This is a genomic window from Paenibacillus sp. PCH8 (genome assembly GCF_002968835.1).
Classification (GTDB): Bacteria; Bacillota; Bacilli; order Paenibacillales; family Paenibacillaceae; genus Paenibacillus.
The window spans coordinates 749,731-865,073 of the sequence record NZ_PKQK01000003.1 but is presented as its reverse complement, the minus strand read 5'-3'; the positions used below and the strand labels follow the sequence as shown (position 1 = coordinate 865,073).

Sequence of the window (115,343 nt, the reverse complement as noted above, 5' to 3'; positions counted from 1 at the left end):
GTGTCCCAGAACAAAATCAGCGTGCAATACGTCACAGAACAATAATCCAAATCATGGAAAAGAAGTCCCGGGAGCTGGTTCCACTCTCGGGCTCTTTCCATTTTTAACGATTATGATATAATACATAAAGCCATATGACCGTCCTAGTGAGACTGGCATGATGCCGAAGGAGTGAATAATGGAAATGTTTAAATTGAGTGAGATCAAAGAACTGATTAAACTGGTAGATGAAAGTTCCGTTCAAGAGTTGGAAATTGAAAATGAAGGATCACGGTTATCGATCCGCAAACCGGGCAAAACGGAGTATATTCAGGCAGCTGCTATGCAACCGCAAATGATTGCTGCTCCGCAGGTACAACCGGCTGCAGTGGCAAGTGAAGCCGCTCCGCAGGTCGATACTACAAGTCATTTACATAAAATTGTATCTCCGATGGTAGGTACTTTTTACAGCGCTTCCTCACCGGAAGCGGGTCCTTTTGTGAGCACAGGTGATAAAGTTGTTGAGAAAACAACGGTATGCATCATCGAAGCCATGAAGTTGATGAACGAGCTTGATGCCGACATCAAGGGAGAAATCGTTGAAGTGCTGGTTGAAAACGGACAGCTGGTCGAGTATGGACAGCCCCTGTTCCTGGTGAAACCGGAATAACCGTTAATGCTGGATTACAGCAACCGCATGAGCTTCGAAGGAGGACAATAACGAAATGAAATTTCAAAAAATACTGATTGCGAACCGTGGAGAGATTGCGGTACGTATTATTCGTGCCTGCCGGGAGATCGGCATATCGACGGTAGCCGTCTATTCGGAAGCGGATAAGGACTCTCTGCATGTTCGTCTTGCAGACGAGGCGTACTGTATCGGACCGACACTGTCCAAGGACAGTTACCTGAACTTTACCAATCTCATGAGTGTAGCAACGCTTACGGATTGTGATGCAATCCACCCTGGATACGGTTTTTTGGCGGAGAATGCTGATTTTGCGGAAATTTGTGAGTCTTGCAATATTACGTTTATCGGCCCTTCTCCTGAAGCCATCACCAAAATGGGTGATAAGGCTGTTGCCAAACAGACGATGAAAGATGCTGGAGTACCTGTTATTCCAGGATCAGATGGTCTCGTGGAAAGCACGGAAGAAGCGATTATGATTAGCCGGGATATAGGCTACCCGATCATTATCAAAGCTACTGCTGGTGGCGGAGGAAAAGGGATTCGTATTGCTGAAGACGAAGAAACATTGGTGAAGCAGATTACGGCAGCTCAGCAGGAAGCACAGAAAGCGTTTGGCAATGCGGGCGTTTATCTGGAGAAGTTACTGACGGGCATGAAACATGTGGAAATTCAGATTATTGCCGACAAACACGGGAATGCCGTGCATTTGGGCGAACGTGATTGTTCGGTACAGCGCCGTCGTCAGAAATTGGTAGAAGAAGCTCCGTGTCCTGTTCTGAATGAAGAAGTACGTACACTGATGGGTGAAGCCGCAGTACGGGCAGCACTTGCAGTGGATTACTCTGGAGCGGGTACGCTGGAATTCCTGCTCAGTCCGAATGGCGAGTTCTATTTCATGGAGATGAACACGCGTATTCAGGTAGAGCATCCGGTGACTGAGATGGTTACTGGTGTGGATTTGATCCGCGAGATGATCTCGGTAGCGGAGGGTAATCCACTCTCTTTCCGCCAGGAAGACGTGGTTATCAACGGATGGTCGATTGAATGCCGGATCAATGCCGAAGATCCAGACCGTAACTTTATGCCATCACCAGGCAAAATCGGATTCTACCTCGCACCAGGAGGACCGGGTGTACGTGTAGATAGTGCTGCTTATCCCGGGTATACGATCTCTCCTTTTTATGACTCCATGATCGCCAAGTTGATTGTGTGGGGAGCGAATCGGGAAGAAGCGATTGCGAAGATGAAGCGTGCACTTGGGGAATTTGCGATTGAAGGTATATCGACAACGATTCCTTTCCATCAAAAATTACTGGAGCACCCAACGTTCGTTCGTGGTGATTTTGATATTAAATTCCTCGAAGATAACGAGATTTAATAGGCATATTGGGCTTGTTTGTCATAATGTAGCCCAAATGATATAGTATGTAATAATAAGAGCGCATGTCTCCTGCGAAGGATAAGCCCGCACACCCGCGGCTGTTTGCAGGAGTTCCGGTAAAGCCGGACCGGAAGGGTTATGACGGTCGATTGACCTGAGTTCCAGCGCCCTGACGGATGGCCACAAACTTATCTCGCGAAAGGTGTGTTGAACAATGAGTACACTACCGACTGAATTTGAACGAACGGATATCGGTGAAATCCAGATCGCACCTGAAGTTATTGAAGTGATTGCTGGACTGGCAACACTTGAAGTGAAGGGTGTTGCAGGCATGAGCGGCGGATTCGCTGGTGGATTTGCTGAATTGCTTGGTCGCAAAAACCTTTCCAAAGGCGTTAAAGTTGAAGTGGGCCAGCGTGAAGCTGCAGTTGATGTGTCGGTTATTATCGAGTACGGATACCGTTTGCCTCAGGTGGCTACGGAGATTCAACAAAACGTTAAACGTTCCATCGAGAATATGACAGGATTGAATGTGAATGAAGTGAATGTACACATTCATGACGTTCAGTTCAAGAGCACCGAGAAAGTGGAAGAGATCGACCTGAACAGTCAGCGCGTAAAATAAAAGAAGTCAGATTCCCCCGGCATCATCTGCCGGGGGTTATCCCGTCTTGGACAGGTCTTTCAGATGGCGAAAGCTAGTTGAGGATCTGATTTTGCTAGTGAACAGGTTAAGCAATGTTAGTGAGCAAGGGAGGCTGTGCAGTTCGTGGCTAAAATACTGGATCGGCTTCTGTTGTTTATATACAGCATAAGCGTTGGAGCAATATCGGCAGCCGTCATTCTTCTGATCAGCGGTGTGCTGCCTTACGAATTGAATTACCAGCAGGAACAAAATGTTATTGTTGCGGCGGTTGTTGCAGCAGCGATTTTGTTTATCCTGAGTTTGCGATTTTTCTACATCTCGGTTCGGCGTGAGCGTGCTTCATTGCCGTCAGTGGATCAACGTACGGAGTTTGGTGATGTACAGATCTCGATGGAGACGATTGAGAATCTCTGTCTGAAGGCGACTTCCCGTTTCCGGGGAGTACGTGATGTCAAGGCACGCATACGTGTGGTTGAGTCAGGACTGGAGATTATGATTCGCGCAGTAGTGGATGGCGAGACACCTATTCCTGCGCTGACTTCTGATCTGCAAAAGGCGATACATGATCATGTGCAAGAGATTACGGGTATTCCGGTATCTTTTGTTACGGTGTATATCGCTAATGTAACCCAGTCACCTAACTACAAGAGTCGAGTGGAATGAGGTGAGTTTCACTGATGCTGTGGAAAGAGATTTGGGACAGTCACAGAGGCCGAATTACCGGAATTATCGGCGGCATCTTTTTTGGATTTCTTTATGTATGGATCGGTTTTTGGGATATGTTGTTCTTTGCACTCTTGGTGTTCATCGGTTATACGTTAGGCAGACGAAGTGATTCGAAGCTGGGTTCGTCTATTCCCTGGAGGGAATGGAGACAATGGCTCGGCGATCGCTGGCGTCCGTTTAAATGATCTACCTGAACCCTGCAATATGTTTCTTCCGAAAATAGAGCTGTAGTTTAGGTTGCCCGTTTTTTGGAGGAAACACATTGCAGGTTTTTTTGTGAAAAGGGATAACAATAACAATAATACCGTGGAAGCCATCGATCCATCCGATTACGGATAAATGAGATGGGTTCATGATATTAAAATAAGCATGATGACGCTCCAGATGGAGCGTTGCAGGAGGCAGGACATGAAAAGACGTTTGGCAAGGGAAATTGCAGTACAAAGTCTGTATCAGATGGAAATGAATGAGGTAGGCGCAGCAGAAGCTGTGAACATGTTGATTAATGAAGCCGCTGAAGATAATGAAACCGAAGTGGTCATTCGCGATGCAGATGTGATGCGTACTTACGTTACCGAGATTGTACAGGGAGCGTGGAACAACAAGGAAGCGATTGACGGGTTGCTTGTGGATTATCTGAAAGGCTGGCAGATTAGCCGTTTGTCGCGTGTAGATCGCCAGATCCTGCGACTGTCCACGTATGAAATGGTGTTCCGTGATGACATTCCGGCAAAGGTATCCGTCAATGAAGCGATTGAACTGTCCAAATATTTTGGTACAGATGAGTCCGGCAAGTTCGTCAACGGTGTACTCGGACGCATGATTCAGGAAGTCAGCACGATTAAAGAAAAACTGTCTTAAATTACGATTAACTATAGTGCGTGTTCAAAAAGACCGGTTTTCTGGCTTTTTGAACAACCTCTAAATATATGTTCACATAAGGGAGAGAGAGTACAATGACAGCATCTATTATTAACGGTAAAGAAGTATCCCAAGAGATCCGCGCAAGCATGACGACAGAAGTAAAACGGCTTAGCGAACAGGGGGTAGTACCTGGTCTGGCTGTTGTGCTCGTCGGGGAAGATCCGGCATCCCAAGTATATGTGCGGAATAAAGAAAAGGCATGTCATGACGTCGGTTTCTATTCCGAAGTGCATCGTCTGGATGCAAGCACGTCCCAAGAAGATCTGCTCGCGCTGGTGGACAAGCTGAATAATCAGCAATCTATCAACGGAATTTTGGTTCAACTGCCATTACCGAAGCATATCGAAGAGAAAGCAGTGATCAATGCGATCGCCGTAGATAAAGACGTAGACGGATTCCATCCGGTCAATGTGGGTAATCTCGTTATTGGTGACGATAGTCTGCTTCCTTGTACCCCAGCGGGTGTGATCGAGTTGATCAAGCGTACCGGGCTGGAAATGTCGGGTAAACATGCGGTGGTCATCGGAAGAAGCAACATTGTTGGCAAACCGGTGTCTCTGTTGCTTCAGCGTGAGAATGCGACGGTGACCATGTGTCATTCCCGTACCGCGAACATGAAAGAGATCACGCGTCAGGCCGATATTCTGGTTGTGGCCATTGGCCGTGCCAACTTTGTGGATGCCGATTTTGTGAAACCGGGTGCTGTTGTGATTGATGTCGGCATGAATCGTTTGGAAAATGGCAAATTGGCTGGTGACGTAGATTTCGAAAGCGTGAAAATGGTATCGGGTCCAATTACGCCAGTTCCGGGTGGCGTTGGTCCAATGACGATTACGATGCTGATGCAAAATACATTGATCGCTGCCAAACGCGCTCACGGATTGGCCTAGGGTTCTATCTGTGGCAGATCAAAAAATCTACTCTATCAAAGACCTGAACCGATACATTCGGATGAAATTGGAATCGGATCAGGTCCTGTCGGACGTCTGGCTACGCGGGGAGATTTCGAACTTCACACATCACTCCAGCGGCCACATGTATTTTACATTGAAGGACAAGGACAGCCGGATTAAGTCGATTATGTTTGCATCCCATAATCAGCGATTACCCTTTGTACCGAAGGAGGGTGCAAGGGTTATTGCTCGTGGTAATGTATCGGTGTATGAACGGGACGGACAGTATCAATTCTACGCCACGCATATGCAACCGGACGGAATTGGAAGTCTCTATCTGGCTTACGAACAGCTGAAGAAAAAGCTGGAGGATGAGGGGTTGTTTTCACCCTCAAGAAAAAGACAGATTCCCCGTTATCCACAGACCATCGGGGTTGTAACATCGCCAACAGGAGCGGCAGTACGGGACATCATGATTACACTGCAGCGCAGATATCCTTCCGCCAAAGTGGTGTTATATCCAGTGCTTGTTCAAGGTAAAGGTGCAGCACCATCCATAGTTAAAGCGATCGGCAACCTGAACCGCATGGGCGAAGCCGATGTGCTGATCGTTGGACGCGGAGGGGGTTCACTGGAGGAATTGTGGGCCTTCAATGAGGAGATTGTGGCGAGGGCGATTGTGGCTTCGGACATTCCTGTAATATCAGCAGTTGGGCATGAAACCGACTTTACCATTGCCGATTTTGCAGCCGATTTGCGTGCTGCTACGCCTACAGCTGCTGCAGAGCTGGCTGTGCCTAACCGAGCCGAGTTACTTGATCAGATTGCACAACGTCAGCGTCAGTTACAGCACAGTTTGCGACAGCGTGCCGTACATAATCGTGAACGGCTCGCCAGATTACAGCGTTCGCCAGTGCTCGTTCATCCAAGACGTACCTTGATGCAGCACACCGAACGACTGGATATGATGCACCAACGACTTTTGAGGACAGTGGATACGCGTATGAAATGGACTGGAGAGAAGCAGGAGCGTCTTCGAGCGGCACTGCAACGATTCAATCCTCGTGACCAGGTGAATTCAGCGCGCCGCGAAAGCACGGCAGCACGCAGGCAACTGGAGCTTGCGATGAGGTCCATAACCAGAGGCAAGCAGCAACAGTGGAAGTCATCTGTGCGGCATCTGGACGCGCTTAGCCCGCTTAAAGTCATGTCACGTGGATACAGTCTTGTCTATGATGAGCGGGAACAGCGATTAATCAAGTCGATGAAAGATGTACAGCCAGGAGATTCGATAAAGATTAAATTAACAGACGGACAGTTGGACTGTCAGGTTTGGGGAATGAAGGAGGACGACAATACCCATGGCGAATGAACCGGAATTGAATTTCGAAGAAGCAATGGCGGCATTGGAAGACATCGTAGGTCAACTTGAGCATGGTGATGTTCCGTTGGAACAAGCCATCGATCTGTTTCAGCGCGGGATGAAACTTTCGCAACTGTGCGGTTTGAAGCTGGAACAAGTGGAACGCAAGATCGAGATGATCGTAGAAGAAGATGGGGAGCTTCGCAAGAAGCCCTTTGGAACTGCTGACGATGAGAGCGGTGAAGTCCATGAGTAATCGTCCTTCGTTTCAAGCATACCTTCAGGAGGTCACAGCTGAGGTAACGGAAGAGTTGAAACATACTCTTCCGGTTCACTGGGATGTACCCCAATCGCTGATGGATGCGATGCAGTATTCACTTATGGCCGGAGGCAAACGCCTTCGCCCTCTTCTGGTCGTTGCTGCGGCGGAAGCCTTCGGTGCACAGCGTATAGCTGCAATGCCGGTAGCCTGCGCCGTGGAGATGGTTCATACCTATTCCTTGATCCACGACGACCTGCCTGCTATGGATAATGATGATTATCGCAGGGGAAAGTTAACCAATCATAAGGTATATGGTGAAGCAACAGCGATATTGGCAGGTGATGCGCTGTTAACTCATGCCTTCTATAGCATTGTTCAAGCTGGTCGCCGTAGTGGTGTATCGCCAGACGCTCTGCTGTCGATCGTGGAGGACATGTCCGAACTTGCTGGAGCAAGAGGCATGGTCGGTGGGCAAGTTGCTGATATGGAAGGCGAACAGGGGATGACCGATCTTGCGCAGCTTCAATATATTCATTTGCACAAGACGGGTGATCTGATCGTATTCTCCCTTATTGCAGGGGCACGAATCGGTGGAGCAACGGAAGGGCAATTGGAAGCACTGCGTGTGTTTGGCCGTGATCTGGGGCTGGCGTTTCAGATTCAGGATGATATCCTTGACCTGACGGGTGACGAGCAAAAGATGGGTAAGAAAACACAGAGCGATGTGAATCAGCAGAAGGTAACGTATCCTTATTTTATTGGCATGGACGCTTCTATGGATGAGGTGAAATCCCTTACGCAATCAGCAAAAGATGCACTTGAAAGAGCCGCGTTACCTGATGCATCCCGGTTGTTGGAAATTGCGGATTATCTGATGAGTCGAGACCATTAGTTTCGGGTGAAGCATGCTGTTTCAAAACATATATAACGGTGTAATGATTGTAATGTCCTTTTTCCGAGTGGTTGGAAAAAGTCTGTCCCAAATGAATTTGGGCATACATATGGAAAAGGATCATACATAATTTGCTGGCGGAAATGCTCGTTATCGGGAGTATGGAGCAGTAAATTATGATTCTTGTTCTTTTATGTTATAATGATCTAATGTCATTTGGATCATAACTTGTATACATGGTTTACATCAACAATCAAACAATCTAGGAAAGCGGGGAGATTCTCGTGCTGCTTCCACAAATTAAACAACCCAGTGATCTAAAGTCGATGTCTCAAGATGATCTTGTGCTTTTGTCGGCAGAGATCCGGCAGTTTCTGATTGAGAAACTGTCCGTTACAGGGGGGCATCTCGCACCCAACTTAGGAGTGGTTGAGCTCACGGTAGCCCTGCATTACTGCTATAACAGTCCAGCAGACAAAATGATTTTCGATGTAGGGCATCAAGCTTATGTGCACAAAGTCCTGACAGGGCGCATGGATCGTTTTGATACATTGCGTCAACAAAATGGCCTGTGCGGATTTGTCAAACGCAACGAAAGTGAACATGATGTATGGGAAGCTGGACACAGCAGTACTTCATTGTCCGCTGCTATGGGGATGGCTCTTGCGCGTGATCTGAAGGGTCAGGATAACCAAGTCATCGCGATGATTGGCGATGGCGCACTTACCGGTGGTATGGCTTTTGAAGCCCTCAATCATATTGGTCATGAGCAAAGAAAACTAATGGTTATTCTTAATGATAATGAAATGTCCATTGCTCCAAACGTTGGGGCCATGCATAAATATTTGAGCAAGATTCGTTCCGATCGTCATTATCTGAAAGCGAAAGATGATGTTGAGGGAATGCTCAAGAAGATACCAGCTATTGGGGATCGTTTGGCGAAATCGGCAAGTTGGATCAAAGACAGTGTCAAATATATGATGGTACCCGGTGTGCTTTTTGAAGAACTGGGCTTCACTTATCTGGGTCCGATAGACGGGCACGACATTCCCAAATTAATTGAGACCTTCAAACAGGCTGATAACGTGGCTGGACCTGTACTGGTTCATGTACTGACGACCAAAGGTAAGGGATATCAGCCAGCGGAAGCCGATTCACACAAGTGGCACGGAATATCTCCGTACAAAATTGAATCCGGTCAAGTATTGAAGGCTGTGGGCAAACCAATGTACACGGAAGTATTTGGTCAGACGCTGATTGATCTTGCGAAGCAGGATAAGCGGATTGTAGCTGTAACTCCAGCGATGCCTACCGGATCGGGTCTTATTCCGTTCAGTAAGGAATTCCCTGATCGCATGATTGACGTAGGTATAGCTGAACAGCATGCGGCAACGATGTGTGCTGCTTTGGCAATGGAAGGATTAAAACCTGTCTTTGCTGTATACTCTACATTTATGCAACGTGCATATGATCAGATTGTACACGATATCTGCCGTCATAATGCCAACGTCATGTTTGCTATTGACCGCGCAGGTTTTGTCGGTCCAGATGGGGAAACACATCAGGGAGTATACGATGTAGCCTTTATGCGTCATATTCCAAATATCGTTCTGATGATGCCAAAAGACGAAAATGAACTGCGCCACATGATGAAAACGGCGCTTGATTATAATGAAGGTCCAATCGCTTATCGTTATCCACGTAATAATGTGGTAGGGGTACCCCTGGATGATGTGCTTGTACCGATTCCAATTGGAACTTGGGAGCAACTGCGTCCATCTGAGGGATATGCAATTATAGCCTCCGGATCCATGGTACAGATTGCAGAAGAAGCATCGGAGACGATCAAGCGGGAAGGCATTACGGCTGGCGTAATCAACGCTCGCTTCCTCAAACCTCTGGATGAGCAGATGCTGCGTGATCTGGCTGTACGGAGCACAAAACTGATTGTGCTTGAAGAGGTATCACAAGCAGGTAGCATGGGTAGTGCTGTTCTGGAGTTCTATGCTGAACAGGGACTGCATGATGTTCATGTGAAATTGATGGGGATTCCAGATCGCTTCATCGAGCATGGCAGTATTAAGGAACAACGTGAGGAAGTGGGTCTTACCGTTGAGAATGTCTGTGCTGAACTGCGCAACATGGCTGTTCAATCAGCTTACGGCATGCCCAAAACACGATTTCCTTCGTAATTCTACAAGATAGGAGAAAGACATGTCACTCCCGAAAGAACGAATTGATGTTCTGCTGGTTGAGCAGGGCTATTATGAAAGTCGTGAGAAGGCAAAAGCTGCGATCATGGCTGGGCTGGTGTACGCTAACAATGAGCCGATTGAAAAGGCGGGCATGAAAATTCCACGGGAAGCCGAGCTGAAGGTTAAGGGCTCGGTACATCCCTATGTCGGCAGAGGCGGATTAAAGCTCGAAAAAGCGATCCGTCATTTCGGTCTTGATATGAGTGGACTTGTGATGCTCGACATCGGTTCATCGACCGGTGGTTTTACCGATTGTGCACTACAGCATGGCGCATCTCATGTATACGCAATTGATGTGGGCTATAATCAGCTCGACTGGTCATTGCGTAATGATGAACGGGTTACCGTTATGGAACGAACGAATTTCCGCTATGTAACTCCCGAAGATCTGAATGGACCTAAGCCGAACTTTGCGAGTATTGATGTGTCGTTCATTTCACTGCGAATCATATTGCCCCCGTTGCTTGCTCTTCTGCATGAATCTGCAGATATCGTGGCCTTGATCAAACCTCAATTCGAGGCAGGCCGTGATAAGGTGGGCAAATCCGGTGTGGTACGTGATTCCAAGGTACACAAGGATGTATTACAGACGATGCTTCATTTTGCAAACCAACTTGGCCTGCATCTGCAGGACTTAACGTTCTCCCCGATCACGGGCGGAGAAGGCAATATCGAATTTCTCGCGCATTGGCGTCTGGACGTACCAGAGGCAACACAACCAGAGAACGATCCGGCTTCACTTGATGCACTTGCGGAACAAGTTGCGAAAGAAGCTTCTCATACATTTAAGGGAAACTCATCATAGGATGGGTTTCTTTTCGCTGGAAAGATGATCGATGTAGAGGGAAATCGTTACTGAATCTCGAATAAGTCTTCGAGGTGAGCGTTAATGGATGGGCAATACGACACAATCGTTATAGGTGTACTTGCTGTCTGTTTGATCTTGTGGCTGTTCTTCGGCTTGCGTAATTGGGTTACCCGACCGGTGCCTGTGAGCTTGTCTGGAATGCAACTGAATGCCAAGATTCAGGATTCCCCGGCGTTGGATCTGCTTGAAGCACAAGGGTATGAAGTCATCGGTGGCAGAATGAAAGTTCCGCTGGCTTTTGAAGCCAATGGATCCGTTTTTTACAGCAGACTGTTCATTGACTATGTTGCAGAGCGTGAGGATGACAGGTATCTGGTGAAGACGTCCCGTCGCAGACAACCGCTTGAAATGACCGGACCTGCGCTAAGGGACCGCTTCCTTCATTATCTGTTGTTATACCCTGGCTGTGAAGGGTTGCTGTATGTTGACGTGGAGGATTCCGATATTAAGTTAATCAGGCTCATGGACTATTCGGAAGATGTGTATGATGGGTATGATCTGGACTAATATAAAAAGAATGAACATGGCATGGCAAAGCCTGCGGCGAACGACATTTGCTGCTTTATTGCAATACATTTAACTGGAGGCATATATGAAAGGACAACGACACATCAAGATTCGTGAAATAATAAGCCAAAATGAAATAGAAACACAGGACGATCTGGTGGAAACACTGCGTCAATCGGGCTTTCAGGTGACGCAGGCGACGGTATCCCGAGATATCAAGGAACTTCTATTAATCAAGATTCCGATGGATGATGGTCGTTATAAGTATTCTTTGCCAACAGATCAGCGATATAATCCGATTCAGAAGCTAAAGCGTGCACTTGTGGACAACTTCCTTCACATTGATCACGCGAACAATCTGGTTGTGATGAAATGTCTGCCGGGAACAGCCAACTCGATTGCTGCTTTGCTTGATAATATCGAGTGGAATGAGGTCATGGGGACGATCTGTGGAGATGACACGATTCTCATTATCTGCCGGACTGAAGGTAACAGCGTGACCGTCATTGAACGGATCATGGGTTACATTTCCTAATCAATGATTCAAAAACATAATTTCTGAGTTAGTCATCCGGAGGTGTTGTTGCAGATGTTAGTTACTTTATCGATTCGTAATCTGGCTGTGGTGGAAGAAGTTGACGTTGTATTCCATCCGGGATTCCATGTTCTCTCTGGGGAAACGGGTGCGGGGAAGTCGATCATTATAGATGCACTTGGTTTGATTGCCGGAGGACGGAGTTCAGCGGACCTGATCCGGTATGGATGTGACAAGGCTGAGATGGAAGCTCTTTTCGAGATGGAGCAGAGCCATCCGGTATGGCAGATATTGGAGAAGCTTGGTATCCATTGTGAACCGGAGGAGCATTTGGTGATCAGGCGTGAATTGAACACGCAGGGTAAAAGCACGTCACGGATTAATGGACAATTGGTCAATCTGACCATGCTGCGTGAAGTAGGGGAGAAGCTGATTAATATCCATGGTCAACATGAACACCAGAGTTTGCTGCGCGCAGAGAGCCATCTGGGGCTTCTTGATACGTATGGCTCGGAAGTAATTGGACCCGTCAAAGCGAAGTATCAGGAGCGCTACAGTAAGTTTATCACGGCCGAAAAAGAACTGCGTGCGCTTCAGGAGTCGAGTCAGCGTGCATATCAACTTCTGGATATGTATCGCTTTCAACTTGAAGAGATCGCAGCGGCAGGTCTAACTCAGAGTGAGGATGAATTACTCGGGAAGAACGGGTCAAACTATCCCATAGTGAGAAAATGATGGACAGTGTTGCTGGTGCATATGATCTGCTCAGTGGTCAACGCGGGCTTGAAGCTGTAAGCATTGCACTTTCACGAATTGAAGATATATCAGGATATGACAGTAAAGGATTACAACCAATTGTTGAACAGCTGCAATCGGCTTTTTATCAATTGGAAGATGCGACTTTTCAGTTAAGGGATTACCGGGAGAAAATTGAATTTAATCCGGGAAGACTGGAAGAAGTGGAACAAAGGCTGAATCTGATTTCTGGCCTCAGACGGAAATACGGAGACAGTGTGGAACTTATTTTGAGTTATTATGATCAGATTAGTCATGAAACCGACCAACTGGAGAACAAGGACGAACGTCTGGAGATATTGCGGGCTGAACGTGACAAAATGCTTAACCTTGTGATGGAGTCTGCCGAGGAACTCAGCAAAATTCGCAAACAATGTGCCGAGGAACTTGCTGCTCAGGTGGAAAGTGAGCTTAAAGATCTACAGATGGAGAGAACGACACTGCGTGTGCAGATTACTCCGTTCGAAGATCCGAAAGGCATTGAATGGAATGGACGGCGTATTCGTCTGAATCGTCATGGTGCAGATAATGCGGAATTCCTGATCTCACCGAACCCCGGTGAGCCTCTGCGCCCACTGGGCAAGATTGCTTCAGGTGGTGAGTTGTCGAGAATGATGCTGGCCATGAAGAGTATCTTTGCACGACATGATCGGATACCTGTGTTGATTTTTGATGAAGTCGACACAGGCGTTAGCGGTAGAGCCGCTCAATCCATTGCGGAAAAATTGTTCCGTTTGTCTTCGACGTGCCAAGTTTTCTCAATAACTCACTTACCACAAGTGGCTTGTATGGCAGATCATCAATACCTCATCGAGAAACATGTCTACGATGGACGGACGATGACGCAAGTGGAATCGCTGTCAGACGAAGGCAGAGTGAAGGAATTGGCACGTATGCTGGGCGGCGTGGAAATTACAGAAAAAACACTGCATCACGCACAGGAAATGCTGAATTTGGCGGAAGCCAAAAAAGGGTGAAACGAGCGGCTGGCGTAATGTTTGACAGTAATAAAAGCCTGGGGGCGAGGTTATCTTATAGGTACGCAATTGGCGACCACCTTTCGTCAAGCGAAAGAAGCAAAGGGAGTGTGACAGCCATTGAATTCCCCCTCAGGAAGAAATTTCTAGGTCTTTTATTTGCCTTCTTTCTTTGTGTGATCAGCCAGGCCATTCAGCCTGTGCAAAGTTATGCTTCGCTGCCGGATGAATTGCAGGTTTTTGCTGGCAGGCAAGTGGATGTACGGCTCGCCGTTCCTGCTGCTTCAAGCGCTGTTGTAGATCGTCCTGATATCGTTGGTTTGGATGATCAGGCAGCGATGCACGTTACCAGGCAACAACCTTTGCATCTTCACCCGCAACAGACGGGACATGCGAAATTGACGTTAAAGTTGTGGGGTAGAATTCCTGTCAAAACAGTGCATGTGAATGTGATTCCGGATTTGCGTGTGGTACCCGGGGGTCAAACGATTGGCGTCAAAGTTAAATCTGCAGGCATTCTGGTGGTTGGGCATCATCTGGTCCGTTCCGGGCAGGATGAGCGAGTATCACCCGGAGAAACCGCGGGCATTAAGCTTGGAGATCTGATTACGCATATGGATGGTAAACGTCTTGATGGCGTGGCTGGTGTCTCCGAAGCTGTTGAATTTGCTGGCAAGAACAAAAAAGGCATCGATGTCGTGTTGAAACGGGGTAAGGAAACCGTCAAAACAAGATTGACTCCGGCATATGATGCAGAAGATCAAGCATGGAGGCTTGGATTGTACATTCGTGATTCCGCAGCCGGAGTTGGCACACTCACCTTCTATGCTCCCGATCAGGGTGTTTATGGGGCCTTAGGCCATGTAATTACAGATATGAACACACAAACATCGATTGTTGTGGGTAGTGGTCAGATCGTTCAATCCAATGTCACGTCCATTTCCAAAAGTGAGACGGGTGATCCAGGCGAAAAACGTGCTCATTTCCTCAAGGAAAGCAAAATTTTGGGCAATATTGAACGCAATACGGCTTTTGGTATCTTTGGTAAGATGTCCGGAAATCCTGAGCACAGTCTGTATTCCAAAGGCATTCCCGTTGCTTTTTCCCATGAAGTTAAGGAAGGTCCTGCTGAAATACTCACCGTGGTTGATGGTCAACAAGTGGAACGCTTCTCGATTGACATTGTTCATGTGGCAGATCAATCCGAACCAGCGACCAAAGGTCTCGTTCTTCGCATCACCGACCCGAAATTGCTGGATAAGACGGGTGGAATCGTTCAAGGCATGAGCGGCAGCCCGATTGTGCAAAACGGTAAATTGATTGGTGCAGTCACTCATGTGTTTGTTAATGATCCGAAATCGGGTTACGGATGCTTCATTGAATGGATGCTACAGGATGCGGGTGTGATGATGAAAAAAGAAAACGCAAAGAACCTCAAGGCTGGATAACAGCCCTGAGGTTCTTTTTTGTCGAAAATAAAAATAATATATCGGATAATGAAATAAATTATTTATTATATAGTAACATGAAAAAAAAATAAAGAAAAATAATTTTCGACAGAAGGAATTTCATCAACTGTGTCGAAAATTTAACATGTAAGGAAATGTACGAAACGTTGTTTAAATTAAAGGAGGATACCGTTTTGCAAAAAATTGAGGTATTGCTGGCTGATGATAATCGTGAATTTACGAATTTGCTTGCCGAATATATATCCGAACAGGAAGATATGGAAGTAACCGGCATTGCATACAATGGAGAAGAAGTGCTGCAATTGCTGGAGCAAACCCGGGATGTACCGGATGTACTGATCCTGGATATTATCATGCCTCATCTGGATGGATTGGGTGTACTGGAGCGCTTGCGGGATCTGAATTTGTCTCCACAGCCTAAAGTCATTATGCTTACGGCATTCGGACAAGAGAACATCACACAGCGTGCCGTGCAACTCGGAGCTTCCTATTACATTCTTAAGCCGTTTGACATGGAAGTGCTCGCGAATCGTGTGCGTCAGCTGGTGGGAAATCAGACTGCGATGTCGACCAACAATGGATCATCCATGTTTATGAACAGATCCAATGTGGTGCCGATGGGCAAACACAAAAATTTGGACGCAAACATTACGTCCATCATACATGAAATCGGCGTTCCTGCGCATATTAAAGGATATCAGTATTTGCGTGAAGCGATTACGATGGTGTATAACAATATCGAAATTTTGGGCGCCATCACCAAAACACTGTATCCGGCCATTGCCGAAAAATTCAAAACCACGCCGTCTCGCGTCGAACGTGCCATCCGTCATGCGATTGAAGTAGCATGGACACGCGGCAACATCGACAGCATCAGCCACCTGTTCGGCTATACGATTAATATCAGCAAGTCGAAACCGACGAATTCCGAGTTCATCGCGATGGTCGCTGACAAGCTGAGAATTGAGCATAAGGTCTCCTGAAAGGGTCAGGAGTAGTGAGCCGGCATTGAAACTTTAGATTCAGAATAGATTCCAGCCAAATGAATTTTGGCGTTTAATATCTGATTCGTTCCTTTCATGCCGATAAACTTCAGTAATGTATGCCAACGAATACCGTCAATTATTGGATTAAACATATCCAGTAATGACGGTATTTTTGCATAACGAAATAACACAGATCATGATGATGAAATTTATCTCTGCAGGATTGTTTCTGAATTTTGAGATGAAGCTATAAAGAAAGGTCCCTAATGGTAAAATTCAGAAATAGGAAATGTTTCATAAACTTTTACCTTCAGTTAACGCTTTTTCAAGTAGAAAGTGGTACGATGTGACCATTGACAAAGTCCTACATATATAAAAGAATAATTAGATTTGATGCTACGAATAGAGGAGTAGAATGGTATGTTTACGCAAATAGGTGAAATTGCTGAACCGATTCCCGTAGTACAATCTGATACAAAATGCGATATCGTCTATCAACTTTTTAAGTCCAATCCTAGTCTGGAAGGTGTGGCTGTTATGGGGGAGAAGGGTGTGTCATTGATGATGCGACCCCGATTCTTTCAGCAGATTGGTTCGCAGTATGGCTATAATCTATATATGGGACGTCCTGTAGAACTGGTGATGAACATACGGGCACTCGTTGTGGATTATTCGGAACAGATTACGGATGTAAGCGTTCTTGCCATGGATCGAGATGAAGGGGATCTCTATGACCTTGTACTGATCACATCGGGGGAAAGTTTCTTTGGAGCGGTGAGTATCCGCCGTTTGCTGCTGGCTGTTGCGGATGTGCGTGCCGAAATGGCGATTTTTATGAACCCGTTAACAGGCCTTCCAGGGAACCATATCATAGATGAACGGCTATATCAGGCGCTCCAGATGGATCATTTTAGTGTACTGTATGTCGATCTCGATCAATTCAAATCCTACAATGATAGCTATGGGTTCAAAATGGGGGATCAGCTTATTCAGGCGACAGCTAACTTGCTTCGCCAGCTTTTTGTATTTCCTGAAGCCTTTCTTGGTCATATCGGGGGAGACGATTTTATTGCAATTCTGAATCATCATGAATACAAACAAATTAGTGATGAGGTTATATCTGGTTTCGAGCACATGAAGAGAACGTTCTACAACGATGAAGATTGGCATCATCAATATGTTCTGGGTGAAGGACGTTCTGGACTGAATCGCCCCATTCCTCTGGTTTCGGTATCCATCGCTGTGGTGACGAACAGCAAGCAAAAATATGAAAATATAGATGAAGTCATCAATGAAGCTACGCGAATCAAAAAAGGTTGCAAAGCGATAACTGGCAGCATCATCTGTGCAAATGATAGCGCTAGTTAAGCCATGCTAAGAAATATCCAGAGTAGATGCGGTTAACCTGTAAGAAGCAGAAAAACCGCCCAATATCAGGAGTATTACTCACCTGTACAAGCGGTTATTCTATCAGTGCATCATTGGATATGAGTCAAAGTCTCGTCACTGGAAAGGCTTCAAACTCCATATGTATACATATAGGTTATTAATATTAGACAAGGCTGACTTAAACTCGAATATCGACAGATGGATAAGGTGCAGCTGGAGAAGCAAATGTCGCCTTTTGTGAGCGATCGCCAGAATCCTGTTCCAAAACTTTTCGGTTTGAAGAACTTTCTGCGTTTCCAGCTTTTTGTTCTTCATTCACTTCCTGCTTCTCTTCTTGCTCACGTCTTGTAGAGAGAGGAGGTTGGACCGATTCTCGGGGTGTGGGTTGATGGATTTCTTTCACCAGATCCCCAATCTTCTGATTCACTTTGTTTAACTGGGAATGGATATCCTGAACTAATTCTCGTTTGGTCTGGAATACGGTACGCTCTGCATTTTCCATCATCATGGATTTGCCGATATCTTTTTCTGCATTGATCTCGAGAACGAGTCGGTCGAAACGGGTTTCTCCCTCGGTGGTCTGAATGGAACTTTGCATGTGATCACGCAAACCAACCAACTTGCCCAATTGGTCATAAGTCTGGCTATGCTTGATGAGGTGATCCAGTGAAGGGGCCTGTGCCTCGTCGGTTGGTTTAGACTGTTGTTGCTGAACCTTTTCGGGCTGGTTTAATTTGTTTTTTTCTTGCAATTCTTCCGCTTTGATTTGGGCAATCTGACTTTCAATCTGTGATATAGAACTTGTTAAGGATTTGATTCGCTCTGCTTTGGTCTTCGTATCCAGCTCGTCATTCGCCTTTACGCCTTGCATTTCTTCATTAAGTCTGATCTTCTGCTGCATGAGTCCCTGAATTTCTTTGTCCCGATTGGGGACTTGATTCCCGGGAGTGAAACTGCTTTTGGTTGCAGATGAGATTGAATTCATATCCTGTGCTCCTTTACGCTTTATCATGGATCTATTTACATATATCGGATGTTAAGAGAAGTAAATGAAGATGTCTCACTTCGTCTGAATGAATTCATTTACGTAGATGTATTGCTTACTTCATTGTTATAATTGATAATGGTTATCAATAAGTGAGTGACAGAGTTCAGTCATAATCTATTTAGACGGAGATGGGTTGGCAAAATGTGGAATGATTATTATATACTCTGGAACTATGCTGCTGTGAGTATAACAGATATCCGTTACATGGAATTGGGGGCGTATGAAGAGATAACATACAAATTTCCGACAAGCACCTTCGTGCTCACCATTCAGGGTGATGCTGGAGTGATGATAGACAACAAAAAGTATGAAGTGAGCCACTTTTATGTTCTCCATGGGGGAAAAGGGAGCACGTTGAATATTCGAACTGGAGCAAAGGGATTACAGTTATATTACCTCATGTATAAAGCGAACTTGCCGAGTGGAGGGAGAAACGATCTGCGAGGGATAATGGAGCGCATCAATCCGTTCCAAATGATCTACGGGTTTACCCCTGATACGCCAACCATACTATTTGGGCAATTGAAACGAATGCATTTTTTGTGGGATCAAAAGAACCCCATTCAGCACTTCCAGACCAAGAGTTTGTTCTATGCATTTGTGGAGCAGATATCATCACAGATTCCTCGTGCATCCAACCGCTATCTAGGAACCATGGATCAGGTCAGCAAAGTCATTGAGATTGTAGAATCTTCCTATACCAAGCCGCTTACACTACATGCTTTGGCAGAAATGATCGGCTCCAGTCCGAGAAGTTTGTCACGGAAGTTCAAGCAGTCGACTGGTTATAGCCCAATTGATTATCTGATTCAGTTTCGTTTGTTCAAAGCCAAGGAGATGTTACTGCAAACGGACGCTACATTGGAAGAGATCGCAGCAGGCATCGGTTATCCTGACGGATATTATCTGGGACGAATGTTCAAGAAACATACAGGTCTTTCTCCTCTGCAATTCAAAGAAAAGACCTCAATGCCCCTGTTTTGGCCTGATCTGACATCAGGCATGGCGCGAAATGACATTTCCAGAGGTGGAAGTGGAAGGTATGTTTATACTGATGGTGAGAATCATTATCAATATAAGCATGGAGGGTCAATCAATATGAACAGACAGACAAGAACGGGAATGCTGCTGAGTATTCTACTAAGTCTTACATTACTGCTTAGTGCCTGCTCTACAGGTGCTGCCAGTAATTCGAGCGGGGATGCATCCGGAAGCAATAGTACGTCAAGTCAAACGAAGACAGTAACAGCGGAGAATCAAAGCAAAACATCGGAAACACGTACAATCTCAACAGTTAAAGGAGATATAACAATCCCCGCTGAACCTAAACGGATTGTGGTTGACTTGTATCTGGGGAGCCTGATTGCTCTCGGAATCAAACCTGTGGGTACACCGGAGATGAACCTGAAAAATCCTTATTTTATCGAATCACTTGAAGGCGTAGAGAATATTGGTGAATACGAAACCATCTCTCTAGAAAAGGTGTTGGAACTTCAACCCGACCTGATTGTTACGGGTGATCCTGATTTATTTGAATCTTTCAGCAAAATTGCCCCAACTCTTGTTGTTCCTTATGGCCAATTGAAAAACACCCATGAAGAGATCGCCTACTTCGGAGAAGTGCTAAATAAAGAAAAAGAATCCGAGGCTTGGTTAGCCGATTATGACGCGAGAATTGCAGATGCTCAAAAGCGCGTCGGTGAGGCGATTGATCCAGCAGCCGAGGTGTCGGTCATGCAGTTCTATGATAAAGGACCGTTGGCCTTTGGTGATAATTTTGGTAGGGGAGGTCAGGCAGTCTACAGTGCGCTTGGTTTGAATCCTCCTGCAGATAAAAAAGAGATATTAATGAAAGATCAGCTTGTTGAGGTTTCAGCGGAAGCGATTCCTGAATTCGCCGGAGATTACATTATTCTAACTGCGGATAATCTGACTGTAGAGGAGTTGAAAGCCAAACCGGTCTGGAGCTCATTGGATGCTGTTAAAAATGATCGTGTGTTTATCTGGAGCCCGGATCGTTCATGGTACTTTGACCCGATTGCAACATTGGATCAGACCGAGGAATTAGCCGCGTGGTTTACGAAGATCTCTGAACAAAAATAAATGTAACACGTGCTTAATAAGATGAAACCCAATGCCAGTCCAAATTACAGTTGATAATGAAAATTATTATCATCTATAATGAAGGATATATTAGTGAACCTCTGCTACACATATGTTATAGGATGTGTTGCAGAATGATGACCTTGCCAGGTCTTTGTTGAGGGTGAGGCTGGGATTGGAGAGTATTTGATGCAATTAGATGAACAGATGAAATGCTGGAATCATGCCGCTGTTAAGGTCCTGGATATACGCCGGATTGTTATGGAGGCAGGGGCACAACTGGAGTCTTATACACTTCCGGCAAATGGTTTTATATATACGATTCGAGGATCGGCTCAACTTCAATTGGATGGAAATGCCTACAAGGCAGAGCGATTTTACATGCTTCATGGGGCGAAAGGATCTTCACTGGATATCCAAACCAACGAAGATTTCGAATATATTCTGCTCTACTACAGAGCATTTCTTGCCTTTCCTAGTTATCGCAAAAAGTGGTTATTGGCACAGCCTGATGTTGCACCGTTCTCTTTGCAATATGGATTTACACCAAGTAGTCCACTTGGACTGTTACGTTACCTTGATGAGCTTGAGGGTGCATGGGCACAGTCTGGCAGTCTGGATCTGCTACATACGAAAAGTTTGTTTTACCAATTCATTCATGAAATGATGGTTCAGCTGGCAGAACAGGAGATCAAAACAGAGCTTGCTGATCCGGTGAAACAAACGCTTCGTTACATACAGAACCATTACAGGGAACAGGTCACGCTCGATTTTTTGGCTGAACAATTCAACTATAGCTCCCGTCATTTATCCATGCAATTCAAACGACAGACGGGTTACAGTCCCATTGATTATTTAATTCAGACCCGAATTGTCAAGGCTCGCAATCTGCTTGTACGATCGGATGCAACGCTGAGTGAAATTGCAGCAGAAGTGGGTTATTCGGATGTGTATTATTTTAGTCGCATCTTCAAAAAACATGTGGGGATCTCTCCGATTTTGTATCAACGAAAGATGAGAGAAGAGGCGCGAACAGAGGATCGTCCATTGCAAATCTCTGAATCGTCCATTGGCCGAAGATGGAAGTCGGGATATATTGATTATGAGAATCATTATCAATATATAGACGGAGGGTCTACACCAATGAGAAGAAAAAAAACAAGTTCCAGTATGATCATGGTTGCATTATTGAGCATCACGATGCTCCTCGCAGCCTGTTCCTCAGGTACGGCAACAACACCAACAGCTGGCGAAGGAACGGGTGCCAGTTCCAATAACAGCAGTACGGCCGTGTCATCGGACACAGGCAGCCAGACGAACAAAGACAATGAAACACGCACGGTCTCAACGGTTAAAGGTGACGTGGTTGTTCCAGCGAACCCCAAACGAGTTGTTGTATTATATCTCCAGGGGATGTCGTTGCACTTGGCGTTAAACCAATCGCTACCTCAGATGTATACGACGGGGCTGCATACAAGAGTGAGCTTGAAGGTGTAAACGCACTGGGTACCTGGTTCGAGCCGAATCCCGAAGCGGTCATTGATCTCGATCCGGATCTGATCATTGTGCCTTCAGAAGAAACGTATACGTTATTAAAAGATATTGCACCTACGGTATATATTCCGTATGAAAAATTGTCTACAGAAGAAAGACTCCATAGTATAGCGAGTATTTTTGGCAAAGAGCAGGAAGCCGAGACGTTAATCACCAATCTCAACAACAAAGTTGAAGAGAGTAAGAAGACTCTTGCAGATGCAGGTATACTGGACAAAACAATCTCCATTGTGGAGGGTGGTTTGAAAGGTATGGTCATTGTAGAGAGCAAACAATTTGGCCGAGGATCTCAGGCGGTATATGAGTACTTGGGAATGAAAGCTCCTGAAGTGGTACAGAAAAAAATTGATGTGGTTTCGGATGCGGCCGGCTCCACGATATCCATGGAAGTACTTCCTGAGTATATCGGGGACTATGTGTTTCGCTCCGTGTATGAAGGGGCAGATAATCTGACGGATAATCCAATCTGGAGTAGTATCCGGCGATCAAAGAAGGTCGTCTGATCGAGATTGATTTCGATTTCTTCTATTATTCAGATATATATTCAATCAATAAACAACTTGATTTTATCGTAGATAAACTGTTGGCCGCTCCAAGAGCCCAATCGTAAGAAGAGAAGTCATCGCAAAAGTTTCGTATAAGAAATGTTTGATTTTTAGCCATTGTAATTTGATAAGATTGCCATTAAACTAGGTTTTAAGTGATAATGAGAATCGATATCAAATACTCGATGTTCTGGATCGAATTAACGGAGGTATTATATAAATGAATCAGCAGTTGGAACTCTATGATGTAACCATTATCGGCGGTGGCCCTGCGGGCATGTACTCTGCCTTTTATAGCGGCATGCGAGATATGAAGACCAAGTTGATTGAAGCACGTGACAAATTGGGAGGTCGCATGCTCTTCTATCCAGAGAAAATGATCTGGGATGTTGGGGGCGTGACACCGATGCTCTGTGAAGATCTGATTAAACAATTGGAAGAACAGGCGCGAACGTTTGAGCCAACCCTTGTGTTTGAACAACAGATCGAAGGATTTGAGCGTCAACCTGATGGCACGATTCTATTAACTTCTGCAACAGGTGAACAACACTGGACACGTACTGTCATTTTAGCAATCGGATATGGTATATATAAAATGGCCAAGCTGGAGCTTGAAGGGGCAGACCGTTATGAGGTTAGCAATCTGCATTATACCGTGCAAGAACTGGAGCCTTTCCGTGGCAAACGTGTGCTCATCTCGGGTGGAGGCGACTCTGCTGTAGATTGGGCGAATGAACTGGAAGCACTGGCAGAGCAAGTTACAGTTGTGCATCGACGTGACCGCTTTGGCGGGCTGGAGCGTAACGTACTCCGCATGAGAGAATCCTCTGTAGATGTTCGTACACCGTATGCGGTAGAGACCCTGCATAGTTTAAGTGGCGATGTAATTGAACAAGTGACCATTTCACACGTGGACACAGGCGAAACTGAACTGCTTGAAGTAGATGCTGTCATTGTAAACCATGGCATGAAGAGTGATTTTGGTCCAATCCGTGATTGGGGACTCGACCTTGGCGAATGGCATGTGACTACGACGGATAGATTGCAAACGAATATTCCTGGGGTTTTTGGCGCAGGTGATTTTGTAGATTATGGTAGCAAACTGTATTTGATTGCTGGTACTTTCACAGATGCAGCCCTCGCGGTGAACAGTGCGAAGCTTTACATGGACCCTGAAGCGGAGAAAGTGGCTTATGTGTCTTCCCATAACAGCCGTTTTAAGGAGAAAAACAAAGCTCTTGGTGTGGTAGAGGAATAAAGGTAAGCACTAGGGTCAGGATACGATTATAAGATGACTTCGGGTTAATTCCCGAAGTTATTTTTTTGCATAAAGTGGGTAATAAGAAGGCATAATTGCACAAGATAGAACGAGTTCAGAATTTGAACAAAGCCCATCATTTGTCTATAATAAGCCTGAGAAACTGTATGTAATGAAGAACAAGATGGCAATTCGATGAGAGTGGAGTGCAGCGTATGAAAAAGGGTTCACAACCAGAGCGAGGTTCCACCTTCATCCAGCGGTGGTTTAACCGACCTGCCAAGAAACGAATTAAGTGGTCCAAAATGTTTCTTGCGCTTGCCGGTGCACTTCATCGCTTGCTGGTTGAAGGACGGCGTGAACGTTCAGCAGCCAAACGATTGCAGCAGGACTTGCCTCTGCGCGCATTGGGAGAGATGAAGCTGGAGCCGGGGGATATTGTGTACACACCAAGCTCGGAATCGACGTATTACGCGGGACATATGGGCATCATCGGTCTTGACGGTAAAGTGTATCATGTGCATCCGTATGGGCCAGTATTTGCTGATTCCCTGGACTGGTATCTTACTCGCTTCTATGAAGGGGACCGATTTATCGTATTCCGTTCCAGATTGAATCAAGCGGGGGTGAAGGCAGCCGAGTGGGTACACGCACATTACAAACAGGTAAAATTCTACCGTTTGCAGACTAATTTGCATAGTATTGAACATAATTATTGTTCCAAGTTTATATATCAGGCCTACCAGTTCACCTCCGGAGTGGATCTATGGAGTCGCAGGTTTGCCCGGATGAAGCAGGGGTATATTTATCCGTTTCGCATTGAACGCTCACCCGAGCTGCACGTGCTGGGAACGTTTTATAAATAATGTGACGAAGACCGACCGAAATGCTGTTTTTCCTAAGAAAGGGGAGCAGGTTCTGTCGGTTTTTTTTGTATGGGTAGAGATTAAAAACAGGAAAAACGCTCAAAACGTCGAATAATTATGAGACAGGCATGTACAACTTGGAATCGTATACATAACAAAAGACAAATGTTTTTCTAGCTAAAACTGAAAAAACGACTACGATGTAGGCGAACAAGGAAGAGTGAAGCGAGATGAAATGGCTGGGCTTCTTACGCAGATTCCGACCAGACCCAAACGTAGTGAAGCTATCCGACTACACCCCAAAAAAGAAAAGGAGGTACTACTGTTCCATATGCAAGAAAAACGTGAAATCGATCGTACATTATGCAGCCCCACAGGGAAATGTTTCAGGTGTATGCAGTTCTTGTAAGACTTTGGCAGATGAACGAGAAATGTTCCCCATTTAATAAGAAAAGATGCGCTCAGGAAATAACATTGCTTTGATTTATGCGCGTTTTTGTAGTACATTAGCAAATGTATTCGAAGGAGGATTCTAATGTACTCAGGTAGACAAGACGATACTTTATACATCATGACCTACACCTTAAACAGCGGTATCAAGGGTACGGTTCCACTGTCAAATAAGCAGATTATTGAGTGGCTGGATTGCTACAGAAATGAGAAGCGCTTCGTGACCGAGATCGGCAAGGAGTTTTTTGGATTGAATGCAGGATTGGTGGCAGATTTCAAGGTTCAGAATCATTTATCGGATTATCAGCAGACCATTATGCCTACACAGCAGCAGGATAACCTGGAACGTTTGTCCAGTGCTTATAAATCAACCGAGCTATTAATGAAGATTGATTGTAAATGCGGCACGGCTTACGTGACGGAATCGCCATATAAGCGTACGAAATGGTACTGCACGAAGTGTAAAGAGATTGTATTTTTGGATGCGAAAAAAGGAATGGTGGAAACGTCGCGTGGTGACGCTTACTACATGACCAACAAATATTTTGTTTCCCGGGATTAGCGGGAAGTGACTCTGGAAGCATCGCTGCGAAGCGGTGCTTTTTTATGTGTTTGCCCATCATGAAGCTTTTTGATCGAATGCAACAAAAAAAAGCCCGAAAGGGCCTTTTAAATGATCTCACTATCCAGATGAGCATTCAACTTTGTGAGGGGGAATGAAGCAGCAACGACAACGTGGCTCGTAAGCTTCTGAATCGCCGATCATGACCACCGGACCCAGGGTAACGGGTTCACCATTGACGATACGTTGGGTAAAGGCAGCATCCGGGCTACCACATACCGCGCAGAAAGCCGAGAGTTTCTCAATGTCATCTGCCATGGCAAGCAATCCGCCCACATAACCAAATTCCTTACCACGGTAATCCATATTAAGTCCATCTACGATGACATGTTTGCCACAATAGGCTAACTCCGAGGCTAGTTCCATAATGGCACTGCTGAAAAATTGTACTTCATCAAATGCAACAACATCAGCATCTATGGTTTGGTTCAGGATCATCTCTACGGATTCCGGGGTTAATTGCCGGGGAATGGAATGAGCAGGCAGTCGGTAACCAATTCGGCTCACGATCTCGTCCTGGGCAAAGCGGTCATCCTCGGCTGGCTTGTAGGCCACAACCTTTTTACGGCCAAATTGAATTAGTTTCTGACAACGGCGAATGAGTTCACCGGATTTTTCACTGAACATGGGTCCAGTAATTACGGTAATGCGTCCAGTTTCCACGGTGCTGCTACTCCTCTCACATACGGGATTCAACAAAAAAAGCGACCATTACAGAGTACCACAAAATCTTTGGTAAGAGCCAGAACTAATCTGTGCAGCTTTGTGTTACTATATGGAATGTTAAGCCGTTGGTTCCAGCAACGGATCATCAGGAGTTATGGAAAAGAGGTGTTTACGATGAGTGAAGCATTGACATCACTGCAAGAGCGATATATAAGCCTGAAAGAACAGGGTTCTCTGGATGAAGCGGCGCAGGTGTTATTTGCAGAACTGTTCGCTGAAGCGGAGCGTCTACAGGCAAGTAACCTTACGTTGCGCAGAACGATTTTGAAGTCCTCTTCCAAAGAGTCACGTATGTCTACCAAACTGCGGGATGCATTATACGAATGACCCGGAGATTACTCCGGGTTCTCTTCTGTTTTTAATTTGCGGGGAAATAGAATAGCTGCTGTAATTCTGGCAATCATGGCAAAGGTGAGGCCGATGCCTGCAAACATGTAGATGACGGTAAAAGCTTTGCCAAATCCGGTGGATGGCACAAAGTCAGGGTGTCCTACCGTCGTTAGAGTTACAGCGCAGAAGTACAATGCATCGATCCAATGCAGACCTTCAACACGAGTGTAAAACAAAGTACCTGACAGCAAAGTTGCGGCAGTTAACGCGAACAGAGCCAGAAACTTGGGGTCCTTGAACGCATGGAAAATGCCTTTGAGCAATCGTTGTAACGTGATTAAAAACGAAACCATGATGATCCATCCTGTCTATGTAAAGTTGTCGGCGTGTTGCATGTGTGAATGAATAGGCATTATACCTTAACATTTTAAGTTAATAAAGCAAATGGTCAGCGTTCATATCATATCGTCATTATTGTAACTGTTATCCTACGGGGAGATTGAAACGACAAAAAGCCCGGACTCATGGAGTCCTTCCGGGCGTCTCTGCTTTTTCAGGTACACTTTTGGAGCGGAAGCGGGGACCTACATAATTACGCTTGCGGTCACGGAACAGGATCCAGCCTCCCAGAAAACTCATACCTGCCGCAAAAAGGACAAGTCCACCGCCGAAGGAAAGCCACTGGAAACCTGGTGAAATCTGTTCGTTCCCGTGCTCGGCATAATATAGGAACAGGGCATCTTTCATCATCAGAAAACCCTTCATTGCCATTAACCCGGGAATGACGAGAACCACAATCGCCAAAAATCGCCCAAAGACCAATCTTGTATTCATGAGCATTATACCCCTTCTGCCAGAGTCGACATAAAATAAAAGGTTGCGCTTACAGATCATTCCTGATTCCATCATAGCTTGGAATGCATAGGCTGTCCATGTGTGATTGGTTCAAACTTTGAGTTGACCGCGCAAGGAGAGTACAATGGTATATAGAGAATGTATGCAAAACGAGGAGTCAACCCATTATCATTTAATAAATCATATTGAAATTTGATCGATAGAGGAGAACATGAGAGATGCCAATTACATGTGATGTTGCAATACTTGGAGGAGGTACTGGCGGGTACGTTGCCGCGATCCGGGCTGCACAGCTCGGGAAACAAGTCGTTATTATTGAAAAGGACAAACTTGGTGGAACCTGCCTGCACCGTGGCTGTATTCCGAGTAAGGCTTTGCTGAAAAGTGCGGAAGTGTACGCCGAGATTCAGGAGAGCGAGACGTATGGTATTGAGACAGCTGGGGCCACACTTGTATTTCCCAAAGTACAGGCGCGCAAGGATGCGATTGTGGAGCAGCTCCACCAGGGTGTTCAATATTTGATGAAAAAAAATAAAATCCAGGTCGTACACGCGAACGGTCGCGTTATTGGACCATCCATCTTCTCCCCGCAGAGCGGAGCGGTCGCTATAGAGTTCGAAGACGGCGAGATGGATACGGTGGTTCCGACCAATCTCATTATTGCTACCGGTTCACGTCCGCGTGTGCTCCCCGGTCTGGAACCGGACGGTAAGTTTATTATGAGTAGTGACGAGGCACTACGAATGGATGAGCTTCCTGCGTCACTAATCATTATTGGTGGAGGTGTAATTGGTCTGGAGTGGGCATCCATGCTGAATGATTTCGGGGTAGACATCACCGTGGTAGAAGCAGCTGCGCATGTGCTGCCTGCCGAGGATGAGGATGTTGCCAAGGAAATGCAGCGTTTACTTGGCAAACGGGGTGTTCGTTTCCTGACAGGTGCCAATGTTCTGACAGAAACCTATAGCACCGATAAACAAGGCGTTCAGATAGATGTACAACTTGGCGAAAAAAAGCAGGAAACGCTGAGAGCGGAGAAAATGCTCGTCTCGGTTGGACGTCAGGCCAATGTCGAAAATATCGGACTTGAGAATACGGATATCAAACTGGAACACGGCTTCATCGCTGTTAACAAACAGTTACAGACCGGTGAAGGTCACATCTATGCTATTGGTGATTGCATCGGCGGTTTGCAGCTTGCACATGCCGCAAGTCATGAAGGCATTCTAGCTGTCAATCACCTGGCGGGCGAAACGGTACATGCTGTTGAATCCCACCGCATTCCGCGCTGTGTGTATACGCGTCCGGAAGCAGCCAGCATTGGATTTACGGAGCATGAAGCTAAAGAACGTGGCTACGAAGTCAAAACAGGCAAGTTCCCGTTTCAGGCTATTGGCAAATCGCTCATTCACGGAAGTCGTGATGGATTCGTGAAGGTGATCGCAGATGCCAAGACGAATGATATATTGGGGGTACATATGATTGGCACCCATGTGACGGAATTGATCGCTGAGGCTTCGCTGGCTCAGATGCTGGATGCCACACCTTGGGAAGTCGGACAAACGATCCATCCACACCCTTCACTGTCGGAAATCATGGGTGAAGCGATGTTGGCCGTTGATGGAAAGGCGATTGGAATGTAAGCCAAACAAGCTTGTGAGAAAGGTCCTTTCCTTTTTCGGGCAAAAGAGATTATAATAAGGTTAAGCCAAGTCTTAGTACCAGGTTATAAGATCGGGTAGTAAGACTTGCAAAGGCTCTGATTAAAAGGAGGTACCTCATATGAGTTCACAAGGTACTGCAGACGCGGTCCATCGGCATCAACAGCTGGGACTTAGCGATGGTGAAGTATTGGATATGTACAAATACATGCTGCTGGCACGCAAGTTTGACGAGCGTTGCTTGCTCTTGCAACGGGCCGGCAAAATTAACTTTCACGTATCCGGTGTAGGTCAGGAGGCTGCGCAAGTCGGCGCTGCTTTTGGTCTGGACCGGGATCACGATTATTACTTACCTTATTACCGCGATTACGGCTTCGTGCTGGCGGTCGGCATGACTCCTCGTGAGTTGATGCTGTCTGCTTTTGCCAAAGCGGAAGATCCGAATAGTGGCGGTCGGCAAATGCCGGGTCACTTTGGTCACAAAAAGCTGCGGATCGTGACGGGCTCCAGTCCGGTTACAACACAGGTTCCGCACGCTGTTGGATTTGCACTCGCTGCCAAAATGAAGAAAAAAGACTTCGTTTCTTTTGTTACGTTTGGTGAAGGATCGAGTAATCAGGGTGATTTCCACGAAGGCGCCAATTTTGCAGGTGTGCACAAGTTGCCTGTTATTATTATGTGCGAGAACAATCAGTACGCAATCTCGGTACCGATTCACAAGCAGCTTAGTGGCAAGATTTCGGATCGTGCGCTTGGTTATGGCTTCCCTGGACTTCGAGTAGATGGTAACGATGCGCTTGAAGTGTATGCTGCTGTGAAGGAAGCACGTCGCCGTGCCATAGCAGGTGAAGGTCCGACACTGATTGAAGCGATGATGTACCGGTTGTCTCCTCACTCTACTTCTGACAATGATCTGGCTTACCGGACCAAAGAAGAAGTTGAAGAGAATTGGAAGAAAGATGGCGTTCCTCGCATGAAGAACTATTTGATTGATTGCGGTATATGGGACGAAGCCCGGGATGCAGATCTGGCTTCTCAGCTTGCTTTAGAAATGAAAGAAGCGACAGAATATGCAGACAACGCGCCATATCCGAAACCTGAGGACACGCTGACGCATGTCTATGCAGATAGCGAAGAAGGGGGACGTTAACCATGGCGGTTATGGAATATATTGATGCAATCCGTCTCGCGATGAAAGAAGAGATGGAGCGGGATGAGAATGTCTTTATCCTTGGTGAAGACGTAGGGCTCAAAGGTGGTGTGTTTACCACAACCAAAGGATTGCAGGATCAGTTTGGCGAAATGCGAGTTATGGACACACCTTTGTCTGAATCAGCCATTGCAGGTGTCGCCATTGGTGCTGCGATGTATGGCATGAAGCCGATTGCCGAAATGCAATATTCGGACTTTATGCTGCCGGCAACGAATCAGATCATTAGTGAAGCGGCCAAAATCCGCTATCGTTCCAACAATGACTGGAGTTGCCCCATTGTCATCCGTGCGCCGATTGGTGGCGGAATTTTCGGTGGACTGTACCACTCCCAATGTCCGGAATCGATCTTCTTTGGTACACCCGGTCTGAAAATTGTAGCTCCCTACTCGGCATATGATGCCAAGGGACTGCTCAAGGCGGCTATTCGCGACCCGGACCCGGTACTCTTTTTTGAGAACAAAAAATGCTATAAACTAATCAAGGAAGATGTGCCTGAAGATGACTACATTGTTCCGATTGGTAAAGCTAACGTACTTCGTGAAGGTGCAGATATTACAGTCATTGGTTACAGTCAACCGCTGCATTTTGTGATGCAGGCTGCGGAAGAATTGGAACGGGAAGAGGGCATTACAGCCCACGTTCTGGATCTCCGCACATTGCAGCCGCTGGATCGTGAAGCGATCATCGCTTCCGCTCGTCTGACAGGTAAAGTGCTGATTGTACACGAGGATAATAAAACCGGTGGTGTAGGTGCCGAAGTTGCAGCAATCATTAGCGAGGAATGTCTGTTTGAACTGGATGCACCCATTCAGCGTCTCTGTGGACCTGACGTGCCGGCCATGCCAATCAGCCCAACATTGGAGAAATTCTACATGCTGAGCAAGGACAAAGCCAAAGCAGCAATGCGTACGCTTGCCGAGTTTTAATTTCGTTTTTGGATCGTTTAAATGCAAAGTTTGGAGTGATATGAAATGGCTGAACGTATGAAATGGATCGAGGTCATTATGCCGCAATTGGCGGAATCGCTGGTCTCGGCTACCATAGGCAAATGGTTGAAAAAACCGGGCGACCGTGTGGAACAGTACGAGCCGATCTGTGAAGTAATAACCGATAAAGTAAATGCCGAAATTCCATCCACGTTGGATGGAATTATGGGTGACCTTTTGGTGGAAGAAGGTACAACGATTGCTGTGGGTGAAGCGATCTGCCGCATGCAGGTCGCCGCTTCCGACGAAGAAGCAGCCGAGCAAGTAACGCAAGTCTCGCAGCAACAGGAGCAAGTGCAGCATAACACAGGCCGCACTCCTGTTGCCGCGTCAAATACAGCAGAACAAGATCCCAACCAGCCGATGCGCCATCGGTATTCCCCGGCAGTGCAATCCCTGGCAGCAGAGCATGGTTTGAACTTGCAAAGTATTCAGGGCACCGGGGCAGGTGGTCGCGTTACACGTAAGGATGTACTGGCATTCGTTTCCCTAGGAGGAAACGCGGGTGGAGCATCTGTGCAAGCATCTACTTCATCAGGTCAGCATACATCTTCTGCTTCTCCTTTCAGCGGGGTGAATCGTGGGAATGGAGAACTGGGTTTAACTGCTGGAGAAGCGATCTCAGCAGCTGATGCGGGTGTACCCGTAAGACACTCGGGAATTCATCTGACCGAAAGCCCGAAAATTCCACAGATCGAAGTGGAAGGTGGCGGCCAGGGAAGATCGGAATACTTCATTGATGTTACTCCTGTGCGTAATGCTATTGCGCGGAACATGCGTCAAAGCGTATCGGAAATTCCGCATGCGTGGACGATGATTGAAGTGGACGTAACGAATCTCGTGATGCTGCGCAATAAGCTCAAGGATGAGTTCAAGCGTAAGGAAGGCATCAATCTTACGTATCTGTCCTTCATGATGAAGGGAGTCGTCAATGCAATTAAAGACTACCCGATCATGAACTCGGTATGGGCAGTTGACAAAATAATTGTCAAACGAGACATCAACTTGTCCATGGCGGTAGGTACTGAAGATTCCGTACTTACACCAGTGATCAAACATGCGGATCAGCGAAATATTGCAGGTCTGGCCCGTGAAGTGGATGAACTGGCGCGTAAAACACGTGAAGGTACCTTGAAGCTGGATCATATGCTAGGTGGCACGTTCACAGTTAACAACACGGGATCATTCGGTTCGATTCTGTCCCAGCCGATCATTAACTATCCGCAGGCAGCAATTCTTACGTTCGAGTCGATCGTCAAAAAGCCAGTGGTCATTAATGATATGATTGCTGTTCGTTCGATGGCTAATCTGTGTTTGTCCCTGGATCATCGTATTCTGGATGGCGTAATTAGCGGACGGTTCTTGCAGCGTGTCAAAGAAAACCTTGAAGGATACACCATGGAGACCAAGGTGTATTAAGTTAGGCATTTTGCATCAATCCAAAGAGCGGTTTCCAATCATCAAGTTATAGATCGAAATGGTTCTTTTCGTCTAGAACTTGTACCCGGGAGCGATTGAAAATGAAGGATGCAAAATGTTCAATAGTTGAAAGACGGGAAAGTGTATGTGCCGCAGGCCGTGCACTTTTCTGGCTGTCTACCAACAGTTGCTCCATCATACTTTTGAACAATGATGCAGAAGGGTGTGGGGAATCATGAGTAAGCCGCTTGATGTTGCGTACATACCGATGCTTGATTATGAAGAGGCTTGGAACCGCCAGAAAGCGATTGTACAGAAACTGGACGAGGGAGAAGGAGCGGAGCAGTTACTGCTATTACAGCATCCGCCCACCTATACGATCGGCTCACAGAATCATCCCGAGCATCTGCTTCTTAGTCCGGATGAATTGCGGGAACAAGGAATTGCCTTGTTTCAAATTGACCGCGGCGGTGATATTACTTATCATGGACCGGGCCAGTTGGTAGGTTATCCATTATTGGTTCTTGGTCGGGATGAAGACCTGGACTTACATGGTTATTTACGGAAACTGGAGCAGGTCATTATGGATTATCTTGCAGACCAAGGTATCGAGGCTGGACGCAAAGAGGGATATACAGGGGTGTGGATTGGGGATATGAAAATCGCCGCCATTGGCATCAAGTTTAATCGATGCAAGCACCGCCGCGGTTTCGTCACAAGTCACGGGTTTGCTTTTAACATTACCTCAGGCATTCAACACGCAGGTTTTCAGGGGATTGTTCCTTGTGGGATCGAGCAGTATGGCGTCACTTCACTTGAGGACATGACAGGCAAGACCTACCCCGTGGAGCAGGTAGCTCAGGAGATCGTTCCGTATTTTAATCGCATTTTTCCATATCAGATCAGCTGGATCACCGAAAAAGAAGCCCTCCAACGTCTGTAATCAGACCGCCAGAAGGCTTCAGGTTGCTATCCGAACAGTAACGGTTCGAGCGCTATGAAAAGGGTGGACCCGATCATGGCGATCAGCATGAGATAGATGATGATTTTGAACCATTTCTTTTTTTGCATGATGAGAGAACTCCTTTCAACAAAAAGTAAACAAGCCATAGTAATTATATTGTACCGTATCCACGAGAGGGAGGAAAGTCTTATGATTAAACAACAACGTGTTATCAATCAGTTCATGGAACTGGTGCAGATGGATAGTGAAACGAAAAACGAACAGAATATCTCCAAGGTGTTAAAAGAACAGTTTGCAGACCTCGGTCTTCATGTCTATGAGGACAACACCATGGAGCAAACCGGACATGGCGCCGGAAACCTCGTCATTACCTGGGAAGCCGAAGGAACAGAAGGCGTTGCACCCATCTTTTTCACATGTCATATGGACACGGTAACGCCGGGACAAGGAATTAAGCCTGTGCTGGGTGAAGACGGATGGATTCGCAGTGATGGCACAACGATCCTTGGAGCAGATGACAAAGCAGGAATTGCTGCCTTGTACGAAGCGGTTCGGGTCATTCAGGAAAACAAAATTCCGCATGGCAAAATCCAATTAGTCATTACGGTTGGGGAAGAGTCTGGTCTGGTGGGTGCACGTGCCATGAATCCGAAGGATATCGATGCCGAGTTCGGTTATGCGCTTGATTCGAACGGAGCGGTGGGTACGATCTGTGTAGCTGCACCGGCCAGAGCGGAAATTCAGATGAGAATCTATGGCAAGTCCGCACATGCGGGAGTGAACCCGGAAGACGGCATCAGCGCTATTCAGGTTGCGGCCAAAGCGATTGCAGCCATGAAGCTGGGACGAATTGATGATGAGACGACAGCGAACATTGGCAAATTCCAGGGTGGATCAGCCCTCAACGTGGTATGTGACTTTGTACAGATTGAAGCGGAAGCCCGCAGTATTGTGCAGGAAAAAGTAGAATTGCAAGTAGCACAGATGCGTGAGGCGCTTGAAACGACATGTCGCAAATACGGAGCAACTGCTGAATTCAGAAGTGAAGTCCTGTATCCTGCATTTGGTTTCCATGATGAACATGAGGTTGTTCAGCTTGCACAGCGTGCGATTCGAAGCCTGGGGCTAGAGACTAGCACGTTTGCTTCAGGTGGTGGCAGTGATGCCAACATCTTTAACGGATTTGACATCCCGACAGTGAATCTGGCTGTAGGGTATGAGGATATTCATACAACCAAGGAACGCATCCGTGCCGAAGATATTGTGAAGTTGAGCCAAGTAGTGGTGGCTATTATTCAGGAAACGGCAGGAGCCAAGGAATAAAATCATACGAGGTGCATGCTGTATGATTCGATTGCTGTCACTCAGAAGATTTATGCAGCATGCTCATGTAAAAGTCCGAACCCGATCTGAATCGGATTCGGACTTTTTGCGAATTCATGTTATATTTCATGAAAGAAACTTATTAATTTCAGGATCAAAATCAATTCATGATCAGGGTCCATTTATTTGCGTCCAGCGAGCAGATCAATTAACTTGGCATCAGGCCCCCACTCGCGCATCCATTGCTTGAGTATGAGCTGTACTTGCTTGGCTTGTCCTACTACGTGTACGGATTTAGGTGTGAGATAACTGTTCATCGGAAATCCCCCTGATTCGTTTATATTGGCTGTGATAGTTCTATAAGTCACCATATGCCCAAAATTAGAGATCTATACATTAACCGAATAATATAATCCAAAGAAATGGAGTTGAAGAATGAATGAAACCAACCACATCTGCCCAATCCATCCTTTCAGCACAACCAGCCAACCCGAAGCTTGATGAAGTGACCGTGTCCACCAAGCCGATCTTCGAGGGGAAAGTCATTTCACTTCAAGTGGATACCGTTAAGCTCCCGAACGGCCAGACGGCAACACGTGAAATTATTCGGCACCCTGGAGCTGTAGCAGTACTTGCTTTGAACGGGGATCGCATGCTAGTTGTGGATCAGTATCGTCAGGCAATGGGACGTACCGAAGTGGAGATTCCTGCGGGGAAACTGGACCCCGGAGAAGAGCCGGAAGTGGCAGCAGCGCGTGAGTTGCGAGAAGAGACGGGATATGTCGCCAAGTCGCTGCGTCATTTGCGTTCGTTTTACACTTCACCAGGGTTCGCAGATGAGATTATTCATCTCTACATCGCTGAAGAGCTGGAAGCCGGAGATATGGAACTGGACGAAGATGAATTTCTTGAAGTATCCGAGATCACACTGGAAGAAGCCTATGCGCTTATGGATGAGAACCGGATTAGTGATGCCAAAACGATGATGGCTGTCTATGCGTGGGACCTCTACAGAACAACAGGACGGTTCTAAGGATGAAAGAACAACTGGCAACGTCCGCCTTGTGGGAGCCTTGTTATACAGACTTGCATATTCACATCGGACGTACGTCCCGTGGCGAAGCGGTTAAAATTAGTGGCAGCCGGGATCTGACATTTGAGAATATTGCACGTGAAGCTTCGGATCGCAAAGGGATTCATCTGCTTGGGGTCATTGATTGTCATTCTCCAGTCGTGCAGATGGATATTGAGAAATTGCTGGAGAACGGCACGATGTCAGAGATTGAAGGAGGCGGCATTACGTACCAGGACACCACCATTCTGCTGGGTACGGAGATTGAACTGCGTGAACCCGAAATGCGTGAGTTCCACATGCTGGCCTACTTCCGTGATCTGAGAACGATGAAGTCCTTCACGGACTGGATGAAGCGTTATATGAAAAATGTGAACCTCAGCTCTCAGCGGGTCTACGTACCCGCGCTTGAGATGCAGGCCGAGATTAAAGCCCGTGGCGGACTTATTGTGCCTGCACATGTGTTTACACCGCACAAAGGCATATATGGCAGCACAGCCCCTCGTATGGGCGATGTACTGGATACTCGTCTACTAGACGCGGTTGAGCTGGGGTTAAGCTCTGATTCGTCCATGGCCAGCTACATTCGAGAATTGGATCACGTTCCGTTCTTGACCAATTCGGATGCCCATTCTCTCGGCAAGATTGGACGGGAGTATAATGAGTTGCAGATTGCGTCTCCTTCTTTTGACGAGTTCAGTATGGCACTGAAAGGAGAAGCTGGCAGAGGTATTACAGCCAATTATGGTCTGAATCCAAGGCTGGGCAAGTATCATCGTACCTACTGTGCAGCATGTGGTAGCATTCTGGATGAGCAGGCGATGTCGGCAGAGCGCTGCCCACATTGTGGCAGCACGAAGCTTGTACAGGGGGTGCTGGATCGCATTCTGGCTATCGCTGATCGGGAGCGTCCTGATGTTCCTGCTAGCAGACCCGCTTATCATTATCAAGTACCACTAGAGTTCATTCCGGGACTTGGAAAAGCCAAGCTGCGCCAGTTGCTGGACCATTTTGGCACAGAAATGAACGTGCTTCATCGTACCCGTGAGGAAGAACTTGCTGCGGTTGTTGGACCTGTGCTGGCAGGGTTGATCGTGGCGGCACGGAATGGTCGGCTCGAGCTTTCCTCTGGAGGTGGAGGCACTTACGGGAAGGTTGCTGTTCAGGAGAAATCATCCGAGTAGCGTCATTTCTCGGTGAATCAATCTGGACAAGAAGTCATACAGGTTCATTCCGGTTCATAAGAATGACTATGAGGATTAGATATGAAATTCTTGTAGTGTGATAACCGGAAAGGGGACTCGTACCTGTATGCGCTCTTCCTACTTTACATTTAAAGGTCAGACTTCGTTATATGTATTCGTGGCTGTCTTGTTTCTGGTCGGCGTCATTTTTGGCGCGCTTATGGTGAATGCCTTGTCTCTTGAGCAACGTCAGGATCTGGAGGGTTATCTCGGTAATTTCTTCATGACGGTGCAACACAGCGCTCAGGGGACAGAGACCGGGACCTATTGGGACATTGCCATGCTTCATCTGAAATGGGTAGGTCTGATCTTTATTCTGGGTCTATCCGTCGTCGGATTGCCCGGCATCCTGGTGCTGGATTTTCTGAAAGGTGTGCTCATCGGATTTACGGTGGGGTACCTTGTTGGGCAGTATTCCTGGAAAGGGTTACTCTTTGCAATGGTTTCCGTGGCGCCGCATAATTTATTTGTCATACCGATCCTGCTGATCTGCAGTGTCGCGGCCATGACGTTCTCGTTATATATCATTCGCAATCGTGTGTTAATGCAGCGAACACCGGGGCGCCAAAGGCCTTTTGCTTCATATATAGTGTTAACTCTGGTCATGGCTGCACTGTTGCTCGGCGTGGCGTCTTTTGAAACATGGATTACACCTGCCATGATGCGCTGGGTTACCCCAATGTTACTGCCAGCCTAGCTTGTACTGGATAGTGTAAAATGTTGACTTTAATTACGCACTCCCCCTATAATGAAAAGAGTGGGTTAAGTTGCAGTGTGCAGTAATTTCCTAGGGGGAGGGAGAAAATGGAAGCACGGATCGATAAAATTAAGCAGCAACTACAGTCCCAAGGATATAAATTAACGCCCCAGCGGGAAGCCACTCTAAGAGTACTTCTTGAGAATGAAGAAGATCATCTGAGCGCAGAAGACGTTTTCATGCTCGTTAAAGAAAAGGCTCCCGAAATCGGTCTGGCAACCGTGTATCGTACCCTCGAACTGCTGAGTGAGCTGCATGTTGTAGAGAAAATCAACTTCGGCGACGGTGTAGCGCGTTATGATCTGCGCGGAGATACATCCAAGCATCACCATCATCACTTAATCTGTGTACAATGCGGAACTATGGATGAAATACGTGAAGACTGGCTTGGACCGCTTGAAGAACGACTGGAGCAGGAATTTAACTTTTCGGTAGTAGATCACCGACTGGACTTTCATGGAATTTGTTATCGTTGCAAAGCTAAAAATGAACAGAAGCCCAAAGATGAAGAATAACATAGCATATCTTCAAGCTCTCACCGGCGGTTTTGACGGGAGAGCTTTTTTGGCACCATACGTGAGGTGGCGTTTACTCCAATTGGCATAAACCTGTGTTTAGGGACATACCCTGATTCAAGGACAATACCGGATGTGAATCAGGAGGGGGATACACCCATGATTATATCAGTGCGGAGAGGGCTCCGTTTTATTCGATTTATACTATTTTTTGCTGCATTAGTATATCTGTTCTATCATGTTCTAGATCTGTTCAATGGTTGGATCTCACCGGTGGACCAGTACCAGATGCCGACAGGAAATGCGATCAAAGTATTTCAGGAAACGGATTGGCCGGGTAATGGAGAAGTACGTTCTACGATGGCAGAGCGTCTCCGTCTGTTCTATTGGTACGGGGAGTAGCTTCGAACAGCCAGGGATGCAAATACGGGAGCAGTCTGCCGGTGCGGCAGTTCTGTCAGATGAGGAGCGTTGTACATGAGACAGACAATACACGCCTATGCCTTATACTTGGAAGATGATAAAGGGATGTCTAGCAGCACACTCGAATCGTATCTTCGAGACGTGGACAAGTTCATTGAATTTGCAGATAAGGAATACGGCATTCGCGAGGCCGATCAGGTCAGACGGACTCATGTGGTCCTGTTTGCAGGTCAGCTCAAACAGGCAGGGCGCGCCAATGCAACCATTGCCCGCAGCATTGTTTCTCTGCGCTCCTACTTTCATTTTTTGATGCGACGGGGTGAAATCATACAGGACCCGACATTTGATGTGGAAGCTCCCAAGGCAGATAAGACGCCCCCACAGGTGTTGACTATTTCGGAGATTGAACTGTTGCTGACAGCGCCTGATATCCGTTCACCACAAGGCGTGAGAGACCGGGCGATGCTTGAACTGTTGTATGCTACAGGTATTCGGGTCTCTGAGCTGATTGCGCTGGATATTCGTGATGTGCAGCCTGGCATGCGATTTATTCGTTGCGGTGGGGCGGGTAAGGAACGCATCCTGCCCATCGGCGCTCCCGCTGCCCATTGGGCAAGTGTGTATGTGGATGAATTCCGCAATAAGCTGTTCAAAGCCGAATCGGACGAGCAGGCACTGTTCGTGAATGTATCCGGCAGACGTTTGACCCGGCAGGGATTCTGGAAGCTGCTCAAAAAAGCGGCGGTGGATGCGGGGATATCGGAAGAAATTACGCCGCATACGCTGCGACATTCGTTTGCAGCACACCTAATTGCCAATGGAGCGGACACACGTGCCGTTCAAGACATGCTGGGCCATGTGGAGCAGCCGGGACAACAATATGGCAATCATGGTCGCAAAACCATGAAAGAAATCTATGAAACCCATCATCCGCGGGCAAGATAGATTTTGACGCATGACATTCACAAATAAATGCGGAACAATGGGCCAATTTAGGATAAAATAAATTGAATACATCTAAACGCCGTTATACATAGGCAGTTTTGCATAAATTCGAGTGTATCGATTTTGCAAAATGCGGCTACAGACGGATCGTTTCAACTCAAGGAGGAACATACATCGTATGACAGCATTAAACCAAAACATGATCTCGGAAGCCGCTTCTTATATTCAAAGTAAAAGCTCCATCAAACCGGAAGTCGGTTTGATTTTGGGTTCGGGTCTGGGCGTACTGGCAGAGTTGATTGAAGATGGGGTCAGCATCGCTTATCAAGATATTCCCCATTTTCCGGTGTCTACCGTAGAGGGACATGAAGGTGAATTACTGGTCGGAACCATTAAAGGGCGTCCGGTAGTCATGATGAAAGGCCGCTTCCACATGTACGAAGGATACGGACCGGAATTGACAGCTTTCCCGGTACGTGTCATGAAAGAACTGGGTGTAAGTAGCCTGCTTGTTACCAATGCAGCGGGTGGTGTGAATACGTCATATGAAGCTGGAGATCTGATGCTGATCTCGGATCATCTGAATCTTACTGGCAAAAATCCACTCATTGGCCCTAATGATGCTGCACTTGGCGTGCGTTTCCCGGATCTGTCCCAAGCGTATAGCCGCCGTTTGCGTGCACTGGCGAAGGATACGGCCGCATCACAAGGTTTTAACGTACGTGAAGGCGTATATGCGGGCATGCTAGGTCCTAACTACGAGACACCGGCAGAGATCGTGATGTTGCGTACATTGGGTGCTGATGCAGTCGGCATGTCCACTGTATCCGAAGTGATCGTGGCACGTCATGCAGGTCTGGAAGTGCTCGGTATTTCCTGTATCAGCAATATGGCTGCCGGCATTTTGGACCAGCCTCTGTCGCATGATGAGGTTATGGAAACGACTGAGCGTGTGCGTGAATCATTCCTGGCGTTGGTAGTGGCCGTTATTCCGCAAATGTAATCAGGAGTCCATAGAGAAAAATACCTCTCCCAATGAGAAATCATTGAGAGAGGTATTTTTCTAATATCTTATTGCAAACGTGTTGCCTAGCTTTATGGTGAGCAGCACGTTTTTTGTGTTGACCTGCTTTTTAACAAAAAGTTCGGGAAATCATGCATGAGATGGAATAATTTACTGCAAACGCGCCGACAATGGTTAGCAGTACATGCATGGAACATGCAATAAGCAAGTCATTTGAGGAGGTAACCTAGTGAAGAAAAGATTAATGGCATCGTTCATGACCCTTAGTATCCTGCTGTCCCTTATGGCATCAACGGCACTGGCTAAAGAAACACCCAAGGCAGCAGGAGGAGCTGATTTGGCCCCGTCAGCGCGTTCTGCTATCTTAATGGATGCGGATACGGGAACGGTGATTTATGAAAAAAACAGTCATGATCAGCTGCCTCCGGCAAGTATCACGAAGATTATGACAATGTTGCTGACGATCGAAGCGATCGATTCGGGCAAGTTGAAGTTAACGGATAAAGTAAGAACGAGTGAGTATGCAGCTTCCATGGGAGGTTCACAGATCTTTCTGGAACCAGGGGAAGAAATGACAGTCGACGATATGTTAAAAGGCATCGCTATGGCTTCAGGAAACGATGCCTCGGTCGCCATGGCTGAGAAAATCGCCGGCTCGGAAGAAGCCTTTGTGCAGCTGATGAATGAACGTGCGAAGGAGCTCGGCATGAAGGATACTCATTTTGCCAACTGTAACGGCCTTCCGGTTGATAATCATTATTCTTCCGCTCATGACATCGCCGTTATGAGTCGTGAATTACTGAAGCACTCGGGGATTACAAAATACACCGGCGCATATCAGGATTACCTTCGCAAAGATACGGAAAAGCCGTTCTGGCTGGTGAACACGAACAAGCTGGTTCGTTTCTATGAAGGGGCAGACGGTTTGAAAACGGGTTATACGTCTGAAGCCAAGTTCTGTCTCTCCGCTACAGCATCCAAGGATGGACTGCGTGTCGTTTCTGTAGTATTGGGTGAACCTAATACCAAAACACGGAATAGTGAAGTGTCCTCGATGTTTGACTATGCTTTTAGTCAATATACGATGAAGGCTCTCTACAAGGCAGGCGATCTGCTGGGCAGTCTGAGAATCGAAAAAGGGGAAGTTGCCGAATTGCCCCTGAATGCCACGCAAAATTATAGTGTGCTGATGCGCAAAGGAGCCAAATCCAATGACATCCGGCATGAATTGATGGTCGTCAAAGAATTGAAAGCCCCGATCAAAGCAGGGCAAAGTATAGGTAAACTGGTGGTTTACCAAGGCAATGAAGTCATTAAGGAATTCGATATTCAGGCCCCGCAGGACGTGAATAAGGCTGGCTGGTGGAAGCTGTTCAAGCGAACCACATCCAATCTTTTTGACTAAACGGCGATTTACGCGTATTGCGCGCATCCTTTGAACAGATTTTGTAGTTAAATAGGAGTTTTCTTCTAGTTTTGTCGGGGGCAGGAAAAGCCTTCGGAAACGTAGAAATCCTTGTTCAAGACAGGGAGGAGAGTGGGCAAACGTGAACTTGCATATGGAAATGGAGCATCATCGCGGGATTCTGATTGTACGATTATCCGGGGAGCTGGATCACCATACAGCTGACATGGTACGGATGCAGATGGATGAAGCCATCCAGCGGAGACAAAGCGAGCATCTGATACTCAGCCTGAAAGATCTGCAATTTATGGACAGTTCAGGTCTGGGTGTCATTTTGGGAAGATACAAGCTCATTAAGAATAAAGGCGGCAAGATGGTTGTCTGTGACGTCAATTCGCCGGTGTACCGTTTGCTGGAAATGTCGGGTCTGTTCAAGATTATGCCGATATACGAAAATGAGGGAACTGCTCTCTCAGGTCTGGAGGTCGTCTCATGAATGAAGGAACGGGGGCAAATTTCATGAATCTGCAATTCGCGGCCAAGTCAGAGAATGAGTCATTTGCACGGGTAACTGTTGCTGCTTTTATCTCCCAGCTTGATCCGACGATGGACGAGCTCAGTGATCTGAAGACGGTCATCTCGGAAGCCGTGACGAATAGCATTATTCATGGTTACAACAACAATTCGGAAGGTGTTGTGTCCATTCAAGCCGAGATTCGGGAAGACATGATCACGATTATTGTGGAAGACCGCGGTGAAGGAATCGAAGATCTTGAACTGGCCAAGCAGCCGCTATATACGTCCAAACCCGAACTTGAGCGGTCGGGTATGGGTTTCACCATTATGGAAAACTTTATGGATGAATTCGAAGTCAGCAGTGAGCCCGGCAGAGGCACCTCCATCAAGATGAAGAAGAGGATTGAATCCAAGAAAGCATTGTATAATTAGGGGTTGGTGTTCTTATGGATGCTGAAGTGAAACCATCTTCACAGACCTATTTGGACGATGCCGAGGTCAAGCGGCTGATTGCGCTCAGTCAGTCGGGTGATCATGTCTCACGGGATACGCTGGTGAACTGCAACATCAGACTCGTCTGGTCCGTCGTGCAGCGTTTTATGAACAGGGGATATGATCCGGAAGATCTGTTCCAGATTGGTTGTATCGGTCTGCTCAAGTCAGTGGACAAATTCGATCTCAGTTATGACGTGAAGTTCTCGACCTACGCGGTACCGATGATCATTGGCGAAATCCAGCGATTCCTTCGGGATGATGGTACCTTGAAGGTCAGTCGTTCACTTAAAGAGATGGCGAACAAAGTCCGCAAAAAAAAGGACGAACTATCCAAACATCTGGATCGTCTGCCAACAATCAAGGAAGTGGCCGCAGAGCTGGGGGTGACCCCGGAGGAAGTTGTATTTGCTCAGGAAGCGAACAAACCACCGACTTCCATCCATGAGACGGTATTCGAAAATGACGGTGATCCGATCACGTTAATGGACCAGATTGCCGACGAGTCTCAGGAACGGTGGTTCGACAAGCTGGCGCTGAACGAAGCCATCGGCGGTCTCAGTGAACGGGAACGGCTGATCGTCTATCTTAGGTATTATCGTGATCAGACACAGTCCGAGGTTGCCAGCAGGCTGGGGATATCCCAGGTGCAGGTGTCACGTTTGGAGAAAAAAATACTGCAATCCATCCGCGACCAGATCGCGCAGTAATTTCGTGGGTTGCAACAACAATATTGGCGCTTATACAGCAATATACGACAACTAACAACCTTCTATCGCGCACTATGGCGAAGGAGGTTATTTGTTGTTAGAGAAACAAAACCAAGATGGATGGAATCGGTCAAAAGAAGCGAAACGTTCACCTTAGTCTCCAAATTTCAACATAGTTGTAGTCTAAGTCGTATTCAGAAGATACTTCAAGAGTCATGTAATTTCGAGCAAAACAAACCCCGAAAAGCTCAGCATTCAAATCCCTCCCCTGCCCCTTCCCAGCATATTTATTTTAAATGTTTGGAAACGGGAGGACTGCTGGTAGCGGAGGGATGGAATCGGTCAAAAGGAGCGAAGCGTTCGCCTTTATCCCCGGATTTCCTCCTTGAAAAGGAGAGTTCAAGAAATCCGGGGATAACAGCGACCAATGACCGATCCATCCCGCAGCGTCAACTCAGCCTTCCACCTTTTTTCCAACCAATTTGTAATAAATTTGCACATTATTCAAATACTAACCTAAATTACGCAGTAAAGGAGTGTTTAGGATGTCCCTGACACCCACTCCAACGGTCTACGTTCGTCTGCGCAGCCGTATTCACATCCAGAGGGGCAGAGCAGTCAAACTTGGAGATATCGCACACGTACTGACCACTACGGAGGATCAGGAGGACAGGTTACTGGAGCTTGAACTGCTGCGTCCTGGACCGGAGGATGGCAATCTGATCCTCATTGATATATTACAGATCATACCCCAGATTCGACGCATTCTGCCGGAGGTAAGCGTGGAGCTCATTGGATCAGGCCATACACTTGTTGAAGTGGTCGTGGGAAATGGTCAGCCTTCCAAATCCTTGTTCATATTGGTATGGCTGCTGCTTTTCTTCGGATCAGCCTTAACCATCATGAATTTTCACGCAGATGTGAACATGCAGGAAGTACAGATTCGCATTGTGGAGATGATTACAGGACATCGGGATGAACATCCCTATCTGTTCCAGGTGGCGTATTCCATCGGAATTGGATTCGGTATGGCGGTATTCTTCAATCATTTGTTCAAGAAGAAGTGGAATGAGGAGCCCACTCCTCTGGAAGTGGAGATGTTCCTATACCAGCAAAATGTAGACAAATATGTGGTGATTGAAGAAAGCGAACGGATGCATGAGCAGGAACGTAGGGAGATGAATGCGGATGAGCGTTCTTAATGGAGCAATCAGCATTGTACTGGGATAGCCGGGGAATTGCTGTTGGGAGCGGCGTGATTGCGCTCATTCTGGTGCTCGATATGATTCCCAGGTTGGCTCAGCTTACACAATCGTACGACAAGACTCACTGGTACGAAGGGGCGCTCATCGGGGGTTCTTTACTTGGTACGGTAGCCGATTTCTGGCACTGGAAAATGCACGGGGTGTTACTGCTCAGCCCCATCATTGGGCTGTTCTGTGGTGTTTTCATCGGTCTGCTCGCAGCGGCGCTCACCGAGGTGTTGAATGTGTTACCGGTACTGGCGAAGCGGCTGGGCATGAAACCTTATTTATTTGGATTATTGCTCGCCATGATATTGGGCAAAATGACAGGTTCCCTGTTTGACTTTTTTGTATATCAGCGGTAGAACGGGGCCAGAGGAGGATGGAAAATGGATCGACGAACGGAACATACAGGTCAGGAAAATAGTGAAGGTATAATGGAAGGCGTGATGCACAAGTCCCCCTACGAGATCCAGAAGGAAGAGGAAACGAAAGCTTATAATAAGAAAAAACAAAATGAGATGTCCGACAGCGTTGAGGAATCGGTGCAGTATTGGCAGGAAAATGATGATATATCCCCTCGTATGAGTGAGAATAAGTATACATTGAAGCAGGTCTTGGGACTCGGAGAATCCTTCGATGTGGATATGAGGGAAATGGTTCTGGGAGGAAAGCATGTTGGATTGTTGCTGCTGACCGGGTTTGCCAAGGATGAGATTCTCCTTGAGGTGTTAAAACGTTTAACCTATCTTACACCCGATCAAGTGTCGGAACATGCGTTAAAATCGTACTTTGAAAGTTACATTCCTCATATTCAGGTAGAAAAAGTGGACAAGATGAGTGCCGTCATCAACAAGGTCCTTACCGGAATGAGCGCAATGTTTGTCGAAGGGGACCGCTCCGTTTTGGTTATGGATACTCGGAGTTACCCGGTACGTTCACCGGAAGAACCTTCGTTGGAGAGAGTGGTACGGGGTTCGAGAGACGGTTTTACCGAAACCCTCCTGACCAACGTGACATTGGTGCGGCGCCGAATACGCGACCCTGGACTGAAGTTTGAGATCATGCAGGTGGGGCGGAGAACGCAAACGGATGTCTGCGTGGCATATATTGATGATATTGTCGATAAAGTGCAGGTAGATTCGGTTCGTGAAAAAATTCAGCGAGTGGATATCGATGGGATACCCGCGGCGGATAAGCAACTGGAGGAAGCGATTATCAACAAAGGGTGGAATCCGTTTCCACTCGTACGTTATTCAGAACGACCGGATGTCACGGCTTCCCATCTGCTGGAAGGCCGAGTCGTCATTTTCGTAGACACTTCCCCAGTGTAATGATTCTGCCTACGACTTTCTTTGACTTGTGTGAGCATGCGGAGGAGAACAGACAGACGGCCTTGATGGGGACGTATTTACGCTGGGTGCGTTTTGCAGGAATTCTGATATCGCTGTTTTTGCTACCCCTATGGCTCCTGATGGTGATCGATCCTTCGATCAAACCCATGGGATTCGACTTCATTGGTCCACAGGAAAGTGTGAAGCTGCCGCTGATTCTACAGTTTCTTCTGATCGAACTTGGTGTGGATTTATTACGAATGGCAGCGGTCCATACCCCTACACCTTTAGCATCGGCGATGGGATTAATTGCTGCGATTCTGGTCGGGGATATCGCTGTCAAAACAGGATATTTTGTCAATGAGGTTGTGCTCTACATGGCCATTGCAGCCATCGGTATGTTTGCCACGCCGAGTTACGAATTGGGGCTTGCCAACAGGTTGGTCAGGCTGGTTCTGCTCATTGCTGTGGCGATCTTCAAGGTTCCGGGGCTGGTCGTAGGCTGTACATTACTCATATTGGCGCTCACTGTTCACCGGTCATACAATTCATCGTATCTTTGGCCGTTTATACCGTTTAATGCAAAGGCCTTGGGCAACTTTTTATTCCGCCTTCCCTTGCTGGCAAATAAAAAACGTCCATCGTTCAATAAAACACGTGACAATACCAAAATGTCCGATGATCCAGACGGTGAACTGCGAAAAAGTAAAAAACACAAATGATCTGCCGAAAAATCCATTCATCTTGCTGCCTAATTTGATATACTGGTGTAAAATCATTGGAATAACAACTGTTCCAGTATATAAAAAGTGAGGAATGCAGATTATGTATTTACATGGTACAAGTAAAATAAATGCGCAAGGACATCTGGAGATTGGCGGAGTTGATGCAACAGATTTGAAGGAACAATTTGGAACTCCCCTGTATGTTGTGGACGAGCAATTGGTTCGCGAGCGTTGCAGAGAGTACATGGAAGCATTTCGTGCTTCCGGTCTGGGTTTCCAGGTTGCTTACGCAAGCAAGGCATTCTGTGTAATGGCAATGTGCGCCCTTGCAGCTGAGGAAGGACTTTCCCTGGATGTCGTATCTGACGGTGAACTGTTCACAGCACTGCAAGCAGGATTCCCTGCGGAGCGCATCCACTTCCACGGTAACAACAAAACGCTGGAAGAGATTGAGATGGCTCTTGATGCGGAGATCGGATGTTTTGTTGTCGATAACTTCAATGAATTGCATCTGTTGCAGGCTGTAGCAGCGGACAAAAATCGTAAAGTAAACATTTTGCTTCGTGTGACGCCTGGTGTTGAGGCACATACGCATGAATATATCTCCACAGGTCAGACAGACTCGAAATTTGGGTTTGATATCGGCAATGGTACAGCATTTGAAGCAATTGAACTGGCTTCCAAGCAGTCTAACCTGGTATTGCTCGGTGTGCATTCCCATATCGGTTCTCAGATCTTCGAAGTTGAAGGCTTCCAGATGGCTGTTCAACGTGTTGCTGAATTTGCAGCAAGCGTATATGAGCGTCTTAACGTTGCTTTCAAAGTAGTTAACCTTGGTGGTGGATTCGGAATTCGTTATATCGACGGAGATACGCCGCTTGAAGTTTCGCAATACGTGAAGGCCATTACAGATGCGGTTAAAAATCATTTTGCGCAAATTGGCTATGCCGTGCCTGAGATCTGGGTTGAACCAGGCCGCAGCATCGTAGGTGAAGCGGGAACAACGCTGTATACTGTTGGAACAAGCAAAGACATTCCAGGCGTGCGTAAATACGTTGCCGTCGATGGGGGTATGACCGATAACCCACGTCCTGCTTTGTATGAATCCAAGTATGAAGCTGTGCTGGCCAATCGTGCGAATGAGGCTGCTCAGGAAACCGTATCTGTTGCGGGTAAATGCTGCGAGAGTGGCGATATGCTGATCTGGGATCTGGACTTGCCAAAAGTGCAAAGTGGCGATCTGCTCGCGGTAGCTTGCACAGGCGCTTACAACTACTCTATGGCAAGCAACTACAACCGGATTCGTCGTCCAGCTGTTGTATTTGTCAAAGACGGTCAAGGGGATGTAGTGGTACGCCGTGAGACGTATCAGGATATCATTCAGAATGACCTGGTACCTGCGCGTATTGGTAAACAGCCAGTAACTCGCTAATTCGTCAACAGATAAGGCTTTTCTGAGTTATGCAGGATGTGTTGATTTAACAGTTGAGGCAGATGAAAAGGGAACTTCCTTTTTCATCTGTTTTTTGTGTAGTTGAGCTAAATCATGAAAAAGTTGCCGTTTTTTTTGCGATCCAGTCATTTTCGGTGTACACTAGAAAAAGTGCTGTAATGCTTGACCCAGGGTCATGCGTTCTAACACCATTAATGATGGTCAATACGAAAGGAGTCATTTACATATGGCGAAACAAGCGAAAGTTAAATTGGCAAACGGCGGAGAAGTTCTGATCGATCTGTTCGATCAAGAAGCTCCAAACACAGTAGCAAACTTTGAGAAATTGGCTAACTCCGGTTTCTACAATGGTCTTACATTCCACCGCGTTATCCCGGGCTTTGTAGCTCAAGGCGGATGCCCTAACGGTTCCGGTGCAGGTGGTCCAGGTTACACTATTAACTGTGAAATCAATCCGAACAAACATGAGCGCGGCTCACTTGCTATGGCACATGCTGGCCGTAACACAGGTGGAAGCCAGTTCTATATCTGCTACCAACCGCAACCACATTTGGATGGACAACATACTGTATTTGGTAAAGTAACTAAAGGTATGGAGTTCGTAGATGCACTCGAAGGTAAAGACAAAATGGAAACTGTTGAAGTTGTAGAAGCTTAATAAGCTCTCAATACACTTTAACGAATTCAAATCAGAAACCGAAGCACTTCTACTTATAATAGAAGCCCTTCGGTTTTTTTTATAAGTCATGTGTCGGAATTGAGCATAATGGATCTGGACCGATACCGATTACAGGAAGGATGAACCCCCTTGAATATGGTGGACCAGCTAAGCCTTTTAAAACGTATATATAGTGAAAGCACAGTGTGGGACGAAGAATTACAGGCTTCGCGGCATTTCGTTCCAGATAGCGTATCCGTACAGGATCGAGAATCTCTTGAGGCAGCCGGGCATGAACCGAATCGATTTGTACGTCCGCAACATGATGCAACGATCACTGAGCTGAAAAAACTTGCGAATCAATGGACGATAAGTGATGCTGCGCAGGTCTTTGTCTCCTCTTTGTGGTCAGCACCCATGATCTGGCGTTCGCTTCTTACGGGCAAACTTATTGGAAGTCGCATGCCAAGCCATGAACACACTCCGTATCCATCTTCGAGCACTTGTAAGATTTGCGGATTAAGCGTAGATCAAGCAACCGACACGACGTTGCAATGGTACTGGCGCATGACCAACGGAACACCTTTGGACGGTGATCCCTTTGGATACGTTTTGGCGCTCAGTCGGCTGGCTGAATTGCAGGAGCTTCCTGTTCCTAATGAATACGACCGTTGGACATTCCGTGCAGTGTTAACCGTGCTTCGCGCGTTACCTCCCAAAACACGCTATAGCAAGGCAGCCTTAGCGCTCAAAAAAGAACGTCTCCTACCTACACAAAAGGAATACGCATATCGTGACTTGCTTGAGACGTTAGCGCTGATTGGCATATTGGATACGCCGGATCATCCCGGCATGATAGAAGAATTCACTTCTTACATACAGCGTGACGAGCGCCCTAATGTACGGGTTGAAGTACAGGCACCTTTGGCATGGTGGGACTCAACTATCGGAATCAATGAGGATAATTTGACCAAGATATTTAATGATTTTGATCTAACCGATGTATCGCTTGAGGAGAGACCGGATCAGAGCCCACCTTTGAAAGAAACGATATCGGGAGCACTGGAGAAGAAAAGAAGTGTTCGTGGAAAAGTTCCAAAGGCTTCTCCCGATGCGGGAGCAGGCGAGGCACAGGCAGGAGATATATATGCGGTTCGTATTCGAGAAGGGGTATGGGTGACCGTATACTGTCATGAAGTCAGAGACAAGCGTGTCATCGTCGAATATCTGGATGGTGTCTTTCCAGAGATGCCCGGAAAAGCAGATTTGCATGAGACGTTTCGTCCGAGAACGAATGGACGCTGGAAATGCTCAGTTATCGCTATCGATTCCACTAGTTGGGTTAGAAGAGTGGCAAGAGAGTTCCCGCTCCCCGTTTCACCATTACAAGAGCCTGACCGCATTCCATTTCATAATGCCAAAGAGCTGAAACATATGGCCAGCTGGTGTTTCACTGAAATTTAGAATCATACGGACGATTCTAGAAAGTTACAATGTCATTGAAATGCATCCACGTGAAAACCGTATCTCCCACGAGAGAACGGTTTTTTTGTTGTATCTTAGCTTATTAAAAGTTAGTATGTAACAAAAAGGAACAAAAAACAATTGATTTTTTGGCATTAAAGTGCTAACATCCAAGTAATAACGAAAGCAATCCTTCAGGGCAGGGTGCGATTCCCTACCGGCGGTGATGCAGTAAGTGTAAGGACACATGTCTAGCACTTGATGCAAAGTCCGTGACCTGTCTGCCTGTGGCAGATGGCTGATCTGGTGTAATTCCAGAACCGACAGTATAGTCTGGATGGGAGAAGGAGAGGTGCAGACCTAACGGGTTTGCATTCAGCAGGAGTATTGCTGCACAGTCATCATTGTTGTTCTGTGTAGGGGGGATCCGGGTTATCCCGGTCATTTCCATACATAAGTCACACCACATAAACTCTTTACCTGTAATTGTAGTTCATTAAGGTATGTGTCTATTTTCACTTGCCTGAAATGAAGTTTTGGGCAAAGTGTTGGCGTGCTGTATCAATTTATTTTTACTCCTGCTGGTGACATTTGTCTCTCATCATCCCCATCGAACGATTGTTCGACGGGGATTTTTTCATAATCAAGACTTTAAACCGCGGGGTGAACGGATTTGGAAATGATCAATGATGAATTTTATATGGCACTGGCACTGGATATGGCGGAACGAGCACAGGGGCAGACGGGAATTAATCCGGTCGTTGGATGTGTAGTTGTGAAAGAAGGGCGCATTGTGGGCCTGGGAAGCCATTTGAAACGCGGAACCGGCCATGCGGAGGTACATGCACTCAACATGGCAGGCAGCGACGCAGAAGGCAGTACGGTATACGTTACACTCGAACCTTGCAGTCATTATGGCAAGACGCCACCGTGCAGTGAACGCCTGATTCATGAAAAGGTGAAACGTGTCGTGGTATGTTGTGAAGATCCAAATCCGCAAGTATCCGGCAGGGGTATAAGCATGCTTCGTCAACAAGGTATTGAAGTTGAAGTAGGCGTTTTGCGTGAGCGTGGAAGACGCATGAATGAAAAATTCATTAAATTTATAACAACGGGGCTCCCTTTCGTAACGCTGAAGACAGCTTCTACCCTGGATGGAAAGATTGCTACCCGCAGCGGAGACAGTAAGTGGATCTCCAACGAGCCCGCTCGTGAGATTGTGCATGCCCTACGTCATCGGCACCAGGGAATTATGGTGGGCGTGGAGACGGTGATTGCGGATAATCCAGAACTTACAACCCGTTTGCAAGTGGAGGGAATCAGTCCGGTACGCATCGTTGTGGATTCCAAGTTACGTCTTCCTGTAGGTTCCAAAATGGTCAAGGATGGTCTTGCCCCAACATGGGTACTCACCACAGATGAAGCCAGTCCTGAAGCTGCTGAACGTCTGGAAGCCTACGGTGTCGAGATCATACGTTGCGGTCCTGGACCACGTGTGGATCTGCTAAGCGGTCTGAGCAAGCTGGGTGATCGCGAGATTGGTTCGATTTTGCTCGAAGGTGGAGGTACCCTGAATGGAGCTATGCTCGAGGCACGGTTGATAGATCGACTACTCATGTTTATCGCTCCTAAGATTGTAGGCGGATATGATACACCTGGAAGCTTCCGCTTCGAAGGTGTGGAGCGCATGACTCAGGCGATTCAATTGAATCAGCTGGAAATCGAACAAGTTGGAGATAATATCAGCATTGGTGGTATTCCGGTGTGGCCTGAATAAAGAAGTGGATCTCGAGTGTTAGACGGGGTCTCTGAAATAAGTAAGGGAGGCGGTAGCATGTTTACCGGTTTGGTGGAAGAAGTCGGTCAGATCCGGCGTATCGGTCGGAAAGGCGAAGCAATGGTCCTGAATATCGGAGCTTCCGCCATTATGGACGATCTGAAGATTGGCGATAGTGTAGCGGTGAACGGGGTATGCTTAACTGCGACAACGCTCGAAGGCGGAGGTTTTACAGCCGATGTGATGCCTGAAACGTATCGCCATACGAATCTCAGTCAGCTGCAATCTGGCAGTAAAGTAAATCTGGAGCGAGCTATGCAATCAGGCGGTCGTTTTGGCGGACATATTGTGCAGGGGCATGTCGATGGTACTGGTGTAATTGGCAGTGTAACACGTGATCAGAACGCCATTGTATTTGAGATTAAGCCTGATGATCATCAGTTGTTCAAATATCTGATTCCCAAAGGTTCGGTTACACTGGATGGCATTAGCTTGACCGTTGTTCATACTTCGCAGACAGCATTTAACGTTTCCATTATCCCTCATACGATTGGCGAAACCGTACTCAATGTCAAAAAGACGGGGGATACCATCAATATCGAATGCGATATTTTGGGCAAATATGTGGATCATCTGCTTCATTATGGAAGAGGGCATCAAGAGACCGGTGGTGGAAAGCCGCGCAGTATCAGTGAAGATTATCTTGCCAATCACGGATTTGCATAAATAGAGAAAAGAAATAAACTGGAGGTGGACCAATGTCAGAACAATCCATTCTGGACACGATAGAAGAAGCCATTTACGATCTCATGCGTGGTAAACCCGTCATTGTTGTGGATGATGAAGATCGGGAGAATGAAGGCGATTTTATCGCTTTGGCCGAAAAGGCTACGCCTGAAGTCATTAATTTCATGATTACGGAAGGCCGCGGTCTAGTCTGTGTTCCAATCACACAACAACGTGCAGACGAACTTAACTTGAAACCGATGGTTCAGCAAAATACGGATTTTCATGGAACAGCCTTCACGGTTTCTGTGGATCACAAAGATACGACAACAGGTATCTCCGCACATGAACGTTCCATCTCTGTCAAAGGGCTGATTGATCCTGAAGCGAAAGCTGGAGACTTCCGCAAGCCGGGTCATATGTTCCCACTGATCGCAAAAGACGGGGGGGTGCTGCGGCGTGCTGGACATACAGAAGCTGCTGTAGATCTCGCCATCATGTGCGGTTCATACCCGGCAGGCGTCATCTGTGAAGTGATTAAGGAAGATGGTACGATGGCCAGACTTCCCGATCTGCAGGAGATTGCCCGCAAGCATGATCTGAAGCTGATCAGTATTCAGGACATGATTCGTTACCGTAACGAAAAAGAGCAGCTGGTTCAACGTGAAGTAGCTGTACGCATGCCTACGGACTTTGGCGAGTTTCAGGCCGTGGCCTACACGAATGCTGTGGATCACAAAGAGCATGTGGCTTTGGTCAAAGGTGAGATTGATGGTTCCAAACCTGTACTGGTGCGTGTACACTCGGAATGTTTGACAGGGGATGTATTCCACTCCCATCGTTGCGACTGTGGTCCACAGTTTGATGCGGCACTCAAACAGATTCATGAGGAAGGCAATGGTGTGCTTCTATATATGAGGCAGGAAGGCCGGGGCATTGGTCTAATCAACAAACTCAAAGCTTACAAGCTACAAGAGGAAGGTCTGGATACAGTGGATGCAAATCTGAAGCTGGGTTTTGCTGCCGACCTGCGTGATTACGGGATTGGCGCCCAAATTCTGAAAGATCTTGGTGTTCGCCAGATCCGATTGTTAACCAATAATCCTCGCAAGATCAAAGGCCTTGAAGGATATGGTCTTGAAGTCGTAGAGCGTGTTCCGATTCAGATGGAGGAGAACGAGGACAATACGGTATACCTTCATACCAAACAAGCGAAGCTCGGGCATATGCTCAAGTTTGATGATATCGAACAGAACGAAGAGTAAATGCACATTATACAGTTAGGGAGATGACTTGAATGCCAAATTTTTTTGAAGGACATTTAGTTTCGGAAGGATCAAGATATGGAGTTGTTGTGGGACGTTTCAACGAATTCATCACCAGCAAATTGCTTAGTGCAGCGCTTGATGCATTCAAACGTCACGGTGTACAGGATGATGAAGTGGATGTAGCCTGGGTTCCAGGTGCGTTCGAAATCCCTCTGATTGCTCAGAAAATGGCGGAGAGCGGCAAGTATGATGCGGTGATCACCTTGGGAACGGTCATTCGTGGATCAACGACACATTACGATTATGTGTGCAATGAGATGGCAAAAGGGGTAGCAGCTATTAACCTGAAAACAGGTGTGCCTACGATCTTCGGTCTGGTGACGACTGAAAATATTGAACAGGCCATTGAACGTGCCGGAACCAAGGCGGGCAACAAAGGTTGGGATGCGGCTACAGCGGCTATTGAGATGGCAAACTTGACGAAACAGCTAAAATAGTGCTTATTTAATAGTAGTGCCCTGCTACGCGCAGACGAAAACGGGAGACCGGATTCGGACGGCTTAGCAGGGTTTTGTATTTTTCTGGCGGGAGGATTCGTCTAGTGACGGTAGTTACATACAAACTGGAGACTTTTGAAGGGCCTTTGGATCTGCTGCTTCATCTGATCGATAAGGCTGAAATTCATATCCAGGATATTCCCATCAGCGATATTACCGATCAATACATGGCGTATCTGCATTCGATGCAGGAATTGGAACTGGATATTACGAGTGAATTTCTGGTCATGGCCGCAACATTGCTGGCGATCAAGAGCAAACTTTTACTGCCTAAACCACCGGTTATTGAGGATTTCGAGGATTATGATTATATGGAAGAAGAAGATTATGATCCACGTGCAGAATTGATTGCGCGTCTGATAGAATATCGCAAATACAAGGGAATTGCGCGTCATCTTCATGAACGAGAGTGGGAACGAAGCCTTATTTTTTCCAAAGAGCCTGAGGATCTGCGCCCTTACATGCCTGTAGAAGCACAAGCAAACCCGGTGGAGGGATTGCATACTTCTGATCTCATTGCAGCCTTTCAGAAGGCATTACGCAAGGCAGAGAAGCGCACAACGGTAACCCGGATCAAACGGGATGAAATATCGGTTAAAGACCGGATACGGGATGTCATCGGCGCTTTGGAAAGTATGGGGCCGGGAGGCAGACTGTTATTCTCCAAATTAATGGATGAGCATATCTATCGCCATGAGATTGTCGTGACCTTTCTGGCGGTGCTGGAACTGATGAAGATGAAGCAGATTGTCTGTTATCAGGAGCGGATGTTTGAGGATATTGTTATGGAGTGGAGAGGGGAAACAAAGAATCATGGATTTTCCGAAATTGAAGTCGATTATTGAAGGCCTGCTGTTTTTGTCCGGAGAAGAAGGTCTGAGTATCAAACAAATTGCCGAAATCGTGGACCAGCGAGTAGAGCTTGTCACAGACACGATTGAGGATATGATTCGTGAATTTGCACAGCAGGGCAGAGGGGTACAGATTCTGAAAATTGCTGGTGTAGTCCAGTTAGGAACCTTGCCTGAGCACGCTGTATTTTTTGAGAAACTGGCATACTCACCCGCACGTACCTCTTTATCCCAGGCTGCTCTGGAGACGCTTGCCATCGTGGCTTACCGCCAGCCCATTACACGAGTCGAGATTGAGGAGATCCGTGGGGTGAAGTCGGAGCGAGCCATTCATACGCTTGTGAATAAGGATCTGATCAAGGAAGTGGGACGTGCTGAGGCGATAGGACGCCCGATTCTATACGGAACGACCAAGTCATTTTTGGATTACTTCGGCCTGGCTTCTCTTAAAGACCTGCCGGAGCCGGGATTGTTCGAAGATTCGGAAAACCTGGAGGAAGAGACACAGCTGTTGTTCAACAAACTGGATCTGCAACAAGTGGATCTCGGAAGTGCAGAAACGACGGAAGATTCGAGTCTTACCGTTCAAGAAGAAGATCTTACAGATGATCCGTCCGTTTGATTTACAAATTGGTAAAAACCGACTCCATCCGTGGAGTCGGTTTTTTGTGCATTGCTTTTATATGAACGTAGTGTTGGATATTTTTCGAAATAGGAAATGGGATTTTTAGGTCAGACGTGAATTATTTCCAATATAGAGTGCCATACTAGACGAGAAAAGAATTGAGGGCTTGGAGGTAAGGCCTGTGTGGATTTGGCTTGGAGGAATCGGTGTATTGTTCGCATTGCTAATTGCCGCAGTCCTCATCTCAAATGTTCATGTTCACTTTATATTCAGTAAACATAAAAGTGATGATTACGCCAATATCCATGTTCGTCTTCTCTATGGAATGGTGCGAATTAACTATGAAATTCCCAGTATTGTTTTCCGCAATATGAAGGAAGGATTCCTGGTCAAGACGGAACAATCCATGAATCATTCCAGAGGGGAAGCCCAGGGAAGCGAGCGGGTAAACAAACGTAAAGTCAAAAAGTGGGCCAAAGATGTCAACATTATGCTAAGGGCGACGGATGCGCTGAAGCTCTGGCTCAAGCAAACACTCACCCGTGTACACATGACTCAATTGTCCTGGTCAACTCATATTGGAATTGGAGATGCAGCGTATACGGCGGTTCTGACAGGCTGGATATGGAGTATCAAGTCGATCATTATTGGTTTTCTCACCTATCAGGTTCGTTTCGAGAAAACACCTGTACTTCAGGTTACGCCAGTATGGTCAGACGAGATGGAATTCCGAACTGAACTGGACTGTAGGCTGAAGATCCGTGTTATAGCTATAATGGTTGCAGGAGTCACGCTATTGACTCGTGTGCTGCAAGTGGAGGGTGGATGGCGGATGTGGTTCAAGCTTCTCCAGGAGCAACGTCGCAGGCGTAAGAAGAAGCAAAAGCAGAAGCTCAGTGGGACAACACTGTAAATCCCATCATCAGAGGCCTGTTTTAAGGGAAATGGGAGTGGAGTTCGCAGTATGTAGTTAAAATGCTTTTGTTACATAAGTCCTGCTTGATTTGGGGATGATATGGTTAGATCAAACCTAGCTTACATTGAAACTGGAGGGAATTCAGATGTCAGATCATCCAATTCAAGGCTTAATGCAAACCGCAATGGAAAATATCAAGGCCATGGTGGATGTCAATACAATTGTTGGTGATGCAGTCGAAACACCTGATGGTACCGTGATTCTGCCGATCAGTAAGGTGGGATTCGGATTCGCTGCCGGCGGCAGTGATTTTAACGTCAATGAAGGAAAAAGCAAAGAGGTAAGTTCCACTACGGGGGCTAAAAGCGAGCATGCTTCCGCAAGTGTATCTTCACCCTTCGGTGGAGGTAGTGGCGGTGGAGTATCCATCCGTCCAATTGCGTTCCTGGTTGTGGGGAAACAGGGGGTACACATCGTACCACTCGATAATTCCACACATTTGTTCGAAAAACTCATTGATTCCACACCTTATGTTCTGGATAGAATACAGGGCATGTTCCAACGTAATACTACCGAAAAAAATTCGACAGAAGTGCCTGTTACACCAGATCATTCAACATATAGCTGAATCATTACACGATAATCCCTCCCGCTTACATGCGAGAGGGATTTTTGCTGTTTGCAAAGCGATCGGTGAGCGTTTTTTGGAAGGTAACCGTATGGAATGAGACTTATGTCTGTAATCCGCCTAACCTAGACATGAAATAGGTTATTGAAGGGGGAGCGTTAATGCACAGAGACACCGTTTTTATGGTTTTGTTTGGCTGGCTGCTATCGGCCGTAGTGTATTTAGTAGGAGGGATTGATCACCTTTTTATCGCAGTGACCATCTTTGTGGGGCTGGATTACATCACAGGGGTGCTGTCTGCATGGTACAGGAAGGAGCTTTCCAGCAGGGTTGGTTGGTGGGGGCTAGCGCGTAAGTCATTGACTTTTGTCTTCGTCATTATCGCACATCAACTGGATATGGTTGCAGGTAATTCAAATGATTTTATGAGAGATGCCATGTTAATGTTCATCATTGGTACGGAAGGAATCAGTATTTTGGAAAATATGGGGAAACTGGGCCTGCCTGTACCGAAGTTTATCACTTCAGCTCTCTTCAAGCTTCGAGGCAATGAAGATCAAGTTGAAGATAAGGAGAAGATGTAATGATACAGATTACCAAGGATTACATACCTGTTAATAAATACAGTCGAGCCGGCCTGAAATTAAAAGCGAAACGTGGAATTGTGATGCATTATACGGCTTCTCCCGGAGCGCCCGCCAAGAATATCAGCAAATACTTTGCAAGTTTGGCACAGCAAGATTCCAATAAAGCAGTGAAAGGCCGTTATGCAAGTGCACATTTCTCGGTAGATCGAACTTCGATATATAACAGTCTCCCGGATGATGAACTAGCCTATCATTGTGGGAGTGCAACATATACCAAGGGAGCTCTAGCAGAACTTGGGACATACCCGAACAATAGTACCGTGGGAATTGAGATGTGCATTGAAAAGGATGGCAGTATCCACGAGGATACATTCAATAACGTTGTAGACCTCGCGGTATACCTAATCAGGGAACGGGGATTCCCACCCGTCTTCTTCACACATAAAGAAGTGGTCGGATGGAAGGAATGCCCACTCCCATGGATTAAACAACCAAATGAATATGAAAGATTTAAGCAAGCAGTACATACAAAATTAAACCCGCTGCAAGAAATAGCAGTCACGGAGGATGATGAAATGAATACCGTTCTGGATTACGCACAATGGGCTTGGAATGAACTGGATCAGTACATTGGAAATGCGTATAACGATAAAGTGATTGACGAGTGGGCATGGGTTGAGAAGGTACGAAAGAAGAAGTTAACGTATGGAGAATTGCTGTTGCTAAAGGTCTTAATTGATGAGCGCAGACGCAAAAAAAGCCTGACCTAAAGTGCATCTTGAAAAGGGGCTATGCCTGCCTGCTTGTTAACCAAGAGTTAAAGTGAGCTGTATCTTTCAAAAAATAAAAATGTTGTATAATCACGATATGATTAGGATACTCCAGTTCGTATTGGGTCTGAATCGAAGATGCATCGATGACTCCAATAACAGGGAGTTGATTCGTTTTGATCATATGTATTGGCTCAGGTGGACTCATACAACCATCCTTTCGTTAATTAAGTCAGAGTCAACAGGAGTGATGGAGCTGTCCATTGTCCCTAGATGACCTATACGAAGCAGGATGGAGAATGTTAAGCTGATCGGGTTCGAAATGGGCTGGGTATTAAGATATAGAAAAGCAGAACCCCATGTCATTGTGATGTGGGGTTCTGCTGATGTAACTACTCTTTTGCGAACGTGTTCAGGGCCTCATCGGTAAGATGAAGTTCTGCGAAAGCCCTGCATATCTTTTGGAAAGATCTAATTGTATTCGTCTCGTACAACATCTCAATGGGATCAAAGCCTAACATGACGAGCGAATCCACAAGTTCTGTCTGATCTACTTCTTCACTATGGTGAAGCGCGTCAAGCATGGTTTCAATAACTGCTAAAAATAGTATGGCTTTATTCACTGTCTCGATCGATGTCCCCTCCTTCCTAATACTATTAGGATAAGCGGAGGAGGACAGAAAATAACGTGGATATCAATTTCTCCATCATGAAAACAAAAAAATCAGTCCAATGAAGAGATATCCTTTTGTATGTAAGATTAAGCCTGTTCGTTTACTTCGTGGAGAATGGAATCAATTAATTCATCATCAATCAGAGTGCTAGCTTTTTGAAGTGCAGACAGAATACCTTGCGGTTGTTCAAAAAACACTTTAGACAGGATGGGGGCGACCTCATCTATGTCGATTTTTTCAGCTTTGACCATACTGATCAAGGCAACAACGATCTCATGTCCCTCCACGTTACCTTCCATGAATCTTGTTCTTAGATGAGTTGCTACTGTTTCGGTCTTTGACTGCGAGTACGCCATGACATTTCCCTCCAACGATTTGAATAATCTGAGTAGAGCTCCTCTTTATGCAAGTCTAAACCAGTTAGATTAGGAGTTATCTTAACAATAATAAGGCAGATAGTTCAAATTATCAACAGCTAGCAAGGCGATAAAATCGGTTTAAAATCACTGTTTTATTCATTAAAAAAGACCCTGAACGGGTCATTTCTGAGGTCTGCCTTCCCAATAGTCGGGAAATCCGTTGTAATCCCAGGCGTTCAGATTTTCGGTATCGGCTTGAATGGCAACATCGGCTCCTGACCCAAAATCAACACCTACGGTATGTAGTTCTTTCGCCTTTATAGCAAGTACTTTGCCAGGCGCACCTGCACATACAAGCGCGAGCTTCCACGGTGTCTTTTGGTAGATATGTTCCATTTGTTTGGTTGCGGCGCTCACATGAGACCATGAGGGGCAGTCCACCGTTCCAACGATGCTTGTCCACCCGTATCTCCGCTCCAGAACTTCTTTATATTGCTCCGCCTTGGCTCCACAGATCAGAATAGGCATGGTCTTGAATGTTTCGTAGAACAATTCGAATCGGGCGATATAATTATTTTCAAAAGCATAGAAAGTCTCCTTGGGCTCAACCTTGTAATAAGCAAGGCACATATCAAATAACGGCTTGAAGTACCAGTGATCTGTCTGTGTCAGATGTCCAACGTAATCCGCTTTTCTCAGGCAGTGTACGATAATTTCTCTCGCACTTGCATGAGGTAAGGTAATACCGCAATAGGTAGGATCATTCAACCAGCCATAATGAGACTTGATGAAATCCATGGTTAGAACGGTATCGTGAGCGAGAATGGTATTGGAAGCATCCCCGAATCGTACAGAAGCATGTGATTCACCGTTGGAGGCCATTTGAAACCAGTTATGGATTAATTCTACGCTGCCCAGCATGCGATTCACCTTCTTCCCATATGTGATTGTTGGTTTCTTCGTTATACATAATCATCAACCCCTTCTGTAATAGAATAGGAAAAATGCTTCATTCTCTCTCTTTTTTTGAAGAATCAGCTTTTTTTGTTCAACGTGCCAAAGGTTATTGAGGAACAGTCTAGACTATGTAAAAAGGGAGAGGGGATGGACTGTGAATCATGTATTTGTAGGTAGTCCTGTGAGGAACCGGGCTTGGATTATGGATCGGCATCTGCAATCAATTAAGCAACAAGCCGTACAGAAGCAATATACATACATCCTGAATGACAGTGAAGATCAGACGGAGGACATTCTTCATGAGCATCAGATTCCTTATATGACTCACAATCTGGGAAGAACATATGGGCATATGCGTGGACAATACTCCTATCATCATCTGGCATTACTGAGAAACGTACTTCTGGATGAGTTCCTGAAATCGGACTGTGATTATCTGTTCTCAGTGGATACAGATATCATCATTCCTGAGCACAGCTTGCAGCAGTTAATGGATAACGATAAGGATGTGTGCTCTATGCTGATACGAAATCATCCAAAGGTGCAGGCGCATAATGCAATGATCGGTGAGAAACACATTTCTAAATTCAGAGAAGGCTTGTTTCCGGTGGATCTGACAGGTGCCGTATATTTGATTAAGCGTGAAGTGATTGAAGCAGGCGTTCGATATGGTTCACATCCAACAGGTGAAGATGCTCCTTTCTGTGAGCAAGCAAGGCGACTTGGTTTTGAACTGTATGTAGACACCCGGCTGCGGCCTGTTCATGTTTATGCGGAAGGGGTTGAATTGATTGCTACATTGGCTGCTTCGTAGAAAGAAACAGGAACGTCCTGTTTTTGAAAGTGTCGAAATGACCATTGTCTATCCACCTGCACTTGACTGGAATCTTTTGTTTCAGCGACCCCAGCAATTGATGACCGCGTTCTCCAAAATTCCGGGTGTACGTGCCATTTTCATTAACGAAGAAACGTATCGGAAACAGAGCTGCCCCATTGAGAAATTAAATGAGGATTTATTCCTTGTACAAAAAGGAGTGAACTACGATCATCTGGTCATAGGAAAGAAGGTCCTCTGGTTCTCCAGTCCAGGTCAGTACAACTATTCGGATGGACGAGAGTTTGACTTTACCGTATTTGACTATCTCGACAATTCAGCAGATGAATTCGCTGTGTGGAAAACCTACATACCCAAATGTTTTGACCGGGCAGATCTAATCTCTACCACGGCCAAGGTGATGTATGAAGCACATAAACAGGATGGTAAACCAATCTTCATGTGTCCGAACGGGGCAGATTATAATCACTTTGAAAAAGCAAGGGCTACCCTTCCAAGACCGGCGGACTTCCCCAAGGTTCATGATGGGCAGAAGGTTGTAGGTTTCCATGGGGCCATGGCTTCTTGGGTAGATTATTCACTTATTACCGATATTGCGGATAAGGGTTATCGTGTCGTTCTGATTGGAAACAATGCCCTCTATCAAAAGAATATTGTGCATCCCAATGTGACTTGTCTTCCGCACAAAGATTATAAAGTGCTTCCCGCCTACATTGCCCAATTTGATGTTTGTATCGTGCCTTTCAAGTTGACCGAGATGATTCGAGGCTGCGATCCAATCAAATATTACGAATACTTGTCTGCGGGCAAACCTGTGCTCACGACCCGTATGGAGGAAATTGTTCATAAGTACAGTGATGTAACTTACTTTATGGATCAGCATAATTGCGGAGTGATGTTGGAGAAAGCGATTCGTGAGAATAATGCTTCCAAAATTGCAGCACGAGTAAGAGTGGCTAAGTCTAATAGTTGGGATGGAAGGGCAATGGATGCTGTGAAGATGATTAACCAGGTTATGGGAGGCAGGAAAGATGAAAAAGATATTTAAACGGATTTTTGGCAGCCAATCAACTACACCGCTAATGGAGGTAGAAGAGATAGATATAGACTCGATGGAGTTTAATGTTACAAAATACACCCCAAATACAGATACAACGATTGTATATCTGCCTGCTATCGATTTTCATAGTGAACGATTCGGACGCCGACCACAGCGACTGTTAAAAGCACTTGCAGAAGTGGGATACAATGTAATATATCTCAATTCGAGTGACGAATTCTATCAAGTGGATGCCTTGGAAAATCCTTACCCGGAGCTTCCAAGCTTTGTGGTAGCCCGTGTCGGCCAGAACGTTCGTAATCTGTTTCGGGGGGACCGGGTGGTCTACTGGGTGAACGATAGCCGTCTGTCCAGCTCTGTCGAGACAGCCTATCCTGATCTGGTCGTATTTGATTCGTTGACAGATCCGGATCATTACGAGAAGGACAAGCATGGGATGGAGGCGATTGCTGATGTTGTTTTCATTACACCTGAGCGAATATATGAACATGGCAAATACTGCTCGCATGTCCACCTGATTACTGCCGAGGAATTCGAGATCCAAGAACGTGCTGAACAGGTCGCACGAATCATAGATGATTTACCAAACAGATCGGCCCCTCTGATGTAGGGGTCTTTTCTTTGATCAAAATAGGACTGTTTTTCTTATCAAAGAGGAGAGGGCTATTCATGCTTTATAAGTTCTGTGTACATCATCGTTAGGGAATATAGATATCGTTCTACACTACATAAAGCAGAGACGGCGAACAGCCAGACAGGTTAAAAGAAGGATCTCCCGATCATGAAGTCTTATAACCTGATTCAGGCTCATGCCAGTCTCCGTTGTGACAAAACTACATAACCAACCTAAGGAGTGGACAGATCAATGGCTAAAAAAATGATTATCAAAGGTGTAGGTACATTCATGGCTAAACGCTACCCTACAGATCCGATGGGTGCAATCGAAGTAATTACTCTGGGTACCTTGCAAGACCTTAAAATCGACCTCAACGTGGAGCTTGAGGACATCTTCGGTGGTGACGGTCTGTTCGCCATTGATGTACTGGTGAAATCCAAATCCATTGAAGTATCTGCTACGGATGCCAAATTCGATCTGGATGCGATCCAGCTGATGATGGGTTCAACGGTACAAGAGCAAGTGAAATCTTATGTATGGGTGCTTAATGAACAATCTACTACGGCTGCTGGAGTTGCCAATTCCGGATTTGCTGAATCCAAACCCAACTACGCAAGTAAGATCTATGGAAAAGACGGAGGAATTACGGTTCGGCTCAAAGATTCCAACACGTTGCTGAAACAACTTAGTACGAAAGGAACGACTGTGGCACCAGATCAATTCTTCTATGATGAAGCGAATGGCGTAGTTGTTATGAACGCTGCACATATCGGCAAGGAGATTGTACTGAATTACAAGCGAGATCAAATTGTAGACATGGTTGATCTGTTGGTGGACGAAGTACCATTCCCGATCTCTGTCATTCACCATGGTACGTTCCAGCAAAAAGATGGTTCATTTGCAGGTGTTGAAACCGAGCTGTTCATGTGCCGTGCCAAAGGAACGTTCAGCATCAATGCTCAGCGGGCTGCCGCTTCTGCATCTGCCATCTCCTTGCAGATTCTGGATCCTGAACGTGCTGACGGAAAAATCGGCAGTATCAAACGCTTCAGCGCACCAAGCAAAATTTAATATCCAATAAGTTATTGCTCCTGGCAAGGTATGAAATGGCTGCTGTGTTCTCCCCTTCACAGCGCCTTGCCTTGTCAGGTTCTTTTATACGTGTGCAGAAAATATTCTGAGGAGGTCTTAGATATTCATGGAAACAGAACAAGAGAAAGCTGAGCGAGAACTTGCGGAACAGCTGAATGAGGAAGCGGCGAAACGAATCAAAGATGATCCGGAAAACAAACGGGTGACGCCGGAGGAAGTGGAAGCTGCTGAACGTGCATTCTTTGAAGACGATGAGATTATTACGCTGCGGGATCGACGTAAATACCGTATCCCCCCTTGTAATCTGAAGGACGCCCGTCGTCTGATGAAATTGCTGAAGACCGTAAATATTGATGCCATCATTCTGAATTTCATCCCGACGGAGAATGATGAACTGGATGAGAAGCGGCAACAGGATCTATTTGATGTGTTGGCCATGGCGTTTAAAAATTATTCTTACATTGTGACCAAAGATGAGCATGGTGAGTACGTGATCAATCGAGAGTACCTGGATGAATATCTCGATTTGAATACTGCACGTAAAGTCATTGATATGCTCATTGGGCTTAATGGTCTAAAAAAGTAGAACGCGCCGAGGGTGAGACTTTGGAGGGGACCGAAATCCGTGATACGGAAACACAGGAACCCGTGCACTGGGGAGAAATCTTCTTCACCCTCCATAAGCATTGTGGATTGAACAAGTGGGAGATTTGGGAGTACACACTCCCTCAGGTTGCGGAGCTGTGCAAGTCAGCCGAGAAATATATTCAGTTTGAGGTTGAACTCATGACAGCACCTCTCCGCATGTTCGGTGGCGGTGGAGGTGAGGAAGTCGGAGAAGATGGAACTGTCAGACGTAAAAGAACTTATGAAGACGAGGATTACACAGAAATATCAGAGGATGATATCGGTATGCTTGCACAAGCGCTCGGAGGATAAGAGAGAGACATCCCGTTTTGCCTAAACGAAGGTAGAACGGGATTTATGCATAAAGGCGGTGATTCTTATGACTGAAACAGAAGGACAAGGAGACAAACACTCCTTAACACAAGAAATATTAACGGATAAGGATCAATTAACTGGACAAAACGCGGCGCTGAAAGGTAGCTCCCTTTCAGGCGTTAGCACGTTGGTTAGACGTGTGGAGACGATCAGAAGTGGTATGCAGTCGCAAATGATTGAAACACTGACTACTGATTTGGAGCAGTTTTATCGTGAAGCTTTCAGTGAGATGAAGGATGTGTCTGCAGCTGGATCACAGGAGTTGTTAGACTCCGTTATGAATACGATGAAATATATTTCATCAGGTGAAACCAAGGGGTATTCATCAACACTACTCAAAATATCCCTTGATTCGTCGCAACAGATGGATCAACAGATGACCAGGGCAGCCCAAAATTTCGAGCTTAGGTCTTCTGGAACATCGGATGATAGTAGGCAATACCCACAAAATGGCACGGTCAAAAACCTGCAACGAATTGCTCTGCAACATGGTATGGATCAGGAAGATGTAGGTCTTGCGTATCGTATTGGTTCTCGTAATTATGATCACCCATCCGAAGCGACAGAATTTGCTGAAGAAGTAGCCAAGCTGCACTCCGCGGGCAATACGGATGTGGAACAGACGGCAACAGGCTTGGAATCTGTTACTTCGGCATGGGGAAGCAGTGGCTTCGATCTGTCCCAAGTCACAGATATGATGATCAGGGCTTCAGCAATGTTGGATATTGGCATTCAGGACTTGATGGGTATGATGCGTCAGACCCTTCCGATGGCTGGTAATCCTGATGAAACGGTAGCACAAGAAGATGTATTAGCCAACTGGATTAGCAAGGCTGCTCTGTCGGTTCAGGCAAAAGGTGAAGTGGTTCCGCAGCAGGCTTTTGCATCGAATCGAGTCATGTTTGATCTTCTTGCTGAACAATTGAAGAGTGCGGATGCAAACACGTTGATCCATCAGCGCTCCGGTAGTAGAGATAATCTGCAATTCCGACAACGAGAGATCGAAATCGCATTTCAGGTTGCAACGTATGAGGCGATGCAAGGGTTGAAAGAGGAATTTGCCGAGTTAGGCAATTATCTTATCGCAGTCATGCGGTTAATCGGAGATCGCACAGGTGGCATTGTTGATCATATGGAACTGCTTAACCGAATTATGGATGAAGTCGGTGTTCAGGTTGCGTGGGATAAGTTCGGTGAAGTGATGAATGAAGGCGATCAGAAAAGATATGGTACTACAAAATCAGATCAAGGGAAAGTCGAAAATACGGGGAGCGATGTTCCCGAGCGACTTCGAGTCACGGATGTGCAGCGTGCTGGTGTAGCGCAGGAAATGGGCAGACAGCAGAGTCGTCTACAGACTCTGGATCATCGTAGAACAGTAATTCAAAGTAGGGATGCCGCCAAGCAAGATGATGTACTTCAGGCACGGACTAACCGAGATCATCGACATGAAATGTACAATCAGGCTATACAAGATGGGGATACAGCTGCTTCTTCCATTCATGCAGAAGAACGTGACGAAGCTGAGAAGCGAGTCAAAACGTATAGCCGAGAACTTCTTCTGTTGCGAGAAGAAATGCATTCTCTCGATGTTCAGATCGCGAAGACGAAGCGAAGCCTTGAGTTTCTAGGCCGAGAACTGGATGACACGAGTAGAGCAATGATGCAACTTGAACACCAAACTAGAGTTTTGATGATGGCGATGGATGACATGGACCTGGATGCAGTTGAACTACGAAATAAGTTGTATTTTCTAAATGCTGAGTTTCAATACGGTTCAACCGATGTTCAGCGCTACGAATCCGAGATTCAGAAGCTGCGTAAGCAGTCAACGCTATTGAATGACGTTCTCTCCACATTGAGAACCGAAGTCAATGAGTTAAATGCCTCTTTTAGACAGGGCATGATCGATGCCACAGCATACATTTCCAAACTGAAGGAACTCGAACAGGTTCAGCTCGCGAGTATGATGAATGGCTCAGGTGGATTGCTAGTTACTCCGGGTATTGCGGGAAGCGTCGGAGCTGGCACAGAGGGCGAGAAGAAAGATTCAGCAAACAAACCTTTCCTAGAGAGACATCAAGATCTTATCAATGATGTAATCAAGGATATGGCGACATCAAAGATCGAGGAAGTTATGGATTTCGGTTCGGATAAAAAGAAGGACAAACCTAAGGGAAGAGGATTAATTCAAAGATTCAGGGATATGAAGGAAACCGGTAATCGCAAAGCCTTTTTTAACAAGGATGCACCTATTCGTGACTCAAACGGTAATGCACTTAGAACCCCGCAAAATAGTAGTGGAACCGGTAATCAAATTATTACTCAACGTGAGATTAATGCCGAAAGGGTGGCACGGGGGAGAAAATACCCGGTAAACTTGCGAAGCTAGGTAAGTTAGGTAAGTCCATACTGAAACCGCTCAAGGCTGTTCCTTATCTTGGCATGGCCATGACCGCGGTGGATGTTGTATCCGGTTTAGTTGATCCACTGAGCAACATGGGGAAATCAGAAGCGGAGAAACAAAGTACTCGTGCCACCAACAAAGAGGAACTAGCCAAGGATTTTAAAGATATGGAGCAGTCCTCATTTGTAGGTAAAGTATGGAAAGGCCTTAACCTCGGAATGGATGCTGTTGTTAAGGGAGGAATGAGTACCCTATTTGGTAACAATGCCACCAACAATAAGTTCGGGGATTACTGGAAGGGATTTAAGGCGGTATGGAGTGAAGATGGCGGAGGTGCAGTGGAGAAGAAACTGGGCAAGGAATATAACTACGAGCAAGAGAAAAAAGAAGCCCAGATTCAAATGGATAAAGAGTCTGGAAAGCCGCCTGAGGACAATACACAACAACCGCAGATACAATACATTCAACCTCAAATGCAGTACATTCCTGCTGCGGGCGGAATAGGTACCATTGCTAACGGTTATACGCCTCAGCCACAGAGCAATGGCATTGATGAAATGATCGCCAAGATTAATCGGCAGCTTAACAAATCGGCAAGTGACAACGAAACCAATTACCAAGTCACTCGATCCCGTCTGTTGATTAGTGGTGTTCGCGAAGATTCGGGTCAGATGCGCGCACTAATGGAGAAATATTTGCAAGAGAATATCAAGTTCTTCGATAAAGCCATTGCAAGTTTACAGAAAACGTACGACAAGATGGCTGAAGGCAAGGAGAAAGATGAACTGGGCTTGGAGATTAATGAGAAGAAACAGCAGAAAGCACAATCAGAACTTGAACTAAGTGGTGTTAAAAACAGCCAAATTGATGAGCTTAGACGCAAGATGAATGATCAGTTTGAGTTGACGCAATTGGATTATGATAAACGAATGTATGATCTCCTGGCGGCTAATGGGGGTAAGGAAGATGCACCAGAATTAATTGCATTGAACAAATCCCGTGCATCTGAAATGAACTCACAAATAAGTTCGATCAAGCAAGATTGGAAGAATCTGCTGAATAGTGGTGTGTTTAAACCGGGCTCAAATGAATATATGGAGATTTTTAAACAAATCCAGTCATTGGGTGTAGAACAGTCCAAAAATTTGGCTGAAATCAGTAAAAAAATGGATAAACCGATATCCTCATTCAACATTCCAGCAGGTCTTAAGGTCATGGATTACTTTGATTACATGACGACGAACAATACACATAAAAGTGTGATGGTTGGCTCAGGTGATGTCACGGTTCATGTGAACATCGATAATATGACAGGCAGCACAAAAGATGTGGAGAGACTGACATCTACGCTGGACAAGACATTACGGCAGAACAACCCAGGTATGGTGAACTATATGGCCAGCAATGTTGGTGCGGGAATGGGAAGTAATCATATCCCTAGATATAGTAGATAAGGAGGAATTCTGATATGACTCAGCAAGACCCATTTGGCTTAGTTAATGACCGGTATAAAAGAAAGCTGTATGTGGATACAGGCATGAAGTTCGAGCCAGTGAACGGAAGAATTATTGATCCGTACTCTTCACCTTCGCCCAATCCGCAAGTGAGGGAGATTAAAATGATTAATGCTCCCTCGCATTTTCATCAGATGGGCGTATCTTCGTACAAGGCCATCATTAACATCCTGTTTAAAGATAAGCAATCCTATCACGACTACGCCATGTACGTAGGCTGGACACACAAATTTTATGATGAGAAGGGCAATATCTATGTTGGTGTTGTAGAGTCCATCAAAGTTGACCCTATTTTCTACCATCAGGATACGATGGATAAAGATCAGAAGGGGTACAAAGTCGAATTGACCATGACCCTGATCAAAAAAGATGGATATGACCGTAAGAGTGCAATACAGTTTCAGGATTTACAGACGACAGAAGGCAAGGACCACTGGGCAAGAGATTCCATTGAACGTTTGGCTGATTTGGGGCTGACGGTTGTAACCCAATTGGATGGCACACCTATTCTATATTTCAGACCGGAAAACTTCATAACCAGAGCAGAGTTTGTTACTTTCCTGATGCGTACTAAGCGTCTGTTGGAACGAACAATTCGAGAGTAGGGTGACCTACTCTCTTTTCTGTCTATTCTAAAGATAGGAGGTGTTTATCATACGAAAATGGGTTGATGTAAACGAAGGGGACTGGTTCTATAACGATGTTATGGAAGCCACGAATATGGTTTTGGATGATGGTGAAGTCTTTGTTGCGGGGATCAACTATAACAAGTTTGAGGAAGGCAAGCCTTTTGTATATGAAGAAATCAAGGGGAAAGCGGGGCAAACCTCATTTAGTCTGCCTGTGCTAATTAAACCGACAGATAACAATCCACTGTATGTGTTTATTGATGGTGTTCAAACAATCTACCAAACGGCTGAAACCAATAGTAAGGGATTAACCGATGTGGAGTTGTATACCGGTGTGAAAGCAGGACAGGTGGTGTCCTTCTGTAGTTATGGAGAACCGTTGCTGGACAGTGCTTGGAAAAGGCCACCCATGTCCTGGACTGGAGATCTGCCCAGAGCTGTACTTAGTGCAGCGACGACCTATTTCTACGATCCATTCAGTCGTAATCATCAGGAATACTTGTATGCAGCAGGCCAACCGCTTCGCAGACTTAGTATTCCTTCCGAAGTATGGGCAGACACCATGGGAGATGCAGAGGCGGTAACCAAAATTGCAACAAAGGCTATTGGTTACCGAACGGATGTGTATTGTGTCAGCCCGGGGGGCTCGGTGTTTCTTCCTTTTAATCTGAACGGTGTTACCTGCAAGTTCAATTATTGGACGAAGAATAACAAATTCATGAGTGAAGATATCAAAGCCACAACCCTCAAACCAGCATACAACAATTGTTTTTTTCCTAATGCCATTATACAGCGGGGAGAAGCCTTTCATCTGATTAACAAGTTGCGCAAGGTATTCTATGCCAGATTTACGGACAAGGAAGCACCTACGACAGGTATTAATGAGCCTATTACGGCTTTTCAAGGACAACGGGTTTTTAGACTTAACGGCAATTATCCGGCAGGTAAAAAGAAACTTAAAATTACAGTGAAATTCAAAGAAGAAAAAAAAGATAACGTCCAAGAAACACCGGGTTATTCGGAAATTGACAACCACACGGTTGTCTTCAATCAGCCTTTGTCAGAAGGCGACGAAGTGACGTTCTATTATCTCAAAGATGTGAGCGAGAGGTTCGCAGACGTCGGCAAAGATTCGGCCATTTATTATCGGGACAAAAAGGAGCGAGTCGTACAGAACAAGGATGCCTTCTGGAAAATAGCCGTCTCGGAAATGGAAGACGAAACATTTGCGAACAATGATCCACTAATTAATGGCATTCCTATCAAGAAAAAGATGGATGGTGCAGCGGTAGTCACGGATATGGGCAGACCTGTAGGTGGTACAGACGAGGAAGAGATATGGTTCCTTGGAAATTCTGCAATGACACGAGCTGAAGCCGTAGCTTTCCTGGACCGATTCATGAAATGGACCATCGAGCGATTCAAGTAAGGGGGAGATTACAATATGATTCCAATTTCGGATGAGGTTATGAATGTGCTATCCCAGCGTCTGAAGCTGGGGGAAGGGGCGCTTCCCAATATCCGTGTCGAAGTAGATCGGTTGGCATTTATCCCGGGACGGACGGAAGAGTTCAGGCATATCGTAACCGAGCAAGTGCCCATCATCAGTACAGAATCCGTTTGGGTGGATGAGTCGAGTAATGGTATATATAACGGTTCGACTCAAGCGAATGCTCAGGAGATTTATTTTCCGGTCAAGGGTAAAACGATCGATAGCATTACAGTTACAGATAATTTTGGTGCTCCTCGTGATAAAGGTACAAGAATTCATAATGGTATTGATTTGTGGGATGACATTGGAACGCCGATTTTGGCTGCATGGGCCGGAAAGGTTGTTCGAATATCCTATAGTAAAACAAAGGGTGCTGGTAATGCCGTAAATATAAGACATGCAAACGGTGTAATCACCAAGTATTTTCATTTAAAAGAGATCCTCTGTTCGGTGGATGATGAAGTAGCTCAAGGGGCTGTCATTGGAACGCTAGGCAACACGGGTGGCGTGTATACCGGTGGTCATAAGGTGTCCGCAGCTGAACGTGCGGCGGGCAAGGGACGACATCTACATTTTGAGATCTGGGAAGGAGTCAATCGAACAACTAGAACTGGAGAAGGCGGCAAGCCAGTTAATCCTAGATTGTATTTCAAGGGCCAGCGCAAGTTGCACGGAAATGCGAAAACAACATTTACTGATGTAAAGCCGGTTCAGGTCGAAGGATATCCCGGAGAGATCAAACTGAATGAGAAGTTCGACAAGCGAAACTGGCATGAGAAAAACGTTTACACAACTGGATTGAAATTTTTGGATTATGCCAAGATTGAATCGGGCTGGACTATGTTTGATTCAGGAGGCAAGTTGCTGTATACGTTTGAAGCCAAAGCCGCCGTAGCCGAATTTGAGATTAACGTGACGAAACTGAGTATGCCCACTCAAGGGCTGCTTAGTATTGGAATGGGGACTAATTTTAGCGAAGCGGAAGGGGATTCTTTCGCTGTAGTGATTGATGGTAAAACGTATGCCTATGTCAATAAGTTCAACGGGGCCTATGACCTGACCAAACTCACGGAATTAAATAATATCGTGGTTCCTGCAAAAGCCAAGAGTCTCAAGATTAAGGTGACGTATGGGGGCAAACAAAACCCCACTATCCCAACCGGATCTGTTCCTGCTTCGAAAGAGAAGTATAAAAAGTTCGCCATCGATTATATTCGCATACAAGAGTTGTTGCCTGCTCCGTTGAAGAATCAAAAGAGTGAAGAAGGGCTCGATCCGTCTAAAGGATATTATCAAACGAACAGCTACGGAGATTTTATCAATAATAGAAGGACAGAGACGGATGTTATTCAGGTCGGGTCTTTTGTCTATATGGACACGCAGGTTCTTCCCAATATCATTAGTGCCGAAATCGATGATCAGTTTGATTCTGAAGCCAGGGAAGCACGGCTGACCATCTCCAATCCGAGAGGATTCTTCTCCCCGGATTATAATCCTGCTCATTTTCCTGAGCTTGGGGGCGTGCCGTCTCCATGGTCTTATTTCGCAAACGGATTCCATATCGGGGTTCTGAGTGAAAACACACCGATACGCATATATATGGGATATGGTCAGCACATGATGCGGGTATTTACGGGGCTGATTGACAAGGTGGATATCAATGGCGAAGGCTCCACGCTGGAGATCACGGCCCGAGATATGTACAAGCGTATTATTGAGAAAGTCATTTCAGAGAAAAAAGCCTATCCAGAGGTAGATGAGATTGATAATGTGCCAGATCCGGTGCCGCCTGCAGCAGTTGGAACGGATCGGACAACCTCCATTATTCAGGCTGCACAGGCCCAAGCTGCGGCGTATGGCGTACCTGATCATAAGTTCTTGCTTGCGATATGCAGGCATGAGACCGTTCTCGGAACACTGGGGAAGGGCAAAGAAGAGAACGGCAGCTTTATTCTTGGATATGGTTGCCCTAGTACAAGTGATTGTAATCCTCTTTACAAGGGAATTCAGGAGCAGATGAAGCGCGGAGCAGAACGGATGTCCAGAGCACTGGCTTCCAGAGGGAAAAAAGTAACTTCCAAGGCGGATGTACTTTATTTCCACAATGGAGGAGACATTGCTCCGATGACCTGGAGTCAGGATCGGGAGAATTGGGTGAACAATGTATGGACCTTTTATCAGGAGATGCTCGCAGACCCGGCAAGCTGGATCGTTACAGCAACCTCCACTCCGGCAGTTACACCGACACCAACTCAGCCTGTGGAGCTAGAAAAGCCGGCCTGGGTCAAATCAACGGTTGTACTAGATCTGGTTAAACATGCAGGTATGGTGGGTTGGCGGGCAACCAGTGAGGATCGCTCTTATCCTGACTATGTGATTGATGAGACCTATCTGATTGAGGTGAATCAGAAGACGGGTAGGGTGATTGTTCCCGTACCGGGTCAGGAAGGTGAGTTTGAAGTTAAGGACGCAAGTACAGTGCTGACACCGAACGGATGGCTTAATCCATTTATTGAGGAGTATGGCAGGACGTTTGAGCAATGGTCTGCCAAAGTTACGGAAGCTGTTCAGGAGGTGATCTCGGAGATTCCGTATCGAAGCTACTGTGACCGTTATGGTACATACCGATTGGAACGTCTGAATTATGACAAATCGGTCGTAGCAGAATTTTCCGAGAACGACAATCTGATCTCCATTACCAAATCTACGGATTGGTCCAGAGGTAGAAGCCACATCGTTGTTATCGACTCGAATGGTAGTCAGAGCAGTTTCGTAGACAAGGAGATTTTGCTCGAACTCAAAGGAGAGATTCGAACCATGGTCTTGGCCGTTCCTTGGGCGAAGACGGTTGAAGCCAAAAGGCAGGTGGCAGAGCGAGCTTTTTTTGACATGAAACGGATGTGCCGTACGCTACAGGTATCCATTCCTGCGAATCCTGCGCTTGATCTGCTCGACAACGTCATTGTGACCGATAAAACGACCACCACACGGGCTGTATATACGATTAAAAGTATTAAAACCAGTTATTCGGTCGACCGTGGCATGTTACAGGTCATTGATATGATGTGGGCAAGAAAGGGAGTGATGGTGTAATGGCCGGTATTGTGAATGAAAATATTGTATTTCCCGTGCTGGATCTAATCCACCGGGAACTTCGCAAATATAGCAGTATCTCCAATTCGAATGTTTCTCCTCTTGAAGGTGAGCCTTCCGTTACATTATATCGGGAGCACATGCAGGACCCGGACAGGGTGACTGGAGCAGACCTCTTGTATGAATCGGCATGGAAGGTTTCGATCTGGATGAAGTTTGGCTCAGAGGATGAGGAAGACTTTCCTTCCGGGGTGGGCTACTCCCACCCGGATTATGATTATTACAAGTATTACAGGTTAATGCAGGTGACAGCCCGTACATATGATGCATCTGGGGAGTCGATGTTCACTTACAATATTGGTTTAAATTATGATGACGAAGGACGCTTAACTGGAACGAGCGTAAGTCGTATATAACATGTAGGAGGTGGTTCCATGGCATTTAATGTATCTTACATCGCGGGTGGCGTCATCGACAAAGTGCGCGAGCTGCCGTACCCACACTTCAGTAAAAAGACGATCCCGTTCATTCGGGGACAGATGTTAGACATTCCGGCGGCCAAGACCACCAAGTCTGATACGTTCACCTTGGCGTATGACACAGAGTTTCTGAGCATTGCGTTTGCTGCGAGCCACTACTGTGTCGGCGATTACTGGGAGCTGATGATCGGGACCGAAAAGGTGTGCCGCACCATCTATTCGAAAGAACTTCCCGAATCAGTTTCTATGGGAAATAGTTTCGGAATTGTCTACCCGATTCCGGCGGGAACGACCATCCAGTTTGATTTCTTCAATGCGGTGGCTGAAGCCAAGTCGGTCTGGTACAACATCAAATTTTTGAGATAAGGAGGGTGACGATGGCACAGACAGTACCATTAACCAAGTTCAGTGGATTTGTGTCCGGCGAAAGTAAAGCAGAGCAAATTATTTTCGACCTGGCCGATGCTATTGTAGGGGCGAAGATTCCAACCACCAATGGCTCAAATGTAGAGAATAAGTGGAAAAAAGTCTATGAGTCCATGTCAGATGTATGGGTGACTTATAAAGAGATGACCCGTGCAGGCGTCCAAGGAAAGTATAAGCATACAGATGGTAAATCGTATGATGTCTTGAAGTTGGCGAGCAACCTACAGTCTACCCTAGCACAGGAAGATGGAAGATTACTTGTAGATGAGAATGGATACTTACATGAGGTATTTGATACGCCTAATAAGTTGTCTGGAAAGAAAATCAGAGTTTCAGCTCATGAATTTCTTGATGAGAAAGAAAATCCGTTTTATATTAATTTCCCGGGTGCTCTAGTAGTTATTATTCCAGATGAGACTTCCAATATTGGACTCCGGTCTTATTTCGTAAAACAAGTACATAAGAAATCCGATGGGACAAAAGTAAATAATACAGACTGGAATGAATTTGAAATTATAACCGAGATGCCTGCTGATTGGGCGAATGCTTTAAGCAAACAGAATTTCAAATTCAGAGTGGAACATAAACAATATAACGTAGACGGATATAGACGTTACTACACAACAGAACTCGTACTCGCAGCAAAATATACATTCACCGAACGATACTTCGTCGCTGAGCCAACTAACTACACCACACCAAAAGTAGTGCTGAAAGCTACGCCAGATGTACCAGAGGGTATTTCTTCTCGGGATTATTTCATCATGTTTACTCAACCTCAGAACTTCGCGGGCGGAGACTATAATTACTTCGATTGTCAACACGGTGTTGGGTTTGTTGGCGAATTAAGCAAGGGTGATCCGTCAGCTACATTCACGGGCATCTGTAATCCAAAAACTGTATTGCCAGGTTCTACACCCGTTGTGGTGGATCAGACAGCAGCAGAAGCGATGTATGAGCAGTGGAATGATTCAGAAGCAACCAAATTATACACACCACCGAGTATCACATGGGATAAGGATTTCGATGGAATTACAGAACTAATTAGTCCTGCTTCACATTTCTTTTATGGACGTAACTCGACCGTGAAATGGCTGCCGAACAAAAAGCGGAGACCAGATTACCTGGTAGCCTATCATATTTCGATTAATAATGACCGAGTAGCAGTAGTCATAGAAGGAGATCCTTCCCCGAACATTCATGGATATTACCGTAGCTTTGGTTATTTTGGCAAAATTGTACCTTTCAATGACCATGATCACATTGGCAACTTTGGCTTAACCGTAGGTATGGGAGATTTGAAACAAGACCTAACGGGATACACCAAAAATGAGATTCGAACTGATTTGAATCCAGACAAGTATGCACAGTATGGAGAGTACACATCAAACGGGATGGACTCGGTATCTCTCCTCAGAACCAGAGGTAATGTGTTGTATCAGGCGCATTATCCAGCATTCATCACTCAACTTCCGAATTATCCTGATGTGGGGAGTATTCCAAAAGAACTGTCTAAACTAGTTTTAGACAAAGATGGTTTCCAGAAGTCTTTATGGACTGGAAAATATCATGCAAGTCCAGTTTATCTGGTGCACCAGGCAGAAGGTTATCGCGGTTATATGGATGGAGTCGTTGCGATTTACGATCAGAATCTGGTGAATCTGGATGAACTGATTGTAGATACAGAGATCCCTAAAGACAGTAATAATCCAGCAGGCGGTAACTGGACCGAAGTGTACAAGTTCTTCAGTATCAAATCGCCGATGAATTTTTTCAAGCACTCGCCTGCACCAGATCAGGTCACGATTGCAATACTCAAGGAAATTAAATAAGGAGGATTAACATTACATGGCAAACTTCAAGTATGTAGAAACCATTACAACATCCCAAGACCTTCTGAACAAAATGAAGGAGGAAATTACTTCTTTCGAGAAATTCCCTTTTGAATCAACAGCAGGTGAAACAGCTGACAATAATTCGTGGAAGGTATTTTACGAGGAAAAGGATGCTGAAAATCGGATCAGTCTGCTGATTCTGCAAGGGACCATGACCATTGGATCAACGGAAAAGCCAATCACCAAAAAATACTATGTACAGTTCACGAATCATGCTATCGTTCCACGAGTGATCACACCAACACCTAAATATGTAGAGCATAGTACATTGACGGTCCAATTGCTTGAAGGACTGGAAGGGGAAGAGTCAGCTGCTCTACCAGTAAAGACACTACCAACATTCAAATTAACAGGTCATCCTGTACTGTATCAATGGGCACTGGAGAGTCATACGCCAACGGATCGCAATAAAGAAAAACCGGTATATATGTACATCAACGTTATGAATAATCGTCTGGCCATGGTTCTGGTTGCAGATCCGGCTGTGAATTTCATGGATTACAAAAAATCATTCCTCTATGTAGGTGCTCTGAAGCCATTCAAGTACAACCTCAATGATGTGGATGGAAATGTGATGCTGACGGCAGGTGCAGTTATTGACGAACCGGATATTGCAACAATTGCCAAAGACGGTACATACTATTATGGCCAGTATACTTCTGCAGGTAACAACACGTTACAGATGCTCAAGACCAAATCGGGCATTGAATTCCAAAGTCATTATCCTTCTTTCATTACACAGGCACCACCAGTGGGTAAAGCCTTTATTGATCCTGAACTTGGCGATACGGGGCTTGAACTGGAACCACAAGGCTTCCAGGCTTCCAAATGGACGTCCAAATATCACTTGTCTCCAATTTACGTTGTTCACCCGTATGAAGGCTATCGCGGACAGTTTGATAACTGTATTGCGGTGACGAAGCATAATATCCTTCACCTGGATGAACTAATTATTGATGTGGAGGGAAAACCTTGGCATCAAGAAGTTTATCGTTATTTCGATACAGATACGCAGCAGAACTTCATGAATCTGTCGGCAAACCAACGCATGGGTGTGGCGATTCTGAAAGAGGTACGCTACTCAAGTAAACAAGCATAGATCTGAATCGTATAGATTCAGTAGAGGGAACCCTGACTCCGCTCAGGAGTTCCCTTTTTATTTGGAGGGGGTGATGCAGTGCTCACAACAAACGAATATTATTTTAGCATCCGTGACGTTGCGAAGACTTCACAGGGTTATTTGCTTATGGTAGGTAGTACAGGAAGCAGACCTCTGGACTACATGTTCGTATACATTCCCTATAGTCGCTATGCCAGCGTATTAATGCTGGATTTCTTCATGGCACGGAATGCTGCTGATGATACGATAAAAGAGGAATTGATTGACTCCATTAAGAAAGACTTAGAAGGGGAAGAGCAATTCATTGTTCTGTCTGATGGACAATCAAGAGATCAGGTCAATATAAGCCATGCGCCTGTTGGAGACAAAAGAAATACGGTGCAAGCTGAGATTGAAGAAGAAATTAAAGCTATGCGTTATCGATTCGGTGCGAATGAGTCTTTAGTAGAACCGATTGAGGCTTTCCGAGCTTCCCTTCGAAATAGTGATTTTATGGATAGCCCTGAACAAAAGACTGCTAATCGAATTCAGGAGTTGCATAGTGCGGAGTTACATAGTGATGATGCAGCATGGCGTGTAGATAATAACAAAGAGTTGAGAATATTCAAGAATGTTACAATAACTCGCAATTTATTAAAAAATCTGGACAAAATTCATCCTTCCCAGTGGGGTGTTCGTTTCTCAGATCAAGATGTCATTCTTGATTATTTAGGAGAATATAGTCGTGATGATGCAGTTGTAACGGTAGTAGAACGAATTATGGCATCAGCCAGAGATCATCAGAAGCATACTCGGCTTGAGATTTTAGCATTAGCCCATCGGACAGCCACGATGCTCACGGAGCAAATGGTAATCGATGGTGCTTTGAAAGAAACAGAGCGACAAAGCATAATAGAGAGTGTAATCGACAGTGTAAAAGAGAGACTAAAAGACACTGCACTATCAACTTTGGAATTCGCTTCATCCATGACTCGGCGTGAACTTAACCTTTCATATGAAAATGTGCTAACAGCGACAAAAAGCCATCATCGGGACACTTTGAAGGGAACTATGCACGAATCCTGGCGTTCCGACCAAAAAGAAACCGATATAGAGCGGGATACACTAAAAGCAAATTCTTCACGTTCTCTGCAAGAAGGCTATATGGAAATTACGCATAAACAAATACTATCTGCTGTAGATCATTCAAGAGTAATTAGTGTGCAGCAGCCCACACTTGGGGAGAGAAATGGCAGTTTCGACGGACTAGTGAACAAGTTCACTCATGCTTTGCGTCATATTGATTTTGAAACACAGATGCAGTATGTGCAGCGATTGGGTAGACGTAAGGATTTCGAAGCAGGATCGATTATGCGGCCACCCCTCTTGGCTAAATTGAAAACTCGCCAATTTCCAAGTATGGTACACCAGACTGTTTTAATGCAAAGAAAAACTAAAAAAGAACTACTTTTATCCGAAATGCAATTATATAGACGGAGCAAAGAGCAGGATATCGTGTCCTTAAATGAAATTATAGAGTTCGGAAGGAACAGACATACTGCACCTACCGTAATTAATAAAGATCATGCATGGGGAATCATGGACAATGATGTCCAAACTTATATGGATAGACCCTCAGCGAACAGGTATCATTTACTCTCTGCACTAAGAGAGAATCGAAGCGATCCCTGGGTGATCCAAAATCATTTCCCAGAAGCTCAGCGTATCATAGATCATAATTCAGCAAGAATAGACGAGGAGTTCCCTTGGGGCAAAAGAATTATAGATCATAATCCTGCTTATATTGAAGATGTTAGTACACAGATCAAGGCACGTCGGCTTATTGTTGTACTTGGTGCGGTTGAGGCCACGGATAAGCAAATTCTTGCTTCAAGAGAATCTACCGAGTCAGGTATCATCTTCCGAGAGAAACCCGAAGCACACCGGGATGAAGTAGAATTTGCTTATGTCGAAAGAGATAAACCTGAAAGTACAAGGATTGACAAGGAAGCAGCACATCTGCTCAGAGAATATTCAGAAGGTCGAAGAATTGACAAGTTCGAATCGTTAATAGAAGAGAAGTTTCACACAGGGCATGTTGGTCCACGAGTGATGTATCTTCCAAAAACAGAAAAGCACGCCGATCGAATAGATGCCTATGACATGAAAATACGATCTTCTCGCTTGGGTGATCGCAGTTCCGAGAAAAGCATTTGGATGCCGCAACATTTACGTGGAGATCGCGATGAGAAGCCGCTTACCATTGAAGACACTGTATATGAGGCGTTAAAAAAAAGGGACAGTAGAGACCTCTTTCTTGACGATGAGATGTATGTGGCGCTGAAAGGTAGCAGAGATCTTAATGTAGCGAATATATGGGAATCATTAAAAAATATAACACAAAAACATATGGTTTACATGGATGAGTTGCTGGAAAAATTCATTAGTGATGGTGGATCGATCGGAAATAAATTATATCCGGGACATCTGGAAGATTCATTGCTCGCCGCTGAATTATTGGATCGACCTGCACTTGTGCTGGAGATGATGATTGATGCGGTGTATCGGACTGATGATGTTGCCTTTATAGACGAAGGCCTTCTTGCTGGAGTTCGAGAGAGAATAGATGCACTAATTGAAGTGGGTATACTTTCTTCAAGTAAGCAAAGTGAGAGTGGACTCATTACGTTCAGTGCCGAGGGTATTCAGGACTTGCAACAGGCAATCACTGACTTGGAGATGACAGAAGCTTATCAAGATAGAGATGATGCATGGACAGATACAGCGTTTATAGATGCAGATCATCTCTCCCGTCAAGGGGATGTAGATGAAAAGATGCCCGAGTCCATCAAGGAAAAAGACAGCGACTATAATCAAGTCGGATTGCTGAATGAACAAAATGCAGGTTCGAAGTTGGATCACCGTGGAGAAACGATTGAGGTGACTTACGCGGATTATGATGCTAAACCGATCGTATTTAATTTTGATAATCCAATTGGATTTACTCAGGCATCACCAGGGGATTTTGAAGAAGAACGTTTCGAAATGAATGTTGCTTACTCACCGGAAGACTTCGGTACGGTGAATGAAGTGTTAGATGGCTATAATTACAACCGAGTTGGATTATTTGACGAGCAAAATTATGTAACAGGAGAAACTACCCTTCGTTCAGGTGAGAACCCTAATATATACGTTGCAGGTTCAACAGATCTTCGAGAATTCACAATTAATGAGGAATACTCCATCGGTTCCCGTTTCAAACAACAAGGAGCTGTGAGTGAGGAATACAACTTGGGGAGTGCTGTTGATCGTGAGCTTCAACAGACTGGACAGATCATTTCAGGAGGAGCATCCCAGACAAGAGAAGCGGATATAGGTCATATGTATACCTCCAGCACTTCTGGGCTGCGTCAAGCCAATACGAGTGAGGGCTATGAATGGGCATCTCCACTGTTACGACAAGGTCTCTATGATGAGGAGCAAGGTCTGGGTTACAAGGATTTGCTTGAGATGCATTGGGATGATGGGGATGGATATATGGCAGAAACCCATTCTCGCGTAGCCGTAATAGCTGATCAATCTACTTACGGTTTGATTGAATTAAAGCAAGCAAACATGATCGATGATACCCGATTTGCTACAAACTCAGCACGATTGAGCGAATTAGAAGGACTGGAACACGCAACTCAATTGAAATATTCAGATCAGTTAGAACAGATAGTCGCTGTGCAAACCAAGTATGGTCATCAGGAGTGGGCACTGGATCTGACGGAACATGTGAAGGACTCATGGATAAATGAAGATTTTCTGGGTCAGGTCTACAAGTTCGGGAACTTGGAGCAACAGTGGGTTGCTAGTAAATATCAATATGGCTTGATGGATCATTATCTTGAGGGTGGGGACAAGCCAAGATACGCAGACGTACCTGTCGAGTCCATTGGAGGTATGCCGCTCAAATATGGGCAGATCGAAGAGGAGTTTCAGTCAACCAAGTATCAGTATGGCAACTTGGCAGAGCAGCTACTCGGAATTAAACCTCAGTATGGAAAGATCGAAGAAATACTTTTTTCTACCAAGCCTCAATATGGCAATTTGGAAGAACACCTTCTCGCTTCTAAAGATGGTATGAAATCTGAATATCTCTTCACTAACAACGGATATAAACTTGGAAGAGATGCGTATGTTGAAGAACAGCTAGCAGGAATAAAGAACGAGCTGATTACAGGTCTTGAAGAAGGAATAACGGGGATTCTAAGTCTTCGTCGGGCTGTTGTTGAATCTGGTTTGTCTGGTATACAAGAGAAATCCCATGCTGAGTGGGAAAAATCTATTGTAAGTGACAAGGTAAATAATTATGGCACAATAGTCACACCTTCTGAGGCGTTAAAAATTCAACAACTTGGACATGTGGAAGAGCAATTATATAGTAGAAAGCTGGATCAAAGTGGTTCCCTGCTGAATGGTGCACAAGGAATGAAGGAACAGGCGGATGGTGAATTTAATCATTACACATGGACAGGCACGAACACAGAGCGACACGCTAATCTTGCTGAAGAAATCACCGGGGAAATGGACCCGCGTGAATCCATATGGACATACGAAATAGTGACTGCACTTAAAAAGAGTCTTCATGGTGAATTTAATCCAGAAGATTCTAACATTTCAATCAAATTAAGTGGCGCAGGACATTCAATTGACGACTTTTCATATTCAGAATTTGAAAGTAGAGTTGCACTTGTGCAGAAGGATGTCATCGCCGCAGACCGAGAAGATGAGCGTATTTCTCATCTGGAGAACCAAAGAACAGAGGCATCGTTAGCGAATGCGCGCCTATCTGAGTTACAAAATCCGGAGGATACGTTCGCGACCTTTGAAGAAAGATGCGCTCAGGTGATTACAGGCTTTATTTTTGCTGAACGACCGGAGATGCGAGCAGAATACTTGGAGCAACTCTATGCATTTTTGCCAGAACGAACAGCACACCTGATGAAGGTGTATCATGAAGCCAAAGTGGAAGGACGATCTTCTGAGATTGAGACGAATTCGGTGTTGGCATATCGGGATCGAATGACTGAAGGTTATCTACCCATTATGGACACTACTGCACAGGGACTTGTTTTCGATTATACCGACAATCTGCTGGACCGTGGAATGAATCCTGAAGACTGGGAAGGCGGGTTTGGAGTGCCAGAAGAGTATGATCCTCATGATCCGTTCAACGTATATTTTCCTTACTCCAAAGAGATGGATGCTCTTGAACTTGTTCAGGCAGATGATTGGATTGAGTTCGGAAGTGGAGATTGGAAACGGGATGAGCTCCTCGGTAAGTTTTACAGTAAAAATAAAACTTCTCAAATGAATGGATGGTATCGAAATAATTTCCTGGGAGATCAGTATAAATTCTCTGTCGATTTCAAGGTGGATGCAAACGAGAAGGGTGACGATGGCGTAGGAATTATCTTTAAATTGCAAGATATCAATAACTATTGGATGTTTATGGTCAATGGTGGTGATTCGACAAATGCTCTGGACATGAGGACACCGATGCAGCTATATCACGTCGTCGGAGGGAGAAAAGAGTCTATAGGTTCTCCGATGCAACCTTTTAAATGGGAGAGGGATCGATGGTACACAATCTCGGTATCTATCATGAAAGGTAAACTGCAAATTTATACCGATTCCAAACTACAATACGATTTGACGGGCACTGATTAACTCAGTGTTCTTTTTTTCGTATAGAGCGAGTACGAGGTGATTTTATGGGTCATACATTTGGATTGTTTACAATGTCTCAGAAAGGCGTATTGTTCGCCAATATGAGAGCTAAGATAGCTGATAAAGACGATTATGCCAATCCTAACCATCCAGAGCATCTCCCGGAGAGTCCCAATGCACCGAGAAGTGAAACGGACCGACACGGTGAAGAAAATAATCCTATTCTGGGTGATCCAGGGTACGGTCAAATCGGACGATGGCAGACGGTTCAATTGGATGCACTGGAAAACAGTATTGATCAAATCATTGAGCAATATCTGAAAGATAAGTCCTGGTATGCGAGTGTACGATGCCGTGAAGCACTGTGGAATATGTACCGCAGGATTGAATGGTGGGTAGAACAGCAGCAGCCTCCAGACAAAACACAATATCAGCGAGTTCTGCAAATGGTGAAAGACTGTATTCACAAGATTCTTGAAAACGCTCAGAAGCCTGGCGGTAGTCATCATGGTGTGTCATTGCCGATCTGTCCGGCACCCTACTACCATCATTTTAGTGGGAATTACTTTAATCATTTTGATGCAACCGTATATGAGATTCCACTCTTTTCGATGAAAAAGGATGTTCCGTTTTCGAATAAATTCCCTGATTTCTTCAGATATGTATCCTCAACGGAGGATCAGGAATGGGTAGCTGTCCACTCCGTAGGGCGAAATGAACAATCTGGTTCAGAGATGATCTTGAAACTGGACCTAGGACTTCTGGAGATTGGCAACTCATCCAAAATTACATTTAACTGGCGTGTGAAGCGTTATGGACAGATCAGGTTCAAGTACCTGGCTAGTGCTAAGCGCGGTAATGGCATGCTGTTCTATATTAATGGGCAGCAAGTTGGGGGCGAATGGAGCGAGAATAGCGGATGGCAGGAAGCTACATTTACATTGCAGCCAGGACAGATGTACAAGTTCGACTGGTTAATCCGCAAAATGAGACCCGAAGTATGGCAGAACAATGGCATCTATATCAAGGATGTTGAAGTCGTTGAGATTGTGGATACACGTAAGCCGCCTGCGCCTCTGGATTATGATTTGGATGGGGAGCATGTACATGAGTACGGTAATTGGGTAGTAAGATCCCCACAAAGTGTGGCACAAGCGCATTTTCAAGGTCAATTTATTGCAGATGACTTACGAAAAAAAACGATGATAATGGATTTGGACAACGAATGTAACGGAAGTATCTCATTTGCCTACAAAATGGGTGTAGATGAAGAGCCCTATCCTGATCATGATTATGAGTTGTTTTTCGACGATAAAATGCTTCAACGTACCCAGCGCGGGGATGGAGATCATGGCAGCTATGCTCGATCAGTGCATGGTGTGGAGTGGATACTAAATGGAGAATATTCAGAAACGGAAACCGACCTGGCCAAGATTGAGTATGAAATTGTTGCAGGGCATGATACGACCATTGACCTGAAAGGGGTAGTTGAGGTCATTTGTCCACCTCAAGAAATTGATCACTGGGAGCCCAGTCTTTATGGACAAGGGATTGGGAATTATCAATGGACAATGTCGGGAAATCCCAGTTGGATTCGTCACAATGATACATTGCGTCTGGATGAACCAAAGCAAGGTGATATGATTGCCCAAACAGAGGTGATTTTAGATGATGATGGCTGGTTTTTATTCAGTTACTCACATCAATTGAGGACTACTGAAGCGTTCGAGGTAACAGTCAACGGCATGTTAGAACATTATACAACCATGCAAAGTCACGGAGATCAGATACGAATCCCTTTGGAGGCTGGTATTAATTTAATACAGTTTTATATTCGAGATCGCTTGACCGAAGAACCACTCATATATGAGATGGATAAACCGTTCACCTATGGAAACAACACCGGCAATACATATCGTACCTTATCTCCGCTAGGCTCATATGTTGATGTGACAAGGAACTGGGATGTTACGGATGCTGGTGCAAGGACAGAACAACATGGAGATACGATTACGTATAAGGCGGAGTTGAACCCTGGTGCCAAGTTTAGTGTAAAAGAGCATATGCGTATTTATCCCTCAATGGACCCCGCGTACAATCCTGATAAAGGAGGTACAAGAGATGAGAACGTGTTTGAAGAGATATTTAATGACGAAGGCAACTATGATGAGGCATTGAGGTTCATAGGGAGTTGGGATTGGAAAGAAGTTGTAGTCGGAGATGGCGTGATGTGGGCCCAAGGTCATGATCAGGATTTCATATGCGAGTTTGAAGCACAGTTAGACAACTCAGGATATATCTGCTGGCAGTATGGAGGGGAATTTGACACCGGCGAGAAACTGGAACTTCAAATTGATGGTGTTTCAGTCTGGACAGGGAGTCAATCCAATGGAGACGATGGAACAAATTGTATGTATCCATTACCATCGGGGAGTCACAGTTTCCGCTGGATTTACCGGGATGGTAAGGCGTATGCACCAGGTAATGGTAGTACAGGCGGAGCAGAAAATGGATCAGCAAATTCCGGAGGGAATGGTACCGGTAATGATCAATCAGGTATAGCAGTTAAAAATCCTTTTGGAGAAGAGTGTTATCCAGCTTCGTTCAAGAATCATGACATTCAATACGGGCAAAAGCTTTATTCAGGTAAGTCTGATCGTAATGCTTTGTGGAAGGCTTATAATCAGGGACAGGTCTTCTCAGGATCTGGTGGAGCATATGCGATAGGTGTTACGAATAATAAAGTCATTAAACGAGATTTTGTTGTTTCCGACGTTGGGACCATTGAATACTCGGAATATCTCACTGTATACCCCGTTCAAAAGTTAAAGGTAAATGGATTAAGAACGCTTAAAGATTCTACTTTCAAAGCAGAAGCAGGAATAAAAGAGCCGGGTAAAAATTTAAATTATTACTCAATAGATGTCCTTAATACCAAACCAGGTGATAAAGATTCAGATTTTGGAAGTTTACACACCAGAAAAGTTTACGTTGAATTTTATTGTAATGGAAGCTTTGAAATAAGTTTCGATTACATGTGTTATTTATTTGACGGGAATGAGAAAGCCAGATTTCGAGTCCAGTATTACAAAGGTACACAAGTAGAGGCGAAACATGGTGTAGTCATCTTAGATAAGAAGAAAAATTTAGGATACAACCAAGGAATAATTAACTACAAATCCATTACTGATAAGCAATGGAAGGATGCAATACCTTTTAACAAAAAAGAGATTGTTAAGGAGCCGGGTATTTATACCTTGTGTATTGGACTTACGGATACCTTGAAAGACGAAGATAAAGATTCAAAAGGGATACCTTATCATGCATCCATTAAGAACCTTCAAATTCGGACTGAAGATCCTAATGGTAAAAATGGAGAAAAATTAGTTAATTATTCCATTTATGATAATAAAACTTATGTGGATGTTGAATTGACAAATAATAAAAATAAGAAAAAAATCCTTATTAAAACATTAAAAGTGGAATCAGGTAATCAAATAGGTGAAAGAATCCAAACTCCAGATAATCTAGAACCAGGAACTAAATATACGATTACATACACACTCCATAAAAATAAGGGTTCATCGAACGCTACGGGTCTTGATGCTGGTGGTTTCACGCTTAGTCATGGGAGCTTTACAGAAACATGGGGCGCTTATTGCACTGATGCGAAGGGGGGGATATATCTAAAGGATAAATCTCCCCATCCAGGAGAAGATTCATGGAATCCACCTAGCCCAGATACGACTGCGCCAGATGGTGGAAGTCATGCCTGGCTCGACGTTATTCGATTGTACGAAAATAGAGATAGGGCTTGTCAAGGAACCAAAATTGTCATTGAAACTTATGAGAACGGTCAACTATTAATTCCACCACGACCAGTGACAAATCAAGATGATCAGGTCATCACAATTGAAGTCGAAAACACTTCAAATCAGAAGAAAAACTACGAGGTGCGCGTTCGATTCGAGCAGGGCTGCCCTGGAGATGGCGCCATGATCTGGGGAGGAAAACTTAATATTGATGACATTATTAAAGTTGATCCATCCTGGGCAGAAGTGACCCACTTCGAAGTTTGGAATAACAAACCAATCTGGATGGGCGGCTGCGATAACAGTAATATGCGCGTGAAAATTACCCGCGAGGATGGAAAAGTGTTGTGGGATGAAAAGTATTACGGGGATGGGTACCGTGGCTTCGAACTGAATGATCTGGCTCCCAAGCCTTATAGCAAGTATAAAGTGGAGATTACAACAGATCAGAAGGGCAGATCAGCGACTGGACAGGAAAACGATATCTGACCACCTTCCGGGTGCATGACTTTAAAGCCTACGAACGATGGGTGTGGGTACCTGAACCGTTTGATTGTCAACTGGATTTCTTCATTGATAACGAGCTGATCAAAACATTCACTCAAGATGGTGGATACTATACCTTTTCACATCCTGTGCCCAAGGGCAAACATGAATTCAAATGGGTGTTCACCTCGCTTCAGGAAGTGGGTACGCGTAGTTACGAATACGCTAATCTGGACTGGATGGAACTGACCAACTGGATCTGTGATGATGTCTATGTCATTCCTTACTGCGAAGGCGGTGGGGGAGACAAGTGTGTTGAAGCACTTATTAAATGCTTGCTGGAAGTTTGGAAAGCAAGACCGAAAATGTGTGTAATCGGTAAGCGGATTTGGCTGTTTACGTAAAGAAAGGAGGATCTGGATGGGAACTGTGAAACGTCAGGAAAAAGGGCTAATCTATTTTGATGAATTCAATAAATCCGAACTTGACTCAGGGTGGGAAGTATTGACTGACGATCATGGAAGATACAATGCTGATCATGGGGTACTGGAACTAAGACATGGAGAGTCTCCAATATATATGTTTTACACGGAGTTAACCCGAATTGAAGAGTTCGTGATGGATGTCAAGAATGAGTATAATCCAACTGTTGAGGGAGACTCCGGGGGACTTATTGTATATGCAGACGATGAGAATGTGGTGAAATTGGAAGAGTATTTTGATGCGGAAAAAGGGATAGCTAGAAGCTATCCTTGGATCCGTCTGGTACGAAGTTTTAATGTATATTCCGCATACTGGTCAGAGGATGGTAAGATATGGCGGTTTATTGGTAATCAGGAAGTCATCTCTTCTGTACCTAAGATCGGGCTTTTCTTAGAATCAGGAACACAAGGTGAACCGCTACTCATTAATCATATACGAATTCAAAGAAGTACCAGAGTGAAGGTAGATAATCTGAAACAAGGTTATCAGGTTGAACTCCGGGATCAGGCAGGAAAAATTCTTGAAACCAAGATATGTAAATATGAGAATACATCAGTCATGTTTGACCTTCAACGATATGGATATCCGCTTACGGGAAGCTTTGCTGTGACTTTACCTGACCACAATAGATTTGAGGCGTCGGACATATTAAGTATATATGGAGGCGATACATATTACTTTGAACCTAGAGTGGATCTTTACTATCGTGAGTATAGCGACAATGGAGAATTCCTTGATATGCGGTTACAAGACAACCAGGAACGTTTCCTCGGTTATATGTCCTCTGGTCAATCCGTAACGGAGAATGTGTTGTTTATTGCCAAAAATTCATTGAATCAGGGTGTTTTTCAAAATGTTAACTTCGAGCTTGCCTCTTATCGGGGAGATCAGTATCAAAACGTAGTTCGGTTAGCGCCCGATGTTGAGGGAGAACCAGGAGCTTGGAGTATGCAAGTGAACGCAACCGAGATAACTCCAGAAAGCCCTTATCAATTCTGGGTGAGAGTAGAGAGGCTGGATACCAGCACCAATTATGAAGCCCAGGTCACGTTCGGAATCAAAGTTTCTTCAACGTATATATAGGACTAAACTTTGAACACTTTACCACGTATAGATCTAGCAAGGGTTAAGTTGGAGGTGAGAATATGTCTGTCCGCTTTAGCGGGACAAGTTCAGGATCGAACAATGGCAAGTTGCTTGACCACAATAGTTTGCTAAACAAAGGGACTCGATCCCACCAAGAAATTGATGAGTATCTTTCAGAGATGGAGGAAGCCAGAAGCGTTTATGTCAGCCTCCCGAGCGTTTGGATCAGATAGAACTTGTAGGCAAACAGAATGAAACAGGGATAACCGGTCATGAATTGCGTATTGCTGATCTGGAACCTCGGGTTTTGAATCAGGGAATATTGTTGGAAGACCAGAAGTCCAAGTTGGGTGAAGTTGAGAAAATCGTAACGGATATAAGCACGGATGTTCATGCACAAAATGAACGTTTGGCGAGTTTGGAAAATGAATTAGGAGATACTCGGGGGAATCGTGAATCACTTGCAGATGTTATATCGGATATAGAGCATTCTATTGATGAACTAAAAACGATCCCATTATCTGATTTGGCAATAAGCGCGGCAGCTATTGATTCTAATGGTCTGCTTAAGGTTCAGATCAACGGTGGTTATGCAAGCATTAACAGTATACTCGTTCAAAAAGAGGCGTCTTTCTATTCTTTTATAGCTGGGCAAGATACTAGATATTATATATTTCTAAAGAATGATGGAACCTTCATACATCAGTTGATTTCCGATGAACCCGATAACGGCATGATTCTGGGATCTGTCACTACAGGTGCCACCTATGATGCGGTATATCTTAAAGACCAACGCTATTATCTAACCAAAACGTTGTCTACAGGGGATTTTCAAGATCTCCAAGCAAGAATCACAGATGCTCAATCCAAGATCAACGAATTAGACGAAGAAGTGGTCAGGTGGATTGATCATACCGAAGACTTGTCCAAACAAGTTGAAGGTTTGGGTGAGACTAAGGCTGAAGTGTCAGATGCTAGAGTAGACAAAGATGGCTTTGAATTTGATAAGCTGCCGGATCGTTTAAACCATATGCAATCTAAGCTGGAGCTTGCTGCATCCAGAGGGACGATGGAAAATCAATCGATTTTTCGTATTGAGTACCCACCTGATATAAGGCTTTCAGAACAAAAGAGCTTTTATTGTCCAAAGTATAGCATTGGTTCTGACAGTGTAGAGGTACTTCTGGATGGCATTAGGGTAACTCCCGGGGAAGATTATATCGAATATACGGATACGGAGATTCGTTTTCTCTATGATATTCCGGTAGATTCCCGTGTGACACTGCTTAGCCGAGGATCGATCATCAATACGTCTTCAACATCAGAGTATGAGTATGACTCCAAAGGCAGAATGAAGCGTGAGATTATTACCGGAGGTATTAACCGCGTTATTGATTATGAGTACGATTATGAGGGGAATCTTACAGCGGAACTCATTACGGAGAGTGACGGGCAAGTTAAGACGATAACCTACGAACGTGAAGAAGGAAGAATTAGACGCAAGTTAAACAATGGGGCAATGTACTTTTACTTACAAGGCAGTTCAGCCTATGATGACAGCTCTATTAAGCAACGTGTGTCTGAGCTTGAAGATATGGAAGAACAGGACGTTTATTTTGAGTATGACGCTCTAAGCGGCCTAATTATCAAAGAGATTACATATAACAACGATATAAAACCATTAGTTATAAAGATTATTGAATACAATTATAACTCTGATGGTAGTGTGGATACCGAGATGGTCGACTTTAATGGTTCGAAAATAGTAAAAAAATATAAGTACGATTCGGATGGAAATATCCTTGGCGTCCAAAAAAGAAAGGTAGGCTGATAGAGTGGAATCACATTTCTCAATGACCAAAATTAAAACCGGATTTCGCCCTTTATTTGACAAAATGGTAGGTACGAACCTTACGCCAATTACAGAGGAAGAGGTGGAACTCCTGATGTTTATGTTGCGGAGCGATATTATCTTCGATGGGACAGGGCAGCAGTACCTTCCGATGCTGGAAGGTTTGGAACAGGCAGTCCCTCTTGAGTTAAAAGACGAAATTAGTCAGGAGCTTGTGGATCAGGATACACAACGTCAAGAGCAAGATAGACAGATGCAGATCCGCACCGTATTTCTGACAGCAATGAAAGAGTCGATGCTTCAGGAATTGAAAGTTCGATATGGTATTTAAGGAGGTGAGGGCATGACGGCCACAGTGGTGCAGGGATTTAGACGGTACGAGTTCACGAGTACCGTGACCAATTTTTTGAGTACTTTGGCAACGGAGATGAACACTTTCCCATATGAAGATGTGAACTGGAAGGTAACTTACTATCCTAAAGATCCGTATTCTCAGCCGAAGGCCTACAATTCACAGAATCAGCCATATTCTAATCCTCTGGGTGCTGTGACACTTGAAAATATAAATGATCCTTCGATATTTTTTACTTTGAGTCTAAACCTTTCTGTTTCGTATGGATGGACTACTTTTGGTTACCAATTAAGGTGTGGTTTAAACCGTCCTACTGTTGGAGAGGAGCCTTACCCAGATGTTTCACTTGCTATTGGAGAAGAAAGTAATGTCCCCTTCCATACTTCGTCTAATAATATAACTTTTAATATCACATACAAGTGGACAGTGTTCCCATTGAAAGAAGCTATATTTATTTTTGGAGAAGCTATTACAAATATCGGAAACGCTTATCCATTTAGGTTATATATGGGTAATCTAACATCTTATGAGAAAGAAGATCCGGCTATAGAGAATAATTTTGTTGGTATATTCTCTCATGCACCTATTGGAAATGATACTAACTGGGCAAATAATAATTTATACAGTGTTGGTAGAGGGGTAGTCAGAACTTCCCGTAATAACAAAAAGTACGAATTATATAACTTTTGTACTAGTGCCCAAGCCACCTCTCCTGGTTCAGGTAATCGGTATTTTGTTTCCCCCTGGTATGTGTTTCAACCTAAGGAAGGAGTACGAGGTGAATTTCAACAAATGAGGTCTGCAGTATTTAAAGATGCTAACCAACATCCAGACGGGTCGATGATTGATCTGGATGGTAAAAGGTACCATGTATTTCACGTTACAGATCAACAACAACCGACAAGTTACAAATATTGGGTCGACATCTCAGGTCAGACTAGATATATTCAACCCTACTTCTTTGACAGCAACACGCTCTTGGGAGAAGGACAACGAGCCATATTATTCGAATTACCAACGGAGGTGTCCAAGTAATGGCAGTACCTAAACGATACTCATGGGTGAGTACAATATCTGAATTTTCAAACAACGTCGAATTACAGATGGCAGGGGACTCGTGGTGGGAAGTGAAAAAATATGCTACTGGTGCAGTTAGCGGTGGGGCAACTGGGGAAACACTGTTTTCAAAAATCTAGCAGATAACAGTTTGTGTTTCACAATGGCAAATCACGCAGCGTCATATAGTGCCGTAATCAGATGGGGAATGATGAATAATCCAACGCCTAAGGTAGATGTTTATACAGATTCTCTAGGAAAAGTTTTAACAGAAACACCATTCTCAGCTAACAATAATCAATATAACGTTACATACAAATGGACTTTGTTCACAACCAAAGACATTATCTTTATTCACGGTGAGTACCAAAATTATACTGGGAATGCGTTACCTATTCGAATTTTTTTAGGTAGATTAACAGCACTTGAATTAGAGGACCCCGCGATTGCTAATGATTTTGTAGGTATATTTACACATATGCCTTCGAACGTAAATAATAATAACAATTTAGCTTCTGGTGATTTTAATGTGGGGAGAGGCGTTGTGAGAAAGTCCCGTAATGGCACTCTTTACGAGTACTATAACTTTACTACAGATGCCCAGCTTACATCTCCGGGTGTAGGTGGACGATACTATGTTAACCCATTTATGGTATTTAATCCATCCGAAGGAGTACGGGGACAATTTGCTGACATGTTCACAGCTTGTTTGAAAGATGCTTCACAACATCCGGACGGATCCATTCTTGACTTAGGTGAAAATAAATATTATGTATTCCATGTTATTGATCAGCAAATGCCTGTTAATGCACCACATACATTATGGTATACATCTTCTAACAGCACTAGATATTGCAATCCATGCTTCTTCGGCAGCAACAACGTTATGGGTGGGCAACGAGTCATTCTATTTAAAATATAAGGAGGTTTCCTATACATGTCATTCTTCAGTGGTAAAGTCAAAATGAATCTGTTGTTTCAAGCATTAATTAATGGCTTCAAGGGAATTGCATCCTCGCCTTGGTCGATCTATTTTGAAACATCGGATATCCTCGTCATTAGATCAGTGGGCTCAACAGGAAAAGATAAGTTATTTATTAAGTTTGAGAAAGGAAATACCAAGGAATTAAACGGCAACTATATCATGGTAACTTCAGCAGAAGATGTATTACTTGCTGACGGGAGTATTCCGGCAGGGAAAATGTTTACTACACGGAATTTCTACTGTCATACATCTGTTGTTGATTCCAACCTCTTAACAGACTACCAGGTATCGGTTACAGCAGATCGTGTAATTATGTGGTTGGCGGGGGATGTGAACTCGGTAACAGGGATATCCAATTTGGGGTATTTCGGTCTGATGTATCGCTATTCCCAAGAAAATCACTCGGGTGCTCAGGGGATCGGAGTAAGTTATCAGGGATTCAACGGTATTCGTACCGTTAAGGATCTGGATAATATCCAGACTAATAATGTGTACAAATCATATTCAGCAATGGTTCCGACGAATCCGGGCTGGGGCGCGCTCTATCATCTTTCCCCATGTATCATGGCAAATAACGCAGAAGGTCCGCGAGGCGAACTGCATGATATTTATTTTGCGCCCGCAGCAGGTGTAAGTCACGGAGATGAGATAACAGTGGCCAATAAGACATACAAGGTATATTCTCTGACCACAGGAGGTTCAAGCTTCCTACCGGGTAACACCGTAGCTGTATTGATGCAGTAGAGGAGGGAGCATATGGCTGTAGCAGGGACAGAGCAATCTATATACACGCCTTCACGAGCAGTGATAAAGCGTAATTCAGGAGTGCTTTATACATATCTAAGCAGTACTTATTATTCCAATAGAACAAAGGCTAGCTCTAGCTATGACCCTGAGAGGGCAGGCCAGCAACATAATTCAGGAGTACTTTACACCTACGCTCAGGGTCCATATCGTTCCAGGGCGACGCAATCTATGTCCCTGTATACGAGCAAAAGCTCTGGTAAAACGGGGCAACTGAAGCTCGAGGGAGTCCAGTACGAGTACACAGTTGGAAAGCTTCATCATCTCGCTTCAAAGAACTCATCGGAGCAAAATATTTATTCCATTTGGGGGTATGATCAGGAGGAACTCCCTCAGTATTATACAGGCCGTTTCATGTTGACTGACATCCATGGTGTAATAATAAGCCATACCAAAGAGATAAGCATTTACGATAGTGTGGGTTATCTTCCAGTACACAACACGCCAGAAGCTCGATTCACAGGTAATCTTGGTATGGGAGGTTATCAGGGCTCTTTAACGAAGCAAGCAAATGGTCGCTGGGTACATGTTACCAAGATTGTTTTGCCTTCAAAGGATTCATTCAAGGGAGTTATTCGATCAATTATTGTAGGTCAGAGAACCCCTGCTTCATCGGAGGGTGAAAAAATTCAATATATTGTAAAGCACATTTACAAAGACGAAATGAATGAGTTTCAAGGCTATCTTTCTGGTCAAGGAGGTAATATAGATCCAACTATACCTCCCACGATATTGCCACGGAGGTATCCTGCTACCTATATTCCAGTTCGGAGGAGGCCTGGGCAATGAACAAAACATGGCGAATTATGCAGGAGCTGAAAGATGTGTACAAGCAGGTAGAATTGTCTTATGAGATCGAAGAACTAAAGGGTGAGGGAGAATCAGTCCTTGTTTCTCTCCCTATGAAAAGTCCTCGTTTTCTGATAAAGACTGTACGTGTAATCCCGACAAAAGAAACAAATATGGAACTTCACATCCTGGATAGTGCAGTTAAAGCTAAATCCCAGATTCTATACTTCAATACCGCGGAATATAGTACGGGCAACTACATCGATGGGATCTACGACAATGTCGATATACCTTATGAAGATAAGGATGGTACTTCCCATTTTCATTTTGAGATCATTAATCCAGGCTCAGTACCTTCAGGTTTTACGGTTGAGGTAACTGGTTTGACGGTCAGATAGGAGACGACGATCATGGATATCATTACGTATGGTAAAGTGGTCAAGCTTTCAAACGAGATCAAGGAAGCCAGAGAAGGTAATGGGACACTTGATGCTCGATTGGACAAAATTGCATTAGGCATGATTACAACAGTGAATGAGAAAAAAGATCTTCCCTCACATGAAATACCGGATGCTATATATGTCGTAATTGAGGATGAGAGTAATCAGAGTCTCCCGACACTATATATTTACGCCGAAGAGGAATATACACGTATCGCTGGATCTGATGTAGCATATAAATCCAATGGAATTCTCACAATTAATGGTATAGATATCGTGGTGTATGAGCATCCAGACACGCATAGTGCGGATATGATCAGTGATGGTGAAACCCATGTGAGCATGACTTGGGCCGAACGAAAACGCCTCAATGTCATTGATCCGTGGGAATCGATCAGCGATTTGGTGGAGTATACAGATGTGGTCACTTATTTTGCTTATGATGAGCGGGGAAGAGTCACTCGACAAGTGGTTACAGATAACTACACGGAGCAGCTGGTTAGAGAGCCTGTACTCACTATGCCGGCTTCTACGGATGGTTATGCACCAGATGAATCTTTTCTGGTCATCTCCATTGGTGAAATTTATCGATTTGATGGTCTGGACTTCGTGCAGCTCCCTACTATGGTTGAGGCTATTTATAACTATGATAATGAGGGGCGAATCATCGCCAAGTCCATCACCAGGATGGGAGCAACGCCTGTTCAAACCAATTTCAGCTACATATACAACTCTCTGGGTAATCGTATAGCGATTAAGAAATATTGATATGGAAGGATAGCATATGCTATCCTTTTTTGTTTCTTTAATCAAGGGAAACGGAAATGGATCCGACATTTGAATACGAAGATTAACATTAACACTTTGATGATCAGGACGTATAGAGATAGTAGTAATGGAAAGAAAGTCTAATTTCAATGGTTTTTTTCTACCATGTAACGTAAAAACGCAATTATCCCGGGAGGTATCATACGATGAATATTGAACTTACTGCTCATTTCTATTTCAGAGGGAGTGGCAAAAAGAAAACGGTGAACTGGATGGAGGATAATCCGAGACTGCAACAGAAGGAGAAAGATTCCGATAAAGTAGTGCGCGAAATTCCGCTAACTGCTGATGAGGTTAAGCAAGAATATCGGAGACTTTTTACGAAACACAAGAATGAGGGGAAATCGATCACATTGGAAGATACAGACGATGTGGTTCACATTATCGATCTAGCCGATGTACGAAATATTGAACTTACCTCTAAGGAGGAGAACGCAGATGCTGTACAGGCTGACCTTCGCACTGAATAATGAAGAAATTGTTACGACAGAGATGACCTCGGATAAAGAGGATCTGGTTGGAGCTACGGAGGAAGCGTTCGACGTGATCGAAAGAGAATACGGTACTAATGCCGTTTTGAATTTGGTGGCGTTTAGTTTGCTTAGAATGGAGATCCGCCCTAATCAATAATATATTGTGAAATAAAGGAATAGACCCCAGCCTAAATCTGGGGTCTATTCCTTTTTCATGAAGAGATTACAGAGAGCTGGTTCATTAATTGAATGGAAACTTGTCTTGTATAAGCAGTTTTGATTAAATTAGGTGAATTCATGTATTCAAGTGCAATTGAGGGATTAGGATGATTGGCGAGGAGGGGATGGGACATAGAAATAAAAGACTTGGAAAGAGAGCTCGCAAAGCTGGCATCCAGAATAAGAAAAGATTTTACTGAACGCGGGCCGGTTGATACCAGAGTCTCCATCATGAATCATTTTATCATCTTAAAGTTTACAGCAAAATTCACCAAGCCTGAGGCATTCATGCTGGAACATATGCAATCGCACTCAAGCCAAATCTTCGCCGAGTACAAGATGAAGCTTGCACTTATAATGAGAGAAGAATTCAATCCCGTTTTCTCCTATATCAACTTGGGTCTGAAGATTGAAGACATCGAAACAACATTTTTTGGTCATGATTTTGCGGAACAAGTCACAGTCTTTAAGATGAATAAGGATGTTGAAATACTGCTGAAAAATGATGAAATTAACATGCCTTAAGACTTATAAAATAACGTTTGAAAACGGGACAGGTCTTACGAACTGATTTTGTTGTTGACAATATCCTACATATTTCCTTATACTACCCTTATGGCGATTAGATAGATTAATAATCTTGACGAAGCCTATAACTTGTAAGAGAACTTAAAGACCATATCTTCGGTAATTGGAACGAAATAGATGTCAGACCAAGACCGACACATTCCACCATTTTGGTATTTTCCAGTGGTGCGCTCTGTGTTGGTCTTTTTGTATATATAAAATGCTTCTTTACCTTTCACGATATACATCGTATATAGTCAGTAAAGGTATTTGAGCGAACAAGATAAATAATAGTTGCGAACATTAGTTCGTATTTGTTATTCTGAATGTAATCGAATGGGAATGAGGAGGCGGATCAAGGGCGGTTTTCTACGTTCGTGCAGAAGTGACAAGTCTACATATTGAAATAAGAGATTATGGAGCAATAGTGAGAATATATAGTGAGATCACGTTCGATAGTTACTAGACTGTGAAGAAAGTATATGTACAGCGATAATTAAATAGTTATGGGGGAAATGTATAATGTCTGCTACAACGGCCATGGGTTTTGATGATTTATTTGAAATTGGGGATATAGACATGTTCTTGAACAAAGCGCAGGAGAAGTGTCGCCACAAGCTTAGAGGTAAAACGTTTGCCGGGATGGAGAAAGAGGATGTGACCCAGGAGATTATGATCAAATTGGTTAACTCACTGGACAAGTACGATGCGGAAAAAGCGAAAATGTCAACGTTTGTTGATCATCTGATTGAGAATAAAATTAAGGACATGTACCGCAAGTGCATGTCTGAGAAAAACCTCAGTGTCGTTAACGCTGCTCAGCTCATGTGTACGGATCATGGGGGTGGCGATGAATCGGAGGGCACAGATATAGCATTAGCGCTTGGTCATGCTGGGTTTGCTTATGAGAATTTTGAGTTTGTAACAGATATCATGGAGAATATGAGGCTGAACGAACGTGAGAAGCAAATCTTTAAACTTCGAACATCGGGGTATGAATTTGTAGAGATTGCAGGAATGCTAGGTGTATCCAAGGCACGTATATCCCAGTTATGGAAAGCGATTCGTGAGAAATACGAAGCATTATAGTCCTAAGTGGCAATAAATAGCCCAAGTTTCATGAAGATAGATTCGGTAACCTACATAGAACAGACAGCACCCTTAACTGGGTGCTTTTTTATGTCGTATAGAGAAGTTATGAAGGAATGAAAGGTGGAAAAGAATGCTTAATGTAGTCGTTTTGGGATTTGCGATGGAACCTCTGGAGGGATTTCCGGATATCGTTTGGGCAAGTCATGATTCTTCCACAGCTTCTGATTTAAGCAACAGGGAGTATGCCTTAATCATTGAGAAGGTCATCATGCAGGCTGATGCAGTCTTGGTTAATCTGGATGTTGATGCTTTGACCTCCACTGAAGTTGTAATCATGCATCATGCGTATATTCACAAAAAGCCGATTATGGGTGTTGGTTTCAGGGAGAAAGAACCTGTTATCGAAGAAATGGTCTCTAAACGAGTTGTGGATTTGGATGCTGCTGTAGTACATATGCGAACTCATTATACAGTCATTAGCAGTGGATGAAGTACTTTTTCGTTGCCTGTAATTTAACTGATGATGATATAACACGTATAGAGAATGTAAGGCCATGAACGTTCGCCAGACTTTAATCCAGTGGAGGAATATACGAATGACACATGTAATCAAAGCAAAAGACGATACATTAACGGAAGAACTTGTAGCGAGTATGATTGGCAAGTATGTCCATGCACCGATCAATATGCATGAGGTTCAGACACCTACAGGAGCAACAACGAAAGCCAATGTTTGGTTTGCTGGAATTGTGGCTGGCTACGAGAAGGCAGTAATTGGATTTAACTACGAAGAGGGCACGTTTCATGAAGCATCACAAACATTCTATAACGTACATTTAACGGATGGTATGGGATACATTCTTACAAGTGCTTTTGAACTGGAGCTTCATGAACTGATGGAAGATGAGTTTAATCAACTCATTGAGGAGAAAAAGGAAGAGGAACGCGCTTCTGCTCCGCCCACTCTTGAGGAAATCAATCCAGATACACTTGTAGACGAGAAGAAAGATCACGTCGGTAAAGAGCAATGAAAGTGTTGAATTACGCTTCAGAATTGGCCGTAAAAACTTTTGTGTCTGCCAGTGCCAAAGGAGTGGAAGAACAGATGAATACATGGTTGGCTGCATATCCGCATACGTTCGTTACCGGGCTGGAGATCGTAAGTGTGGTTAATCCACTAAGCAATGAGTTGGAATTCGCAGCAATTGTCGTTTATCAGCCAAGCGAACAAGATCAATCTTGACCAGTATATGAAATATTCCTTCTATATATAGAAGGCTTCATTAAGGAGGTGGGCGAAGCTGTTGCTCCCTTTGGAAAAAATTATGGGCATTTTCGCAGCGTTAATGTCATTCGTATCCCTGTTTGGCAACCTGTCGGTTGCAGGAAATGACAAGTCGGTAGAAGTAGTTGTAGACTCAGTGAGATTAGAGCAAGTAAAGAAGGATTCCCGTGAAACTGTTCATGAAGAAATGGTGGAAATGCTGGAAGGTTACATTGAATCCCATCATGAAAAGAAAGTAAATCGTGCGAAACTGCTCAAGTATGTGAAGTGGGTAGAACAGTATACGAAGGAATCCGACGTGGACTCGTTGTGGATCTTGGCGATGATGTGGCAGGAGAGTCGTATGTTGGAGAAGAGCGTGTCATCTCATGGGGCAATAGGACTGCTTCAGATTCTTCCTAGCACGGCCCAGTCGTTCGGTGTGAGTGAAAATGCTTTATATGAGGCTAAAACGAACATTAAAACCAGCATTATTTATATGAATTATCTGATGGATAAATACGAAGGCAATCTTCGCACAGCAACGATTGCTTACAACCAGGGGGAGGGAAATGTAGCTAAGGGTAAGGCACGCTCCTGGTACTACAATCAAGTAAAGGAACATTATAACAAGATGCTTAAAATGCTCAAGTAGGCTCATTAAACATCGGATAACAATTTAATTCAGATATTCAAAGGTTGATTATCAATTTTACACAGGGAGATCCAAATGGGAAAATTTCCAGAACATATTAGCATGAATTTGAAACTAGATAAGAAGTATTACACAATGGATGACGTAGAAAATATTGATCGATGTAAGGCCGATGAGCATTTCCTCGGTGATTGTATACTGGTCAACGAGAATTTGATTTGGCATTCTGTACACAAGTATATAGGAAGACCCGAGATTATTATCAAGAATCATTGTGTGGAGAAGGATGATATTCTTCAACTGGGCCGGCTGGGATTCATCAAAGCGGTTAAAGCATTTGATACAGAGCGTGGCGTCAAGTTCAGTTCATTCGCTGTCACTGCGATTGTCAGGGAAATCAGATGTTTTTTAAGAGATAGTGCAAGCATCATTCGGCCAACTCGCACGGCTACTGAATTAATCAACCGAATCAATCGAATCGAGCACGATATGGGCTACCTTCCAACAGCGCACGAGATTGCATTGCTGCTTGACGAGGAGAAAGAAAAGATCAACAAAGCGCTTCAAGTGGGTAAAGGTGTGAAATATCTGGATGAACCTGTAGGCGCTGATGATCAACAAACTCAGTCAGTTACGTTAATGGACACTATTTATAGTGGGGAAAACATTGAAGATGGTGTTTTGGACAAGTTATATGTTGATTCCGTGATCAATTCGGTCAAGCGCAAGCTTAGTGAGAAAGAAGTAACTGTATTGAAGCATCGAGTCGACGGATTTAATCAAACACAGACCGCGGATATGGAAGACATTAGCCAGATGAGAGTTTCAAGGATTATGCGAAAAGTAGCCAAGATGTTGGATAAACCCAATGAGAATTAAATACTTTATAAACTGAAGAAATATAATTTGACTAAACATTCACACGAGAACGTAGAGGACAGAAATAAATTGAAGAAGCGGAACGGTTCTTTAGTTCAATCTATATAGGTCATACATAACCCTATGAAAATCCTTATCGCACTGTTGTGCGCGAGGGTTTTTTGCTGTTTTTGCACTAAGGGACATACTCCAAGTTGTCCAGACATAAGATAGTACAAGATTCCAAGTGACCCGGAGGAATGAATGGATGCGAAAATTAACGAAAGTCATTGTAGGTATGCTTATCCCTGTCTTCTTACTCTCTTCATTAGGGGTTACTCAAGCACAGGCAACGATTCAAGGTCCTTCCACACATGCGCAAAGTGCTGCGCTCATCGACGTCACATCAGGACGGATCCTATACAGCAAGGATGGAGATAAGGAACTGCGAATTGCCAGTTTGACCAAAATCATGACGGCAATCGTAGCGATTGAACACAGCAAAATGGACGACAAAGTTAAAGTGACTCCTTCGGCTTTTGCCAAGGAAGGATCATCGCTCTACCTCAAGTTGGGCGAAGAGATGACGCTTGAGAACATGTTGTACGGGTTAATGCTCCGTTCAGGAAATGATGCCGCCTCGGCGATTGCCGAACATGTCGGTGGTTCGGAGGAGGGTTTTGTTCTGTTAATGAACAAAAAAGCAGAGCAAATTGGTCTGAGCCATTCCCATTTTATGAACCCCCATGGACTGGATGCGGAAGGGCACTATTCGACTGCCAATGATATGGCCCGATTAACAGCCTATGCGTTACACAATCCGGTGTTTAAACGCATTGTTGCCACGGAAGACAAATCTGCACCAAATCCTAATGAGAGCTGGGAGTATTCCTGGCACAACAAAAATAAAATGTTACGGCTGTATGAGGGTGCGGATGGTGTGAAAACCGGTTATACAAAGAAAGCTTTCAGATGTCTGGTCAGTTCAGCTACACGCAACGGTCAACAACTTGCTGCCGTGACGTTGAACGATGGAAACGACTGGAACGACCATGCCCGGATGCTGGATTTCGGTTTTGAATACTTTCCTCTGGTAGAGGTCGCGAAGCAAGAACAACCTGTGCAAAATACGGATGTCGTTACAGGCCGCGGATTTTGGTATCCGCTAGCCAAGAGTGAGCAAACCTCGCTGACCAAGAAGTTGGTTTTGATCGAAAATCGGGGGCAAACGGGAACGGAAGGAAAGGGCCTATCCACAGATCCTTCGTTCGGTTTGGCAGGTCGCATTGAAATGCAGTTTGATGGCAATCTTGTAGGCTCCATTCCGGTGTATCGCAAAGGCAGTTATATCCCGCCTGAACCAAAAACGGAAGATGCAACGCTGGGTGGGATCGGAGATGTCTCCTCTTGGGCCGCCGCATGGCGTGTCGTGTTAAGTCAGCTATTGTCTCCTTAGTTATATCGCCGTTGAAGGGAGGGAGTTGCCCGTGATTAATCTGATCTGGCTTCTGATGATCTTAACCGGATTTGCTTTTGCGGCAGTTAACGGGAAAATTGAAGTGGTCACTCAAGCGGCCTTTGATGGAGCAGCTACGGGAGTCACGGTATGTTTTGGACTAATCAGTGTGCTTGTGTTCTGGATGGGCATGATGAAAATGGCTGAAGATGCGGGTCTGCTCGCCCGAATTGCCAAGCTACTCGGTCCGGTTGTAGGCTTCTTGTTCCCTGATGTACCCAAAAATCATCCGGCGATGGGATATATTCTATCCAATATGAGTGCCAATTTGTTAGGGCTTGGGAACGCGGCAACACCGATGGGAATCAAAGCGATGCAGCAGCTGCAAGAGCTCAATCCTGATAAAGAAATAGCTTCTCCTGCCATGTGTACTTTACTGGCTCTGAATACGGCAAGCATTACGCTTATTCCAACAACCTTGATTGCCATCCGGCTAAATTATCATTCTGCGAATGCGACAGAAATTGTGGGTACAACACTGATGGCAACGATTATCGCCACACTTGCTGCAATTATGGCAGACCGCTGGTATCGAAACAGGACATTACGCAGACCGCCACGGATACAGAAAAGTGGCAATCCTGGTATGAAAGGATGAGCACCCTTGTTAACCTTCATCAACTGGATTTCCGTCTGGGCCATCCCGGTTATTATCGCGTTTGTTCCATTATATGCGTTTACCAAAAAGGTCCCGGTCTACGAATCTTTTGTTGATGGGGCCAAAGATGGTTTCTCTACGGCAATCAGCATTATTCCGCATCTTGTGGGCATGATGGTCGCGATCAGCGTATTTCGTGCCTCGGGTGCACTTGATTTTGTAATCAGTTTGTTTGCTCCCTTGGTTTCATGGATGGGAGTACCGGGAGAAGTTCTACCCCTGGGAATTCTGCGCCCGTTGACCGGGACAGGCTCACTAGCATTTACAACCGATCTAATCAAAACCTATGGTCCTGACTCCATGATTGGACGCATGGCATCCACAGTACAGGGAAGCACAGACACCACATTATATGTACTAACAGTTTATTTTGGAGCCGTAGGCATACGTAACGGTCGATACGCGCTCAAAGTAGGGTTGTTTTCCGATGTCGTTGGATTTATTGCTGCGCTTGCCATTTGTTTAATTGTTTTTGGTTAAAAGATAACCCCTCTCCTTCCGATATAGTAGATATGCTAGAATAATAGCGGAGGAGAGTGAGACATGCAGAAGAGTTGGAAACGAATGCTCCGTTTCGGTATATCAGGCGTGCTTGCTATGGCAATGCTCGCTGGGTCAACGGGACTGGTGGCGGCCCAAGCCATCCAGACAATACATTTTACAGGTTATTTCGACAAACAGCTGCGTGCACAAATGGCAGTTACAGCGGACTCTTTTCCCGTCGTGAATGTGCGTTTGATCAAGCAGGATGAACCCGATATGGTTTATTATGATGTAGGCACCTCCATACTGATCTCCAAAGATGAAGTGCTCACGAATTACCATGTCGTTCAGAGTTATGCTGAACTGTCTGATGGCGATGAAGGCACACTGACTGTAGCGAGTCCTGGCCATTTGGATCAGCCCGTGAAGGCCACAATTATAAAGACAGATTCGGTGACGGACATGGCTCTGTTAAAGCTGGACAAGGAAATAGACGCCAAACCGGTGACTTTCACTGTCGCGAGGGATAATCAGGTTGTCTATACGATTGGATTTCCCAAAAATCCGGCTGGTGATCTTGTTATCCTGGATGAAGATTTTCCTTCCATCTACAACACCATAGCCAAAAGCCGAGTATTCAGTTCCCAGGCATCGGATGTCCCAGGTAAGAAAGGCATAGGCAGTATTGTGAAATCCATGGCACAAGGGAATTCAGGTGGCCCCGTTCTGGATCAGAACAACCGGGTGATCGGCATGATGACGTTTGTGTACGGTGGACGTACATATTACATTACTTCCAAAACATTGCAGACTTTCATTAAGAACAGTACTACGCCTGCCAAAAAGCAGGTTTCGGTTGCCGGCAAAGTTTCCAATTGAATTCAAGGAAAAGGCTTATTTTTACACTATCTGTCAGAAACAGGTCGTGTGAAGGTAGGCTTTTTTTGCGTCAATCTGGAGGAGGAAGCCGGACTACAATGGGTATTCGAGTTCCCGGTTTACAAAATCCTTGGATTATCCTTGTGATTTCCCTGCTTGATGGGTATCATTAGTGTGAGGTGACATGACAAACATGGAAAGATTACAAAAAATTATCGCTCAGGCAGGTATTGCATCCCGTCGCAAGAGCGAGGAACTGATTCAGTCCGGCAAAGTGGAAGTTAACGGGGAGGTCGTAACCGAACTGGGTACGAAAGCGAACCCCGAAGAGGATATGATTACGGTTAATGGTAAACCGATTCGCAGTGAGAAGAAAGTGTACTTGATGTTGAATAAGCCAAAAGGCGTAATCACAAGTGCATCGGACCCAGAAGGTCGGAAAATTGTATCCGACTATCTAAAAGGTGTCAAAGAACGTGTGTATCCAGTGGGACGTCTGGATTATGACACAGAGGGATTGCTGATTCTGACCAATGATGGCGAGTTTGCGCATTTGCTGACGCATCCTAAGCATCACGTACCCAAAACGTATCATGCAACCGTTAAAGGTGTTCCGCACGGTTCAGCTTTGGAGAAATTAAAGACAGGCATTATGCTGGATGACGGCATGACCGCTCCAGCAGAGGTAGAGTACAAAGATGTGGATACAGTGGCAAACGAATCGGTAATCTCCATTACGATCTACGAAGGGCGTAACCGTCAGGTTAGACGTATGTTTGAGGCTATTAATCACCCGGTTTCCCGACTGAAACGGATTTCGTTTGGTGGTATTTTGCTACAAAACCTTAAAAGGGGTCTGACTCGCAATTTAACTAAAGAAGAAGTCAACAACCTGATTCAGCTCGCCTTATCAGAACCAGCCAAAAAAACGAAAAAAAGGTAATGTAAGACACATAATATTCATAAAACTGCCGCAGTTTTGTGACGAAATTCGCTATAATTGTTCATAGGATGTTCACAGTTGTCTTAGACAAATGATATGCGAATGGATATCGTCACATCAAAGGGGAGCCGCACATGGGGAAATCAAGAAGAACGGTGCAAATCGTCATTTTGTTATTGATCCTGGTGTTGGGCGGATATGCGATAACCACATCGGTATCCGACTCGAACGGCAAGCCGAAGGAAGGGGACAAGTCTCCTTCTTTTGAACTGCTGGGCCTGGATGGTCAAGTTCACACGTCTGACGAGTACAAAGGAAAAGCGATGGTTATCAATTTCTGGGGCACATGGTGCGAACCTTGTGTGAAAGAAATGCCTGCACTTCAGGCGCAAGCTGATAAATGGAAAGACCAAGGCGTTCAATTTGTCGGAATTAATGTTGGGGAAGACCAGATGACCGTGGATAATTTTGTGCGGCAGGTTGGGGTTACATTTCCAATCATGCTTGACCGGGAGAAAAACTCGGTACGTGATTTCGGGATCTCTCCGATGCCAACGACATTCTTTGTATCTGACACGGGCAAAATCTCTACCATTCATATCGGGCAACTTGATTTGGACACACTTGACGCTCAAATTTCACAACTGGCGAAGCAGCCCTGACAGGAGGTCTATTGGTGTTCCAAAATACGAAATGTGAGTGTGGACATCAGAATCCGGTAGGCACTGTGCTGTGTGAAGCATGTGGCAAGCCACTTTTGGAGTCTGAGGCTAAATCGGATGAAGTGCTGGAAATGCGTTATGATGGCATGGCACGCCGTTCACAGCGTAGCAATCCCAATATTATCGACCGCATATGGAACTTTTTCTCCTCAGTCAAAATTGCTGTCTATATGATTGTTCTGACGTTAGTTGGTTCCATGTTGGGCACGATCTATCCGCAAGAAAGTACGTTTCTGAACATTGACCCTTCCGTGTATTATCAAGAAACATATGGTCAGTCGGGTCATATCTATTACCTGTTGGGTCTATCCCATACATACGAATCCTGGTGGTTTATCCTGCTGCTGGTGCTAATTGGCGCCTCACTGGTGATATGCAGTCTGGATCGCGTCCTTCCGCTCTACAAAGCATTGAATAAACAGAAATTACGCAAACATACGCAATTCCTTACAAGACAACGTCTGGTGTATCAAGGTTCCATTGAAGAGGCACCAGAAGAGTGGGTTAAGAAAGCGGTTACGCCACTGAAGAAGAAAGGGTACCGCGTGCACACCCAAGGTGATGCATTGCTGGCTGAGAAACGACGTTTTAGTCGGTGGGGACCCTATGTCATCCATATTGGACTTATTATCTTTCTGCTGGCTGTGCTCGCAAGGGGGCTTCCTGGTCTGAACCTGGATGAGCACGTTGCTTTTCCCGAAGGTGAGATCAAGAAGATCCCGAATACGTCGATGTATCTGCAGAATGAACAGTTTAATGTTGAATTCTACAGTGATGAAGACGTACCTGAACAATTCCGCAACCTCAATAAAACGGTACCGAAACTATTCGAAACAAAAGTCATTCTGTATGAATGCACGGCAGACTGTTCGGATCTCTCGAAGAAACCTCAATTAACTGAGGTGGCAAGACATGATGTGCGGGTGAATCATCCATTGAATTATCAAGGCTTGAAAGCTTATCAATTTGATTATAATCTGACTCCAACCATCCGCTCCGTAACGCCAGATCTGGTCAATACGAAGACGGGTGAAGTGTACGGAGCGATTAAGATCGACATGGTAGATACCCAAAGAACATTTGAAGCAGGTCCGTATAACCTTACGGTGAAAGAAAAGTTTATGGACTTTGGATTGGATGAGAATGGTGAGCCCAAATCAAAATCGCCATCACCTAATGCACCTGCTTTTCTCTTTCTCATCCAGGGGCCAGATCTGCCAGAAGAAGGTATACAATATCTGTATTTTGCGAAGCAGATTGATAAACAACGGTTTCAACAGGATGCAATCAATCAGCAGTTGATTGGAGCAGAGATTCCTTTACAGCTGGAAGTGGATAGCATGGACAAGGTAGATATTATTCAGTCTGTAAGTTATCTAAATATACGCGTGGATAAGGCGATGCCTTTTGTATGGGTAGGAGCCGGAATCGTAATGTTGGGTCTGGTCATGGGTTTCTATTGGCATCATCGCCGCATATGGATCCGATTCGATGATAAGAAGCTCACCTTGGGTGGACACACCAACAAAAACTGGTTTGGCTTCAGGCGCGAAGTTGCTGCCGTCTTGAAACAGATGAATCTGGAAGTGGAAGAGAAGTCGTTGGATAACGGGGGGAACCAAGCATGAGTATATTGGATTTCAGCAGCGACGCATTTATCGTATCTTTCTTTCTGTATTGTGCTGCATTCTTGTTATATGCTGTCGCGGTCATGGGCAAAAAGTGGAGTAATCGTGATCCCCTTGCCCATCTGAATCGTTGGGGCAAACGGGCTTTCATAGCTTCGACTGTCGCCTTGGCTGCACATATCGTGTTTTTTATCACCCGATGGGCTGGGGCAGGTCATATCCCGGTAAGTAACATGTACGAGTTCATGTCCTTTCTGTCCATGATGATCATGGTTGCCTTTATTGTGGTATATGCCATATACCGCAAGTCATTACTGGGTTTGTTTGCATTACCACTCACGATCATTATTATGGCATATGCAGCTGTATTTCCTCAGGAAGTACAGCCACTAATACCGGCACTTCAGTCGATCTGGCTGAAAATACACGTGACGTTGGCAGCCCTTGGTGAAGCGTTCTTCGCGGTGGGTTTTGCGGCAGGTTTTATGTATTTGCTGCGGACCGTTGATTTTAGTGGCAAAGACAAGTCTTCGAGGCGTCAACGTGGATGGGTCGAGTTTACCCTGGTTACGATAGTCGTAGTGATCGGGTTTATCGGAACCGTATTTGCCTTTCGTACAGCTGGTTACGAGGCGGTTTTCGTACAAAAAACGGTCAGCATTGACACAGAGGTACAGGGAAATAGTACAATAGATAAAGTGATTTATCGCATGCCTCCCATTTTTGCACCATATAATAGCGAAGTGGAGAGCATGAAACCGTTTCTCGGCATGAAAAAACCTTTACTTGAGACGCCTTCCTGGATGAATGGAGTAAATGCCGGGCGTAAGCTTAATACGGTGGTTTGGTCACTCATTGTAGGCTTGATCTTGTATGGAATTGTACGACTTATTGTGCGCAGACCGCTTGGACAAGCGCTACAGCCAATGATGGACGGAATCGATGCTGATGATCTGGATGAGATTAGTTATCGCGCGATTGCCATTGGATTTCCGATATTTACACTGGGGGCATTAATCTTTGCCATGATCTGGGCTCAGATTGCCTGGAGTCGCTTTTGGGGATGGGACCCCAAAGAAGTGTGGGCATTGATTACTTGGCTATATTATAGTGTGTATCTGCATTTGCGTTTATCCAAAGGCTGGCAAGGTCAGAAGTCTGCTTGGCTTGCAGTTCTTGGCTTCCTGGTCGTTATGTTTACGCTGGTTGGAGTGAATCTGATTATTGCCGGATTACATTCTTACGCTGGCGCGGACTAGGGTAAACTCATATTGCAAAGGTTGAATCTAGACGCGAGAAACACTAATTAATCCTTTTAACGAAGGATATTCAAATATTGTTCGCCAGATCGAACATAATAGAAGTACTGAGGAGTTATTGCAAAGGGGCTGGAGAGGCATGGCTGAACATGAGAACCGAATACTGGTCGTGGATGACGAAGAGAGAATCCGCAGGCTGTTGAAAATGTATCTCGAAAAAGAAGGTTACGAAATTGATGAAGCCGAGGATGGAGAAACTGCGCTGCGTAAAGCAACTGCAGGGGACTACGGGCTGATTTTGCTTGATGTCATGTTACCGGGTATGGATGGGGTTGAAGTGTGTACACGTCTTCGTCAGGTGAAATCTACCCCGGTTTTGATGCTTACAGCAAAGGGTGAAGAAATTAACCGGGTTCAGGGATTCGAGGTTGGAGCCGATGATTACGTCGTAAAACCATTCAGCCCACGTGAAGTGATTTACCGTGTTAAGGCGATTTTGCGACGTGCTTCCGCGACTGCTTATCTGTCTAAAGAGAGCAATTCAAGTAACAACATTGTGTTTCCGCATTTGGTCATTGAACATGATGCACATCGAGTAACGGCAGGCGGCGAAGAGATCAGTCTCACACCAAAGGAATATGAATTACTGCACTATCTGGCAACATCTCCAGACAAAGTATTCTCCAGAGAAGAATTACTCAAAGATGTATGGAACTATGAATTCTTTGGCGATCTTCGTACCGTGGATACGCATGTGAAGCGTCTTCGCGAGAAACTTAACAAGGTATCGCCTGAATCGGCGGCCATGATTACGACGGTGTGGGGTGTGGGTTATAAACTGGAAGTACCGAAGTAGTTTTAGTTTCTGGAGATCGCTGGTCGGGAAGTTATGGATCACTATAATTTGCCTTGTGGGTTGTGTACTTATAGCGCTGGGTCTTTTTTTGCTGCCCTACATTGATACGAACTTTGCAGAATCCGAATCCAGAGATATCAAGCGGCTATTTACCTATATTTGTATTATCGGATTCAGTTTAACGACGTTCTTTGCGTTGTTTCTATTCACCAAAATTACGCAACCCATGCAGCAGTTGATTCAGGCAGCCAATGCCATTCGTAAAGGAAATTACGGAACACGGCTTTCCCTGGTTACCAGTGATGAGATCGGTGAGCTTGCCAATACATTTAATCACATGGCAGCCCAGCTGGAAGATAACATTCGGAATCTTAACCACGAGAAGGAACATTTGGCGAGTGTGCTCCGAAGCATGACGGATGCAGTGGTTACTTTTGATGGTGAAGGGAAAGTTATTTTGACGAATCCGCCAGGAGAGAAGATCATGCAAGCCTGGTATGACCTGGATTGGTCACAGATGGACGAGGGACAAGATGTGGATTCGTTCGGAAAGTCTTCGCGTGATGTTCCGGAGCCACTCGTTCCTTTGTTCAGAATGGTGATGGAGCAGGGTGGGGACCAGAGCTCCAATGTACATGTACAACAAGGGGTCTGGTCCGTTCAGATGGCACCGCTATATGCTGACAGTGTTGTCAGAGGAGCCGTTGCCGTATTAAGAAACGTAACGGAAGAAGTCAGGCTGGAGAAAATGCGGCGTGATTTTGTGGCAAATGTATCTCATGAGATACGAACCCCGTTATCCATGATGCAAGGCTACAGCGAAGCGCTTCTGGACGGCATGGCAACCTCACCAGAGGAGAATGAAGAGCTCATTCAGGTCATTCATGATGAGTCTTTGCGGATGGGAAGACTGGTCAAAGACTTGCTTGATCTTGCCCGAATGGAAGCTGGACACACAGACATGGTAATGAAGGAGGTTGACCTCGGAGAACTGTTAGAACGAGTGTATCGGAAGTTCTCGGTGCGTTCGAAGGAACAGGGAATCCAACTGCAGTTTGAATGCAAACAGTCAACCATTGAACTTCAACAGGCGGATGAGGATCGACTAGAGCAAGTATTCACTAATTTGCTGGATAATGCGTTCAGGCACACGCCCTCTGGCAAAAATGTAACCATATCTGCTGAGTTAGTCACACATCTTCGCGCTCCATTCGCCAGAGTATCGGTGAAGGATCAGGGAGTAGGTATCCCTTCTTCCGACTTGCCTTTTATTTTTGAACGCTTCTACAAAGCAGATAAGGCACGAGTTCGGGGTGAAAGTGTAGGCACAGGACTTGGTCTGGCCATTGTGAAAAATATGGTAGATGCCCATCAAGGTATCATTCATGTAAATAGTGTATTAGGTGAAGGTACGGAGTTTATTTTACAATTTCCCGTGGATTCATCGAAATAGCCTGATTTCATACAAAAATTGCGGAAACACCCTCTTATGGAGGGTGTTTTTTTGTTGAAGAGTACCGTTTAATCTTGTTCAACGTGGAACATGAATCATCCATTTATTTTAATCAGAAAAGGTGTCCAAGATAAGTTTTCCTCCTATGTAACATAAGCTTGAAAAAAAAGAATGTTAAAGGAGGAGTGATTTAAGCATGTCCGAAGATCGAAAAAGGGTCAATATCAAAGCATTTCTGGAGGGCAGATCTTTTAGAGCAGGCTCGCCATTTATCCCCATAACAGCAAGTGAAGTAGAACAGTTCGAATCCATACTTCACTCTTTGGCTGTGACTATTCCTGCAGCAATTAGTCAGCCAACCTCAGTCAATATACTAGCATTACAAAACGGATTGCGCCAATTGCTTACTTTTGTAAATAATTCCGGTTTTCGTGCTGGCGTAAAAGCAGAACTGCAAGCCGTATTGGAATTAACGATTGCAGGCTCGGAGGTTGTCCCTGTTGCATTAATCAATCTCGCGGGTAACTTACAAAACTTGCTAGATGACTTGTTAAATATGACTTTGCTTCTGGAAGTGCCACCTGCAGAAAAGGATAAACTTGTAGGATTGATCCGTTCCATATCGGTATCTTTGAGTCGGGCGACGACGACTTTCGGAACCGGGGGCATTACTGGGCCGGCTGGCCCACCCGGAGTTCCGGGAGTGCCAGGAGTTCCGGGGGTACCCGGTGTACCAGGCGTCCCTGGGGTGAAAGGACCTGCGGGACCCGCAGGAGGAATTGGACCAGTAGGACCAGTAGGTCCGGTGGGGCCTCAGGGAGCACAAGGGCCAGCGGGAGCACCCGGGGTTGGTTTGAACAATATCACTGCATTCGACCCTGCTCTCGGGCCAACTTATGCCCAAGGTCAGGTTGTAAGTTATAATGGGAGTCTTTATGTTGCAAATGTGGATGGCCCAACGGGCACACCCGGAAGTTCCCCTGACTATACTTTACTTTTGGAGGGTGGAACGGCTGGTGCAACAGGGGCAACCGGAGCGGGGTTGACGGGAGCATTAGCATTTGATCCAGCGCAAGCACCAAGTTATCCCGCAGGTCAAGTTATCACGTATAATGGCAGCACCTACATTACGAGTGTTGCTGGTCCGCTTGGAACACCGGGAACTTCATCGGATTACACATTAATTGCTGCTGCCGGGGTAACTGGAGCAACCGGGGTAGGTTTAACAGGAATAACATCTTTCGATCCAGCTCAGTCCCCAACGTATCCAGCGGGTCAGGTCGTTACCTATAACGGGAGTACATTCATTACAAATGTTGCAAGTCCTGTAGGAGTGCCGGGCAGCTCGCCGGAT

General features: G+C 45.2%; 114 protein-coding genes, 3 pseudogenes and 1 riboswitch (2 of these 118 only partly in view). Of the genes and pseudogenes, 107 read left to right on the top strand and 10 right to left on the bottom strand.

Going from position 1 to position 115,343, the window contains the following annotated elements:
• The 19 genes and pseudogenes from C0Q44_RS21255 to C0Q44_RS21165 form a co-directional block, all read left to right on the top strand.
• Positions 1-45, top strand: the 3' portion of a protein-coding gene (locus C0Q44_RS21255; protein WP_105409212.1) for a SpoIIIAH-like family protein. Its footprint begins 792 nt before the window's first position; only the last 45 of its 837 coding nucleotides appear in the window; its start codon lies beyond the left edge, outside the window; the stop codon is at positions 43-45.
• A 139-nt stretch (positions 46-184) separates the two neighbouring features.
• A complete protein-coding gene (gene accB / locus C0Q44_RS21250) occupies positions 185-649 on the top strand; it encodes an acetyl-CoA carboxylase biotin carboxyl carrier protein (RefSeq protein WP_105409329.1) in 465 nt (154 codons plus the stop codon).
• A 55-nt stretch (positions 650-704) separates the two neighbouring features.
• Positions 705-2,048, top strand: a complete 1,344-nt coding sequence (gene accC / locus C0Q44_RS21245; RefSeq protein WP_105409211.1) for an acetyl-CoA carboxylase biotin carboxylase subunit — start codon at positions 705-707, stop codon at positions 2,046-2,048.
• A gap of 217 nt (positions 2,049-2,265) precedes the next feature.
• Entirely contained in the window at positions 2,266-2,676 is a 411-nt protein-coding gene (locus C0Q44_RS21240; RefSeq protein WP_017687593.1) for an Asp23/Gls24 family envelope stress response protein, read from the top strand.
• Between the two features lie 144 nt (positions 2,677-2,820).
• Entirely contained in the window at positions 2,821-3,360 is a 540-nt protein-coding gene (gene amaP / locus C0Q44_RS21235; RefSeq protein WP_105409210.1) for an alkaline shock response membrane anchor protein AmaP, read from the top strand.
• 14 nt (positions 3,361-3,374) lie between these two features.
• Positions 3,375-3,608 (top strand): DUF2273 domain-containing protein, encoded by a 234-nt coding sequence (locus tag C0Q44_RS21230; RefSeq protein WP_105409209.1) that lies wholly within the window; start codon positions 3,375-3,377, stop codon positions 3,606-3,608.
• A gap of 223 nt (positions 3,609-3,831) precedes the next feature.
• Positions 3,832-4,284 carry a transcription antitermination factor NusB gene (gene nusB / locus C0Q44_RS21225; protein ID WP_105409208.1) on the top strand — a complete coding sequence of 151 codons (453 nt, stop codon included), beginning with the start codon at positions 3,832-3,834 and terminating at the stop codon, positions 4,282-4,284.
• Positions 4,285-4,379: 95 nt separating this feature from the next.
• Positions 4,380-5,237 (top strand): bifunctional methylenetetrahydrofolate dehydrogenase/methenyltetrahydrofolate cyclohydrolase FolD, encoded by an 858-nt coding sequence (gene folD / locus C0Q44_RS21220; protein ID WP_105409207.1) that lies wholly within the window; start codon positions 4,380-4,382, stop codon positions 5,235-5,237.
• A gap of 10 nt (positions 5,238-5,247) precedes the next feature.
• Complete coding sequence (xseA, locus tag C0Q44_RS21215; RefSeq protein ID WP_105409206.1) at positions 5,248-6,612, top strand: exodeoxyribonuclease VII large subunit; 1,365 nt, start codon at positions 5,248-5,250, stop codon at positions 6,610-6,612.
• Complete coding sequence (gene xseB / locus C0Q44_RS21210; protein ID WP_017687599.1) at positions 6,602-6,859, top strand: exodeoxyribonuclease VII small subunit; 258 nt, start codon at positions 6,602-6,604, stop codon at positions 6,857-6,859. The genes xseA and xseB overlap by 11 nt, the downstream gene beginning before the upstream one ends.
• The gene (locus C0Q44_RS21205; RefSeq protein ID WP_374955133.1) at positions 6,852-7,757 is read left to right on the top strand and encodes a polyprenyl synthetase family protein; all 906 of its coding nucleotides are present in this window, start codon (positions 6,852-6,854) and stop codon (positions 7,755-7,757) included. The genes xseB and C0Q44_RS21205 overlap by 8 nt, the downstream gene beginning before the upstream one ends.
• Before the next feature lie 284 nt (positions 7,758-8,041).
• The gene (gene dxs / locus C0Q44_RS21200; RefSeq protein WP_105409204.1) at positions 8,042-9,949 is read left to right on the top strand and encodes a 1-deoxy-D-xylulose-5-phosphate synthase; all 1,908 of its coding nucleotides are present in this window, start codon (positions 8,042-8,044) and stop codon (positions 9,947-9,949) included.
• A 22-nt stretch (positions 9,950-9,971) separates the two neighbouring features.
• Positions 9,972-10,817 carry a TlyA family RNA methyltransferase gene (locus C0Q44_RS21195; RefSeq protein ID WP_105409203.1) on the top strand — a complete coding sequence of 282 codons (846 nt, stop codon included), beginning with the start codon at positions 9,972-9,974 and terminating at the stop codon, positions 10,815-10,817.
• 84 nt (positions 10,818-10,901) lie between these two features.
• Positions 10,902-11,387, top strand: coding sequence for a hypothetical protein (locus tag C0Q44_RS21190; RefSeq protein WP_105409202.1), 486 nt, complete (start codon positions 10,902-10,904; stop codon positions 11,385-11,387).
• A gap of 85 nt (positions 11,388-11,472) precedes the next feature.
• Positions 11,473-11,922, top strand: a complete 450-nt coding sequence (gene ahrC, locus C0Q44_RS21185; protein ID WP_105409201.1) for a transcriptional regulator AhrC/ArgR — start codon at positions 11,473-11,475, stop codon at positions 11,920-11,922.
• Positions 11,923-11,976: 54 nt separating this feature from the next.
• Positions 11,977-13,694: pseudogene (gene recN / locus C0Q44_RS21180) on the top strand (DNA repair protein RecN).
• A 119-nt stretch (positions 13,695-13,813) separates the two neighbouring features.
• Entirely contained in the window at positions 13,814-15,142 is a 1,329-nt protein-coding gene (gene spoIVB, locus C0Q44_RS21175; RefSeq protein WP_105409328.1) for a SpoIVB peptidase, read from the top strand.
• A gap of 194 nt (positions 15,143-15,336) precedes the next feature.
• Positions 15,337-16,146: a sporulation transcription factor Spo0A gene (spo0A, locus tag C0Q44_RS21170; RefSeq protein WP_105409200.1), complete on the top strand. Its 810-nt coding sequence runs from the start codon at positions 15,337-15,339 to the stop codon at positions 16,144-16,146.
• Positions 16,147-16,569: 423 nt separating this feature from the next.
• Complete coding sequence (locus tag C0Q44_RS21165; protein ID WP_105409199.1) at positions 16,570-17,517, top strand: GGDEF domain-containing protein; 948 nt, start codon at positions 16,570-16,572, stop codon at positions 17,515-17,517.
• A 199-nt stretch (positions 17,518-17,716) separates the two neighbouring features.
• On the opposite strand, the gene C0Q44_RS21160 is transcribed toward C0Q44_RS21165, so the two are convergent.
• A complete protein-coding gene (locus C0Q44_RS21160) occupies positions 17,717-18,523 on the bottom strand; it encodes a FlxA-like family protein (RefSeq protein ID WP_105409198.1) in 807 nt (268 codons plus the stop codon).
• Between the two features lie 243 nt (positions 18,524-18,766).
• On the opposite strand from C0Q44_RS21160, the gene C0Q44_RS21155 reads away from it, so the two are divergent.
• The 6 genes from C0Q44_RS21155 (at position 18,767) to C0Q44_RS21135 (ending at position 25,924) form a co-directional block, all read left to right on the top strand.
• Positions 18,767-20,689 carry an AraC family transcriptional regulator gene (locus C0Q44_RS21155; RefSeq protein WP_181151105.1) on the top strand — a complete coding sequence of 641 codons (1,923 nt, stop codon included), beginning with the start codon at positions 18,767-18,769 and terminating at the stop codon, positions 20,687-20,689.
• Positions 20,690-20,878: 189 nt separating this feature from the next.
• Positions 20,879-22,186 carry an AraC family transcriptional regulator gene (locus tag C0Q44_RS21150; RefSeq protein WP_258166463.1) on the top strand — a complete coding sequence of 436 codons (1,308 nt, stop codon included), beginning with the start codon at positions 20,879-20,881 and terminating at the stop codon, positions 22,184-22,186.
• Positions 22,087-22,746, top strand: coding sequence for an ABC transporter substrate-binding protein (locus C0Q44_RS31155; RefSeq protein ID WP_308737453.1), 660 nt, complete (start codon positions 22,087-22,089; stop codon positions 22,744-22,746). The genes C0Q44_RS21150 and C0Q44_RS31155 overlap by 100 nt, the downstream gene beginning before the upstream one ends.
• Positions 22,747-23,008: 262 nt before the next feature.
• On the top strand, positions 23,009-24,046 hold the full coding sequence (locus tag C0Q44_RS21145) for an NAD(P)/FAD-dependent oxidoreductase (RefSeq protein ID WP_105409196.1): 1,038 nt from the start codon (positions 23,009-23,011) through the stop codon (positions 24,044-24,046).
• 215 nt (positions 24,047-24,261) lie between these two features.
• Positions 24,262-24,912, top strand: a complete 651-nt coding sequence (locus C0Q44_RS21140; protein WP_105409195.1) for a C40 family peptidase — start codon at positions 24,262-24,264, stop codon at positions 24,910-24,912.
• 535 nt (positions 24,913-25,447) lie between these two features.
• Positions 25,448-25,924 carry a hypothetical protein gene (locus C0Q44_RS21135; protein ID WP_017687614.1) on the top strand — a complete coding sequence of 159 codons (477 nt, stop codon included), beginning with the start codon at positions 25,448-25,450 and terminating at the stop codon, positions 25,922-25,924.
• Positions 25,925-26,044: 120 nt separating this feature from the next.
• On the opposite strand, the gene C0Q44_RS21130 is transcribed toward C0Q44_RS21135, so the two are convergent.
• Entirely contained in the window at positions 26,045-26,647 is a 603-nt protein-coding gene (locus tag C0Q44_RS21130) for a thymidine kinase (RefSeq protein ID WP_105409194.1), read from the bottom strand.
• A gap of 177 nt (positions 26,648-26,824) precedes the next feature.
• On the opposite strand from C0Q44_RS21130, the gene C0Q44_RS21125 reads away from it, so the two are divergent.
• The gene (locus C0Q44_RS21125; protein ID WP_105409193.1) at positions 26,825-27,037 is read left to right on the top strand and encodes a hypothetical protein; all 213 of its coding nucleotides are present in this window, start codon (positions 26,825-26,827) and stop codon (positions 27,035-27,037) included.
• A gap of 8 nt (positions 27,038-27,045) precedes the next feature.
• On the opposite strand, the gene C0Q44_RS21120 is transcribed toward C0Q44_RS21125, so the two are convergent.
• Both C0Q44_RS21120 and C0Q44_RS21115 read right to left on the bottom strand, forming a co-directional pair.
• Complete coding sequence (locus tag C0Q44_RS21120; protein WP_105409192.1) at positions 27,046-27,393, bottom strand: potassium channel family protein; 348 nt, start codon at positions 27,391-27,393, stop codon at positions 27,046-27,048.
• A 169-nt stretch (positions 27,394-27,562) separates the two neighbouring features.
• The gene (locus tag C0Q44_RS21115) at positions 27,563-27,880 is read right to left on the bottom strand and encodes a DUF2627 domain-containing protein (RefSeq protein WP_105409191.1); all 318 of its coding nucleotides are present in this window, start codon (positions 27,878-27,880) and stop codon (positions 27,563-27,565) included.
• A gap of 233 nt (positions 27,881-28,113) precedes the next feature.
• Here C0Q44_RS21115 and lpdA point away from each other — a divergent pair, with 233 nt between their 5' ends.
• From lpdA to lipB, 5 genes are all read left to right on the top strand, one after another.
• Positions 28,114-29,538, top strand: a complete 1,425-nt coding sequence (gene lpdA / locus C0Q44_RS21110) for a dihydrolipoyl dehydrogenase (RefSeq protein WP_105409190.1) — start codon at positions 28,114-28,116, stop codon at positions 29,536-29,538.
• A gap of 139 nt (positions 29,539-29,677) precedes the next feature.
• Positions 29,678-30,706 carry a thiamine pyrophosphate-dependent dehydrogenase E1 component subunit alpha gene (locus C0Q44_RS21105; RefSeq protein WP_105409189.1) on the top strand — a complete coding sequence of 343 codons (1,029 nt, stop codon included), beginning with the start codon at positions 29,678-29,680 and terminating at the stop codon, positions 30,704-30,706.
• Between the two features lie 2 nt (positions 30,707-30,708).
• Positions 30,709-31,695 carry an alpha-ketoacid dehydrogenase subunit beta gene (locus C0Q44_RS21100; protein WP_105409188.1) on the top strand — a complete coding sequence of 329 codons (987 nt, stop codon included), beginning with the start codon at positions 30,709-30,711 and terminating at the stop codon, positions 31,693-31,695.
• Between the two features lie 45 nt (positions 31,696-31,740).
• Entirely contained in the window at positions 31,741-33,174 is a 1,434-nt protein-coding gene (locus tag C0Q44_RS21095; protein WP_105409187.1) for a dihydrolipoamide acetyltransferase family protein, read from the top strand.
• Between the two features lie 235 nt (positions 33,175-33,409).
• On the top strand, positions 33,410-34,117 hold the full coding sequence (gene lipB / locus C0Q44_RS21090) for a lipoyl(octanoyl) transferase LipB (protein ID WP_105409186.1): 708 nt from the start codon (positions 33,410-33,412) through the stop codon (positions 34,115-34,117).
• A 26-nt stretch (positions 34,118-34,143) separates the two neighbouring features.
• Here lipB and prli42 read toward each other — a convergent pair whose 3' ends face one another.
• Entirely contained in the window at positions 34,144-34,245 is a 102-nt protein-coding gene (prli42, locus tag C0Q44_RS21085) for a stressosome-associated protein Prli42 (RefSeq protein WP_017687624.1), read from the bottom strand.
• 82 nt (positions 34,246-34,327) lie between these two features.
• On the opposite strand from prli42, the gene C0Q44_RS21080 reads away from it, so the two are divergent.
• Positions 34,328-35,461 carry a tripeptidase T gene (locus C0Q44_RS21080; RefSeq protein WP_105409185.1) on the top strand — a complete coding sequence of 378 codons (1,134 nt, stop codon included), beginning with the start codon at positions 34,328-34,330 and terminating at the stop codon, positions 35,459-35,461.
• A gap of 182 nt (positions 35,462-35,643) precedes the next feature.
• Here the strand turns inward: C0Q44_RS21080 and mciZ are convergent, their stop codons facing one another.
• Positions 35,644-35,778 carry a Z-ring formation inhibitor MciZ gene (gene mciZ, locus C0Q44_RS21075; protein WP_105409184.1) on the bottom strand — a complete coding sequence of 45 codons (135 nt, stop codon included), beginning with the start codon at positions 35,776-35,778 and terminating at the stop codon, positions 35,644-35,646.
• A 122-nt stretch (positions 35,779-35,900) separates the two neighbouring features.
• Between mciZ and C0Q44_RS21070 the strand changes: the two genes are divergently transcribed.
• The 27 genes and pseudogenes from C0Q44_RS21070 to C0Q44_RS20940 all read left to right on the top strand — a co-directional run bounded on the left by C0Q44_RS21070 (position 35,901) and on the right by C0Q44_RS20940 (position 60,147).
• A complete protein-coding gene (locus tag C0Q44_RS21070; RefSeq protein WP_105409183.1) occupies positions 35,901-36,494 on the top strand; it encodes an NUDIX domain-containing protein in 594 nt (197 codons plus the stop codon).
• Between the two features lie 2 nt (positions 36,495-36,496).
• On the top strand, positions 36,497-37,717 hold the full coding sequence (locus C0Q44_RS21065) for an endonuclease Q family protein (RefSeq protein WP_105409182.1): 1,221 nt from the start codon (positions 36,497-36,499) through the stop codon (positions 37,715-37,717).
• A gap of 127 nt (positions 37,718-37,844) precedes the next feature.
• A complete protein-coding gene (gene spoIIM, locus C0Q44_RS21060; protein ID WP_105409181.1) occupies positions 37,845-38,474 on the top strand; it encodes a stage II sporulation protein M in 630 nt (209 codons plus the stop codon).
• Between the two features lie 107 nt (positions 38,475-38,581).
• Complete coding sequence (fur, locus tag C0Q44_RS21055) at positions 38,582-39,049, top strand: ferric iron uptake transcriptional regulator (protein ID WP_105409180.1); 468 nt, start codon at positions 38,582-38,584, stop codon at positions 39,047-39,049.
• A gap of 159 nt (positions 39,050-39,208) precedes the next feature.
• Complete coding sequence (locus C0Q44_RS21050; RefSeq protein WP_105409179.1) at positions 39,209-39,451, top strand: DUF4227 family protein; 243 nt, start codon at positions 39,209-39,211, stop codon at positions 39,449-39,451.
• A 75-nt stretch (positions 39,452-39,526) separates the two neighbouring features.
• On the top strand, positions 39,527-40,417 hold the full coding sequence (locus C0Q44_RS21045; protein ID WP_105409178.1) for a tyrosine recombinase: 891 nt from the start codon (positions 39,527-39,529) through the stop codon (positions 40,415-40,417).
• A gap of 178 nt (positions 40,418-40,595) precedes the next feature.
• Complete coding sequence (locus C0Q44_RS21040) at positions 40,596-41,420, top strand: purine-nucleoside phosphorylase (protein WP_105409177.1); 825 nt, start codon at positions 40,596-40,598, stop codon at positions 41,418-41,420.
• 250 nt (positions 41,421-41,670) lie between these two features.
• Positions 41,671-42,846, top strand: a complete 1,176-nt coding sequence (locus C0Q44_RS21035) for a D-alanyl-D-alanine carboxypeptidase family protein (protein WP_105409176.1) — start codon at positions 41,671-41,673, stop codon at positions 42,844-42,846.
• Between the two features lie 142 nt (positions 42,847-42,988).
• On the top strand, positions 42,989-43,342 hold the full coding sequence (spoIIAA, locus tag C0Q44_RS21030) for an anti-sigma F factor antagonist (protein WP_105409175.1): 354 nt from the start codon (positions 42,989-42,991) through the stop codon (positions 43,340-43,342).
• On the top strand, positions 43,339-43,794 hold the full coding sequence (gene spoIIAB, locus C0Q44_RS21025) for an anti-sigma F factor (RefSeq protein WP_105409174.1): 456 nt from the start codon (positions 43,339-43,341) through the stop codon (positions 43,792-43,794). The genes spoIIAA and spoIIAB overlap by 4 nt, the downstream gene beginning before the upstream one ends.
• Positions 43,795-43,808: 14 nt before the next feature.
• A complete protein-coding gene (sigF, locus tag C0Q44_RS21020) occupies positions 43,809-44,564 on the top strand; it encodes an RNA polymerase sporulation sigma factor SigF (RefSeq protein ID WP_105409173.1) in 756 nt (251 codons plus the stop codon).
• A gap of 545 nt (positions 44,565-45,109) precedes the next feature.
• Positions 45,110-45,766, top strand: coding sequence for a stage V sporulation protein AA (locus tag C0Q44_RS21015; RefSeq protein ID WP_105409172.1), 657 nt, complete (start codon positions 45,110-45,112; stop codon positions 45,764-45,766).
• Positions 45,747-46,173 (top strand): annotated as a pseudogene (locus C0Q44_RS21010) (stage V sporulation protein AB). Before C0Q44_RS21015 ends, C0Q44_RS21010 begins: the two are co-directional and overlap by 20 nt.
• 24 nt (positions 46,174-46,197) lie before the next feature.
• Positions 46,198-47,864: pseudogene (locus tag C0Q44_RS21005) on the top strand (spore germination protein).
• Between the two features lie 103 nt (positions 47,865-47,967).
• A complete protein-coding gene (gene lysA / locus C0Q44_RS21000; protein WP_105409171.1) occupies positions 47,968-49,299 on the top strand; it encodes a diaminopimelate decarboxylase in 1,332 nt (443 codons plus the stop codon).
• 247 nt (positions 49,300-49,546) lie between these two features.
• A complete protein-coding gene (locus C0Q44_RS20995) occupies positions 49,547-49,978 on the top strand; it encodes a peptidylprolyl isomerase (RefSeq protein ID WP_105409170.1) in 432 nt (143 codons plus the stop codon).
• Between the two features lie 156 nt (positions 49,979-50,134).
• A complete protein-coding gene (locus C0Q44_RS20990) occupies positions 50,135-51,442 on the top strand; it encodes a hypothetical protein (protein WP_105409327.1) in 1,308 nt (435 codons plus the stop codon).
• 186 nt (positions 51,443-51,628) lie between these two features.
• Positions 51,629-51,795, top strand: a riboswitch (FMN riboswitch).
• A gap of 320 nt (positions 51,796-52,115) precedes the next feature.
• Positions 52,116-53,219 (top strand): bifunctional diaminohydroxyphosphoribosylaminopyrimidine deaminase/5-amino-6-(5-phosphoribosylamino)uracil reductase RibD, encoded by a 1,104-nt coding sequence (ribD, locus tag C0Q44_RS20985; protein ID WP_181151104.1) that lies wholly within the window; start codon positions 52,116-52,118, stop codon positions 53,217-53,219.
• A gap of 57 nt (positions 53,220-53,276) precedes the next feature.
• A complete protein-coding gene (gene ribE / locus C0Q44_RS20980; protein WP_105409169.1) occupies positions 53,277-53,945 on the top strand; it encodes a riboflavin synthase in 669 nt (222 codons plus the stop codon).
• 32 nt (positions 53,946-53,977) lie between these two features.
• Positions 53,978-55,210, top strand: coding sequence for a bifunctional 3,4-dihydroxy-2-butanone-4-phosphate synthase/GTP cyclohydrolase II (locus C0Q44_RS20975; RefSeq protein ID WP_105409168.1), 1,233 nt, complete (start codon positions 53,978-53,980; stop codon positions 55,208-55,210).
• 32 nt (positions 55,211-55,242) lie between these two features.
• Positions 55,243-55,710, top strand: coding sequence for a 6,7-dimethyl-8-ribityllumazine synthase (gene ribH / locus C0Q44_RS20970; RefSeq protein WP_105409167.1), 468 nt, complete (start codon positions 55,243-55,245; stop codon positions 55,708-55,710).
• Positions 55,711-55,814: 104 nt separating this feature from the next.
• The gene (locus C0Q44_RS20965; RefSeq protein ID WP_105409166.1) at positions 55,815-56,615 is read left to right on the top strand and encodes a segregation and condensation protein A; all 801 of its coding nucleotides are present in this window, start codon (positions 55,815-55,817) and stop codon (positions 56,613-56,615) included.
• Positions 56,584-57,243 carry an SMC-Scp complex subunit ScpB gene (gene scpB, locus C0Q44_RS20960; RefSeq protein ID WP_258166462.1) on the top strand — a complete coding sequence of 220 codons (660 nt, stop codon included), beginning with the start codon at positions 56,584-56,586 and terminating at the stop codon, positions 57,241-57,243. The genes C0Q44_RS20965 and scpB overlap by 32 nt, the downstream gene beginning before the upstream one ends.
• 184 nt (positions 57,244-57,427) lie before the next feature.
• Complete coding sequence (locus C0Q44_RS20955) at positions 57,428-58,159, top strand: DUF2953 domain-containing protein (protein ID WP_105409165.1); 732 nt, start codon at positions 57,428-57,430, stop codon at positions 58,157-58,159.
• A 148-nt stretch (positions 58,160-58,307) separates the two neighbouring features.
• Positions 58,308-58,790: a GerW family sporulation protein gene (gene ytfJ, locus C0Q44_RS20950; protein ID WP_105409164.1), complete on the top strand. Its 483-nt coding sequence runs from the start codon at positions 58,308-58,310 to the stop codon at positions 58,788-58,790.
• A gap of 161 nt (positions 58,791-58,951) precedes the next feature.
• On the top strand, positions 58,952-59,374 hold the full coding sequence (locus tag C0Q44_RS20945) for a phage holin family protein (protein ID WP_105409163.1): 423 nt from the start codon (positions 58,952-58,954) through the stop codon (positions 59,372-59,374).
• Positions 59,374-60,147: a peptidoglycan recognition protein family protein gene (locus C0Q44_RS20940; protein WP_105409162.1), complete on the top strand. Its 774-nt coding sequence runs from the start codon at positions 59,374-59,376 to the stop codon at positions 60,145-60,147. Before C0Q44_RS20945 ends, C0Q44_RS20940 begins: the two co-directional genes overlap by 1 nt.
• 19 nt (positions 60,148-60,166) lie before the next feature.
• Here C0Q44_RS20940 and C0Q44_RS20935 read toward each other — a convergent pair whose 3' ends face one another.
• The 4 genes from C0Q44_RS20935 to C0Q44_RS20920 form a co-directional block, all read right to left on the bottom strand.
• Positions 60,167-60,331 carry a hypothetical protein gene (locus tag C0Q44_RS20935; RefSeq protein ID WP_181151103.1) on the bottom strand — a complete coding sequence of 55 codons (165 nt, stop codon included), beginning with the start codon at positions 60,329-60,331 and terminating at the stop codon, positions 60,167-60,169.
• A gap of 208 nt (positions 60,332-60,539) precedes the next feature.
• Complete coding sequence (locus tag C0Q44_RS20930; RefSeq protein WP_105409160.1) at positions 60,540-60,770, bottom strand: hypothetical protein; 231 nt, start codon at positions 60,768-60,770, stop codon at positions 60,540-60,542.
• A gap of 137 nt (positions 60,771-60,907) precedes the next feature.
• Positions 60,908-61,177 (bottom strand): hypothetical protein, encoded by a 270-nt coding sequence (locus C0Q44_RS20925; protein WP_105409159.1) that lies wholly within the window; start codon positions 61,175-61,177, stop codon positions 60,908-60,910.
• 183 nt (positions 61,178-61,360) lie between these two features.
• Complete coding sequence (locus tag C0Q44_RS20920) at positions 61,361-62,101, bottom strand: GT-D fold domain-containing protein (RefSeq protein WP_105409158.1); 741 nt, start codon at positions 62,099-62,101, stop codon at positions 61,361-61,363.
• A 190-nt stretch (positions 62,102-62,291) separates the two neighbouring features.
• Between C0Q44_RS20920 and C0Q44_RS20915 the strand changes: the two genes are divergently transcribed.
• The 48 genes from C0Q44_RS20915 to C0Q44_RS30335 all read left to right on the top strand — a co-directional run.
• Complete coding sequence (locus C0Q44_RS20915) at positions 62,292-62,951, top strand: glycosyltransferase family 2 protein (RefSeq protein ID WP_105409157.1); 660 nt, start codon at positions 62,292-62,294, stop codon at positions 62,949-62,951.
• On the top strand, positions 62,929-64,020 hold the full coding sequence (locus C0Q44_RS20910; RefSeq protein WP_105409156.1) for a glycosyltransferase: 1,092 nt from the start codon (positions 62,929-62,931) through the stop codon (positions 64,018-64,020). The genes C0Q44_RS20915 and C0Q44_RS20910 overlap by 23 nt, the downstream gene beginning before the upstream one ends.
• The gene (locus tag C0Q44_RS20905) at positions 64,004-64,642 is read left to right on the top strand and encodes a hypothetical protein (protein WP_105409155.1); all 639 of its coding nucleotides are present in this window, start codon (positions 64,004-64,006) and stop codon (positions 64,640-64,642) included. The genes C0Q44_RS20910 and C0Q44_RS20905 overlap by 17 nt, the downstream gene beginning before the upstream one ends.
• Before the next feature lie 255 nt (positions 64,643-64,897).
• Positions 64,898-65,719 (top strand): hypothetical protein, encoded by an 822-nt coding sequence (locus tag C0Q44_RS20900; protein ID WP_105409154.1) that lies wholly within the window; start codon positions 64,898-64,900, stop codon positions 65,717-65,719.
• A 127-nt stretch (positions 65,720-65,846) separates the two neighbouring features.
• Complete coding sequence (locus C0Q44_RS20895; protein ID WP_105409153.1) at positions 65,847-66,326, top strand: hypothetical protein; 480 nt, start codon at positions 65,847-65,849, stop codon at positions 66,324-66,326.
• A gap of 20 nt (positions 66,327-66,346) precedes the next feature.
• Positions 66,347-66,679 (top strand): hypothetical protein, encoded by a 333-nt coding sequence (locus C0Q44_RS20890; RefSeq protein ID WP_258166461.1) that lies wholly within the window; start codon positions 66,347-66,349, stop codon positions 66,677-66,679.
• Between the two features lie 67 nt (positions 66,680-66,746).
• Entirely contained in the window at positions 66,747-69,134 is a 2,388-nt protein-coding gene (locus tag C0Q44_RS20885) for a phage tail tape measure protein (protein WP_105409152.1), read from the top strand.
• A 53-nt stretch (positions 69,135-69,187) separates the two neighbouring features.
• A complete protein-coding gene (locus tag C0Q44_RS20880) occupies positions 69,188-70,603 on the top strand; it encodes a hypothetical protein (protein WP_105409151.1) in 1,416 nt (471 codons plus the stop codon).
• Positions 70,604-70,617: 14 nt separating this feature from the next.
• Positions 70,618-71,268, top strand: a complete 651-nt coding sequence (locus C0Q44_RS20875) for an S-layer homology domain-containing protein (RefSeq protein WP_036607803.1) — start codon at positions 70,618-70,620, stop codon at positions 71,266-71,268.
• A gap of 100 nt (positions 71,269-71,368) precedes the next feature.
• Complete coding sequence (locus C0Q44_RS20870) at positions 71,369-72,721, top strand: hypothetical protein (protein ID WP_105409150.1); 1,353 nt, start codon at positions 71,369-71,371, stop codon at positions 72,719-72,721.
• Between the two features lie 15 nt (positions 72,722-72,736).
• Positions 72,737-75,877: a M23 family metallopeptidase gene (locus tag C0Q44_RS20865; RefSeq protein ID WP_105409149.1), complete on the top strand. Its 3,141-nt coding sequence runs from the start codon at positions 72,737-72,739 to the stop codon at positions 75,875-75,877.
• Complete coding sequence (locus tag C0Q44_RS20860) at positions 75,877-76,293, top strand: hypothetical protein (protein ID WP_105409148.1); 417 nt, start codon at positions 75,877-75,879, stop codon at positions 76,291-76,293. The genes C0Q44_RS20865 and C0Q44_RS20860 overlap by 1 nt, the downstream gene beginning before the upstream one ends.
• A gap of 18 nt (positions 76,294-76,311) precedes the next feature.
• A complete protein-coding gene (locus C0Q44_RS20855) occupies positions 76,312-76,722 on the top strand; it encodes a hypothetical protein (protein ID WP_105409147.1) in 411 nt (136 codons plus the stop codon).
• Between the two features lie 11 nt (positions 76,723-76,733).
• Positions 76,734-78,614, top strand: a complete 1,881-nt coding sequence (locus tag C0Q44_RS20850; protein WP_105409146.1) for a hypothetical protein — start codon at positions 76,734-76,736, stop codon at positions 78,612-78,614.
• Positions 78,615-78,630: 16 nt separating this feature from the next.
• Positions 78,631-79,776 (top strand): hypothetical protein, encoded by a 1,146-nt coding sequence (locus tag C0Q44_RS20845; RefSeq protein ID WP_105409145.1) that lies wholly within the window; start codon positions 78,631-78,633, stop codon positions 79,774-79,776.
• A 78-nt stretch (positions 79,777-79,854) separates the two neighbouring features.
• Positions 79,855-85,491, top strand: coding sequence for a hypothetical protein (locus C0Q44_RS20840; protein ID WP_105409144.1), 5,637 nt, complete (start codon positions 79,855-79,857; stop codon positions 85,489-85,491).
• A gap of 44 nt (positions 85,492-85,535) precedes the next feature.
• A complete protein-coding gene (locus C0Q44_RS20835) occupies positions 85,536-89,792 on the top strand; it encodes a hypothetical protein (protein WP_105409143.1) in 4,257 nt (1,418 codons plus the stop codon).
• An 11-nt stretch (positions 89,793-89,803) separates the two neighbouring features.
• Positions 89,804-90,193, top strand: a complete 390-nt coding sequence (locus C0Q44_RS20830) for a hypothetical protein (protein WP_105409142.1) — start codon at positions 89,804-89,806, stop codon at positions 90,191-90,193.
• 16 nt (positions 90,194-90,209) lie between these two features.
• Positions 90,210-91,355, top strand: coding sequence for a DUF1349 domain-containing protein (locus C0Q44_RS20825; RefSeq protein WP_105409141.1), 1,146 nt, complete (start codon positions 90,210-90,212; stop codon positions 91,353-91,355).
• 223 nt (positions 91,356-91,578) lie between these two features.
• Positions 91,579-93,189, top strand: coding sequence for a hypothetical protein (locus C0Q44_RS20820; protein ID WP_105409140.1), 1,611 nt, complete (start codon positions 91,579-91,581; stop codon positions 93,187-93,189).
• Between the two features lie 22 nt (positions 93,190-93,211).
• On the top strand, positions 93,212-93,541 hold the full coding sequence (locus tag C0Q44_RS20815; RefSeq protein WP_105409139.1) for a hypothetical protein: 330 nt from the start codon (positions 93,212-93,214) through the stop codon (positions 93,539-93,541).
• 12 nt (positions 93,542-93,553) lie between these two features.
• Positions 93,554-94,597: a hypothetical protein gene (locus C0Q44_RS20810; protein ID WP_105409138.1), complete on the top strand. Its 1,044-nt coding sequence runs from the start codon at positions 93,554-93,556 to the stop codon at positions 94,595-94,597.
• Positions 94,597-94,758: a hypothetical protein gene (locus C0Q44_RS30345; protein ID WP_181151102.1), complete on the top strand. Its 162-nt coding sequence runs from the start codon at positions 94,597-94,599 to the stop codon at positions 94,756-94,758. The genes C0Q44_RS20810 and C0Q44_RS30345 overlap by 1 nt, the downstream gene beginning before the upstream one ends.
• A gap of 71 nt (positions 94,759-94,829) precedes the next feature.
• Positions 94,830-95,540, top strand: a complete 711-nt coding sequence (locus C0Q44_RS20805) for a hypothetical protein (RefSeq protein ID WP_105409137.1) — start codon at positions 94,830-94,832, stop codon at positions 95,538-95,540.
• A 15-nt stretch (positions 95,541-95,555) separates the two neighbouring features.
• Positions 95,556-96,347, top strand: coding sequence for a hypothetical protein (locus tag C0Q44_RS20800; RefSeq protein ID WP_105409136.1), 792 nt, complete (start codon positions 95,556-95,558; stop codon positions 96,345-96,347).
• Positions 96,348-96,359: 12 nt separating this feature from the next.
• Positions 96,360-97,196, top strand: coding sequence for a hypothetical protein (locus C0Q44_RS20795; protein WP_105409135.1), 837 nt, complete (start codon positions 96,360-96,362; stop codon positions 97,194-97,196).
• Positions 97,193-97,594: a hypothetical protein gene (locus C0Q44_RS20790; RefSeq protein WP_105409134.1), complete on the top strand. Its 402-nt coding sequence runs from the start codon at positions 97,193-97,195 to the stop codon at positions 97,592-97,594. Before C0Q44_RS20795 ends, C0Q44_RS20790 begins: the two co-directional genes overlap by 4 nt.
• Positions 97,595-97,606: 12 nt before the next feature.
• Positions 97,607-98,404, top strand: coding sequence for a hypothetical protein (locus tag C0Q44_RS20785; RefSeq protein ID WP_105409133.1), 798 nt, complete (start codon positions 97,607-97,609; stop codon positions 98,402-98,404).
• A 206-nt stretch (positions 98,405-98,610) separates the two neighbouring features.
• Positions 98,611-98,934: a hypothetical protein gene (locus C0Q44_RS20780; RefSeq protein ID WP_105409132.1), complete on the top strand. Its 324-nt coding sequence runs from the start codon at positions 98,611-98,613 to the stop codon at positions 98,932-98,934.
• Positions 98,903-99,094 carry a hypothetical protein gene (locus tag C0Q44_RS20775; protein WP_105409131.1) on the top strand — a complete coding sequence of 64 codons (192 nt, stop codon included), beginning with the start codon at positions 98,903-98,905 and terminating at the stop codon, positions 99,092-99,094. Before C0Q44_RS20780 ends, C0Q44_RS20775 begins: the two co-directional genes overlap by 32 nt.
• A gap of 173 nt (positions 99,095-99,267) precedes the next feature.
• Positions 99,268-99,681: a Na-translocating system protein MpsC family protein gene (locus C0Q44_RS20770; protein ID WP_105409130.1), complete on the top strand. Its 414-nt coding sequence runs from the start codon at positions 99,268-99,270 to the stop codon at positions 99,679-99,681.
• Between the two features lie 564 nt (positions 99,682-100,245).
• Entirely contained in the window at positions 100,246-100,812 is a 567-nt protein-coding gene (locus C0Q44_RS20765; protein ID WP_105409129.1) for a sigma-70 family RNA polymerase sigma factor, read from the top strand.
• A 133-nt stretch (positions 100,813-100,945) separates the two neighbouring features.
• Positions 100,946-101,305 (top strand): hypothetical protein, encoded by a 360-nt coding sequence (locus tag C0Q44_RS20760; protein ID WP_105409128.1) that lies wholly within the window; start codon positions 100,946-100,948, stop codon positions 101,303-101,305.
• A gap of 106 nt (positions 101,306-101,411) precedes the next feature.
• A complete protein-coding gene (locus tag C0Q44_RS20755; protein ID WP_105409127.1) occupies positions 101,412-101,846 on the top strand; it encodes a hypothetical protein in 435 nt (144 codons plus the stop codon).
• Positions 101,843-102,058 (top strand): hypothetical protein, encoded by a 216-nt coding sequence (locus C0Q44_RS30340; RefSeq protein WP_181151101.1) that lies wholly within the window; start codon positions 101,843-101,845, stop codon positions 102,056-102,058. Before C0Q44_RS20755 ends, C0Q44_RS30340 begins: the two co-directional genes overlap by 4 nt.
• 82 nt (positions 102,059-102,140) lie before the next feature.
• A complete protein-coding gene (locus tag C0Q44_RS20745; protein ID WP_181151100.1) occupies positions 102,141-102,734 on the top strand; it encodes a lytic transglycosylase domain-containing protein in 594 nt (197 codons plus the stop codon).
• 102 nt (positions 102,735-102,836) lie between these two features.
• Positions 102,837-103,613: a sigma-70 family RNA polymerase sigma factor gene (locus tag C0Q44_RS20740; RefSeq protein ID WP_258166460.1), complete on the top strand. Its 777-nt coding sequence runs from the start codon at positions 102,837-102,839 to the stop codon at positions 103,611-103,613.
• 247 nt (positions 103,614-103,860) lie between these two features.
• The gene (locus C0Q44_RS20735; RefSeq protein ID WP_105409123.1) at positions 103,861-105,048 is read left to right on the top strand and encodes a D-alanyl-D-alanine carboxypeptidase family protein; all 1,188 of its coding nucleotides are present in this window, start codon (positions 103,861-103,863) and stop codon (positions 105,046-105,048) included.
• Positions 105,049-105,079: 31 nt separating this feature from the next.
• Positions 105,080-105,706, top strand: coding sequence for a nucleoside recognition domain-containing protein (locus C0Q44_RS20730; protein ID WP_105409122.1), 627 nt, complete (start codon positions 105,080-105,082; stop codon positions 105,704-105,706).
• A gap of 6 nt (positions 105,707-105,712) precedes the next feature.
• Entirely contained in the window at positions 105,713-106,246 is a 534-nt protein-coding gene (locus C0Q44_RS20725) for a spore maturation protein (protein ID WP_105409121.1), read from the top strand.
• Positions 106,247-106,309: 63 nt separating this feature from the next.
• Positions 106,310-107,128, top strand: a complete 819-nt coding sequence (locus tag C0Q44_RS20720) for a S1 family peptidase (protein WP_105409120.1) — start codon at positions 106,310-106,312, stop codon at positions 107,126-107,128.
• A 193-nt stretch (positions 107,129-107,321) separates the two neighbouring features.
• Complete coding sequence (locus tag C0Q44_RS20715; RefSeq protein WP_105409119.1) at positions 107,322-108,071, top strand: pseudouridine synthase; 750 nt, start codon at positions 107,322-107,324, stop codon at positions 108,069-108,071.
• A 134-nt stretch (positions 108,072-108,205) separates the two neighbouring features.
• Positions 108,206-108,733, top strand: a complete 528-nt coding sequence (locus C0Q44_RS20710; protein ID WP_105409118.1) for a redoxin family protein — start codon at positions 108,206-108,208, stop codon at positions 108,731-108,733.
• A 14-nt stretch (positions 108,734-108,747) separates the two neighbouring features.
• Complete coding sequence (locus C0Q44_RS20705; protein WP_105409117.1) at positions 108,748-110,421, top strand: cytochrome c biogenesis protein ResB; 1,674 nt, start codon at positions 108,748-108,750, stop codon at positions 110,419-110,421.
• The gene (ccsA, locus tag C0Q44_RS20700; RefSeq protein ID WP_105409116.1) at positions 110,418-111,680 is read left to right on the top strand and encodes a cytochrome c biogenesis protein CcsA; all 1,263 of its coding nucleotides are present in this window, start codon (positions 110,418-110,420) and stop codon (positions 111,678-111,680) included. Before C0Q44_RS20705 ends, ccsA begins: the two co-directional genes overlap by 4 nt.
• A gap of 139 nt (positions 111,681-111,819) precedes the next feature.
• Positions 111,820-112,536 carry a response regulator transcription factor gene (locus C0Q44_RS20695; protein ID WP_036607918.1) on the top strand — a complete coding sequence of 239 codons (717 nt, stop codon included), beginning with the start codon at positions 111,820-111,822 and terminating at the stop codon, positions 112,534-112,536.
• 55 nt (positions 112,537-112,591) lie between these two features.
• Entirely contained in the window at positions 112,592-113,989 is a 1,398-nt protein-coding gene (locus tag C0Q44_RS20690; RefSeq protein ID WP_308737448.1) for an ATP-binding protein, read from the top strand.
• Between the two features lie 196 nt (positions 113,990-114,185).
• On the top strand, positions 114,186-115,343 hold the 5' portion of the coding sequence (locus C0Q44_RS30335; RefSeq protein ID WP_105409115.1) for a collagen-like repeat preface domain-containing protein. 216 nt of this gene lie beyond the right edge of the window; only the first 1,158 of its 1,374 coding nucleotides appear in the window; its start codon is at positions 114,186-114,188; its stop codon lies beyond the right edge, outside the window.

Coding starts and splice junctions, on each gene's coding strand:
- accB (WP_105409329.1), top strand. CDS start 185: ATGTTTAAATTGAGTGAGATCAAAGAACTGATTAAACTGGTAGATGAA.
- accC (WP_105409211.1), top strand. CDS start 705: ATGAAATTTCAAAAAATACTGATTGCGAACCGTGGAGAGATTGCGGTA.
- C0Q44_RS21240 (WP_017687593.1), top strand. CDS start 2,266: ATGAGTACACTACCGACTGAATTTGAACGAACGGATATCGGTGAAATC.
- C0Q44_RS21230 (WP_105409209.1), top strand. CDS start 3,375: ATGCTGTGGAAAGAGATTTGGGACAGTCACAGAGGCCGAATTACCGGA.
- nusB (WP_105409208.1), top strand. CDS start 3,832: ATGAAAAGACGTTTGGCAAGGGAAATTGCAGTACAAAGTCTGTATCAG.
- folD (WP_105409207.1), top strand. CDS start 4,380: ATGACAGCATCTATTATTAACGGTAAAGAAGTATCCCAAGAGATCCGC.
- xseB (WP_017687599.1), top strand. CDS start 6,602: ATGGCGAATGAACCGGAATTGAATTTCGAAGAAGCAATGGCGGCATTG.
- C0Q44_RS21205 (WP_374955133.1), top strand. CDS start 6,852: ATGAGTAATCGTCCTTCGTTTCAAGCATACCTTCAGGAGGTCACAGCT.
- C0Q44_RS21195 (WP_105409203.1), top strand. CDS start 9,972: ATGTCACTCCCGAAAGAACGAATTGATGTTCTGCTGGTTGAGCAGGGC.
- C0Q44_RS21190 (WP_105409202.1), top strand. CDS start 10,902: ATGGATGGGCAATACGACACAATCGTTATAGGTGTACTTGCTGTCTGT.
- ahrC (WP_105409201.1), top strand. CDS start 11,473: ATGAAAGGACAACGACACATCAAGATTCGTGAAATAATAAGCCAAAAT.
- C0Q44_RS21165 (WP_105409199.1), top strand. CDS start 16,570: ATGTTTACGCAAATAGGTGAAATTGCTGAACCGATTCCCGTAGTACAA.
- C0Q44_RS21160 (WP_105409198.1), bottom strand. CDS start 18,523: ATGAATTCAATCTCATCTGCAACCAAAAGCAGTTTCACTCCCGGGAAT.
- C0Q44_RS21150 (WP_258166463.1), top strand. CDS start 20,879: ATGCAATTAGATGAACAGATGAAATGCTGGAATCATGCCGCTGTTAAG.
- C0Q44_RS21145 (WP_105409196.1), top strand. CDS start 23,009: ATGAATCAGCAGTTGGAACTCTATGATGTAACCATTATCGGCGGTGGC.
- C0Q44_RS21140 (WP_105409195.1), top strand. CDS start 24,262: ATGAAAAAGGGTTCACAACCAGAGCGAGGTTCCACCTTCATCCAGCGG.
- C0Q44_RS21135 (WP_017687614.1), top strand. CDS start 25,448: ATGTACTCAGGTAGACAAGACGATACTTTATACATCATGACCTACACC.
- C0Q44_RS21125 (WP_105409193.1), top strand. CDS start 26,825: ATGAGTGAAGCATTGACATCACTGCAAGAGCGATATATAAGCCTGAAA.
- C0Q44_RS21120 (WP_105409192.1), bottom strand. CDS start 27,393: ATGGTTTCGTTTTTAATCACGTTACAACGATTGCTCAAAGGCATTTTC.
- C0Q44_RS21115 (WP_105409191.1), bottom strand. CDS start 27,880: ATGCTCATGAATACAAGATTGGTCTTTGGGCGATTTTTGGCGATTGTG.
- lpdA (WP_105409190.1), top strand. CDS start 28,114: ATGCCAATTACATGTGATGTTGCAATACTTGGAGGAGGTACTGGCGGG.
- C0Q44_RS21105 (WP_105409189.1), top strand. CDS start 29,678: ATGAGTTCACAAGGTACTGCAGACGCGGTCCATCGGCATCAACAGCTG.
- C0Q44_RS21100 (WP_105409188.1), top strand. CDS start 30,709: ATGGCGGTTATGGAATATATTGATGCAATCCGTCTCGCGATGAAAGAA.
- C0Q44_RS21095 (WP_105409187.1), top strand. CDS start 31,741: ATGGCTGAACGTATGAAATGGATCGAGGTCATTATGCCGCAATTGGCG.
- lipB (WP_105409186.1), top strand. CDS start 33,410: ATGAGTAAGCCGCTTGATGTTGCGTACATACCGATGCTTGATTATGAA.
- prli42 (WP_017687624.1), bottom strand. CDS start 34,245: ATGCAAAAAAAGAAATGGTTCAAAATCATCATCTATCTCATGCTGATC.
- C0Q44_RS21080 (WP_105409185.1), top strand. CDS start 34,328: ATGATTAAACAACAACGTGTTATCAATCAGTTCATGGAACTGGTGCAG.
- mciZ (WP_105409184.1), bottom strand. CDS start 35,778: ATGAACAGTTATCTCACACCTAAATCCGTACACGTAGTAGGACAAGCC.
- C0Q44_RS21070 (WP_105409183.1), top strand. CDS start 35,901: ATGAAACCAACCACATCTGCCCAATCCATCCTTTCAGCACAACCAGCC.
- C0Q44_RS21065 (WP_105409182.1), top strand. CDS start 36,497: ATGAAAGAACAACTGGCAACGTCCGCCTTGTGGGAGCCTTGTTATACA.
- spoIIM (WP_105409181.1), top strand. CDS start 37,845: ATGCGCTCTTCCTACTTTACATTTAAAGGTCAGACTTCGTTATATGTA.
- fur (WP_105409180.1), top strand. CDS start 38,582: ATGGAAGCACGGATCGATAAAATTAAGCAGCAACTACAGTCCCAAGGA.
- C0Q44_RS21050 (WP_105409179.1), top strand. CDS start 39,209: ATGATTATATCAGTGCGGAGAGGGCTCCGTTTTATTCGATTTATACTA.
- C0Q44_RS21045 (WP_105409178.1), top strand. CDS start 39,527: ATGAGACAGACAATACACGCCTATGCCTTATACTTGGAAGATGATAAA.
- C0Q44_RS21040 (WP_105409177.1), top strand. CDS start 40,596: ATGACAGCATTAAACCAAAACATGATCTCGGAAGCCGCTTCTTATATT.
- spoIIAB (WP_105409174.1), top strand. CDS start 43,339: ATGAATGAAGGAACGGGGGCAAATTTCATGAATCTGCAATTCGCGGCC.
- sigF (WP_105409173.1), top strand. CDS start 43,809: ATGGATGCTGAAGTGAAACCATCTTCACAGACCTATTTGGACGATGCC.
- C0Q44_RS21015 (WP_105409172.1), top strand. CDS start 45,110: ATGTCCCTGACACCCACTCCAACGGTCTACGTTCGTCTGCGCAGCCGT.
- lysA (WP_105409171.1), top strand. CDS start 47,968: ATGTATTTACATGGTACAAGTAAAATAAATGCGCAAGGACATCTGGAG.
- C0Q44_RS20995 (WP_105409170.1), top strand. CDS start 49,547: ATGGCGAAACAAGCGAAAGTTAAATTGGCAAACGGCGGAGAAGTTCTG.
- C0Q44_RS20990 (WP_105409327.1), top strand. CDS start 50,135: ATGGTGGACCAGCTAAGCCTTTTAAAACGTATATATAGTGAAAGCACA.
- ribE (WP_105409169.1), top strand. CDS start 53,277: ATGTTTACCGGTTTGGTGGAAGAAGTCGGTCAGATCCGGCGTATCGGT.
- C0Q44_RS20975 (WP_105409168.1), top strand. CDS start 53,978: ATGTCAGAACAATCCATTCTGGACACGATAGAAGAAGCCATTTACGAT.
- ribH (WP_105409167.1), top strand. CDS start 55,243: ATGCCAAATTTTTTTGAAGGACATTTAGTTTCGGAAGGATCAAGATAT.
- scpB (WP_258166462.1), top strand. CDS start 56,584: ATGGATTTTCCGAAATTGAAGTCGATTATTGAAGGCCTGCTGTTTTTG.
- ytfJ (WP_105409164.1), top strand. CDS start 58,308: ATGTCAGATCATCCAATTCAAGGCTTAATGCAAACCGCAATGGAAAAT.
- C0Q44_RS20945 (WP_105409163.1), top strand. CDS start 58,952: ATGCACAGAGACACCGTTTTTATGGTTTTGTTTGGCTGGCTGCTATCG.
- C0Q44_RS20940 (WP_105409162.1), top strand. CDS start 59,374: ATGATACAGATTACCAAGGATTACATACCTGTTAATAAATACAGTCGA.
- C0Q44_RS20935 (WP_181151103.1), bottom strand. CDS start 60,331: ATGATCAAAACGAATCAACTCCCTGTTATTGGAGTCATCGATGCATCT.
- C0Q44_RS20925 (WP_105409159.1), bottom strand. CDS start 61,177: ATGGCGTACTCGCAGTCAAAGACCGAAACAGTAGCAACTCATCTAAGA.
- C0Q44_RS20920 (WP_105409158.1), bottom strand. CDS start 62,101: ATGCTGGGCAGCGTAGAATTAATCCATAACTGGTTTCAAATGGCCTCC.
- C0Q44_RS20905 (WP_105409155.1), top strand. CDS start 64,004: ATGAAAAAGATATTTAAACGGATTTTTGGCAGCCAATCAACTACACCG.
- C0Q44_RS20900 (WP_105409154.1), top strand. CDS start 64,898: ATGGCTAAAAAAATGATTATCAAAGGTGTAGGTACATTCATGGCTAAA.
- C0Q44_RS20895 (WP_105409153.1), top strand. CDS start 65,847: ATGGAAACAGAACAAGAGAAAGCTGAGCGAGAACTTGCGGAACAGCTG.
- C0Q44_RS20885 (WP_105409152.1), top strand. CDS start 66,747: ATGACTGAAACAGAAGGACAAGGAGACAAACACTCCTTAACACAAGAA.
- C0Q44_RS20880 (WP_105409151.1), top strand. CDS start 69,188: ATGGCCATGACCGCGGTGGATGTTGTATCCGGTTTAGTTGATCCACTG.
- C0Q44_RS20875 (WP_036607803.1), top strand. CDS start 70,618: ATGACTCAGCAAGACCCATTTGGCTTAGTTAATGACCGGTATAAAAGA.
- C0Q44_RS20870 (WP_105409150.1), top strand. CDS start 71,369: ATGGAAGCCACGAATATGGTTTTGGATGATGGTGAAGTCTTTGTTGCG.
- C0Q44_RS20865 (WP_105409149.1), top strand. CDS start 72,737: ATGATTCCAATTTCGGATGAGGTTATGAATGTGCTATCCCAGCGTCTG.
- C0Q44_RS20860 (WP_105409148.1), top strand. CDS start 75,877: ATGGCCGGTATTGTGAATGAAAATATTGTATTTCCCGTGCTGGATCTA.
- C0Q44_RS20855 (WP_105409147.1), top strand. CDS start 76,312: ATGGCATTTAATGTATCTTACATCGCGGGTGGCGTCATCGACAAAGTG.
- C0Q44_RS20850 (WP_105409146.1), top strand. CDS start 76,734: ATGGCACAGACAGTACCATTAACCAAGTTCAGTGGATTTGTGTCCGGC.
- C0Q44_RS20845 (WP_105409145.1), top strand. CDS start 78,631: ATGGCAAACTTCAAGTATGTAGAAACCATTACAACATCCCAAGACCTT.
- C0Q44_RS20835 (WP_105409143.1), top strand. CDS start 85,536: ATGGGTCATACATTTGGATTGTTTACAATGTCTCAGAAAGGCGTATTG.
- C0Q44_RS20825 (WP_105409141.1), top strand. CDS start 90,210: ATGGGAACTGTGAAACGTCAGGAAAAAGGGCTAATCTATTTTGATGAA.
- C0Q44_RS20815 (WP_105409139.1), top strand. CDS start 93,212: ATGACCAAAATTAAAACCGGATTTCGCCCTTTATTTGACAAAATGGTA.
- C0Q44_RS20810 (WP_105409138.1), top strand. CDS start 93,554: ATGACGGCCACAGTGGTGCAGGGATTTAGACGGTACGAGTTCACGAGT.
- C0Q44_RS30345 (WP_181151102.1), top strand. CDS start 94,597: ATGGCAGTACCTAAACGATACTCATGGGTGAGTACAATATCTGAATTT.
- C0Q44_RS20805 (WP_105409137.1), top strand. CDS start 94,830: ATGAATAATCCAACGCCTAAGGTAGATGTTTATACAGATTCTCTAGGA.
- C0Q44_RS20800 (WP_105409136.1), top strand. CDS start 95,556: ATGTCATTCTTCAGTGGTAAAGTCAAAATGAATCTGTTGTTTCAAGCA.
- C0Q44_RS20795 (WP_105409135.1), top strand. CDS start 96,360: ATGGCTGTAGCAGGGACAGAGCAATCTATATACACGCCTTCACGAGCA.
- C0Q44_RS20790 (WP_105409134.1), top strand. CDS start 97,193: ATGAACAAAACATGGCGAATTATGCAGGAGCTGAAAGATGTGTACAAG.
- C0Q44_RS20785 (WP_105409133.1), top strand. CDS start 97,607: ATGGATATCATTACGTATGGTAAAGTGGTCAAGCTTTCAAACGAGATC.
- C0Q44_RS20780 (WP_105409132.1), top strand. CDS start 98,611: ATGAATATTGAACTTACTGCTCATTTCTATTTCAGAGGGAGTGGCAAA.
- C0Q44_RS20775 (WP_105409131.1), top strand. CDS start 98,903: ATGCTGTACAGGCTGACCTTCGCACTGAATAATGAAGAAATTGTTACG.
- C0Q44_RS20765 (WP_105409129.1), top strand. CDS start 100,246: ATGTCTGCTACAACGGCCATGGGTTTTGATGATTTATTTGAAATTGGG.
- C0Q44_RS20760 (WP_105409128.1), top strand. CDS start 100,946: ATGCTTAATGTAGTCGTTTTGGGATTTGCGATGGAACCTCTGGAGGGA.
- C0Q44_RS20755 (WP_105409127.1), top strand. CDS start 101,412: ATGACACATGTAATCAAAGCAAAAGACGATACATTAACGGAAGAACTT.
- C0Q44_RS30340 (WP_181151101.1), top strand. CDS start 101,843: ATGAAAGTGTTGAATTACGCTTCAGAATTGGCCGTAAAAACTTTTGTG.
- C0Q44_RS20745 (WP_181151100.1), top strand. CDS start 102,141: ATGGGCATTTTCGCAGCGTTAATGTCATTCGTATCCCTGTTTGGCAAC.
- C0Q44_RS20740 (WP_258166460.1), top strand. CDS start 102,837: ATGAATTTGAAACTAGATAAGAAGTATTACACAATGGATGACGTAGAA.
- C0Q44_RS20735 (WP_105409123.1), top strand. CDS start 103,861: ATGCGAAAATTAACGAAAGTCATTGTAGGTATGCTTATCCCTGTCTTC.
- C0Q44_RS20720 (WP_105409120.1), top strand. CDS start 106,310: ATGCAGAAGAGTTGGAAACGAATGCTCCGTTTCGGTATATCAGGCGTG.
- C0Q44_RS20715 (WP_105409119.1), top strand. CDS start 107,322: ATGGAAAGATTACAAAAAATTATCGCTCAGGCAGGTATTGCATCCCGT.
- C0Q44_RS20710 (WP_105409118.1), top strand. CDS start 108,206: ATGGGGAAATCAAGAAGAACGGTGCAAATCGTCATTTTGTTATTGATC.
- ccsA (WP_105409116.1), top strand. CDS start 110,418: ATGAGTATATTGGATTTCAGCAGCGACGCATTTATCGTATCTTTCTTT.
- C0Q44_RS20695 (WP_036607918.1), top strand. CDS start 111,820: ATGGCTGAACATGAGAACCGAATACTGGTCGTGGATGACGAAGAGAGA.